The organism is Streptomyces sp. NPDC007808 (assembly GCF_042868655.1).
Classification (GTDB): Bacteria; Actinomycetota; Actinomycetes; order Streptomycetales; family Streptomycetaceae; genus Streptomyces.
This window is the reverse complement of sequence record NZ_JBIAEQ010000002.1, coordinates 89,005-203,580: the sequence shown is the minus strand read 5'-3', so window position 1 is coordinate 203,580 and position 114,576 is coordinate 89,005. Positions and strand designations below refer to the sequence as shown.

Sequence of the window (114,576 nt, the reverse complement as noted above, 5' to 3'; positions counted from 1 at the left end):
CGGTACGCCGGACGACTCCTCGGCCACGTCCTCGTCCTCGTCCTCGGACGAGCCGGAGCCCGCGTCCGTGTGACCGTCCCGTCCCAAGGAGGCCGGGTACCGAACCCCCGACGGTTCGGTACCCGGCCTCGGCCGTTTCCCCGTTACGTATCCTGAGTCCTCGAACTGTCGCACGGGGGAGGAAAGCCGGGCGTGCCGCTGCGCAAGGACGACCCCAGGTCGGTCGGCGGGTACAAGCTGCTCGACCGGCTCGGTGCCGGTGGCATGGGCGCCGTGTACCGGGGCAGATCGCGTTCCGGCCGTGAGGTCGCCGTCAAGGTGGTGCACGCCCAGTACGCCGAGGACCCGGTCTTCCGTGCCCGCTTCCGGCAGGAGATCGAGGCCGTCCGCAAGGTGAGCGCGCCTTCACCGCACCGGTGGTGGACGCCGACCCCGAGGCGGTACGGCCCTGGATGGCCACCCAGTACGTGCCCGGCCCCTCCCTCGCCCAGCGGATCCGCGACCGAGGCGCACTGCGCGAGAGCGAACTGCGGCGGCTGGCGCTGGGGTTGGTGGAGGCCCTGCGCGACATCCACCGGGCCGGCGTGGTGCACCGGGACCTCAAGCCCGCCAACGTCCTGATGGCCGACGACGGCCCCCGCGTCATCGACTTCGGCATCTCCCGGGCCGCCGAGAACCACAACACCCTGACCGAGACCGGCCAGATGATCGGCACCCCGCCCTTCATGTCCCCGGAACAGCTCACCGACGCCCGCACGGTCGGCCCCGCCTCGGACGTCTTCTCGCTCGGGGCCCTGCTGGTCTACGCCGTCACCGGGCGTGGGCCCTTCGACGCCGACAGCCCGTACCTGACCGCCTACCGGGTCGTGCACCACGAACCCGTGCTGGACGGGCTGGGCCATCCCCTGCGCGGCCTCCTGGAGCGCTGCCTGGCCAAGGACGCCGCGAGCCGGCCCGGACTGGACGAACTGGCGCGGGAGTTCGCGACCGCCCTGCCCGAGCCGACGGACGGCGATCAGGCCACCGTGACCCTGCGCATGGACGACGTCCCGACCACCGCGGGCACCCGCCCCGCGACCCTCGCCGACCCGGGGGAGACCACGCGTTCCCGCCTGCGTCGTCGTGTCCGCCCGCTGCTGGCGGCGACCGGCACGCTCGGCGCCGTCGCCCTGGGGGTGACGGCCTACCTGGCCCTGGGGGCGAAGGGGACGGAGACCGACCACGAGCCGAGCCGCCCCCCGTCGTCGGCGGCGTCCCGGTGGGCGGCGCCGCCCACCGGTTGGAAGCCGTGGCAGTCGACCCTCTTCGAGACCGCCGCGCACGGAGTGCGCAAGGCACCGCGGACGGACGGCGGCGCGATCGGCGGCGGGCCGGACTGCCGGGTGGACGAGGGCGCCGTCTACTGCGCGGGCGACGGGATCCTGCCCGTACGCCTGGACGGCCGGACGGGCGCGACCGTCTGGCGCGCCGAGCCGGTGCGGTACGGCGACGGCAAGGGCTCGTACGACTTCACGCTGCTCGGCGTCCGGGACGACGCGGTGCTGGTGCAGCAGCTCTTCCACCCCGACGGCCCCGGCGACAGCACGACCAGTGTCGTCGCCTACGACGCCGGGACCGGCAAGCGGCTCTGGCAGCGCGCGGTGAACGACGACTGGTCCGACGTGATCCTCTCGGGCGACGTCGTCGTGCTCCCGGACAGCGGCGGCAGCTCCGTGACGGCCCGCTCGCCGCGTACCGGCGCGGCGCGCTGGACGGCACAGCTGCCCCCGCAGTACTTCTGCGGCTTCACGGAGGCCGGTGAGGGCCTGTACCTGCAGTGCAGCCCGGAGGCGGAGGAGCCCGCCGACTCGCTGGTCCTGGCGGTGGACCGGGCCGACGGCTCCACTCGCCGGTTCACCGTGCCGAGCCAGTCCGGCCTCCTCGGCACCTTCGACGGCCGGCTCCTCTTCCTGGACATGACGCAGGACGAGGAGGGCAGCATGCTCCTGGGCGAGGACGCGCCGTATGCCCGGATTCGGCTCGTGGACCCGAAGACGGGTGCGAGCAGCACCACCCGGCTGGCGGAGAAGCAGGTCGGGGAAGTGGCGCTGGCGAACGGCACGCTGTGGTTCGCCACCTCCAGCGGACGGGTGACCGCCGTGTCGGCGCGTACCGGCGAGCAGCTGTGGCAGACCCCGACCAGCCTGGAGCAACCGTCCGAGGCGACCTACGACCCACGGACGAGGGCCGTGTACCTGGTCAGTGAGAGCGGCCGGGTGGGGGCTCTCGACGCGCGCAAGGGCACGCTGCTGTGGGAGACCCTGCCGCGTGCCGAACGCAACGGCTCCGGCTGGTCCGCCACCAACGTGCGGCTCCTGGAGGGCGCCCTGGTGGTGGCCACTCCCGACGGCACCGTCTTCAGCCTCGACCCCGCTCACCCCGACCGGAAACCCGTGCCGGGGTGAGCTTCAGGGGCACGGCGGGGCTTACGGCAGCGCCAGCATCCGCTCCAGCGCCAGCTTGGCGAACGCCTCGGTCTCCTTGTCGACCTCGATCCGGTTGACGAGGTTGCCCTCGGCCAGGGACTCCAGGGCCCAGACCAGGTGGGGGAGGTCGATGCGGTTCATGGTCGAGCAGAAGCAGACCGTCTTGTCGAGGAAGACGATCTCCTTGCCCTCCGGCGCGAAACGGTTCGCCAGCCGCCGCACCAGGTTCAGTTCCGTGCCGATGGCCCACTTGGAGCCGGCCGGGGCGGCCTCCAGGGCCTTGATGATGTACTCCGTCGAGCCGACGTAGTCCGCCGCCGCCACGACCTCGTGCTTGCACTCGGGGTGGACGAGGACGTTCACACCCGGGATGCGCTCGCGCACGTCGTTCACCGAGTCCAGGCTGAAGCGGCCGTGCACCGAGCAGTGGCCGCGCCACAGGATCATCTTCGCGGCGCGCAGCTCGTCGGCCGTCAGCCCGCCGTTCGGCTTGTGCGGGTTGTAGACGACGCAGTCCTCCAGGGACATGCCCATGTCCCGCACGGCGGTGTTGCGCCCGAGGTGCTGGTCGGGCAGGAACAGGACCTTCTCACCCTGCTCGAAGGCCCAGTCCAGGGCGCGCTTGGCGTTCGAGGAGGTGCAGATCGTGCCGCCGTGCTTGCCCGTGAAGGCCTTGATGTCGGCGGACGAGTTCATGTACGAGACGGGGACGACCTGCTCGGCTATCCCTGCCTCGGTGAGCACGTCCCAGCACTCGGCGACCTGCTCGGCGGTCGCCATGTCGGCCATCGAGCAGCCGGCGGCGAGGTCGGGCAGGACGACCTTCTGGTCGTCGGACGTGAGGATGTCCGCCGACTCCGCCATGAAGTGCACGCCGCAGAACACGATGTACTCGGCCTCCGGGCGCGCGGCCGCGTCCCGGGCCAGCTTGAAGGAGTCGCCGGTGACATCCGCGAACTGGATGACCTCGTCGCGCTGGTAGTGGTGGCCGAGCACGAAGACCTTGTTCCCGAGCTTCGCCTTGGCCGCGCGGGCGCGCTCGACCAGGTCCGGGTCGGACGGCGACGGCAGGTCACCGGGGCACTCGACACCGCGCTCGCTCCGCGGGTCGGCCTCGCGGCCGAGCAGCAGCAGGGCGAGGGGCGTCGGCTGTACGTCGAGCTCCTGGGTCTGGGCGGTGGTCACGACACGCACCCTTTCTGTTCTGCGGCTCGCCGGGACCGGAACGACCGGACCCGGCGGGTCATGCGGGACACCTTCATCGACTTCTCGTCGATTTGACGCTATCTATCATAACTGGTTCACGTCACTTTGACGATGGCCATCATGTCGATGTGACGTGAATCCCGGCGAAGGGTAGGCGTATTCCCCAAAGAGGCGTTTTCCGCTTCGCACGCCGTGTGCGAGCATGAAGAGAAACCGAAAGACAAGCGCCCGGCCCGGAATGAATCCGCGGCCCCGCCGGTTGCAACCGTCGGCAAGCAGTCTCCGTACAACCCGGGAGAGATGTAGATGTCCGTATCGGACGAGACCAGCACCGTCACCGACGGCATCGTCCTGACCGACGCCGCCGCGTCCAAGGTCAAGGCCCTGCTCGACCAGGAAGGCCGTGAAGACCTCGCCCTGCGTGTGGCCGTCCAGCCGGGTGGCTGCTCCGGCCTGCGCTACCAGCTCTTCTTCGACGAGCGTTCCCTCGACGGTGACGTGGAGAAGGACTTCGACGGTGTGAAGGTCGTCACCGACCGCATGAGCGCCCCGTACCTGGGCGGTGCCACCATCGACTTCGTCGACACCATCGAGAAGCAGGGCTTCACGATCGACAACCCGAACGCGACCGGCTCCTGCGCCTGCGGCGACTCCTTCAGCTGAGCCCGCCGCGCCGGATCGGCGCGCCGGGACACGGAAAAGGCGGCGACCCCCTCCGACGGGGCCGCCGCCTTTCCTTGTCCGGGCCCCTACCGGGCGGCCCCGGACGTCCGCGGCGCGTCCGGAAGCACGCTCCCCGGCTTCTCCAGCGGGAGCGCCTGGCCGTCCGTGCCCACGACCTCGCGGTCGCCGAGCGGCTCGTCCAGCCGCACGGTCCGGTGGAACACCTTCGCGACCTGGATGCAGATCGTGTCCGGCCGCGAGGTCTCGGTCACCCGGACCGTCACCCGGTCGTCGCTCTCGCTCGCGGTCACCTCGTAGTCGGCGCACACACCGCCCGTGAAGGCCACGGTCAGCTCCCGGCCGTCGGCCGTGTAACCGTCCACCGTCACGTTCCGTGTGACGGGTTCCGAGGTCGGCTCGTCCTTCGGCCCGGTCGGCCGCGGGCTCGGCTGCTCGGGCGGCGTCTGCGCGGGTGTGCTCGAAGCCAGGTACTCCGGGTCGATCGCCGGATACGTGACCGTGAAGCTGTCCCGCGCGCCCGGCGCCCGCACCTCGAACAGCCACGACGGCACCAGCGCCTGCCGGGCGTCCACATGGTGCGCGGCCAGCCCGAACACCGCCTTCTCGACCGTGAGGACGTCCTTCGCCGGCGCACCCGTCGACGCCTCGGCCCCACACGGCGCCTCCGGCCGGTCCTTCAGCGGGGCGGGACTGGCACAGCCCCCGATGCCCGCACGGCGGTCGGTCCCCGGCGCCGCGTTCATCAGCCCGAGCGTCTTCCCGGCGTCCAGCACGGGATACGTGTCCCCCTTCACCGGCGCCTTCAACTGGCCGCTCCCGCCGACCACCGAGCCGTCGGCACCCACGGTCACGCCGGTCGTCCAGCCGTAGGTGGGCAGGCCACCGACCACGGGGTTCGCGTTGACCACCCGCTGGGCGCCCATCACCTGGCTCGCGTCGCGCTTCGCGTCACCCTGACCCACGGCCGCCAGCACCGGAGCGGCCGCCCGCTTCGCGGTCTCCTCGTCGACCGGGTCGGCGTCCGCGGTGCGGAGGTCCTTGTGGCAGACGGTGGTGCTCCGGCAGTCGTCGGTCCCGGGAGAGTGCCGGTAGAACGTCCAGGTCCCCGGCGCCTGCCTGTTCACCTGCAGACTGGGCCCCGCCCCGTCCTGCGCGCCGATCCGCCAGGCATCCCCCTGCGCCACGGGCGTCCCGTCCACCCCGAGCGCCTCGGCCAGCCGCGCCACCTCGTCCTCGCCGACCTCGCCGCCGGCCCGGTACACCGGCGCCGAGCCGGGCCCGTCGGGCAGCTCGCCGGCGGCCTCGTAGGTCACGCCGTACGGGTTGGGCTCCCCAGGCGCGATGCCGCCCGTGTCGCCCTCGGTGTAGCCGTCGAGCCGGAGCGGCGGGGGAGTGTCGCCGCCGGGCGCCGAGGACGTCGTACCGCCGTCCGGCCCCCCGGACACGTTCGCGGCCAGGAACGCCCCACCACCACCGACGAGCAGGACGGCGGCGGCGACGGAGGCGATGACGGCGGGGGAGCGCCGGCGCGCCGGTCCGGCGGGCTCGCCCTCTTCCGGATCCGGAGTGGCATCCGGTGCCTCGTCGGCACCGGCCCGCTCACCGGCGTCGGCGGCAACGGCGTCGGCACCGGCCCGCTCACCGGCGTCGGCGGCAACGGCGTCGGCACCGGAGCCGACCGCCTCGCCCTCGCCCCCGGCTTTGTCGGCGTCGCGCTCGCGCTCCGCGTCCGCCCCGGCCTCGGCATCCGGCCCGCTCCCGGCCACGGCGGCACCCTCGTCCTCGGCGTCGGGAACGGGCGTGCCGCTCTCCCCGGCACCGGGAGCCTCGGTGCCGGCGGCGCCCTCCTCCTGCCGGGCGTCCTGCTCCTCGGCGGAGGCGTCGGCGCCCGTGTCGTCGTTCTCGGGTCGCTCGGTGTTCACCGCATCGCTCCTTCGGCTGCGCGCATGTCCCATGACCCTGACCAGACCCTGTCAAAAAGGTCGGTCCGCCGGGTCGTATCCCGCATCCCCTTTACGGGGGACAGCGATGGGACGCAGCGGGGGAGCGCACGGTTCCCCGAAGGGCGCCGATCGGGGAACCGGATTTCGAACGGTCCGCCGGTCAGTCGCCGTAGTCCGACATGGCGTCCAGCAGCCGCGCCGACTTCGACGGCACGGTGACCCCGTGGATGAGTGACGGGGAGACCGGACGGGAAAGGACACGGTCGGGAGCGGCCCAGTGGGGCGCCATCCGCGCGCAGTCTCCGAGCAGCGACGCGAGACCGACCTCAGGGTCGGCGGGAGCGGAAGCGGGGGCGTGGACCTCGAATTTCGTCATAGGGCACCGTAGACACGACGAAGCGTGCGAAGAAAGATCTACTATCGGGTAGTTTCGTCCGCTTCAGAGTCCCGGTCACGAACGGTAGCGTGGACTGTCAATTCCACCTCCCCGCAGGAGACTCCACGCCGTGCGCATCGCAGTCACCGGCTCCATCGCCACCGACCATCTCATGACCTTCCCCGGCCGCTTCGCCGACCAGTTCGTAGCGGACCAGTTGCACACGGTCTCGCTCTCCTTCCTGGTCGACAACCTGGACGTACGCCGGGGCGGCGTCGGCGCGAACATCGCCTTCGGCATGGGTCAGCTGGGCACGAAGCCGATCCTGGTCGGCGCCGCGGGCTCCGACTTCGACGACTACCGGTCCTGGCTGGACCGGCACGGCGTGGACACCGGCTCGGTCCGTATCTCCGAGACCCTGCACACCGCCCGCTTCGTCTGCACCACCGACGCCGACCACAACCAGATCGGCTCCTTCTACACCGGCGCGATGAGCGAGGCCCGCCTGATCGAGCTCAAGACCGTCGCGGACCGCGTGGGCGGCCTCGACCTGGTCCTCATCGGTGCCGACGACCCCGAGGCGATGCTCCGCCACACCGAGGAGTGCCGCTCCCGAGGGATTCCCTTCGCCGCGGACTTCTCCCAGCAGATCGCCCGTATGAAGGGCGAGGAGATCCGGATCCTGCTGGAGGGGGCGACGTACCTCTTCTCCAACGAGTACGAGAAGGGCCTGATCGAGTCCAAGACCGGCTGGACCGACGAGGAGATCCTGTCCAAGGTCGGCCACCGGATCACGACCCTCGGCTCGCGCGGCGTGCGCATCGAGCGGACCGGTCAGGACCCCGTCGAGGTCGGCTGCCCCGACGAGGAGAGCAAGACCGACCCCACGGGCGTCGGCGACGCCTTCCGCGCCGGGTTCCTGTCGGGGGTGGCGTGGGGTCTGTCCCTGGAGCGGGCCGCGCAGGTCGGATGCATGCTGGCGACGCTCGTCATCGAGACCGTGGGGACGCAGGAGTACCAGCTGCGGCGGGTGCACTTCATGGAGCGGCTGGCGAAGGCGTACGGGGACGCCGCCGCCGACGAGGTGCGCAAGCACCTCGACTGAGGCCGGGTGCGCCTACGCGTCCGAAGAGGCGGGCGCGTAGGCGTGTGCGGGTCCCTCGTGCCCCCTGAAGGGGACCTTCAGGCCACCCGGCGGACGACGTACGCCGTCCCCCGTTCCGCCGGTTCCTCGCCCACGTACTGCTGGCCCCGCATCTCGCACCACGCCGGGATGTCGAGACGGGCCGCCTCGTCGTCCGACAGCACACGGACCGTGCCGCCCACGGGAACGTCGCCGATGACCTTGGCGAGCTCGATGACGGGGATCGGGCACCGCTTGCCGAGCGAGTCCACGACCAGGGCGTCCTCCTCCCGTACGACCGCCCCGGCAGCCGGTGCCCCCAGCTTCTCCCGCACCCCCGCGACGGCCCCCGGCAGCACCTCCAGGAACCGCTCCACGTCCTTGGCCGCCGTCCCGAACGGCAGGGACACCCGTACGTTCCCCTCGCTCAGCACCCCCATCGCCTTCAGCACATGGCTCGGCGTCAGCGTGCTGCTCGTGCAGGACGAGCCGGACGAGACCGAGAACCCGGCCCGGTCCAGCTCGTGCAGCAGGGTCTCCCCGTCGACATAGAGGCAGGAGAAGGTGACGATCCCGGGCAGCCGCCGCTCCGGATCCCCGACGACCTCCACATCCGGCACCAGGCGCGGCACCCGTGCCCGGATCCGCTCCGTCAGCTCCCGCAGCCGTACCGCCTCTTGGGCCGCCTCCGCCCGGACCGCCCGCAGCGAGGCCGCCGCGGCGACGATCGCCGGGATGTTCTCGAACCCGGCCGCCCGCCCCGACTCCCGCTCGTCGGCGGGCCCTTGCACCGCGAACCGCGTCCCCTTGCGTACGACGAGCAGGCCGACCCCCGACGGACCACCCCACTTGTGGGCACTCCCGGTCAGCACCGACCAGTCGCCCTCGACCCGCCCCCAGGCCAGCGACTGCGCCGCGTCCACCAGCAGCGGCACCCCGGCCTCCCGGCACACCCCGGCCACCTCCGCGACCGGCTGCTCGGTCCCCACCTCGTGGTTGGCCGACTGCAGACAGACGAGCGCGGTGTCGGAGCGCAGTGCGTCCGCGTAGCCCCGCACGCTCACCGCCCCCGCCCGGTCCACCGCGACCTGGGTGACCGTCCCCCCGTCCCGCTCGTGCGCGTCAGCCGCATGGAGGACGGAGGAGTGTTCGACGGCGGACACGATCAGGTGGCGTCCGATCCGGCGCCGACCCGCCAACACCCCGGCGACACCCGAGTGGACGGCTTTCGTCCCCGATGGGGTGAACACCAACTCGTCGGCACGGCAGCCCACGGCCTCGGCGGCCGCCTCCCGGGCCGCGTCCAGCAACAACCGTGCCCGGCGCCCCTCCCGGTACAGCCGCGCGGGATCGGCCCACCCCTCGTCGAGGGAGGCCTGCAGAGCCTGCCGCGCAACGGGATGCAGAGGAGCGCTGGAAGCAGCGTCGAAGTAGCCCACACACCCACGCTAGACGCCCGTGCACCGCAACGCCGCAAAGGGGTTCGGGGCGGTCGCGGCAGCGGCTCCGCCACGGGCGTGACAAGCCCGAACGGACCCGCACCCGCCAAACCAGCGAACCACCCCACCTCATAGGGACCCCTCCCCGCGAACCCCTGGAAGGCGTCGGCTAGGGTTTGGTCCGCATAAACATCCAAACCCCTGCCCGACGCAGGGCGGCGACCGACCAGCGAGAAGGCCAGGCCGCAGCCAACACGCGCGGGCGAGACTCTCGGGAAGGCGCTACGTGAGTCCCAACGGCTCCGACCGCTCGCCGCGGCGCCCGATGCGGCGGAAGCTGCTGCAGGCAATGACTGCGGGCCTGGTCCTGGCGACAGCCACCGGTTGCTCGTACAACTGGGAAGACTTCCCCCGTCTTGGTATGCCCACCCCGACCACGGAAGAGGCTCCGCGGATCCTCTCCCTGTGGCAGGGGTCCTGGGCGGCGGCGCTCGCCGTCGGCGTGCTGGTGTGGGGCCTCATCCTGTGGAGCGCCATCTTCCACCGGCGTAGCCGCACCAAGGTCGAGGTCCCTCCGCAGACCCGGTACAACATGCCCATCGAGGCGCTGTACACCGTGGTCCCGCTGATCATCGTCTCGGTCCTGTTCTATTTCACGGCCCGCGACGAGTCGAAGCTCCTCAGCCTCAAGGACAAGCCCGACGTCACCGTCAACGTCGTCGGCTTCCAGTGGAGCTGGTGCTTCAACATGGTCGCGAACGTCGAAGGTTCCACCGGCGACGCCAAGACGGCCAAGGAACTGGACGCGATTCCGAACCGGTACAAGGAAGACTTCCCGGCCGACGCCGGCGGTGTCTACGACTGCGGCACCCCCGGTACCCGGAACCCGCAGACGGGCAACCCGGGCCCGACCCTGTGGCTGCCCAAGGGCAAGACGGTCCGCTTCGTCCTCACCTCGCGTGACGTCATCCACTCCTTCTGGGTGGTGCCGTTCCTGATGAAGCAGGACGTCATCCCGGGCCACACCAACGCCTTCGAGGTGACCCCCAACCGTGAGGGCACCTTCCTGGGCAAGTGCGCCGAGCTGTGCGGCGTCGACCACTCCCGGATGCTGTTCAACGTGAAGGTCGTCTCCCCCGAGCGGTACGAGCAGCACCTCAAGGACCTCGCCAAGAAGGGGCAGACCGGTTACGTTCCCGCCGGCATCGCGCAGACGAGCCACGAGAAGAACCGGGAGACGACAAACCTGTGAGCATCCTCAACGAACCCCAGGGTGCCGCGGCAGCTGAGGACTCGTACGAGAACGAGCTGCCGGTCCGGCGCCGGCAACCCGGCAACGTCGTGGTCAAGTGGCTCACCACCACCGACCACAAGACGATCGGAACGCTGTACCTCGTCACGTCGTTCGCGTTCTTCGTGATCGGTGGCGTGATGGCGCTGCTCATGCGCGCCGAGCTGGCCCGGCCTGGTCTGCAGATCATGTCGAACGAGCAGTTCAACCAGGCGTTCACGATGCACGGCACGATCATGCTGCTGATGTTCGCGACGCCGCTGTTCGCCGGCTTCGCGAACTGGATCATGCCGCTGCAGATCGGCGCGCCCGACGTGGCCTTCCCGCGGCTGAACATGTTCGCCTACTGGCTGTACCTGTTCGGCTCGCTCATCGCGGTCGGTGGCTTCCTCACCCCGCAGGGCGCGGCCGACTTCGGCTGGTTCGCCTACTCCCCGCTGTCGGACGCGGTCCGCAGCCCGGGCGTCGGCGCCGACATGTGGATCATGGGTCTGGCCTTCTCCGGCTTCGGCACCATCCTCGGCTCGGTCAACTTCATCACCACGATCATCTGCATGCGTGCCCCCGGCATGACGATGTTCCGCATGCCGATCTTCACCTGGAACGTGCTGCTGACCGGTGTGCTGGTCCTGCTCGCCTTCCCGGTGCTGGCCGCGGCGCTGTTCGCGCTGGAGGCGGACCGCAAGTTCGGCGCGCACATCTTCGACTCGGCCAACGGCGGAGCGCTGCTGTGGCAGCACCTCTTCTGGTTCTTCGGCCATCCGGAGGTGTACATCATCGCGCTGCCGTTCTTCGGCATCATCAGTGAGGTCATCCCGGTCTTCTCCCGCAAGCCGATGTTCGGCTACATGGGTCTGATCGCGGCGACCATCGCGATCGCGGGTCTGTCCGTGACGGTGTGGGCGCACCACATGTACGTCACCGGCGGTGTACTGCTGCCGTTCTTCGCCTTCATGACGTTCCTCATCGCCGTACCCACCGGCGTGAAGTTCTTCAACTGGATCGGCACCATGTGGAAGGGCTCCCTGTCCTTCGAGACGCCGATGCTGTGGGCGACCGGCTTCCTCATCACCTTCACCTTCGGTGGTCTGACCGGCGTCATCCTGGCGTCGCCGCCGCTGGACTTCCACATCTCCGACTCGTACTTCGTGGTGGCCCACTTCCACTACGTCGTCTTCGGAACCGTGGTGTTCGCGATGTTCGCGGGCTTCCACTTCTGGTGGCCGAAGTTCACCGGCAAGATGCTCGACGAGCGCCTCGGCAAGATCACGTTCTGGACGCTGTTCATCGGCTTCCACGGCACCTTCCTGGTCCAGCACTGGCTGGGTGCCGAGGGCATGCCGCGCCGGTACGCCGACTACCTCGCGGCAGACGGCTTCACCGCCCTGAACACCATCTCGACGATCGCCTCGTTCGTGCTCGGCGCCTCGCTGCTGCCCTTCTTCTACAACGTGTGGAAGACGGCCAAGTACGGCAAGCCGGTCGGCGTCGACGACCCGTGGGGCTACGGCCGCTCCCTGGAGTGGGCCACGTCCTGCCCGCCGCCGCGCCACAACTTCCTCACCCTGCCGCGGATCCGTTCCGAATCCCCGGCGTTCGACCTGCACCACCCTGAGATCGCCGCGCTCGACCAGCTCGAGAACGCCCCTCACGGTGAGAAGGCTCTGGCTGGCGGCAAGGAGGCCGGCAAGTGAAGACCCAAGGCACGATGTTCACCTGGCTGAGCGTCTTCGTCCTCGCCATGGCGGTCGTCTACGGCGTCTGGTCGAAGGAGCCGGCCGGTACCACGGCCCTCTTCCTGGCCTTCGGTCTGTGCATCATGATCGGCTTCTACCTCGGCTTCACGGCCAAGCGGGTCGACGTCGGTGCGCAGGACAACAAGGAAGCGGACGTCGCGGACGACGCCGGCGAGGTCGGGTTCTTCAGCCCGCACAGCTGGCAGCCGCTCTCCCTCGCGATCGGCGGTGCCCTCGCCTTCCTGGCGATCGCCGTCGGCTGGTGGCTGCTGTACTTCTCGGCGCCGCTGATCCTGGTCGGCCTGTGGGGCTGGGTGTTCGAGTACTACCGTGGTGAGAACCGCACCCAGTAGCACGAGCTGAGCTCATCGGGAGCCCGGACCCTCCGTCAGGAGCGTCCGGGCTCCTGCGTCTGCCGCAATCGGAATCACTCGTACGCATCACCCCGCGCGCCGAGCTCGACCCGGCTTCCTAGCGTGAAGCCATGAGCCACACGCCACCGCGCACGAGCACAGTCATAGGCTGCACGCTGCTGGTCATAGCCCTCGGGGTGGGCGTCACCAGCTGCGGCAGCGACGGCAACCCGCTCTCCGCCGCCCCGTACGACGCGGCGGACCAGATCGCCTTCAACGGCCCGTCGGGCGACGGCAGGAAGGCCGACCCCGACAAGCCCCTGGAAGTCACCACCGAGGACTCCGACGGCCGCATCACGGACGTCACCGCCAGGGACGCCGCAGGACGCTACGTCGCGGGCGAACTCTCCGCCGACGGCACCCGCTGGCACAGCACCTCCCCGCTCGCCGCCAACGCCCGCTACACGGTGCGCGTGAGCACCGAGGACGAGGACGGCGCCCCCGGCCGCAAGGTCCTCACCTTCGACACCAGCCGGCCGACCACGAAGAAGCTGACCGTCACGTTCGGCCCCAGGGCGGGCAAGTACGGCGTGGGCCAGCCCATCACGGCCGAGCTGAGCAGCCCCGTCAAGGACGGCAAGCAGCGGGCGATAGTCGAGAGCGCCCTCAAGGTCGACTCCATACCCGCGGTCAAGGGCGCCTGGCACTGGGTGGACGACAAGAAGCTGCACTACCGCCCGATGGAGTACTGGCCGACCCACGCCACCGTCCAGGCCCGCAGCAACCTGGAGGGCATCAAGATCAGCGACCGCCTCCGGGGCGGCGCGGCCAAGCCCCTGACCATCACCACCGGCGACCGGGTCGTCGCCGTCACGGACGCCTCGACGCACCAGATGACCGTCTACCGCAACGGCGAGGTCATCAGGCAGATCCCGGTCACCACGGGCAAGCCCGGCTACGACACCCGCAACGGCGTCAAGGTGGTCCTCGCCAAGGAAGGCACCGTTCGCATGACCAGCGCGAGCATCGGCGCCTCGGACTTCTACGACCTGACCGTCCACCACTCCGTCAGGGTCACCAACAGCGGCGAGTACGTCCACGCCGCCCCCTGGTCGACAGGCTCCCAGGGGTACGCCAACGTCAGCCACGGCTGCACGGGCATGAGCCCCGGCAACGCCGCGTGGTTCTACGACACCATCAGCGAGGGCGACATCGTCGAGGTCGTCAACTCGGGCGGCGACACCATGGCCCCCTTCGGCAACGGCTTCGGCGACTGGAACCTGCCGTGGAAGAAGTGGCGCACCGGTAGCGCCCTGGTGGGCGGCACGCCGGACGGCCCGAGCCCGGCGGAGCGCGCCAGGCTGAGGCCGCAGAACGTGTGAGCGCCCCCCCAGGGCGGCTTATCCGGCCCCTAGGCGCTCTGCAGCCTCTTCGTACGCAGCAGGGAGGCCAGCGCCCCCGCGAACTCCACCGGCTCCACAGGCAGCGTCACGGCCGCCTCGGCCCGGCTCCACGTGGCCAGCCACGCGTCCTGCGGCCGCCCGATCAGCAGCAGCACCGGCGGGGCGTTGAACACCTCGTCCTTGATCTGCCGGCAGAGTCCCATGCCCCCCATGGGCACCGCCTCGCCGTCCAGGACGCAGACGTCGATCCCGCCCTTGTCCAGCTCCTTGACGACGGCGGCCGCGGTCGCGCACTCCACGAACTCCACGACAGGGACATCCGGGGCGGGCCTGCGCCCCGTCGCCAACCTCACCTGCTCGCGGGTGTTGGAGTCGTCGCTGTAGACCAGCACCGTGGCGGTCGGCTGCATTGTTCCTCCGTGACGTCAGCGTCGTAAGGACAGGCCTGTTGCGCCGGATGCTACTCCCTTGAACACCACGTCAACACCGGTATGAACGGGGAAGACACTCCGAACGGCACCCCCCGGAGTGAGGGCGGGATAAGCGACCGACATAATGTCGGTCGTGGCGACAGCAACGACAGTAGACAAGGGTCACGCGCACCCGTCGGTCAACCGACCGAACCTCACCAGCGTCGGAACCATCATCTGGTTGAGTTCCGAGCTGATGTTCTTCGCGGCCCTCTTCGCGATGTACTTCACCCTGCGATCGGTGACCGGGCCCGACTTCTGGTCGGAGAAGGCCGACGCCCTGAACTTCCCCTTCTCGGCGGCGAACACCACGATCCTGGTGCTCTCCTCCCTCACCTGCCAGCTCGGCGTCTTCGCCGCCGAGCGCGGTGACGTGAAGAAGCTCCGGGGCTGGTTCATCGTCACCTTCGTCATGGGAGCGATCTTCATCGGCGGTCAGGTGTACGAGTACACCGAGCTGGTCAAGCACGAGGGCCTCTCGCTCTCGTCCGACCCGTACGGCTCGGTCTTCTACCTGACCACCGGCTTCCACGGCCTGCACGTGACGGGCGGCCTCATCGCCTTCCTGCTGGTCCTCGGCCGTACGTACGCGGCCCGGAGGTTCACGCACGAGCAGGCGACCGCCGCGATCGTCGTGTCCTACTACTGGCACTTCGTCGATGTCGTCTGGATCGGCCTCTTCGCCACGATCTACATGATCAAGTAGCCGGGCCCGATCCGGCGCGCGTTCCACAACGCACATACCAGAAGCATCGACGCAGAAGATCCTGACACCGGGGTAATCCGTGAAAAAGCTCTCCGCACGACGACGCCATCCGCTGGCGGCGGTCGTCGTCCTACTCCTCGCGCTGGCGTGCACGGGGGGGCTGTACGCCGTGTTCGCGCCCGCGGACAAGGCGCAGGCCGAGGAAACCGCCCAGTCCCTCACCATCGAAGAGGGCAAGAAGCTCTACGCCGTCGGCTGCGCCAGCTGCCACGGAACCGGCGGTCAGGGCACCTCCGACGGTCCGAGCCTGGTGGGCGTCGGCGCCGCGGCCGTCGACTTCCAGGTGGCGACGGGCCGTATGCCGGCCGCCACCTCCCAGGGCGCCCAGGTCCCGCGGAAGAAGAACATCTACTCGCAGGCCGAGATCGACCAGCTCGCGGCGTACATCGCCTCGCTGGGCGCCGGCCCGGCCGTCCCGACCGAGGAGCAGTACGGCCCCGAGGGAGCGGACATCGCCAAGGGCGGCGACCTCTTCCGCAACAACTGCGCCCAGTGCCACAACTTCACCGGTAAGGGCGGCGCGCTGACGCACGGCAAGTACGCGCCTTCGCTCGAGGGTGTCGACCCGAAGCACATCTACGAGGCCATGCAGACCGGCCCGCAGAACATGCCGTCGTTCCCCGACACCACGCTGTCGGAGCAGAACAAGAAGGACATCATCGCGTACCTGCACGCGGTCAACAGCGATGAGACGGAGAACCCCGGCGGCTTGGAGCTGGGCGGCCTCGGGCCGGTCAGCGAGGGTCTGTTCGGCTGGATCTTCGGCCTCGGCGGCCTGATCGCCGTCGCTGTGTGGGTCGCCGCTCGGACCGCAAAGGCCAAGAAGTCATGAGTAGCCAAGACATTCCAGAAGAGAACCTGCCGGCTGAGCAGGACGCCCACGTCGCGCTGGCGGACGAGAAGGACCCCTTCGCCGACCCTGGTCTGCCGCCGCACGAGCACCGGATCCAGGACATCGACGAGCGGGCCGCCAAGCGGTCCGAGCGTACGGTCGCCCTGCTGTTCACGCTGTCGATGCTGGCCACCGTCGGCTTCATCGCCTCGTTCGTGGCGATCCCCGTCGACAAGTCGGTCTTCATCTTCCCGCTGGGCCACATCAGCGCGCTGAACTTCGCGCTCGGTGTGACCCTCGGCCTCGCGCTGTTCTGCATCGGCGCGGGTGCGGTCCACTGGGCCCGCACCCTGATGTCCGACGTGGAGGTCGCGGACGAGCGGCACCCGATCCAGGCGTCGCCCGAGGTCAAGGCCAAGGTCATGGCCGACTTCAAGCAGGGCGCCAAGGAGTCCGCGCTGGGTCGCCGCAAGCTGATCCGCAACACCATGTTCGGTGCGCTGGCCCTGTTCCCGCTCTCCGGCGTCGTGCTGCTGCGTGACCTCGGCCCGCTGCCCGGCACCAAGCTGCGCCACACCATGTGGTCCAAGGGCAAGCTGCTCGTCAACATGAACACCAACGAGCCGCTGCGTCCCTCGGACGTCGCGGCCGGCTCCCTCACCTTCGCCAAGCCGGAGGGCCTGGAGGAGCACGACCACGGCTTCCAGAACGAGATCGCCAAGGCCGCCCTGATGATCGTCCGGCTCCAGCCCGACGACATCAAGGACAAGCGCGAGCTCGAATGGTCGCACGAGGGCATCGTCGCGTACTCGAAGATCTGCACCCACGTCGGTTGCCCGATCTCCCTGTACGAGCAGCAGACGCACCACGTGCTCTGCCCCTGCCACCAGTCCACCTTCGACCTCTCCGACGGTGCCCGAGTGATCTTCGGCCCGGCCGGTCACGCCCTGCCGCAGCTGCGCATCGGCGTGAACGACGAGGGCTACCTCGAGGCGCTCGGCGACTTCGAAGAGCCCGTCGGTCCTGCATTCTGGGAGCGCGGATGAGCACCACCGAGAAGACAGAGTCCCGCTCGCGCGGGAAGGCACCGGCCGGCGAGCGCGTCGCCGACTGGGCGGACGGCCGGCTCGGGATCTACTCCCTGGCCAAGGCCAACATGCGCAAGATCTTCCCCGACCACTGGTCGTTCATGTTGGGTGAGGTCTGCCTCTACAGCTTCATCATCATCATCCTCACGGGTGTGTACCTGACGCTGTTCTTCCACCCGTCGATGAACGAGGTGGAGTACCACGGCAGTTACGTCCCGCTCCAGGGACAGCTGATGAGTGAGGCGTTCAGCTCGACCCTGCACATCTCCTTCGACGTGCGCGGTGGTCTGCTCATCCGGCAGATCCACCACTGGGCGGCGATCATCTTCCTCGCCGGCATGTTCGTGCACATGATGCGCGTCTTCTTCACCGGCGCGTTCCGCAAGCCGCGTGAGATCAACTGGCTGTTCGGCTTCCTGCTGTTCGTCCTGGGCATGTTCACCGGTTTCACCGGTTACTCGCTCCCGGACGACCTGCTCTCCGGCACCGGTGTCCGCTTCACCCAGGGCGCCATCCTGTCCGTGCCGATCGTCGGTACGTACATCTCGATGTTCCTGTTCGGCGGCGAGTTCCCGGGCACCGACTTCGTGGCCCGCTTCTACTCGATCCACATCCTGCTGCTGCCGGGCATCATGCTCGGTCTGGTGGTCGGCCACCTGATCCTGGTCTTCTACCACAAGCACACGCAGTTCGCGGGTCCCGGCAAGAGCAACAAGAACGTCGTCGGCATGCCGCTGCTGCCGGTCTACATGGCCAAGGCCGGAGGCTTCTTCTTCCTGGTCTTCGGTGTCATCGCGCTCATCGCCGGCATCGCGTCCGTCAACCCGATCTGGGCCCTGGGCCCCTACCGGCCCGACTACGTGTCCACGGGCGCCCAGCCCGACTGGTACATGGGCTTCGCCGAGGGTCTCGTCCGCGCCATGCCGGGCTGGGAGATCAACTTCTGGGGTCACACGCTCGTCCTGGGCGTCTTCGTCCCGCTGGTGCTGTTCGGTCTCTTCCTCGCCGTGATCGCCCTCTACCCGTTCATCGAGTCCTGGGTCACCGGTGACAAGCGCGAGCACCACCTGCTCGACCGCCCGCGCAACGCCCCGACCCGTACGGCCTTCGGTGTCGCCTGGGTCACCGGGTACATGATCATGCTGATCGGTGGTGGCAACGACATCATCGCCACCCACTTCCACCTGTCGATCAACGCGGTCACCTGGTTCGTCCGCATCGGGTTCTTCGTCGGACCGGTCATCGCCTTCGTCGTCACCAAGCGGATCTGCCTCGGCCTGCAGCGCCGGGACAAGGACAAGGTGCTGCACGGTCGCGAGTCCGGCATCATCAAGCGCCTGCCGCACGGTGAGTTCATCGAGGTGCACGAGCCGCTCAGCCAGGACGCGCTGCACACCCTCACCGCGCACGAGCAGTACAAGCCGCTCGAAATCGGCCCGACGGTCGACGAGAACGGCGTCGAGCGCAAGGTGAAGGGCTCGGAGAAGCTGCGCGCCAAGCTCAGCGAGTCGTACTTCGGCGAGGACGGTCAGATTCCCAAGCCGACCGTCGAGGAGTACAAGGAGATCACGAGCGGCCACGGCCACCACTGATCGCTGCGCACGCCACGGCAGAAGGGCCCCGTCCGGTCTTCGGACGGGGCCCTTCTCCGTGTCCCGCGGCTGGATAGGGTGGACCTCGTCGAGACTCGTGTCCCGGGGGCCGGGACACCACAACTGACCCTGGAGCGGCTTATGAGCGCTGTGACCCCCGCTGGAGGCGACACCGCGGCGGGCCGTTCCTGGCCCGAGGTGCTGAGCGCGCTGCTCGGTGGACAGGACCTGAGCGCCGGCGACACGGCCTGGGCGATGGACCGCTTCATGAGCGGTGAGGCCTCGGACGCGCAGATCGCCGGATTCATGGTGGCGCTGCGGGCCAAGGGCGAGACGGTCGAGGAGGTCAACGGCCTCGTCGAGGCGATGTACGCCCACGCGCAGCCGCTGCACATCCCCGGCCCGGCCGTGGACATCGTCGGCACCGGCGGGGACCGGGCCAAGACGGTCAACATCTCGACCATGTCCGCCATCGTGATCGCGGGCGCCGGGGCGAAGGTCGTCAAGCACGGCAACCGGGCGTCGTCCTCGGCGAGCGGCTCGTCCGACGTGCTGGAGAAGCTCGGCATCAACCTGGACCTGGCGCCGGAGGGCGTGGCCAGGGTGGTGGAGGAGGCCGGGATCACCTTCTGCTTCGCGGCGAAGTTCCACCCCTCCATGCGGTTCGTCGGTGGCGTACGGCGGGACCTGGGCATCCCGACCTCGTTCAACCTGCTCGGCCCGCTGACCAACCCCGCCCGGGTCACCGCCTCCGCCGTCGGCTGCTTCGACACCCGGATGGCGGGGCTCATCGCCGGCGTTCTGGCCGAGCGCGGCTCGTCCGCGCTGGTCTTCCGCGGCGACGACGGCCTCGACGAGCTGACGACGACGGCCACGTCACGGGTGTGGGTGGTGCGCGACGGCAAGGTGACCGAGGAGGCGTTCGACCCGCGCGAGGTCGGTATCGAGCTGGTGCCCGTGGAGGCGCTGCGGGGCGCGGACGCGTCGTACAACGCGGAGGTCGCCCGCCGCCTCCTGGACGGCGAGCCCGGTCCGGTGCGGGACGCCGTCCTGCTCAACTCGGCCGCGGCGCTGGTGGCGTCGGAGCCGACGGACGCTCCGCTCGCCGAGCAGATCCGGCTCGGGATGGCGAGGGCGGCGGAGTCGATCGACTCCGGGGCGGCGAAGCGGACGCTGGAGCGCTGGGTGGCCGCCAGCAACGCGTAGCGGGGCTCGGGGGATGTCCCGCGATCCGGACACGGGTTGCGGGACATCGATCACTTCACGTACGTTCCTGTTCAGGTCATGAGTGACAGTCATGAGGCCCCGGCCGACTGTCCGGCAACCCTCCGTCCGTGGCGGGGTGCCCCGGGTGAAGACCAGGCCGCAGGCAGCGAGGTCTGCGGCAAGCGCGGACCCCTTCGATCAGCCAGGGGTCCTGGTCGTCGAGGAGCCTTCCGTGAGCAAGCGAATGCGATAGGGCCGCAGAGCCCCGCCTCCGCGTTCCTTTTTCGTTCCCTTTTCCTTCACCGCGTCGAGCCCTGCGGGTTCCGCGGCGAATCTCGTCTGCCTTCACGGGAGTTGCGCCATGTCCGTCTCCACCGTTGCCGCCGCCCAGTCCGTTTGTGCCCCGCTGCCTGTTCTCGGCAGGGATGTCACCGTCCCGCTCGTCACCGGCGGCGAGGTCACCTACGCGGCGCTCGACTACGCCGCCAGCGCGCCCGCCCTCCAGCGCGTCTGGGACGATGTCGCCGCCTACGCGCCGTACTACGGCAGCGTCCACCGGGGCGCCGGGTACCTCTCCCAGCTGTCCACCGACCTCTTCGAGAACGCCCGGCGCACGGTCGGCGAGTTCCTCGACTGCCGGGACACCGACCAGGTCGTGTTCACCCGGTCCACCACCGACTCGCTCAACCTCCTCGCCGCCGCCGTCCCCGCCGACTGCCAGGTGTTCGTCTTCGAGACCGAGCACCACGCCGCGCTGCTGCCCTGGCGCGGCGCCCTCGTCACCTACCTCGACGCGCCCCGCACTCCGCGCCAGGCCGTGGAGACCCTGGAGCGCGCCCTAGCCGACCGCGACCCGTACGGCCCGGCCCTGGTCTGCGTCACCGGCGCCTCGAACGTCACCGGTGAGCTGTGGCCGGTACGGGAGTTGGCGGCGGCGGCGCACGCGCACGGTGCCCGGATCGTGCTCGACGCCGCCCAACTCGCCCCGCACCACCCGGTGAGCGTGCGTGATCTGGACGTCGACTGGGTCGCCTTCTCCGGTCACAAGCTGTACGCGCCGTTCGGGTCCGGCGTCCTGGCCGGGCGCGCCGACTGGCTGCGCGAGGCCGAGCCGTACCTCGCGGGCGGCGGTGCCAGCCGCACGGTCACCCGGCGCGCGGACGGCGCAGTCGACGTGCAGTGGCACGACAGTGCCGCCCGGCACGAGGCCGGCTCCCCGAACGTCATCGGCGCCTACTCCATCGCCTCCGCCTGCAGGGCCCTCACCGAGGCCGGTTTCGACGAGCTGGTCGCCCGCGAGCGGTTCCTGATCGAGAAGGTCCGCGCGGGCCTCGCCGAGGTCCCGGAGGTCCGGGTCCTGTCCCTCTTCGGCGACGACGCCCCGCGCGTCGGCGTGATCTCCTTCGTGGTCGCCGGCTGGAACAGCTCGCACTTCGCCGCCGCGCTCTCCGCCGAGTACGGCATCGGGGTGCGGGACGGCCTGTTCTGCGCCCACCCTCTCGTCCGCACGCTGCTCGGCAGTGACCCGCAGACGCAGGGGGAGTGCGGCGCGCCCGAGGCGGCCCCGGGTGAGAAGTCCCTCAACGCCGTCCGCGTGAGCTTCGGCGCGGGTACGCCGGACGAGCACGTGGAGCGGTTCGTACGGGCCGTGAAGGAGCTCGTCGCGGACGGGGCGAAGTGGAACTACCGTACGGAGGACGGGCGTTGCGTGCCCGACACGTCGGCGTGAGCCTGCGGATCGGACGCCCTGGCGTGCGTGCCCGGCTCCGCGGACAGCATGCCGCGGCGGGCTCCACGCCCGGCACCTCCTGCGTGCCCTCGCCGGGCGTGCCCGCCGGGGCCGGCACCGGACGGCCGGGGAGCTCGGCACGCGGGGCCGCGCAGGTCGGCACCCTGCCGCGGGGCGTCCGGTGGGCCAGGGTGCCCTCGGCGGTGATCACCAGGCACTCTTCGGCCGGGAGTGCGGGGCCCGGGCGCCCCGGCTGCCGTCAGCTGTCCAGGCCGATGGCGAAGGCGGCCTCCAGGTCGTGCTGCGAGTAGGTGCGGAAGGCCACGTGCGTGTCCGTCCCCTCCACACCGGGGATCTTGCTGATCCGGCCGGGGATGACCTCGGCGAGGTCCTCGTGCTGCTTCACCCGCACCATGGCGATCAGGTCGTAGGTCCCGGTGACCGAGAAGACCTCGCTGACGTTCTCCAGCGCGGCGATCGACTCCGCGATCTCGGGAATCCGGTCCACGCTGGTCTTGATGAGGACGATCGCGGTGATCACGGCTGGTTCTCTCCCTCGGGGGCCGGAGCAGGGGCGGCACTCACTTTAGTCGTACGGCCGAATCGGGCCCACGCGTAACCGAACCCCACCCCGAACCCGACCAGGTGCGCCAGATACGCCACCCCGGGCCCCTGGTCCGCACGCCCCGCCGCCACCCACTGCAGGGCCGCCCAGAAGGGCAGCACGACCCACGCCGGGAAGCGCAGCGGCAGGAAGAGCAGGAAGGGCAGCAGGCTTGTGACGCGTGCCGCGGGGAAGAGGAACAGGAACGCGCCGAGGACCGCTGAGATCGCCCCGGACGCGCCGACCAGGGACTGCGTGGAGTCGTCGTTGGCGGCCGCGTAGCCCAGCAGGGCCAGGTAGCCGCAGCCGAGGTAGAAGAGCGTGAACTGGAGGCGGCCCATCCGTTCCTCCGCCATCACCCCGAAGACGTAGAGGAAGAGCATGTTGCCGAGCAGGTGCACCCAGCTTCCGTGGACGAACAGGGCCGTGGCGGGGGTGAGGGCGGCCCGGGGCGCGCCCTCGAAGAGCTCTGCGGGCACCACGCCCCAGCGGTGGAAGTAGGCCCGCTGCGCCGCGAGCAGCCCGTCGCCGACGCCGTACCCCGGATTCAGCCCCGCCGCCGGCCCGATCAGGAAGATCAGGCAGCACACGGTGATGAGCCCGTACGTCACCGGCGCCGGCGACCGCAGTACCGTTCGGCCGGCCCTGCCGAACCGAACTCCGAAACGCGCCACGCTCCAGTTGCCGATCATGAATACAGAGCATGACGTAACGGGACGCAGGCGCACAGACCGCCTCGCCGCCCGGGACGGACGGGCGGCGGGTACCCGCCAGGCCGTAGGGTTACGAGCCACACGCACCGGTGAGTCCGGGGCGTCGCGGACAATAGAAGACCTAGAAGGAAAGAGCACGCTCACGATGACGGTTCCCCTGCCGACCGCCACCACGCGGTGGCGCTGCACTCTCTGCGGCAACCTCACGCGCTTCGACGTGACGCGCTCGTCCAGGGTCGTCGAGTACGTCCACCTCGATCTGGCCGGCGAGCCCAAGGTCGAGGAGCGCGAGGTGCTCAGCGAGACGATCGAGTCGGTGCGCTGCCGCTGGTGCAACGCCGTGGACAAGGTGGAACTCGTGGACAGGCCGGGCGCCGGCTCCTGACGATGGGGGAGGGCCCGCACAGAAACTGGGGTGTGACGGATGGTGGAGACACAAGGCGGGGGGCCGGGCGACGGCGCCGCTGAGGTGCTCGACCGTCCGCTGCCCGACGGTGTACGGCGCAAGGTCGTGCAGATCGTGTCCGACGGGTTCGGCGGGCTGACCGTAGGTGAACTGCCCGCACAGCTGCGGCAGTACGCCCGGTTCGCCCCGAACCGGCGGGCCAAGTTCGCAGGCAACGCCATGGCGGCGGCGCTGGAGACCGATCCGCTGTTCCGGCAGCGCATCGGGGAGAAGTTCAGAGAGGCCCAGCCGGAGCTCTCCGGCGCCCTGGAATCCGGCTCGGCGCCTGCGGCCGCGGACCCGCTCGACGTGGCGGCCGCGGCCTATGTTCTGCGGCCCGCCGGCTGGGTCAAACTGGTCACCGCGGCCGGCGAGGAGGCCCAGCGGGCCGACGCCGAGCGCGCCGACGAGGAGAGCCGCGCCGAACTGGAGCGGCTGCGCGAGGAACTCGCCCACGCCCGCGAGCACACCCGGCACGAGACCGAGCGGCTGCGGACCGAGCTTGAGGCGGCCAGGAAAGAAGCGGAATCGCTGCACCGGAAGCTGCGCTCCGCCCTCAGCGACGTCAAGCGCGGCGAGGCCGCCCTGCGCAAGGCCCAGGGCGAGATCGAGGCGGTGCGGACCGAAGGGCATACCCAGATCTCCGCGGCCGAGAGCGAGAGCCGGCGGCTCAAGGCGCGGCTCGCGGAGGCCGAGGCCGCCCTGGAGGCCACGCGCAAAGCAGCGCGCGAGGGGCGCAGTGTCGAGGACATGCGCGTCCGGTTGCTCCTCGACACCCTTCTGGACGCCACCCAAGGGCTGCGCCGTGAACTGGCGTTGCCGCCGGTCTCCGTGCGCCCCGCCGAGACCGTGGACGCGGTCGAACCGGGACGAATGACCCCGAAGGACATCGCCGCGCGGGCGTTGTCCGAGAACGACCCCGCGATCCTCGACCAGTTGCTCGCCCTGCCGCAGGCGCATCTCGTGGTCGACGGGTACAACGTCACCAAGACCGGCTATCCCCAGATGCCCCTGGAGAAGCAGCGGTTGCGGCTGCTCGGCCAGCTCTCGCAGCTCGCCGCGCAGACCGGCGCCGAGGTGACCTGTGTCTTCGACGGTGCCGAGCTGGTCGCGCCGGTGCTCCTGGCCCCGCCGCGCGGGGTGCGGGTGCTGTTCTCCAAGCCCGGAGTGACCGCCGACGAGTTGATCCGCCAGCTGGTGCGCGCCGAGCCGCCGGGGCGTCCGGTCATCGTCGCCTCGACCGACCGCGAGGTGGCCGACGGGGTGGCCCGGGCGGGAGCGCGGCCGGTGGCTTCTGCGGTGCTTCTCAAGCGACTGTCCTGAAAGCGCCAACCTGCGTGCGCGATGCCCGAATTGAGGGGACTGTCGCGCAACGTAGGGTCAGGCGGGCCTCACTCCATGTGAGTTGTGTGTAAAGAATGCAGTGTGTGACGAGAAAAATCGTGTGAGGATTTGATCTGATCACAAGAGGGTCACTAGGGTCTGGCGTCGTACCTCCGAGCGGGTGATCACTCACAAGAAGGGTTTCACCTCCGTGGCGTCCCACCGTCGACCCAAGCAGCCGAGCCGAGCACGTGTGACTGTGCTGACCACCGCCGCCGCTGCCGCCGTGGCCATCAGTTCGCAGGCCGCCAACGCGGCCCCCAGCGAGAAGCCGAGCAAGGACGAGGTCAAGGCAAAGGTCGACAAGCTCTACGAGCAGGCCGAGCAGGCCACCGAGAAGTTCAACGGGGCCAAGGAGAAGCAGGAGAAGCTCCAGAAGGAGATCTCCACCATCCAGGACAACGTCGCCCGCGGCCAGGAGGAGCTCAACGAGCTGCGCGACGCGATGGGCCTCGCGGCCGCCGCCCAGTACCGCACGGGCAGCATCGACTCCTCCCTCCAGCTCTTCCTGTCGTCGAACCCGGACGACTACCTGGACAAGGCGTCCACCGCCGACCAGCTCAGCGCCCAGCAGGTCGACTCGCTGAAGAAGATCCAGGCGAAGCAGCGCGAACTCGCCCAGCAGCGTGCCGAGGCCGCCGACAAGCTCAAGGACCTCTCCTCCACCCGCACCGAGCTGGGCAAGAAGAAGAAGGAAGTCCAGGGCAAGCTCGCCGAGGCCCAAAGGCTCCTCAACAGCCTGACCGCCGCGGAGAAGGCCGCCCTGGCCGCCGAGGAGGAGCGCGCCAGCCGGTCCGCCGCCGACCGCGTGGACCTGGGCGACACAGGCTCCGCCTCCGGCCGGGCCATGGCCGCCTTCCAGGCCGCCCAGAGCAAGATCGGCTCGCCCTACGTCTACGGCGCCACCGGCCCGTCCTCCTTCGACTGCTCGGGCCTGACCTCCTGGGCGTTCGCCCAGGCCGGCGTCTCCATCCCGCGCACCTCGCAGGCCCAGGCCAACGCCGGGACGCGGATCTACAGCCAGTCCGAGCTCAAGGTCGGCGACCTGGTCATCTTCTACGGCGACCTGCACCACGTCGGCTTCTACGCGGGCAACGGCCAGGTGCTGCACGCTCCCCGCACCGGCACGGTCGTGCGCTACGAGTCGATCAACAACATGCCGTTCCAGTTCGGCGTCCGTATCTGACCCCCGCCGCACGGCCGCAAGATCAACTCGACGTGCCGCCCGAACGAGGGAATTACGGCACCCCCGACTGACCCCACGCCCCGCCCATGACCTGCGTCATAGGCGGGGCGTCACTGTGCGTGCCCGGCGCGGTCGTTGGTCGGTGCCACCGCACGGAGCTACTGTCTGCCGCGTTTCCCCGTCGCCGGGGAAGGTCCTTGTCGCCAGCGGAAGGAGAGCGGCTTCCCGTGGGGTCCCATCGCCGCCTTGCATCGTCCGGGTTCGACCGTGGCGCCGGTGCAGCGCTCTGTGTCATGTCAGCCGCCGCCACGGCCCTCGGGGTCGTACCGGCCACGGCCACGCCGCACGACGACACCCGCGCCAAGGTGGACCGCCTCTACGAGGAGGCGGAGAAGGCGACCGAGGCCTACAACAAGGCCGACGAGCGCGCCGACAAACTCCGCGCGGAGGTGAACGACGCCCAGGACCGGATCGCCCGGCAGCAGCAGAGCATCAACTCCAAGCGGGACGCTCTCGGTTCGCTGGCCGGCGCCCAGTACCGGTCCGGCGGCATCGACCCCTCCCTCTCCCTGCTGCTCTCCGAGGACCCGGCCGACTACCTGGACAAGGCCGCCCGGATCGCCCGGCTCAGCGCCCACCAGGCCGACGAGCTGGAAGAACTCCAGGACGCCATGCGCGTCATCGCCCAGGAGCGCGCCGAGGCGGCCAGGAAGCTCGTCGACCTGGAGAAGAGCCGCAAGGCCGTCGCCGCCCACAAGCGGACCGTCGAGCGCAAACTCGCCCAGGCCCGCAGGCTGCTGAACTCCCTGTCGGCGGCCGATCGCGCCGCCTTCGACCGCGCCTCCCGCTCCGGCCGTGCCGACCTGCCCGACCTCGGCGGAGCCGTCCCCTCCTCGGGCCGAGCCGCCGCCGCGGTCGCCGCCGCCCGGTCCGCGCTGGGCAGGCCGTACATCTGGGGCGCCAACGGCCCCTCCGGCTTCGACTGTTCGGGCCTCATCCAGTGGTCGTACGCCCAGGCCGGTGTCTCCCTGCCGCGCACCTCGCAGGGGCAGCGGTACGCCGGCCGGCAGATCCCGCTCTCCGAGGCCCAGCCGGGTGACGTGGTCACCTACCGGTCCGACGCCAGTCACGTGGGGATGTACATGGGCAACGGACAGGTGATCCACGCTCCCTACCCGGGCGCGCCCGTGCGCTACGACCCGGTGGGCATGATGCCGGGGGCGACGATCACCCGGGTGTGACCGGGGTCTGACCCTCGTGCGCTGACCGCCGTACGATCGGGAAATGGCTGGTCGAAGGCGGGTGTCGGGAACGCGAACGGTCCTCGTGCTCTGTCTGCTGCTCGTCTCGCTGGTGGGCTGCGGTGGGCGGCCCGCCGCGGACGGCGCGACGGCACAGGTGCAGCGCCTTCTCGACCGCAGGGCGGCCGCGATCCTCGACCACGACGAGGCGGCGTATCTGGGCACGGGCGCGCGGGACCGGTTCGGCAACCTGCGCGCGGTGCCCCTCGCCGAGTGGTCGTACCGCGTCACCGGGCTGCGGCGCAGCGGCGCCACCGCGACCGCCGAGGCCGAACTGCGCTATCGCGTCCGGGGCCACGATCCGGCTCCCGTCAGCGCCGGGCGCACGCTGAGCCTGAGCCTGGACCCGGAGGGCCACTGGTACGTCGAGGCGGAGCGGCCCGCGAAGGGCTCCGCCGCGCAGCTGTGGGACCAGGGCGAGGTGAGCGCCGTATCCGGTGAGCACAGCCTGGTCCTGGGAGTCGGGCAGTCGAGGAAGGCGCTGCGTGCGTACGCGGCGCTCGCGGACCGTGCGGTGCCGGCCGTGTCCCGGGCCTGGGGCGGCACATGGGCCGGGCGCGTCGTCGTCCTCGTACCCAAGTCGCTGGCCGGCATGGCGGGGCTGCTGGGCTCGCCCGCCTCCTCCTACCGCGGGATCGCCGCGGTCACCACCGGCGAGACCGGCGCCCGGACGCGGGCGCCGGCGGACCGGATCATCGTCAACCCCGAGGCGTACGGCGTCCTCGGCGCCACCGGCAAGCAGGTCGTCCTCACCCACGAGACCACCCATGTCGCCACCCGCGCCGCCACCACCGCCGCGACCCCGCTGTGGCTCTCCGAGGGCTACGCCGACTGGGTCGGCTACCTCGGCAGCGGCCGTTCCCCCTCCCAGGCGGCACCCGAGTTGTCCCGCGCGGTGTCGCAGGGGCGGCTGCCACCGGCCCTGCCGTCCGACGCGGACTTCGGATTCGGCCGCGACGCGGACGAGCTGGCGCTGGCGTACGAGGGCGGATGGCTGGCCTGCCGGATGATCGCGGAACGCTGGGGCGAGGTCCGGCTCGTCGAGTTCTACCGGGCCGTGGGCGCGCACGAGCGGCGGGCGGGGGCGGTGGAGGGGGCGCTGCAGGACGTGCTCGGGACCTCGTCGGCCCGGTTCACCCAGGACTGGCGGGAGTATCTGCGGGCTCAGCTCGGCTGATCCGGTGGGGCGGGGGCTCGGTCCGGGCGGTCCAGGATCGCGATGGCCTCCGTCAGCCACGCGCGCTCCGCCTCGCCCGTCGCCCGGGCCACCCGCAGCATGCCCTGCCGGAACAGGTCGCCGGCCTCCTCCGCCCGTACCGGCCTGCCGTCGGCGTAGAAGAAGCTCGTGGGCGCGGTGAGGAACTCCAGCCTGCGGCGCAGCACCTCGGCCTGTTCCCGGCGGTCGGGCAGATGCCGCAGGAAGGCCAGGACGGTGTGGAAGCGCACCTGGTCCGTGATCTCCACCGGCTTCGGCCGGCGCAGGCGTTCCAGGAGATCCTCGCGGCCCTCGTCGGTGAGCGAGAGGATGCGGCGCGGAGCGGCACCCGCCCCCGGCTCGGCGTGCTCGTCGAGCTTGCCGGCCTTGAGCAGACGCGCGATCGCCGGGTACAGCGCCCCGTCGCTGACAGGGCGGACATGGCCGCTCAGCGCCTTGATGCGCTCCTTCAACTCGTAACCGTGCAGGGGCGCTTCGGCCAAGAAGCCCAGGATCGACAGCTCCAGCATGGTCCTCCTTGCGGATGCGCTGCACCCATGCTACCTCTTATCGAGTTGCCTCGAAACGAGGTAGCTCGTTTCGAGGGGGATCGCGTACATGGACGCTCATCGCAGACAGCTGCTCTCGCTGGCCCACCCCGTCTACCTCTCGCTTCTCGCCTCCGTCGCCGCGGGGATCATCAACACGCTCTGGGTGTCCCGGCTCGGCGGCCCCGCGGTGGCCGCGGTGGCGGTCGCCACCAACACCGAGAACGTGCTGCTCGGCGTGGCGCTCGTCTTCGCGTCCGGTACGACGGTGCTGGTCGCCCATGCCAGGGGCGCGCGGGACCCGGGCGCGATGCGGGCGGCGGTGCGCGGGGGATGGGCGGTGTGGGCGCTGGTCACCCCGCTGGTCGTGACGGGCGGGTTCGTCCTGCGCGAGCCCTTGGCGCGGCTGGTGCTCGACGGCGGCCCGGCGCTGCCGCTCGCGGTGGGCTACTTCGCGATCTCGATGCCCGGGACGGCGGTGTTCTTCGCGCAGCAGCTGGTCGACGGCATCCTCAAGGGCGCGGGCGACACCAGGACGCCGCTGCGGCTCGCGCTCCTCGCCAACGGGCTGATCCTGGTCTGCGACCCGTTCCTCATCCACCTCTACGGCGTCCGGGGCGCCGCCGCCTCGACCGTGCTGTGCCGGACGGTGGCCCTGGGCGCGGGTCTGCTCGCCCTGCGCCGGAACCCGTCGCTGCGCACGGCGGCCGGGGCGCGCCCCGCGAGGTCGTCGGCCGGGGCGGCGCTGCGGACCCTACGGACCGGGCTGCCCATCGCGGCCGACTTCACCGTGCGGCAGACGGGCACCCTGGTCCTGGTCGCGATCGTGGCGCGGCTCGGGGTGACGGCGGTCGCCGCGTACTCGATCGCGTACAAGGCGATGTACATCGCCACCATGGCCTTCTACGCCGTCCGCCAGGCCGCTTCCCTCCACACCGCGCACCTGCTCGGCGCGGGACAGGACGCACGGCGGGCGATCGCGCGGCAGGCCGTACTCGTCTCGGGAGGCGCCGGACTGGCGGCGGCCGTGCTGCTGGCGGTCACGGCCCCCTGGGTGATGGCCGCGTTCGGCGCCGGGCCGGCCGTGGCCCACGACGGTGTGCTGTTCCTGCGCTGTGTCGGGCCGTACCTCGTCCTGATGGCCTGCTTCATCGCGCTCGGCGGCATCTTCGAGGGCAGCGGCGCGGCGCCCCGGCTGCTCCGGGTGACCGTGTTCGGCACGGCCCTCCAGCTGCCGCTCGCCCACGGGCTGTCGGGCCTCGGCCTGCCCGGGGTGTGTCTGGGGCTGGCGCTGGCGATGGCCGCGCAGTGCGCGGCGGTGCTGGTGCTGCTGCGGCGGACCCGGACTCAGGAGGGCAGTGACGTCTCCTTGGCACGGGTGGCCTGAGCCGGCACCGGCAGGGTGGCGGTCCGGGTCACCGTCTCGCGCCAGAGGGCACGGGCGGCGAGCAGCGTGGCGAGGACCAGCAGGCCGTTGCGCACGAAGAGCAGGCTCACGCCCAGCGCGTCGCCGGCGACGACGTGCGCGAACCAGAGGGGGAACTCCAGGACCGTCACGAGGGACGCGGCGAGGACCAGGCCCACGGGCAGTGTCATCCGGCTGCCCCGGAAGCACAGGCACACCGCGGCGAGACCGAGCAGCCACACCATGTACTGCGGGCTGATCACCCGGCTGGTCGTCACGAACATCAGCACCGCCACGAAGGCCGCGTCGGCGAGCGTGTGCGACAGGAACCGGCGCGCCCTCAGCCGCCACAGCAGCAGCCAGCCGAAGGCGAGCGCGCTCAGGGCGAGGGCGGCGTCGCTGACGACGTCGACGTACGGGCCGAGGAACTCCACCGAGCCGTAGTTCAGCCGCACCTCGCCGTCCCAGCCGTACTGCCGGGCCACATGGAAGACCAGCGCCCCCAGCGACTCCACCTCGGTGCCGCGGTCGCGCTGGAAGGCCAGGAAGGCGAAGGCGCCGGGCATCGCGAGGGCGAACAGCGCCGCGAGGCCGCCCGCGGTCAGCGCCGCCGAGGCCCAGGCGCCGCGCCTGCGGGCCGCGACCAGCAGCAGCACCGGCCACACCTTCAGCATCGCCCCGAAGGCCGTCAGCGCGCCCATCGCCTTCGGGTGCCGGGCCCCCGCGAGCAGCGCGGCCACGGCGACGGCGGTCACCATCACGTCGTAGCGGGCGTACACGGTCGGCCCGAGCAGCGGTACGCCCGCCACCCACACCCAGGCCCCGCGCAGGGTCCGGCCGGGGCGCAGGCCCGCGTACAGCAGGAGCAGCAGGACGGCCAGATCGGCGGAGAAGCACAGGACGAAGAAGGCCGACGGGTAGTCCAGCCAGAACACGAGCCCGGGGGAGAGGACCGGCAGCGCCGCGGCGGGCGGGTACTGCCAGGTGACGTCGTCCTGCGGGAACGTTCCGGTGCGCAGGACCTCGTACCAGCCCTGGTAGATGACCGACACGTCGCTGGTGACGTCCGGGCCGGGGAAGACGTACACCTTGAACACGAAGAGCAGCAGGGCCACCCTGGTCAGGCCCCAGATGCCCAGCATCGGCGCCAGGGACCGCCGCGTGCCCGTCTTCTCCACCGGATCCCCTGCCGTTCGATTTCCCACCAGGGGAACATGATGTCGTGTGCGGCTGCGAGCAGGCCACACACGCGGCCGAGCGCATGCGGTGAACGGCGGCTTCGATAAGGTCGGCGGCGATGCACAAGACCCTGATCGTGACCAACGACTTCCCGCCCCGTCCCGGCGGCATCCAGGCGTTCCTGCACAACATGGCGCTGCGGCTCGACCCCGAGCGGCTGGTCGTCTACGCCTCCACCTGGAAGCGCGGCCGGGAGGGCGCCGAGGCCACGGCCGCCTTCGACGCCGAGCAGCCCTTCACGGTGGTGCGGGACCGTACGACGATGCTGCTGCCGACGCCCGCGGTGACCCGGCGTGCGGTCGGCCTGCTGCGCGAGCACGGCTGCACTTCGGTGTGGTTCGGGGCGGCGGCGCCGCTCGGCCTGATGGCACCGGCGCTGCGCCGGGCGGGCGCCGAGCGCCTCGTGGCCACGACCCACGGCCACGAGGCTGGCTGGGCCCAGCTGCCCGCGGCCCGGCAGCTGCTGCGCCGGATCGGGGAGGCGACGGACACGATCACCTACCTGGGTGAGTACACGCGCGCGCGGATCGCGACCGCGCTGACCCCGCAGGCGGCCTCGCGGATGGCGCAGTTGCCGCCGGGGGTCGACGAGAAGACCTTCCACCCCGGCTCGGGCGGGGACGAGGTGCGGGCCCGGCTGGGTCTGACGGACCGGCCGGTCGTCGTCTGCGTGTCCCGGCTGGTGCGGCGCAAGGGGCAGGACACCCTGATTCGGGCCATGCCCCGGATCCTGGCGGCCGAGCCGGACGCCGTGCTGCTGATCGTCGGGGGCGGGCCGTACGAGAAGGACCTGCGGCGCATGGCCCACGAGACCGGTGTCGCCGACTCCGTCCACTTCACCGGCGCCGTTCCCTGGTCCGAACTGCCCGCCCACTACGGGGCCGGCGACGTCTTCGCGATGCCGTGCCGGACGCGCCGGGGCGGCCTGGACGTCGAGGGCCTCGGCATCGTCTACCTGGAGGCGTCGGCGACCGGACTGCCGGTGGTCGCGGGCGACTCGGGCGGGGCGCCGGACGCGGTGCTCGACGGGGAGACGGGCTGGGTGGTGCGGGGCGGCTCCCCGGACGAGGCGGCCGACCGCATCGTCGCACTGCTCGGGGACGCGGAGCTGCGTGCCCGGATGGGGGAGCGGGGCAGGGAGTGGGTCGAGGAGAAGTGGCGCTGGGACCTGCTCGCGGAGCACCTGAAGAACCTGCTGTAGTGCGGCGCTCCTGACAGGAACCAGGGCCGGCGCGACAAGCCGCGGCGCGTTGGTGGCCGCCGACGACGAATACGCGCCACCCCACTAGGCGGAACCGGAAATTCCGCCCATGCTGCGCACATGACAGTAAAACTGATGCAGCGTCAGCTGACAAGACGTCAAATCCTTGGAATGGCGGCACTGCAGAGTGCCGCCGCCCTCGGCTTCACCCGCATCGGCCTCCCCTCGGCCCACGCCGCCGAGCCCGACGCGGTCGACCACGCCCCGGCCATCGTCATCGGCTCCGGCTACGGCGGCGCGGTCGCCGCCCTCCGCCTGGGCCAGGCGGGCATCCGCACCCTCGTCATCGAGATGGGCCGTCTCTGGAACACCTCCGGCCCCGACGGCAAGGTCTTCTGCTCCACCAGCACCCCCGACCGCCGCTCCATGTGGTTCCGCACCCGCACCGAGGCCCCGCTCGCCACCTTCCTGTGGCTGGACGTCGTCAACCGGGAGATCAGCCCCTATCCGGGAGTCCTCGACCGCGTCCACTACGACCACATGTCCGTGTACGTGGGCAGGGGCGTCGGTGGCGGCTCCCTGGTCAACGGCGGCATGGCCGTCACCCCGCTCCCGTCCTACTTCGCCGAGCAGTTCCCGACCGTGGACGCCGCGGAGATGTACCGCACCTACTTCCCGCGCGCCCGCTCCATGCTGGGCGTCAACACCATCGACCCCGCGTGGTTCGAGTCCACGGAGTGGTACCGCTTCACCCGGGTCTCCCGCGCCCACGCCACCAAGGCCGGCCTGCGGACCACCTTCGTGCCCAACGTCTACGACTTCGGCCACATGCAGCGCGAGGCGGCCGGCACGGCGACGAGGTCCGCGCTGGCAGGGGAGGTCATCTACGGCAACAACCACGGCAAGCGCACCCTCGACAAGACCTACCTGGCGGCGGCCCTCGGCACCGGGAACGTCACCCTCCACACCCTGGAGAAGGTGCGGTCGATCAGCAGGGCGCCCGACGGGACCTATGTGCTGACCGCCGACCGGATCGACGACACCGGCACGGTCGTCGCGACCAAGGAGTACGGCTGCACGTACCTCTTCCTCGGCGGCGGCAGCATCGGCACCACCGAACTCCTCGTCCGCGCCCGCGAGTCGGGCTCGCTGCCCGCCCTGGACGCGAGCGTCGGCACCGGCTGGGGCCCCAACGGCAACGTGATGCTCGGCCGGGCCAACCACCTGTGGGACACGGTCGGGGCGAACCAGTCGACCATGCCGGTCATGGGCATCGACGACTGGTCCAACGCCGCCAACCCGGTCTTCGCCGAGATCGCGCCGCTGCCCACGGGACTGGAGCACTGGGTCAGCCTCTATCTGGCGATCACCAAGAACCAGGAGCGGGCGTCGTTCTCGTACGACTCGGGGAGCGGGGCCGTGCGGCTCGGCTGGAGCGCGGCGCAGAGCGCCGTGTCGACGGGCATGGCGAAGAAGCTGTTCGACCGGATCAACAGGGCGAACGCCACGATCTACCGGTACGACCTGTTCGGCTCGGGCAACCGGGTCTTCGCCGACGACTTCACGTACCACCCGCTGGGCGGCTGCGTGCTGGGGAAGGCGACCGACGACCACGGCCGGGTGAAGGGCTACCCACGGCTGTACGTCACCGACGGCTCGCTGGTGCCCGGGTCGATCGGGGTGAACCCGTTCGTGACGATCACCGCACTCGCCGAACGGACGATGGCGCGGGTCCTCGTGGAGGACACCGCGCCCTAGTCCGAGCGGTGCTTGCTACTTCTGGTAGATCGCCTCGATCTCGTCCGCGAAGTCCTTCGCCACGACGTTGCGCTTGAGCTTCAGCGACGGCGTCAGATGGCCCGAATCCTCCGTGAACTGGGAGGGCAGAATGCGGAACTTCCGCACCGATTCCGCCTTCGACACCGCGGCGTTGCCGTCGTCGATCGCGGCCTGGATCGCCGCGTTCAGGTCCGCGTCCCCGGCCAGCGACGCCGCGGTGGAGCCCGCCGGCTTGCCGTGCTCGGCGCACCAGCGGCCCAGGAACTCCTCGTCGAGGGTGACCAGCGCGCCCACGAACGGCCGCCCGTCGCCCACCACCATGCACTCCGCGACCAGCGCGTGCGCCCGGATGCGGTCCTCGATCACGGCCGGGGCGACGTTCTTGCCGCCCGCGGTGACGATGATCTCCTTCTTGCGACCGGTGATCCTGAGGTAGCCGTCCTCGTCGAGGGTGCCGATGTCACCGGTGTGGAACCAGCCGTCGGCCAACGCCTCCTCGGTCGCGCCGGGGTTGTTCCAGTACTCCTTGAACAGGTGCTCGCCGTGCAGCAGCACCTCCCCGTCGTCCGCGATCCGCACCACGGAACCCGGCAGCGGCTGGCCGACCGTGCCGATCTTCTGCCGGTCCCAGGGGTTGAAGGCGGTGGCGGCACAGGACTCGGTCAGGCCGTAGCCCTCCAGGACCGTGAAGCCGATGCCGCGGAAGAAGTGCCCGAGCCGCTCGCCGAGCGGAGCGCCGCCGGAGATGGCGTACTCACCCCGGCCGCCGAGGACCGCGCGCAGCTTGCTGTAGACGAGCTTGTCGAAGACCTTGTGCTTGATCTTCAGGCCGACGGACGGGCCCGACGGGCTGTCCAGCGCCTTGCTGTACGCGATCGCGGTGTCCGCCGCCTTGTCGAAGATCTTGCCCTTGCCGTCCGCCTGGGCCTTCGCGCGGGCGGAGTTGTAGACCTTCTCGAAGACGCGCGGGACGCCCAGGATCAGGGTCGGGCGGAAGGAGGCCAGCTCGTCGGTGAGGTTGCTGATGTCCGGAACGGTGCCCAGCTTGATCGGCGCCACCATCGGCGCGATCTGCACCATGCGGCCGAAGACGTGCGCGAGCGGCAGGAACAGCAGGACGGAGCACTCGCCGGTGCGGAACAGCGGCCGCAGGCGCTCGACGACGTTTCCGCACTCGGCGAAGAAGCTGCGGTGGGTGAGGACGCAGCCCTTGGGGCGGCCGGTGGTGCCGGAGGTGTACACGATCGTCGCCGGGTCGTCGGCCTTCGCCAGCGAGCTGCGCTCCTCGACGGTCGCGTCGCTGATGTCCTGGCCCAGCCGGCCCAGCTCCTCGACCGCGCCGGCTTCGATCTGCCAGACGTGCTTGAGGGCGGGCAGCCGCTCGCGCACCGACTCCACGGCGGCCGTGTGGTTGTCCAGCTCCGTGATCATGGCGGTCGCGCCCGAGTCACTGAGGATCCACTGGACCTGCTCCGGTGAGCTGGTCTCGTACACGGGCACGGTGACCGCGCCCGCCGACCAGATCGCGAAGTCGAGCAGGGTCCACTCGTAGCGGGTACGGGACATCAGGCCGACCCGGTCGCCCGGCTGGACCCCGGCCGCGATGAGTCCCTTCGCCGCCGCGCGCACCTCGGCCAGGAAGGCGGTGGCCGTCACGTCCTGCCATGCACCGCCGACCTTGCGGGCGATGACGGCGACGTCCGGGTGCTGCGCGGCGTTTCTGCGGACGATGTCGGTCAGATTCCCGTCCGCAGGGACCTCGTACAAAGCCGGAAGGCTGAACTCGCGCAAGACTGCTGCTCCTCATAGGGCGCCGGCGCCACGACGTTGTGCGATGCGACGGTGCGGTCCAAGGCTCGGGCAAGTGCTCAGGGATTCACATGTTGAAATCCAGAGCACGACTGGACCGACCGGACGTTACCCGCCGGTATGGCTTCTTCGACAGGGGGTCCCGGCGAGATGTTCGCTGCGTCACACGGATTGGTGTTTCTTCGCGCACAGTAGTCGAGCGGTCTGACAACTGGCCAGTAACCGTCGGTCCGGGCGCCACTGTTCACGTATGCCGCACACGCCTACCCTTGATCGTCATGGCACCCACACCGAGCGGAAACCACAGGACTCGCGTACACGTGGTCAGCGACGTGCACGGCAACGCCCGCGACCTGGCCAGGGCCGGCGAAGGCGCCGATGCCCTGATCTGCCTGGGCGACCTGGTGCTGTTCCTCGACTACGCCGACCACTCGCGCGGCATCTTCCCCGACCTGTTCGGCGTGGAGAACGCCGACCGGATCGTGGAGCTGCGCACCGCCCGGCGCTTCGAGGAGGCGCGGGAGTTCGGGGCGCGGCTGTGGGCCGGGATCGGCTCGGACCGGCGCTCGGTGATCGAGAAGGCGGTGCGCAAGCAGTACGCCGAGATGTTCGCGGCGTTCCCGACACCGACGTACGCCACCTACGGCAATGTCGACATGCCGCCCCTGTGGCCGGAGTACGCCGGTCCGGGCACGACGGTGCTGGACGGGGAACGGGTGGAGATCGGCGGCTGGACCTTCGGCTTCGTGGGCGGGGGCCTGCGGACCCCGATGCGGACCCCCTACGAGATCAGCGACGAGGAGTACGCCGCGAAGATCGAGGCCGTGGGCGAGGTGGACGTCCTGTGCACGCACATCCCGCCGGAGGTCCCGGAGCTGGTGTACGACACGGTGGCGCGGCGCTTCGAGCGCGGAAGCCGGGCGCTGCTGGAGGCGATCCGCCGTACCCGCCCCCGTTACTCCCTGTTCGGGCACGTCCATCAGCCGCTGGTGCGGCGGATGCGGATCGGGGCGACGGAGTGCGTGAACGTCGGGCACTTCGCCGGGTCCGGGAAGCCCTGGGTGCTGGAATGGTGAGTGAACCGGGCCCCGGCGGGAGCCCGATGACGGCCCCGGTGGGCGCTTTCCCGACGACGGCGCAGGTGGGGGTGGAGTCGGCCGGTCGGGCGCGCGGTAGCCTTCACGCTGCGCACGCGTGCGCACCACGACTTCTTACCGGCCCGCATCTGGAGGAGCCACGGCGATGGCGGAACACACCAGCTCGAGCATCACGATCGAGGCGGCACCGGCCGACGTCATGGGGGTGATCTCCGACTTCGCCCGCTACCCCGACTGGACCGGCGAGGTGAAGGAGGCGGAGGTCCTCAAGACCGACGCCGACGGCCGTGCCGAGCAGGTCCGTCTCGTCATGGACGCCGGCGCGATCAAGGATGACCAGGTGCTGGCGTACACCTGGGGCGGTGAGCACGAGGTGTCCTGGACCCTGGTGAAGTCCCAGATGCTGCGCTCGCTGGACGGCTCGTACATCCTCAAGCCGGCCGGGGCGGGCTCCACCGAGGTGACCTACCGGCTGACCGTGGACGTCAAGATCCCGATGCTGGGCATGATCAAGCGCAAGGCCGAGAAGGTCATCATCGACCGGGCGCTGGCGGGTCTGAAGAAGCGGGTCGAGTCGGGCAAGTAGGCGCTTCGGCCCCGGGCGGGAGGGGTACGTGGTCGGGTGTCTCCCACCCGGCCCGCACCGGGCCACCGGCAATCGGGCCTGACCTCGGCGTCCGTTACGGTTCACCCCCATGCGCACCATCCTGATCACAGGCCCGGGCGGCAGCGGCCGTACCACTGTCGCGGCCGCCACCGCGCTCGCGGCGGCGGCCAACGGCACCAGAACCCTGGTCCTCGGCGCCGACCGCACCGACACCCTTGGTGCCGCCCTCGGCGTGCCCACGGGTGTCTCCCCGACCAAGGTCGCCGCGAACCTCACCGCCTGGCGCCCCGACGCCTCCGCCGGCTTCCGCGACGACCTCGCCGCCTTCCAGGAACGCGCCACCACCGCCCTCGACCTCCTCGGTGCCTCCCGCCTCGACCCGGAGGAGGTCACCCCCCTCCCCGGAGCCGAGGAACTCGCCCTGCTGCGAGCCCTGCGGGACGCCGCCCTCGCCGAGGCCCATGACCTTCTCGTCGTCGACCTCCCGGCCACCCCGCACGCCCTCGCCCTGCTGTCGCTCCCCGAGGAACTGCGCCGCTATCTGCGTCGGCTGCTGCCCTCCGAGCGGCAGGCCGCCCGCGCCCTGCGCCCCGTCCTGGGGCGGCTGGCCGGCGTTCCGATGCCCGCGGAGTGGCTGTACGAGACCGCCGCCCGCTGGGACGTCGAACTCGCCGCCGCCGAAGCCGTCGTCGCCGACCGCGACACCGTCGTACGGCTCGTCGCCGAACCCGGACCGGGCGGTGCCGACGCCGTACGGTCCGCCACCCTCGCGCTCGCCCTGCGCGGCCTGCGCCCCGATCTGCTGATCGCCAACCGGATCCTGCCGGAGACGGAGGCGACGGCCGGCAGCTGGCTCGCCGGGCCCGTCACCCAGCAGCGCAAGATCCTGGAGGAATGGCGGGAGCACCACCACGTCCACGCCGTCGCGCACCTCGGCCGCGACCCCCGCGGCACCGACGACCTCGAAGCCCTCGCCCTGCCCGCCGTCAACGACACGTCGTCCACCGTCGAGTGGCCCGTCACCGACCGGCTCGCCGAGGACGGCGTCCTCGTCTGGCACCTCCCGCTGCCCGGCGCCGTACGCGAGGAACTCGACCTCGTCCGGCGCGGCGACGAACTCGTCGTCACCGCCGGGCAGTTCCGGCGCATCGTGCCGCTGCCGTCCGCCCTGCGCAGATGCCGTGTGGACGGGGCCGCGCTGCGGGACGCGGAGCTGCGCATCCGGTTCGCGCCGGATCCGGACCTGTGGCCGCGCAGCCGGTGAGGCAGGTACGCCCGTTCGGGTAACGTCGGAGAGACGAACCGTAGTCAGGAGTCCGTCATGAGCGAAGAGCTCCCCCCGTCCGAAGCGTGGGAGTCCCCCCGCTCGTCGAGCGAAGCCGAGAGTGGGGGAGAGCACGAGGCGATCGACGAGGTGCGGGCCGACGAGGTGCGGGCGTCCGACGCCGACGCCTGGGCGACGGCCTGTGCCGAGGACCTCGCGCAGGAGAAGGCCCGCCGCCGGGCCCAGCACGGCCCGCCTCCGGGATCGGCCGCCGAGGAACTGCGCAAGCTCGTCGACACCGTCGCGGACAAGCTGTCGAACATCCAGTCCCCGCTGCTCGGCGCGGTCGCCGGGCCCGCCGCCCAGCAGGTGGTCAAACAGGTCGTCGACCAGGCCAGGGCCGCCGTCGAGCCGGTCATCGAACGCAACCCGGACGTCTTCGACCACCTGGCCGCGGCCGGCAGCGAACTCCTCGCCGCCTACCGCTCCGCGGTCCAGGCCCAGGAACGGCGCTGGACGACCGGCGAGCGCGACGGACACGACCTCCAGGAGCGCCGGGACCGGGGCGACGAGGCCGGACCGGGCCAGCGCATCGACCTCGACTGACCCCGGCGAACCAAGGGGACCTCGGCCGGACGCCGGTGGGCCCCCGTGCCCTGTCCGCCGGGCGGACGACGGGACCCCGGGGCGGGGGCCTCGGGTACGGTTGGCCGTAGCGGGGCTCGACCGAAACTGAGGGATTCATGGGACTCACCATCGGCGTCGACATCGGCGGCACGAAGATCGCGGCCGGCGTGGTCGATGAGGAAGGCAACATCCTCTCGACCCACAAGGTGCCGACCCCGGGCACGCCCGAGGGCATCGTGGACGCCATCGCCACCGCGGTGGAGGGCGCGCACGCCGGACATGAGATCGTCGGCGTGGGTATCGGTGCGGCCGGTTACGTCAACCGCCAGCGCTCGGAGGTCTACTTCGCGCCGAACATCGACTGGCGCAACGAGCCGCTGAAGGAGAAGGTCGAGGCCCGCGTCGGCCTCCCGGTCGTCGTGGAGAACGACGCCAACGCGGCGGCCTGGGGCGAGTACAAGTTCGGCGCGGGCAAGGGCCACCGCAACGTCATCTGCATCACGCTCGGCACGGGCCTGGGCGGCGGCATCATCATCGGCAACAAGCTGCGCCGCGGTCACTACGGCGTGGCCGCCGAGTTCGGCCACATCCGCATGGTGCCGGACGGCCTGCTGTGCGGCTGCGGCAGCCAGGGCTGCTGGGAGCAGTACGCCTCCGGCCGCGCCCTGGTCCGCTACGCCAAGCAGCGCGCCAACGCCACCCCGGAGAACGCCGAGGTCCTCCTCGGCATGGGCGACGGCACCCCCGACGGCATCGAGGGCAAGCACATCTCCATGGCCGCCCGCCAGGGCGACCCGGTCGCCGTCGACTCCTACCGCGAACTCGCCCGCTGGGCCGGCGCCGGCCTCGCCGACCTGGCCTCCCTGTTCGACCCTTCCGCCTTCATCGTCGGCGGCGGCCTCTCGGACGAGGGCGAACTGGTCCTCGACCCGATCCGCAAGTCGTACAAGCGCTGGCTGGTCGGCGGCAACTGGCGCCCGGTGGCGGATGTCATCGCCGCCCAGCTCGGGAACAAGGCGGGCCTGGTGGGCGCGGCCGACCTGGCCCGCGAGCCCGACCCGATCATGTAAGGCATGTAAGGCGTAAGGCTCTTCTTCGTCCGCCGGGGACCGCCCCGGCCCAGGGGCGCGGGGACCTGCACGACAAGCCACGACGAGCCGGCTGTCGCGCAGAGCCTCGCGCCCCGCGCCATGGGGCGTAGATTGATCCACATGGAGTCGCTCCCCCATTCCCGCACGGAACTCGACGGTTCCGCGGTCGTCAGGGTCCTGAGCTACAACATCCGTTCGATGCGGGACGACATCGACGCCCTGGCCGGGGTGATCACCGCCTGCGCCCCCGACCTGGTCCTGGTCCAGGAGGCCCCGCGCTTCTTCCGCTGGCGCAAGAAGCTCGCCCACCTCGCCCACGCCTGCGACCTCGTCGTCCTCACCGGTGGTGCCACGGCCGCGGGTCCCGCGATCCTGTGCAACCTGAGGGCCACCGTGGAGCGCACCCGGGACGTGCTTCTCCCGCTCACCCCCGGGCTGCACCGGCGCGGCTTCGCCACGGCGGTGGTCCGCTTCGGCGGCGCCCGCCTCGGCGTGCTGAGCTGCCATCTCTCCTTGCAGAAGGACGAGCGCCACGACCAGGGCGGCATGCTCCTCGACCACCTGGCCGACCTGGGCGTGGAGCACGCCGTCGCCGGTGGCGACCTGAACGAGCGCCCCGGTGGCCGCACCTTCCGCCGCCTGGCCGAGGACCTCCAGGACTGCTGGGCCACCGCTCCCTGGGGCGGCGAGTACACCTCGACCCCGGCCGACCCCCGTCAGCGCATCGACGCGATCTTCGCCACGAAGGGCATCGAGGTGCTCGGCTGCGGTGTCCCCGGGCACCTCCCCGGGGTGACGGAGGCAGACCTGAGGGCGGCCACGGACCACCTTCCGGTCCTGGCCGCCCTGCGCATTCCCGCGGACGGGTAGGTCAGACGACGGCGCCCCGCCCGGGATCGTCGTCCTCTTCGTCGTCCGGCTTCATCCGCATGACCAGCGTGGCGGACCCGCCCACGAACCCGCCGATGCCCAGCGTGGTCAGCCACCAGGTCATCTCCCAGCCGAACACGACGGCCAGCACCAGCAGGATCGGACCGCCGAGCACGCCGAGCCAGGCGAACTTCGCGGTCGGGTCGGCGTCGGGCAGCGGTGGCGGCTCCGGCGGTACGAAGTGGCCCTCGTCGTCGGTGTCGAAGTCGTCCTCGGACGGCTCGGGCAGGCTGTAGTCGCGCGGGCCGACACCGGGAGCGAAGGACACGGAGCTGCCGAGCGGCTTGACCGGCCTGACCGGCTCGTCCGCCCCGGGTTCCCCGGTGTCCCCGGGTTCCCCGGATTCCCCGGATTCCCCGGAGTCTCCGAGCTTGCCGGGCTCTCCGGATCCCCCGGCCTCCCCGGACTCCCCGGCCTTGTCCGGCCCCGCGGACTTCTGCGACTTCTGGGGCTTCTCGGGCCTCTTGGGCCTCTTGGGCAGCTCGCCCCTGTCGCCCCGCTCGCCCTCGGCGCCGCCGGACTGCGCGTCCGGCCCGGCGCCCGCCTCGTCGTTCGTGTCGGCCTCCAGCAGGGCCAGGTCCTCGATCGACTTGAACGGCTTGGCACCCGGCGGGTCCGGTGGCTCCTCGCCGTATCCGGCGACGATCGCCGCCCAGGCGGCGTCCTCGTCGAACGGGACGTGCTGCTCTTCCGGCTCGCGATCGTCGCGGTCCTCGCGTCTGTCACGGTCGGAGTCGTGCTCAGCCACGTGCGTTCGTCCCTTCCTTGCCGGCGCCGGTTCTGAGCCGGTCGATGAAGCCGAGGCTCTCCTCGAAGATCCGGTTCGCGTCATGGTCCAACGTCGCCACGTGGCAGCTCTGTTCCAGCACGACCTCCGTTACGTCCGTGGACGACACCCTGCTCAGGATCCGCGCCGAGTCCGCCGCCGGCACGACGTGGTCGTGCGCGCTGCGCAGAAGCAGCAGCGGCTGGGTGACCTGCGGCAACTCGCCGTCGACCAGACGGTGGAAGTGCCGCAGGGAATGGGCCGCGTGCAGCGGCACCCGGTCGTACCCGACCTCGACGCCGCCCTTGGCGATGTCCCCGGTCACTCCCCGCGTCGTCCGGACGAGGTGGCGCAGGACCGCAAGGGCGTGCGCGGACACGCCGTGCACCTTGTTCGCCGGATTGACCACCACCACGCCGGCCACGTCCACCCCGTGCTTCGCCGCGAGGCGCAGCGCGAGCGTGCCGCCCACGCCCAGGCCGGCCACGAACACCGATGCGCAGCGGTCGTGCAGGTCACGCAGGGCGCGGTCCACCTCGGCGTACCAGTCCTGCCAGCCGGTGAGCACCATGTCCTGCCAGCGCGTGCCGTGTCCCGGCAGCAGCGGCAGCGAGACGGTGAAGTCCCGTTCGGCGAGATGCGCCGCCCAGGGACGCAGCGACTGCGGGGACCCGGTGAAGCCGTGGCAGAGGAGCACCCCGACCTCCCCGCCCTCGTGGCGGTACGGCTCGGCTCCAGGAAGGACCGGCACCTTTACGGTCTCCTGTTCGTGAGAAGGACGGCGGGAACGAGCGGAACGACATGGATCCACACGGCCGAGCCGCACATCGACACAGCCGGGTGTGCTTCACCGTACGCGACCGCACTGACACCGACCAGGGCCGTAGGACTCTTCGACAGTGCCCCGGGTTAAGGTCTGATCTACAGACACAGGAGGCACTCGGTTGTTGTACGGCGCGATGAAGGTGGCCATCGGGGGACCGCTGAAGGTCGCTTTCAGGCCCTGGGTGGAAGGGCTGGAGAACATTCCCGCCGAGGGCCCGGCGATTCTGGCGAGCAACCACCTGTCGTTCTCGGACTCGTTCTTCCTGCCCGCGGTCCTCGACCGCAAGGTCACCTTCATCGCGAAGGCCGAGTACTTCACGACCCCGGGCGTCAAGGGCCGGCTGACGGCCGCGTTCTTCAAGGGCGTCGGCCAGCTGCCCGTGGACCGCTCCGGAGCGCGTGGTGCGGGCGAGGCGGCCATCAAGAGCGGCATAGAGGTCCTCGAACGCGGTGAACTGTTCGGCATCTACCCGGAGGGCACCCGCTCGCCCGACGGCCGCCTGTACCGGGGCAAGCCGGGCGGCCTCGCGCGCGTGGCCCTCGCCACCGGTGCGCCGGTCATCCCGGTCGCCATGATCGACACGGAGAAGATCCAGCCGCCGGGCCAGGTCATGCCCAAGCTGATGCGGCCGGGCATCCGGATCGGCGAGCCCATGGACTTCAGCCGGTACCAGGGCATGGAGCACGACCGGTTCGTGCTCCGCGCGCTGACCGACGAGGTCATGTACGAGATCATGAAGCTCTCCGGCCAGGAGTACGTCGACATGTACGCGACCGCCGCCAAGCGGCAGATCGCGGAGGCGGCCAAGGCCGAGAAGGAACAGGCGCGGAAGAAGAAGGAACAGTCCGAATAGAGTCGGCCGCAGCTGAGCCGAGGGGTGGGGGCGAGTGGCCAAGCGCGAGCGGGTCATGAGGATGTCGGTCGAGCAGCCGCTGTGGCGTGCGCTCACCGGCTACCGGGTGCTGACGCTGGTGTACGCGATCGGGCTCTTCGCCAGCGCCCACGACGAGGTCGCCCGCCCGTGGGTCGCCCTCGGCTACTACGCCGTCCTCGCCGTCTGGACGCTGGCCACCCTGCCCAGGGTCGCGAACGCGGCGAGCTGCACCAAGCGGTTCCTCGCCGTCGACCTCACCATCGCCCTGACCGGCATCCTGCTGACCCGGCTCGCCGAGTCGCCCGAGCGGATCGAGGCCGGTGCCCCGACCCTGCCGTCGATATGGACCGCGGGCGCGGTGCTGGCGTTCGCCATCAAGGGCGGCTGGCGCTGGGCCGCGTTCGCCTCCACGCTGGTCGCCGCCGCCAACCTGATCGAACGCTCCGGGGTGCCCACCCGCGACACCATCCACATGGTGCTGCTCGTCTGGATCGCCTCCATCGCCATCGGCTACGTCGTCGAGGTCGCCCGCGCCTCCGAGCGCACCCTCGCCCGCGCCCTGGAGATCGAGGCCGCGACCCGGGAACGGGAGCGGCTCGCCCGGGACATCCACGACAGCGTCCTGCAGGTGCTGGCCATGGTGCAGCGTCGCGGCGCCGTCATCGGGGGTGAGGCGGCCGAGCTGGGCCGGATGGCCGGCGAGCAGGAGGTGGCGCTGCGCACCCTGGTCTCGGGCGGTCTGGTGCCCGTCTCGCGGGTCTCGGAGGACGCCGCCGAGGGGGCGCTCGTACGCGCCGTGGAGGAGTCCGACGACGCCGGGGGCCCCGTCGATCTGCGGGCGCTGCTCGCCCCCTACGCCGGGGCCAGGGTGAACCTGGCCGAGCCGGGCGCCCCCGTGCCGCTGCCCCCCGCCGCCGCGCGGGAGCTGGCCGCGGCCGTCGGCGCCGCCCTGGACAACGTCCGCAGGCACGCGGGGGAGCAGGCGCGCGCGTGGATCCTCGTCGAGGACGAGCCCGACGAGGTGATCGTCACCGTGCGGGACGACGGGCCGGGCATCCCCGAGGGCCGGCTCGCACAGGCCGAGGGCGAGGGACGGCTCGGCGTCGCCCTGTCGATCCGGGGGCGGCTGCGGGACCTCGGCGGCAGCGCCGAGCTGATCTCGGTGCCGGGGCAGGGCACCGAAGTGGAACTGAAAGTACCGAAGGACAGCAGCGCTTCACGGGGGAAGGCGGAGCAGCGATGACGGACACCACGAGCGGACAGCAGAGCCCGGTCAGGGTCATGGTGGTCGACGACCACCCCATGTGGCGCGACGCGGTCGCCCGCGACCTCGCCCAGTCCGGCTTCGACGTCGTGGCCACCGCGGGCGACGGCGACCAGGCCGTACGCCGCGCCAAGGCCGCCACCCCCGATGTCCTCGTGCTCGACCTCAACCTGCCCGCCAAGCCCGGCGTCCAGGTCTGCAAGGAACTCGTCGCCCACAACCCGGCCCTGCGCGTCCTCGTCCTGTCCGCGAGCGGCGAGCACGCCGACGTCCTGGAGGCCGTGAAGTCCGGGGCGACCGGTTACCTGCTGAAGTCGGCCTCGACCGAGGAACTCCTCGACGCGGTGCGTCGTACCGCCGTCGGCGACCCGGTGTTCACGCCGGGCCTGGCCGGACTGGTCCTCGGCGAGTACCGCCGTCTCGCCTCCGAGCCCGCGCCGGCCGCCCCCGACACCGACCAGCCGAAGGCCCCGCAGCTCACCGAGCGCGAGACCGAGGTGCTGCGCCTCGTCGCCAAGGGCCTGAGCTACAAGCAGATCGCCGAACGCCTGGTCATCTCCCACCGCACGGTCCAGAACCACGTCCAGAACACCCTCGGCAAGCTCCAGTTGCACAACCGGGTGGAGCTGGTGCGGTACGCGATAGAGCGCGGCCTCGACGACGAGTGATCCATCGGCCGTCCGCTTGACGGCACGTAAACCAAATACCCGGCGATTCACCGGAATTGCCGTCCCGACCCATCGCTGTGTGACCTGGCTCACCATTAGCGTGGCCTCACCAGGCAACCGCGGCGAAGGGATATTTCCATGCGGGTCGGAGTACTGACCGGAGGCGGCGACTGCCCCGGTCTCAACGCCGTCATCCGAGCCGTCGTCCGCAAGGGCGTACAGGAGTACGGCTACGACTTCGTGGGCTTCCGGGACGGCTGGCGAGGCCCCCTGGAGAACGACACCGTCCGCCTCGACATCCCCGCCGTGCGCGGCATCCTGCCCCGCGGCGGCACCATCCTCGGCTCCTCGCGCACCAACCCCCTCAAGCAGGAGGACGGCATCCGCCGTATCAAGGAGAACCTCGCCAAGCAGGAGGTCGAGGCGCTCATCTCGATCGGCGGCGAGGACACCCTCGGCGTGGCCGCCCGCCTGTCCGACGACTACGGCGTGCCCTGCGTCGGCGTGCCCAAGACCATCGACAACGACCTGTCCGCCACCGACTACACCTTCGGTTTCGACACCGCCGTCGGTATCGCGACCGAGGCCATCGACCGGCTGCACACCACCGCCGAGTCCCATATGCGGGTGCTGGTCGTCGAGGTGATGGGCCGTCACGCGGGCTGGATCGCCATCCACTCCGGTCTCGCCGGCGGCGCCAACGTCATCCTCATCCCCGAGCAGCGCTTCGACGTCGACAAGGTGTGCGCCTGGGTGACCTCGCGCTTCAAGGCGTCGTACGCCCCGATCGTGGTCGTCGCCGAGGGCGCCATGCCCAAGGACGGCGACATGGTCCTCAAGGACGAGTCGCTGGACTCCTTCGGGCATGTGCGGTTGTCCGGCGTCGGCGAGTGGCTGGCCAAGGAGATCGAGAAGCGGACGGGGAAGGAGGCCCGTACGACGGTCCTCGGCCACGTCCAGCGGGGCGGCACCCCCAGCGCGTTCGACCGCTGGCTCGCCACCCGCTTCGGACTGCACGCCATCGAGGCCGTCCACGACGGCGACTTCGGCAAGATGGTCGCCCTGCGCGGCACGGACATCGTCCGGGTCCCGATCGCGGACGCCACGGCCAAGCTGAAGACGGTGGACCCGAAGCTGTACGAAGAGGTCGAGGTCTTCTTCGGCTGACGACCGGCCGGTTCCCCTCGGCTGCTTCCCGCCCGGCGACACGGGAGGGTGGGCCGTACACGCGGCCCGTCGCCCAACGGACGGGGAGCGGCCTCGGGCACGTCCCCGAGGAACAGCTCCCCGCCGAGTCCGGCCTGATCAGCCTGCCCGTGCCCCTGCTGCCGGGAGACCCGGCAGCTCATCGAGACCACGGTGAACGACGTCCTCGACTACAGGGCCGGCCGCCGCTCGCGGAAGGTGCTCGTGCCGCGCAGCTGAGCAACCAGCTCCCGTACGACGGTGGCGCCGTTCAGCGTCAGGACCGACTCCGGGTGGAACTGGACCCCGGCGAAGCCCGGCCCGCGCACGGCATGGACCTCGTGCGACGCACTCCGGCTCACCTCCACGCCGTGCGCGGCCAGCTCGGCGGCGGCCTCGTCGTCGCAGCGCGCCACGAAACTGTTGTAGAAACCGACCGTCTCCGGCCGCCCGAACAGGTCGATCGTCGTCTGCGCCCCCTGGTACGGCACCTCCTTCCGTACGATCTCCAGCCCCAGCTCGGCCGCGATCAGCTCGTGCCCGAGGCAGACGCCGAGGACGCCGTGCCGGTGGCCGCCGACGACCTCGGCGGTGAGGTCACGCAGGAAGCGCATCTTGGGGTCGGTGAGGTCGGACGGGTCACCCGGGCCGGGGCCGAGCACGAGCGGACCTCCGTGCGCGAGCACCGCATCCCGCAGCCCTTCCTCGTCGTAGCGTCGGACGGTGACCTCCAGGCCGCTCGACCGCAGCACGTGCGCGAGCATCGCCGTGAAGGTGTCCTCGGCGTCGACGACCAGGGCGTGGCCACCCAGCTCCTGCGACCGCTCCTGCATCCGCAGCCAGAACGGCGCCAGCGACGCCCGGCGCCCGTCGAGCGCGGCACGCACGCGCGGATCGTCGGCGAGACGCACGCGCGTGTGCTCGGCACGCGGCCGGGACGGACGTACCCCCAGGGCCGCCAGCACACCCGCCGCCTTCGCATGGGTCTCGGCGACCTCGCTCGCCGGGTCCGAGCCGCGCACGAGGGTCGCGCCGACCGGAACCCGCAGGTGCCCGTCCCCGGAGATGTCGGCGGTGCGGATCAGGATGGGGGAGTCGAGGGTCTGGGCGCCGCCCGGGTCGCGGCCGAGGAACGCCAGCGCACCCGCGTAGTACCCGCGCCCCCCGACCTCGTGCCGTTCGATCACCCGGCACGCGTTCTGCACGGGGGAGCCGGTGACGGTGGCCGCGAACATGGTCTCGCGCAGCACGTCCCGTACGTCCAGCGAGGACTTCCCGCGCAGCTCGTACTCGGTGTGCGCGAGATGCGCCATCTCCTTCAGCCGCGGTCCGACGACCGCTCCGCCCATGTCGCCGACGGTGCACATCATCTTGAGCTCCTCGTCGACGACCATCGACAGCTCCTCGATCTCCTTGCCGTCGGCGAGGAAGCCGAGCAGATGCTCGGGCGTCGGCCCCTCGGCGGGATAGCGGTACGTCCCGCTGATCGGGTTCATGACGACGGTCCCGCCGGACATCCGCACATGGACCTCGGGACTCGCCCCGACCAGCGTCCGGTCCCCGGTGTGCACGACGAACGTCCAGTACGCGCCCCGCTCACCCTCCAGCAGCCGCCGGAACAGGGCCAGCGCGTCGGCCCGCCCGAACCCCGGGATCTCCCCCTCGTACGTCCGCCGGATCACGAAGTTCGCGCCCTCGCCGCGCCCGATCTCCTCCCGCAGCACCCGCCCGACGATCTCCGCGTACTCCTCGTCGGCCACGTCGAAGCCGCCGCCCTCGACCCGCACCTCGTGGGACGGAAGCTGCGCCAGGGCGTCGGCGAGCGGGACGCGGTACGACTCCTCGGGCGCGAGCACGAGCAGGGGCGTGCCGTCGTCGCGGACGTCGAAGCCGCGCTCGCGGATCTGGCGGAAGGGGACGAGCGCCAGGCCCTCGTCGGGGAGGTCGGCCAGACGGTCGTGCGCGGCGACCGGGCCGACGAGGACCTCGACCGTCTCGTGGTCCTGGCCAGGGGCGCGTCTGCGCAGCAGGGCGAACGGGCGGGGGTCGTCCAGCAAGCCGAGCAGGTTCATGGGTCCGTGCTCCTTCTCAGTGAGACTCGGTGGTACTCAGTGGGAGAGGAACGGACCCGGGAAACACCGAAGGCCGCCCCTCGGGCGGCCTTCGCGAAGTCTTGCGTACGCGCAGTCAGTGGGCCGCCGGATGAGCGGTCCACCACCAGTTCTGGATCGAGTGCGCGAACATGCCAGGGACCCTACCGCATGTCCGGGTCGTGTACCCCGTGTCTCAATTGTTGGGCATGGGGCGGGAGGCCCTACACGACCCCGTAATGTTGAGTGCGTGACCGTGAACGCTAAGACCAGCGCGAGCGCTGGCAACACCTGGCGAGACCTGCCCGCGGCGCAGCAGCCCGAGTACCCCGACCTTGAGGCTCTGCGCGCAGTCGTTGCGGACCTCGAGTCGTATCCGCCGCTCGTCTTCGCGGGCGAGTGCGATCAGCTGCGCGCCCGGATGGCGGCCGTCGCCAAGGGAGAGGCGTTCCTCCTCCAGGGCGGCGACTGCGCCGAGGCCTTCGACGCGGTGTCGGCCGACCACATCCGCAACAAGCTCAAGACCCTGCTCCAGATGGGCGCCGTGCTGACGTACGCCGCCTCGGTGCCGGTCGTGAAGGTCGGCCGTATCGCCGGCCAGTACTCCAAGCCGCGCTCCAAGCCGACCGAGACCCGCGACGGCGTCACGCTGCCGACCTACCGCGGCGACTCCGTCAACGGCTTCGACTTCACCGAAGAGGCCCGGATCCCGGACCCCGAGCGGCTGAAGCGGATGTACAACGCGTCCGCCTCCACGCTCAACCTGGTGCGCGCCTTCACCACCGGCGGCTACGCCGACCTGCGTCAGGTGCACGCCTGGAACCAGGACTTCGTGAAGTCGTCCCCGTCCGGCCAGCGCTACGAGCAGCTGGCCCGCGAGATCGACAACGCGCTGAACTTCATGCACGCCTGCGGGGCCGACCCGGAGGAGTTCAAGACGGTCGAGTTCTACGCCTCGCACGAGGCGCTTCTGCTCGACTACGAGTCCGCCCTGACCAGGGTCGACTCCCGCACCGGCCACCTGTACGACGTCTCTGGGCACATGGTGTGGATCGGTGAGCGCACCCGGCAGCTGGACGGCGCGCACATCGAGTTCGCGTCGAAGATCCGCAACCCGATCGGTATCAAGCTCGGCCCGACCACGACGGCCGAGGAGGCGCTGCAGTACATCGACCGCCTCGACCCGGAGCGCGAGCCGGGCCGGCTGACCTTCATCGTCCGCATGGGCGCCGACAAGATCCGTGACCGGCTTCCCGAGCTGGTCGAGAAGGTCACCGCCTCCGGTGCCGTGGTGGCCTGGGTGACCGACCCGATGCACGGCAACACCTTCGAAGCGGCCTCCGGTCACAAGACCCGCCGCTTCGACGACGTGCTCGACGAGGTGAAGGGCTTCTTCGAGGTCCACAAGGAGCTCGGCACCCACCCGGGCGGCATCCACGTGGAGCTCACCGGTGACGACGTCACCGAGTGCGTGGGCGGCGGCGACGAGATCTTCGTCGACGACCTGCACCAGCGCTACGAGACCGCCTGCGACCCCCGCCTGAACCGGAGCCAGTCGCTCGACCTGGCGTTCCTCGTGGCGGAGATGTACCGGGACCAGTAACCGGTCGGTTGCCACCTCGGCCGGAATTGGGGCGCGGATCACATGCGATCCGCGCCCCCTCCCACTTTTGCGGCTCCTGTGCGGCGGGTAAGGTTAGGTTAGCCTCACCGATCAAGAGGGCCCCTCGGTAAATCGGTACGGCACGACTTATCGAACCCCGGCGGGAGGTGAACCGCGTGTACGTCTGCAGTTGCTTCGGTGTCACCGAGCAGCAGGTGAAGCAGCACGCGGAGCGCGGCGCCTGCACCCCCCGCCAGATCGCCTCCGCCTGCAAGGCGGGTACCGACTGCGGGTCGTGCGTGCGCCGTATCCAGGCGATTCTGGGCAGGGGATCGTGCCCGCGCCGGGATCTGGCCGACCAGGGCCGGCCGGTGCTCTCCGAGCTGGAGGACGCGGCCTAGGGTCCGTCGTTCGGATCAGCTCGGCTGCTCGATCTGCTGCGCGAGGTACAGCGCCTCACCCAGCTTGTCGATGAGTTCCAGCTGCGTGTCCAGGTAGTCGATGTGGTGCTCCTCGTCCTCCAGGATCGCCTCGAAGAGGTTCGCCGAGGTGATGTCGCCCTTGGTGCGCATCACCTCGATGCCCCGCTTGAGCCGGTCGATGGCCTCGACCTCGACCTGTCGGTCGGCCTGGAACATCTCGGTGACGGTCTGGCCGACCCGGACGTGGAAGAGCCGCTGGTAGTTCGGCAGGCCGTCCAGCATCAGAATGCGTTCGGTGATCTTGTCCGCGTGCTTCATCTCGTCGATGGACTCTTCACGCGTGTACTTGGCGAGCTTGGTCCAGCCTTTGTTGTCCTGGATCCGGTAGTGCAGCCAGTACTGGTTGATCGCCGTCAGCTCGCCGGTCAGCTGCTCGTTCAGGAATTCGAGGACCTCGGGGTCGCCCTGCATCGCAGAGGCTCCTTCCAAGCGGGGGAACTGGCAGGTTGCGCCGCATGATTGCACCGGCAGCGAAGATCGTCCAGTAAGTCTTCACTTAGTAAGTAAGGGCATGCTTAGTCCATTTTGGGCTGAATTGGGGGGAGGGTGGTCCGGTGCACCGCCCCGGGTCTGTCAGGATGGAGTCATGGGTCAGCCGGTGGAGCGCGAAAGTGGAGCAGGGGCACACTCCGAACTTCCGCCGGGGCAGCGAGTGCAGCGTGGCTGGCCGGTCACGCACTACGGGCCGGTTCCCAAGTTTCGTCCCGAGCGCTGGGAGTTCCGGGTGTTCGGGGCCACCGCCGACGGCGAGAAGCACTGCTGGACCCATGAGGAGTTCACGGCACTGCCGTACACCACCGTCGTGGCCGATCTGCACTGTGTCACGAAGTTCAGCATGCTCGGCGCGGAGTGGGGCGGCATTCCCGCCCGTACGATCCTGGAGATCGCCCCGCCCGCCCCGGCCGTCACCCATGTGATGGTGTGGGCGGAGTACGGGTTCAGCTCCAACCTGCGCCTGGCCGACTTCGCCTCCGAGGGTGCCATCTTCGCCACCCACAAGGACGGTGAACTGCTCACGGCGGAGCACGGCTTCCCCCTTCGCCTGGTCGTCCCTCATCTGTACGCCTGGAAGGGGCCCAAGTGGGTCCGCGGCGTGGAGTACATGACCGCCGACCGCCGTGGCTTCTGGGAGGAGCGCGGCTACCACAACATCGGCGATCCGTGGAAAGAGCAGCGCTACTCGTACCAGGAGGAACCCGGGGACGGCCCCGAGCTCTGACCCCGGCCTTCCCGGTGGCCGTCAGTGGTGGTACCGGTGCACCACCGCGTGTCCCTTGGCGCGGCCGATCATGGCGTATCCCTTCAAGGGCTATGCGTCCCGAAGTTTCTTCAGTCGCTCCACGTCCGCCGCGTGCCCTTCCTTGCCGCCTGGAGTCTCGATGATCAGCGGTACGCCCTCGGTGGCCGGGTGGGTCATCAGCGCGCGGAACGGGTCCTCACCGATGTGACCTGCGCCGATGTTCTCGTGGCGGTCCTTGTGGGCGCCCACGACGTCCTTGGAGTCGTTGGCGTGGATCAGCTTCAGCCGGCCCTCGCCGACGGTGTCCACCAGCAGGTCGAGCGTCTGGTGCATACCGGACGGGCCGGTCAGATCGTGGCCGGCGGCGAAGATGTGGCAGGTGTCCAGGCACACCCCCAGCTTGGGATGGGCGTCCAGTGCCTCGAAGTACGGTCCGAAGTCCCAGGTCCGCGAGCAGAGCGAGGAGCCCTGGCCCGCGGTGGACTCCAGCAACAGGTACGGGTCGTCGTCATGGGTCAGCTCGTCGAGCAGCGGGAGCAGGGACTCCCGGACCTGCTTCAGGGCCACCGACCGCTCCCGGCCGCCGGTCGCGCTGCCCGTGTGCACGACCACGCCCAGCGCGCCGATCTGCCGGCCGCGGTGCAGCGAATGCCGCAACGACTCCACCGACTTCTCGACGGTGGCCTCGGTGTGCGAGCCGAAGTTGATCAGGTAGGGCGCATGCACGTACGCCGGGATGGACTCGGCCTCGCACACCGCGCGGAACTCCTCGTCCTGCCGTGGATTCCCGGCGGGCGTCGCCCAGCCCCGCGGGTTGGCGACGAAGACCTGGACCGCCTCGGCCTTGAGGTCGTGGGCGTAGCCGAGCCCGACGGAGCTGAGGCCGCCGGCCACGGGGACATGGCCTCCGACGGGGTTGCGGGAGGGGCCCGCGAGGGTGGGGCCGGACTGCTGACTTCTCACCCGTTCAGGGTGTCACGAGGTCAGAGCCGCCCCGTCACCGGTGGCCGTGACGGCCCTGCTCAGCGGATGGTGATCGTGATGGTCGAGCCCTTGGGGGCCCTCTGGCCGCCCTCCACGGACTGCCGCTTGACGGTGTCCCCGAACAACCCCAGCAGACCGCGGTCCTCGTCGACCGCGAAACCGGCGGCCTCCAGCTCGGCCTTGGCGTCGTCGACGCTGTCGCCGACCACGTCCGGCACCTCGATCATCTCCGGGCCCTTGGACAGCGTCAGCGTCACCGTGTCGCCCTCGGCGACCTGCCTGCCCTCCGGCGGCGACTGGCGGGCGACCTGGCCGGCGTCGAACTCGGAGTTGACCCGCGCGGAGGCCACCTTCACCTTCAGGCCGGCCCCCGCCAGGTCGGCCTTGGCGTCGGCCAGGCTCTCGCCGGTGACGTCCGGGACGTCCACGGGGCTGCCCTTGCTGACGCTCAGCGCGACCGCGGAGCCGGAGCGGACCTTGGCGCCGTCACCCGGATCGGAGGAGATCACGAAGCCCCTGGGGACGTCCTCGTCGAACGTCTCGGTCTTCATGCCCGGTTCGAGACCGCTGTCCTTCAGCACCGCGCGCGCCTTGTCCAGCTTGTAACCCTGGAGGTCCGGCACCTTCACGGTCTCCGGGCCCAGCGAGACGATCAGCTTCACGGCGTCGTTGTGCCGGATGCGGGCGCCCGACTTCGGTTCCGTGGTGATGACGGTGCCGCGCCGGAAGGTGTTGCTGTGGGCGCGCTCCACCTTGCCCACGTCGAGCCCGGCCTCCTGCAGCCTCTCCCGCGCCTGCGCCTCGGTCTTGGACAGCAGCGGCGGCACCTCGGTGAACTGCCCGGAGTTGATGTACCAGATGCCGATGCCGAGGCCGAGTGCCAGCAGGACGGCGGCCACGACGACCAGCGGGCCGCGCGGCCGGCGCGAGGTCCGCGAGCGGTGGGGTACCGGCGGCGGGGGCGTCTCCAGTCGACTGGTCCTGTTGAAGACGGCCCGGGGGTCCGGCTCGTCCTCGTTCACGGGCAGCGGCCGCTGGATCGACAGTGCGCGCGGGATCACGCTCGTGCGGTCGTCGGCGTTGCTGCGCTCGGCCGTGAGCGCCTGCGGGGGTACGGCGTCCAGCTGCTCCGCGGTCAGCGCGGCGCGTGCCTCCCGGGCCTGTGCGAGCAGTGCCACGGCGTCGTACGGGCGGATGTCCAGGTTGCGCGCGGTGGCCGAGGCGACCAGCTCGTCGAGCTCGTACGCCAGCCCCGGCACCACGGCCGAGGGCGGCGGGACGTCCTCGTGGAGGTGCTTGTAGAGCACCACGGCGGGGGAGTCCCCGTCGTGCGGCTTGTCGCCGGTGAGCATCTCGTACAGGACGACACCGCACGCGTACACGTCGACCCGGGCGTCGGCCGCTCCGGGCTGCTCGATCTGCTCGGGCGCGAGATAGGAGACGGTGCCGAGCACGGCACCGGTGGTGCTGGTGACCGTGTCCACGGACCGTACGAGTCCGAAGTCGGCGACCTTGACCCGGCCGTCATCCCCTATCAGGACGTTCTCCGGCTTCATGTCCCGGTGCACGAACCCGGCGCGGTGCGCGGCGCCGAGCGCGGCCAGCACCGGCTCCAGGATGTCGAGGGCCGCCCGGGGCTGGAGCGCCCCGCGCTCGCGCAGCACGTCGCGCAGGGTGCAGCCCGCGACGTACTCCATGGCGAGATAGACGTAGGACCCGTCGGTGCCCTGGTCGAAGACCTGGACGACGTTGGGGTGCGCGAGCCGGGCGACGGACTTCGCCTCGCGGATGAACCGGTCGACGAACACCCCGTCGACGGCCAGCGCGGGATGCATCACCTTGAGCGCGAGCACGCGGTCCAGGCGGGTGTCCACGGCCCGGTAGACCGTGGCCATCCCGCCGACCGCGATCCGCGCGTCCACGCGATACCGGCCGTCGAGCACCTGCCCGACCAGAGGGTCCTGAAGGGTCGTATCCACGCGGGTGAGTCTACGAGCCGACACCGACACACCTCCCGCCCCGACCGTGATCGGGGCGGGACTGCAGCCGACCTGTGACGCACACCTCACGAGTGAAAGGCTTACGTCGAACGTGCGTTCAGAACGCGGGTCGCTCCGGGTCCAGCCGTGCCATGCCCTCCACCGGCGACGACGCCTCCGCGAAGTGGCGGCGCGGAATTCGCCCGGCCCGGCGGGCCAGACGCCCCGCCTCCACCGCATGCCTCATCGCGTCGGCCATCAGCACCGGCTCCTGGGCCCGTGTCACCGCCGAGGCGAGCATCACGCCCGCGCAACCCAGTTCCATCGCGAGCGCCGCGTCCGACGCCGTACCGGCGCCCGCGTCCAGAATCACGGGCACGCGCGCGTGCTCCACGATCAGCTGGAAGTTGTGCGGATTGCGGATGCCGAGTCCGGAGCCGATCGGCGACCCCAGCGGCATGATCGCCGCACAGCCGACGTCCTCCAGCTTCCGGGCCAGCACGGGGTCGTCATTGGTGTACGGCAGCACGGTGAACCCGTCGTCCACCAGCGTCTCCGCCGCGTCCAGCAGCTCGATCGGATCCGGCAGCAGGGTCCGCTCGTCGGCGATGACCTCCAGCTTGACCAGATCCGTACCGAGCGCCTCGCGCGCGAGGCGGGCCGTCAGCACGGCCTCACCCGCCGTGAAGCACCCCGCCGTGTTCGGCAGCACCCGGATGCCGAGCCTGTCCAGGACGGACAGAACGGAGCCGTGCACCGACGGGTCCACCCGCCGCATCGCGACCGTGGTCAGCTCCGTCCCGGACGCCACCAGCGCCCGCTCCAGCACCTCCAGGCTGGGCGCCCCTCCCGTGCCCATGATCAGGCGGGAGGTGAAGGACGAGTCGCCGATGACAAAGGGATCGTCGGCCATGGTCAGCCTCCTTGGACGGCGGTGAGGACCTCGACACGGTCCCCGTCGGCGAGGGGGGTCGACGGCCACTGGGCGCGCGGGACGACGGTTTCGTTGAGGGCGGCGGCCACCCCGGAGGGCGCCGCGGTGAGGGACTTCACGAGCGTGTCGAGAGCCGTGCCCGACTCGATCTGACGACGCTCGCCGTTGACCGAGATGGTGACCGGCCTGACCGGGGTGTTCATGCGGGCTGCTCCGTGAGTGCGGCGGGACTGAAGCGCCTGGGCGTGAACGCCCTGGCCTCCTCGGGGAGTTCACCGGTGGCCAGGACGTGCGCCATGGCGTCGCCGGTGACCGGTGTGAGCAGCACGCCGTTGCGGTAGTGGCCGGTGGCCAGCAGCAGCCCCGTCAGCTCGGTCGGGCCGAGCAGCGGCGCGTTGTCGGGGGAGCCGGGGCGCAGACCGGCCCGTGTCTCGGTGAGCGGCAGCTCCGTGATGCCCGGCACCAACTCGTGGGCGTCGCGCAGCAACTCGTACACCCCGCCCGCGGTCACCGTCGTGTCCCAGCCCAGTTCCTCGCTCGTCGCCCCGACGACCAGCTCCCCGCTCTCGCGCGGCACGAGGTACACCTGGCTGCCGCGTACCACGGCCCGAACGGTCCGGCTCAGGAACGGCGCGTACCGCTTCGGCACGGTCAGCCGCAGCACCTGGCCCTTCACGGGGCGCACCGGCGGCAGCACGTCGTCCGGGACCCCGGGCAGCAGCCCGCTGCGACTGCCGGCGGCGAGGACCACCTGGCCGGCGCGCAGCTGGGTGCCGTCCGCCGTGGTCACGCCGGCGGCCCGGTCCCGTACGACGTCGAAGCGCTCGGCCCAGGCCCGGTGGAAGACCACACCGGCCCGCTCGCACGCGGCCACCAGCGCCCCGGCCAGCCGCCGCGGATCGATCTGGTGGTCGCCGTCCACCCGCAGCCCGCCGCGCACCCCCGGCGCGAGCATCGGCTCAAGGCGCCGGCACTCACGCCCCGACAACCACTCGGATTCCAGCCCCGAGCGGCGCTGCAGGGCGTGCAGTTCCCGCAGGTGGGCCCGGTCGTCGGAGTCCAGCGCGACGGCGAGCGTGCCGCAGCGCCGGTAGCCGAGGTCATGGCCGGTGAGCTCGGTGAGCTCGGCGGCGAAGTCCGGGTACCGGCGGGCCGAGGCCAGGTTCAGACCCAGCAGCGTCTGCTCGCCGTAGTGCAGTTCCGTGACGGCGGCCAGCATCCCGGCCGCCACCTGGGCGGCGCCGCCGCCCGGCTCGGGATCCACGACGGCCGTCGTGAACCCGCGTCCCGCGGCCCGCCACGCCGTGACGAGCCCGATGATTCCGCCCCCGATGACAAGGACGTCTGACGTTCGCGTACGCGACATGGGCGTCCAGCCCCTCCCTTCGCCGGCATGACCCGGATCAGGTTCGTACGGTCGGAGGCCGCCAGCCTCCCTCTCAGCCCGGTGCGTCCGGGCTCCCGCGAGTGCTCTACGTTGGCCACCCTAGCCCGACGCCGCAGACCTCAGTAAGGGAGCCCGTGCCCGTGGCCCGCTCGCTCGACGGACTCGTCCTCGCCCCCGTGGCCGACCAAGCCCCAGGTCAGGTGGGTACCCGCACCCGGTTCACCTACCACGAGAAGGACGGTGAGATCTGGGCGGAGTACGCGGGCGGCGACGTCGTGCGCGGGTATCTGGTCGGCACCAGGGCAGGTGACCGGCTGGACTTCCGGTACGTGCAGCTCAAGCGCGACGGGACGACGTCGTCGGGCCACTGTGTGTCGACGGTGACCGACCTGCCCGACGGGCGGGTGCGCCTGGCGGAGAGCTGGGAGTGGGAGTCGCAGGCGGGTCGGGGCACGAGTGTTGTGGAGCAGGTCACTGAGCACGCCCCCTGACTGACGAATTGTCAGTTGTCTATGGTGATCAGGTGAGCGAGCAGACGCAGCAACAGGGCACGTCACAGGCGCGACGCGTGGTCGTCGCGGGCGCGGGCATGGCCGGGGTGCAGACCGCGGTCGCCCTGCGCGAACAGGGCTTCACCGGCACGGTCACGCTGATCGGCGCCGAACCCCACCAGCCGTACGACCGGCCTCCGCTGTCCAAGGCCGTCCTGCTCGGCAACGCCGAAGGCTCCGCCTTCGACGTCGACTTCGACGCCCTCGACATCGAACTGCGGCTGGGGCGCGAGGTGCTGGGCGTGCGCTCCGCCGACCACGAGCTGGACACCGAGGCCGGGGCCGTCCCGTACGACGTCCTCGTGCTCGCCACCGGCGCCGAACCCATCCGGCTGCCGGGTGCGGAAGGCGTTCCGGGGGTGCATCTGCTGCGCACCCTGGACGACGCCGAGCGGCTGCGGCCGGTGCTCGCACGGCAGCACGACATCGTCGTCGTCGGGGCGGGCTGGATCGGTGCGGAGTTCGCCACGGCCGCGCGCGAGGCGGGCTGCGCGGTGACCGTCGTGGAGGCCGCCGACCGACCGCTCGCGGGTGCGCTGCCCGCGGCGGTGGCGGCGCCGATGACCTCCTGGTACGCGGACAGCGGGGCCGTACTGCGGACGCACGCGCGTGTGGAGCGCGTCGAGCCCGGCGCGGTCGTCCTCGACGACGGCTCGCGGATCCCGGCTGGCGCCGTGGTGGTCGGCATCGGGGCGCGGCCCGCCACCGCATGGCTGGCCGGTTCGGGCATCGAGCTCGGCGCGCACGACGAGGTCGTCGCCGACTCCCACCTGCGCACCTCGGTGCCGGACGTGTACGCCGTCGGTGACTGCGCCTCGTTCCCTTCGGGCAGGTACGGCGAGCGCCTCCTGGTCCACCACTGGGACAACGCCCTGCAGGGCCCGCGCACGGTCGCCGCCAACATCCTCGGCGAGGCCACGGGTGAGCCGCCCGCCGTCTACGACCCCGTGCCGTACTTCTGGTCCGAGCAGTTCGGCCGCTTCGTCCAGTACGCCGGCCACCACCCCGCCGCCGACACGACGCTGTGGCGCGGCGAACCGTCGGGCCCGGCCTGGTCGGTCTGCTGGCTGCGGGACGACCGCCTGGTCGCCCTGCTGGCCGTGGGCCGACCGAGGGATCTCGCCCAGGGCCGGCGGCTGATCGAGGCGGGCACCCGGATGAACCCGCAGCTGCTGGTGGACGCGACACGGCCGATGAAGGCGGCGGTGGCATAGCGCGTCGGGGCCGACGGCTCCGCCCAGGTGGACCGGCCTGGCTTCCGACTGTCAGTGGCAGATGGCAGGCTTGTTCCCGTGACCGAGATTGACGCAAAGATCGATGCTCTCGTGCCCGCCTGGCTCACCCTCCCCGACATCGCCGAACAACTCGGCGTCGAGGTGACACGCGTCCGGCAGCTGGTCAAGGAGGGCCAGCTCATCGCCGTACGCCGTGGCGAGAACCGCGCGCTGCACGTCCCCGCCGCCTTCATCGACGGGGACAAGGTCGTCAAGGGCCTGTCCGGGACCCTGACCCTCCTGCGGGACGACGGCTTCACGGACGAAGAGATGCTGGAGTGGCTCTTCACTCCCGACCCGAGCCTGCCCGGCACGCCCGCGCAGGCACTGAGCGAGAACCGCGGCACCGAGGTGAAGCGCCGCGCCCAGGCGCTCGCCGTCTGAACCGAACACCGTCCGCAGTGCGGCCGGGCCCTGCGGTGCGCGACGCCGTCGCCGCCGCAGCGCCCGGCTGACGACCCAGGCCGTTGCGGCCCGCGTGAGACTTTGCGGCCGCGCGAGCCTCTGCCGCGCCGTCGAGCGGGCGGCGCCGTCGTCCCAGCGGCGGCCCGGGCGGCCGCACGGCGCCGCGGCCCGGCACGCTCAGCCGGGAGCCGGGAGCCGGGAGCCGGGAGCCGGGAGCCGGGAGCCGGGAGCCGGGAGCCGGGAGCCGGGAGCCGGGGCCGGGAGCCCGGAGCCGGGGCCGGGAGCCCGGAGCCGGGACCCCTGTGGCGCTCCTTCACCGCGCTGCGCCACCATCCAGTGCCGGCCCACGGCCTCACGGCCTCACGGCCCCGCGGCCGGCGCGCTCCGGTAGCCGGGAGCCGCCCGACCACCACCCGGCACGGCCCGCCGCCCCGCGCTCCCGCCACCGGCCCAAAGACGTCCCGCCCCGCTCCGGCTACCGTGCCACCGTCCGGCAGCAGCCCGACGCCACCCGCCCGGCCACCCGATCACAGGGGGAACCGCATGTCCGACACCGTCACCGGAGCCACCGCCCGGACCCAGCTCGCCGACGCCCGGCTCTATCTGTGCACCGATGCCCGCAGGCGCCAGGGCGACCTCGCCGAGTTCCTGGACGCCGTGCTGGCCTCCGGGGTGGACATCGTCCAGTTGCGCGACAAGGGCATGGAGGCGGTCGAGGAACTCGACCACCTGCGGGTCTTCGCCGAGGCGTGTGCCCGGCACGGCAAGCTCCTCGCGGTCAACGACCGTGCCGACGTCGCCCACGCCGCCGGCGCCGACGTCCTGCACCTGGGCCAGGGCGACCTTCCGGTGCCCGCCGCCCGCGCGATCCTCGGCGACGACGTCCTCGTCGGCCGCTCCACGCACTCCGAGTCCGAGGCGACCGCGGCCGCCGCTCAGGAGGGCGTGGACTACTTCTGCACCGGCCCCTGCTGGCCCACTCCCACCAAGCCCGGCCGCCACGCCCCCGGCCTCGACCTCGTCCGCCACACCGCCGCCCTCGGCACCGACCGCCCCTGGTTCGCCATCGGCGGCATCGACCTCGGCAATCTCGACGAGGTGCTGGAGGCGGGAGCCGGCCGCGTCGTCGTCGTGCGGGCGATCACGGAGGCCGACGACCCGGCCGCCGCGTCGGCGGAGTTCGCGAAGCGGCTGCGCCAGCCGTAGGGCGCCCCGCCGTCCTACGCGGCCCGGTGTCTTCCGGTGTCTTACGGGCGGCTCGATCGCGTCTCACATGCCGCCCGGTCGCGTCTCAGTCCGTGGTCAAGGAGGCTGCGGAGCCGGTCGCGGGGCCCGGTCCGGCCCTTCGGGTGGGCTGTTTTCGGCCACCAACTGTCCAAGGTATGGACAACAACCCGACAAATCGGGCAATTGTCCGGCGTCCTGTTGGGAGACCGGGGGCCCCTGGTTAACCTGCGAGTATGGCCCTCGGCACCGCATCCATCAGGTCGGACCACGCTCGCACCGTGCGCGACATGCTCGCGACCGGCAAGACGACGTACTCGTTCGAGTTCTACGCCCCCAAGACCCCGAAGGGCGAGCGGAACCTGTGGAACGCGCTGCGCCGGGTCGAGGCCGTCGGGCCGGACTTCGTCTCCGTGACCTACGGCGCGGGCGGTTCCACCCGCGCGGGCACGGTCAAGGCGACCGAGGCGATCGCCTCCGACACCACCCTCACGCCGATCGCGCACCTCACCGCGGTGGACCACTCGGTGGCGGACCTGCGCAACATCATCGGCCAGTACGCCGACGCCGGCATCCGCAACATGCTCGCCCTGCGCGGTGACCCGCCGGGCGACCCGCTGGGTGAGTGGGTGCCGCACCCGCAGGGCCTCACCTACGCCGCCGAGCTGGTCGAACTGATCAAGGCCTCCGGTGATTTCTGCGTGGGTGTCGCGGCCTTCCCCGCGATGCACCCGCGCTCCTGCGACTGGGAGGCCGACGTACGGCACTTCGTCGACAAGTGCCGGGCCGGTGCCGACTACGCGATCACGCAGATGTTCTTCGAACCGGAGGACTATCTGCGGCTGCGCGACCGTGTCTCGGCCGCCGGCTGCGCCACCCCGATCATCCCGGAGATCATGCCGATCGCCAGCGTGCGGACGCTGGAGCGGATCCCGTCCCTCACCAACGCCTCGTGCCCGAACGCCCTGAAAGAGCGGATCCTCACAGCAAAGGACGATCCGGCGGCTGTACGCTCGATCGGGATCGAGTTCGCCACCGAGTTCTGTGCGCGGCTACTGGCCGAGGGAGTGCCAGGGCTGCACTTCATCACGCTCAACAACTCCACGGCGACTCTGGAAATCTACGAGAACCTGGGCCTGCACCACCCACCGCAGGCCTAGACCGGCCGTCCTGATATACGTCACACTGGCGGCCACTGGGAGAGGGGCGTACATGGGCTGGACGGTCCTCTACATCGCGTTCGGCGTCGTCGCGCTGTGGCTGCTGGGCGAAGTGCTGCTGCAGTACAAGGCGCGGCTGCGCTGGCGGCTGCTCGCCTTCGCAGGCTTCCTCGGCGTCGTGGTGGGCGTGCTCATCCCCTCGGTGATCGTCATCGGTCTGGGCGCGGCCGCCTTCGCGGTCGGCCAGACCTACGTCACGCTCTCCTTCCGCCGCGGCTTCTCCGCCGGCTGGGCGGTCTCCGCACCCGCTCTGGGCCCGCTGGGCGGCGCCAAGCGCCGCGGCGGCGGGTCCGGCCGCCAGGAGCCGACCCTGGAGGTCTCGGACCTCCAGGCGGGCGAGGGGGGCTTCGGCGAAGACGACGGCAGGTACGCCGACGACGAGTACGGCCAGGACGGCCTCGGTTACGGCCACGACGACTACGACCGCGACGACGTCTTCACGCCCGCCCGCCCGGGCCGGACGCCGGCCGCGGAGACGACCGCCGTCTACGAGCCGCAGCCCCTGCCGGAGGACACCGGCTCCTACGGCATATACGGCGACCCCGCCTACGCCTCCGCCGACCAGAACCACGCGACCGCCGACCGGCCCCACGACCAGTACGCGACGGCCGACCAGAGCTACGCGTACGACGGCTACTCGGGCTACGACCAGCAGCAGTACGGCTACGACACGGGGGGCCAGCAGCAGTACGCCGCCTACTCCGACCCGTACATCGGCAGCCAGACCTACGGCGGCACCTCGTACGACGCCTACGGTCAGCAGCAGTACGGCCAGCAGGGCTACGGCCAGGACCAGTACGCCACCGGTTCCTACGGGGAGACGGGCGGCGTCTGGGTCCCGCAGCAGCGCACCGACGAGACCTACGGCGGCGAACTGCCGCCCGAGCAGCAGCAGTACCCGTACCAGAGCAACGGGCAGCAGCAGGGCTCGGGGAACGGCTACGACGAGCAGTACCGTTTCTGACGCCGGCCCGCGGTCACACTGAGGCGGGCGTCACTGCGAGCCCCGGAACTCCGGCCCCTCCACGATCAGCCCGGCCACCAGCGCTCCCGACATACCGGCGTGCGGAAGACCGCCGCCCGGGTGGGACCAGCCTCCGACGGTGAACAGACCTGACACCGCCGTGCTGTTCGACGGATGCAGCAGACGCCCGTCGGCCGCGGCCAGCGCCGGCGCCGGAACCGCACCCCCGTCCACGCCGGTCGCCTCCGCGAAGTCGGCCGGGGTGCGCACCTCGTGCCAGAGGAGCCGGTCGCGCAGATCCGGCACGGCACGCTCGGCGGCCGTGATCAGGTGCTCGGCGTGGCGCTCGAAGACCTCCGACTCCGCCCGGCCCCGGTCGGGCTGTGCCGGCACCGTCGCGGTGAGGGTGACCGTCTCATGACCGGCGTCCGGAACCAGTGCCGGGTCGCCGGGCCGCACCACCGTCACCGTGGGAGGCGCGGCCATACGGGGAGCGGTGCCGAACAGGGCGTCCAGTTCGGCGTCGCGGTCCGCCGCGTGCACCACCGTGCGATGCGCCGCCCCCTCCGGTCGGCCGCCCCGCAGCGCCAGCAGCACCGTCAGACGGCTCGCCGCGCCGCTCTGGGGCGCGACCTCGTCCGCGCCGTGCAGCGCCGTGCCCCGGGCGAGGCGGTCGAGCACCCCGGGGGCGACCCCGGCGACCACGAACTCGGCCTCCGCCACCGTCCCGTCGGCCAGTTCCAGCCCCACGACCCGGCCGTCCTTCTCCAGGATCCCGGTGACCTCGGCGCCGAAGTGGAACTCGACCCTCCTGGCGACACACCGCTCGTGCACCGCCCGCGCCAACTCCCGTATGCCACCTCGCACATACCAGGTTCCGAAGGCGTGCTCCAGGTACGGCAGCACGGCCGCGCTCGCCGGTGTGGTCCGCGGATCCAGGCCGTACGCGAGCGCGTGACTCTCCAGGAGGGCGACGAGCCTGGGGTCGCGCAGCTCCCAGGCGCCGACCTCGGCGAGGGTGGCGGCCCGGCGGGTACGCAGAAGCCGCTTGTGGGGGACCGACGGGTAGGGCTCGCGGTCGGCCAGCACCCGCCAGTTCGGCCACAGGGGTTCCTCCAGGAGCGGCCTGCGCGTGCGGTCCCAGGCCTCGCGGGCGCGGACCAGGAAGTCGCCCCAGCGGTCGCCGGTCCCGGCGCCCAGCGTCTCCTCCAGGGCGGCCACCACACCCGCACGTGAGGCGTTCGGCAGGGACACCTCGGTGCCGTCCGCGAAGACATGGCGCGCGGACGGGTCGACCTGGGTCAGCTCGACGCACGCCTCCAGCGGCTCCTTGCCGGTCTTGACGAACAGGTCGCGGTAGACGGCCGGGAGGGGGAGCAGCGCCGGGCCGGTGTCGAAGGCGAAGCCGTCGCGCTCGAAGCGGCGCACCGCTCCGCCGTACGTCTCCGTACGCTCGTACACCGCCACTCGGTGGCCCGCGACGGCCAGCCGGGCAGCGGCCGCCATCGCGCCCATCCCGGCGCCGATCACCGCAATCCGTGCCATGCGTGGGACTTTATCGGCCCCCACTGACAACCGGCTCGCTGACCTCGGGCGAAGCTCAGCCGGACCGCTGCCCCACCGGCTGCCCGAGCCGCTTCGCCTCCCGGCGCTCGGCCCTGCGGCGCAGGAAGCGGCGGATGCGCGAGACCAGGAAGACGAGGAGCAGGATTCCGGCGAGCAGGAGGACGGCCACGACGACCGCCGCGGCGACGGGGTGGAAGATCGCGAGGGTGATCAGGGCGGCGACCCCGAGATCCTCGGCGATGCTCACCACGATGTTGCTGAACGGCTCCGGCGAGGTGTTGACCGCCATCCGCGTCCCCGCCTTGATCAGATGGCTCACCAGGGCCGTCGAACCGCCCACCACACCCGCGGTCAGCTCGGGCAGCGACCCGCTCTGCCCGGCGAGCAGGGCCGCGACCACCCCGCCGGTCACCGGCCTGATCACGGTGTGCACCGCGTCCCACGTGGAGTCCACGTAGGGGATCTTGTCGGCGACGGCTTCACAGAGGAACAGCACACCGGCCGCGATCAGTACGTCGGGCCGCTGCAGCGCCTCGGGCACCTCGTCGCTCAGGCCCGTCGCGCCGAACACGCCGAGGAGCAGGACCACGGCGTAGGCGTTGACTCCGCTGGCCCAGCCGCTGGTGAAGATCAAGGGAAGTATGGACACGGACGTGATCGTAACCAGTCGGCGACGCAGGGTCCTGGGGCCGAGTGCGCAGTGCTGAGTACGCGTACCTAGTCACCGAGATGAGTACGCGCGCGGATGGGGCCCGACCTGCTCGAACGAGAGAGTGGAGGCAACGGAGAAGGGGATCGGCTCCGGCACCGGCGACACGGGGCGCCGGAACGGAGCGGCCCCGGATCCGCTCCTTCCGCCGGCCCGGCGCCGGCGGGAGCGAGACGGGGGACCCGGGGGAACGACCGAACGGGGGCCCGGCGGGGGAGCACGGGGGAGCGGGAGAACGGGGGAACGGGGGAACGGGGGAGCACGGGAAGGCGCCGGTTCGGTGGTGGCCCGCGGGGGACGCGGCCAGTTCGAACCGGCGCTCTTCCATGTCCGTCGGCCGCTTCAGCGGCGGCCGCTCACCCGTCCCTGCAACAGCCGGGACAGCGCCGCGTGCACATCGTCCAGGGACCGCTCCGGCTGGAAGGACTTCCAGTCCAGCGCGGCCACCAGGACCATGCCGACCAGTGCGGAGGCGCTCAGGGTGACGTCGATCTCCTCACTGAACTCGCCGTTCTGGACGCCCTCGCGCAGCACGCCCTCGACGACCGCGACGGCCTGCTGCCGGACCACCATCAGCGTGGACTGCCAGGCCCGGTTGGTGCGCCACAGCTCGGCGACGTACAGCTGGGTGAAGGACGGGTAGCGGTCGATGAAGACCAGCCCCGCGCGGATCATCGCGTCGAGGGCGTCCACCTTGCTGCCGCCGTCCCGCGCGGTCTGCTCGGCCGCTTCCCGCAGGGAGGCGGTGAGCAGTCCGACTCCGTGCCGCAGCAGTTCCTCGAAGAGGACCGACTTGCTCGCGAAGTTGTAGTAGACCGTGCCCTTCGCCACCCCCGCCCGCTCGGCGATCTCGTCCACCGTGGTGGCGGAGAAGCCCTGTTCCGCGATGAGGGTGACGGCCGCCTCGTAGAGCTTCTGCCGGGTGGCCTCACGGCGCGTGCTGCCGCCCGACGCGGCGTTGCTGCTTTCCATGGCCCTGATTGTCCCGCGCGCGCTCACAGGCTCAGCTCCGGGTGGAGCCGGTCGAGCGTCCACACCTGACGGCGGCGGGCCGACAGCGCGGTCAGTGCCACGGCGCCCGCGGTGAAGGCGGCGAGCACCACGCACGCGTGCCACACCGGTCCCAGACCGCCCCCCGTGATGAGCCGCCTGAGCGCCTCGACGACGTAGCTCATCGGCAGGAAGGGGTGCAGCGCGTTGAAGAAGCCCGGGCTGGTCTGCACGGGATACGTGCCGCCCGCGGACGTCAGCTGCAGCATCAGCAGGGCCAGGACGAGGATTCTGCCCGCTGCCCCGAAGCGCGCGTTCAGCCACTGCACGATCGCCGAGAAGCACGCCGTCACCAGGAACAGGAAGCCCACCGTTCCGGCCGCCCGAGCCATCTGCAGCCCGACCGCCCAGTGCAGCACCGACATCAGGGCCACCGTCTGGAGCACCCCGATCGCCACCACGGGCAGCCAGCCGGCCATCGCGATCCGCCACGCCGAGGCCCCCGCGGCCAGTGCCCGCCGGTTCATGGGCGGGATCAGCATGTACGCCACCATCGCGCCGACCCACAGGGACAGCGGGATGAAGTACGGGGCGAAACCGGTGCCGTAGTTGGGAGCCTTGTGCATGTCCCGGGAGACGAGCTGGACCGGGTCGGCCATGACCTCGGTGCGCTGGTCGCGGGCCTTCTTGTCGTAGTCCGGGATCTGCTCCGCGCCGTCGTGCAGCCCGTCCGAGAGCTTCCCGGAGCCGTCGACGAGCTTGTAGATGCCGCCGTTCAGATCGTGCGCACCGGTCTTCAGCTCACCCACGCCGCTGTCCAGGTCGGCCGCGCCGGTCCTGGCCGAGCCGATCCCCGCGTGCAGCTTCTTCGCGCCCGCGGCGACCTTCGCGGCCCCCTGGTTCAGCTTGTTGATCCTGGCGACGGCGTCGTCGAGGTCCTCGGAGAGGCGGGGAGCGCGCTCGGCGAGCTCCCGGGCCTGCTTCTGGAGGGTGGCGAGGTTCTTGTCGAGCTTCTTCAGGTCGCCGTCGTGGTCGGTGATCAGCGTGTTCAGGTCGTCGGCGATCGTCGCCACGTCCGCGGCCGACTGCTTCGCCTTCTTCAGATCGGAGCAGGCCGGGTCGTCCAGCACGGCGTCCTCGCAGCGTGCCCGGTAGACGGAGTCCAGCGCGTCGGAGGCCGTGCGGGCGCCCTTGGCGGCGCCGGGGGCGCGCTCCACGAGGTCGTCGAGGTTGTTGCGGACCGCTGTGGAGGTGTCGGCGACCAGCCGGGCGGTGTCCCCGATGGTCCGCTCGTTGTCCGCGAGGAACGGTCCGATCCTCCTGTCGACGCCGTTGACCCGGTCGGCCAGCGTCCGGGTGCCCTCGGCGACGCGGCGGGAGCCGTCCTCCAGGTCGGCCGCGCCCTTGTCGAGCTTCTTCAGACCGGTCGACAGCTTGCCGCTGCCCTCCTTGGCGTCCGTCAGCCCGTCCGCGAGGTCCTTGGAGCCCTTCTCCGCCTTTCCGATGCCGCCCTCCAGCTTGTCGGCGCCGTTCGCGGCCTTCACCGTCGCGCCGTGGATGTCGGAGAACGAGACGAAGATCCGGTCCAGGAACGAGCGTGACGCCTTCGTGGACGCGGCCTCGCGGACCTCGCTGAAGACCGTGCGCGAGATCTGCCCGACGATGTAGTTGTTCGCGTCGTTCGTACGGACCTGCAGGGCGCCCGTCTCCGGAGACTCGCCCGCGCTGGAGGCGATCCGCTTGCTGAAGTCGCCCGGCATGGTCAGCGACAGGTAGTAGGTGCCGTCCTCGACGCCCCTGCGGGCCTCGGCGGCGCTCACCTCACGCCAGTCGAAGACGTCGCTCTCGTGCAACCCCTCGGTGATGTCGTCGCCGGCCGTGAGCTTCTTCCCCCCGACCGTCGCGCCCTTGTCGTCGTTGACGAGCGCGACCGGGATGCGGTCGAGACGGCCGTACGGGTCCCAGAACGACCACAGGTACAGGGCGCCGTACAGCAGGGGCAGCACCAGCAGCGCGACGAGGGCGGCACGCGGCAGCTTTCCCCTGCCGAAGCGCCTGAGCTCAAGCGCGGCGAGCCTCGGCGATCGCATCGGAGGCCTCCTTTCCGTCGGTTTCCTGGGACTTCGGGGCCTCGGCGGTGGCGGAGGCCTGATCGGTCCGCTCCTCGGAGGCCTGGTCGGTCCGCTCCTCGGAGGACTGCCTTCCGGTCGCCCGTGTCGAGACCTCGACCGTGCCGTCGGGGGCCTCGCTGCACACGGCCACGACCGTGGTCCCGGCCTCGGTGAGCGACTTCAGCAGCGCCCACACCTCGGCCCGGTCGGCGTCCGAGAGCTTGAGGTCGGTGTCGTCGACACCGAGCAGACGGGGACGCCCGATCAGGGCGAGCGCGACGGACAGCCGCAGCGCCTCCAGCCGCTCCAGATCCCGTACGGCCGTACGGGAACCCTTGGGCAACGATTCCAGGTCCAGCCCGGCGGACCTCAGCGCGGCGTCGACGCGCAGCTTCTCCTCGGCCCGCCACTCGGTGCGCGGACGCAGCAGCCCGCGTACCGAGTCGCCGAAGCGCCGCTGCAGCAGCGCGCGTTCGTGCAGGTGCTCGGCGACGGTCAGGGCCGGTTCCAGATCGGTCACACCGGGTACGTGGGCCAGGGCGCTGACGCGCCGCGCCGCGGCCATGCGCTTGGGCACCACGGCCTCGCCCACGGTGGCGGTGCCCTCGGTGGGCTTCATCCGCCCGGTCAGCGCGAGCAACAGGCTCGTGCGGCCGGTGCCGGACGGTCCCTCGACGGTGATCAGCGAGCCCGGCTCCGCCTCGAAGGAGACCCCGCGGAACGCCCATCCGCGGGGTCCTTCCAGACCGAGGCCGCGGGCCGTGACGCCGACTGCGGTCACGGTTCCCCCCATCCCTGCCTCCTTTTGAACTGACTGGTCAGTGCAAAAACTAGCCCGAACTCGCGAGCGATGCAAAAGCGCAGGTCGGAACGGATTGTCAGTGCCATACCTCACGATGGGCGCATACGGCACCTCGTATCGGGCGTGCCGTCACCAAGACGACAGGAGGTTCGTCATGGCCAACTCCCACGCAGCAGCCGCCCGTCGGCGCCGCGCCACCGGCCCTGCCCCCTCACTGACCGGCCCGGCGAGCGACGTGCACCCCGTGCTCCGCCGGGCCACGGCCCCGCCCGCCGCCCTCGACCTGCTCGCCCAGGCTCGCGCCGGACTGGACGAGGCCACCGCCCTGGAGACCTCGAACGAGCGCTACGCGACGGCCCACCTCGCCGCCCTGCGCACTGCCGCCGCCGTACTCGCCGCCCGGGGGCGTCCCGAGCCCACCCCCAAGCGCCGGGCCCGTATCCGGAGCGCCTGGGAAGTGCTCCCCGAGATCGCGCCCGAACTCACCGAATGGAGCGCCCTGTTCGCCTCGGGCGCCCGGCGCCGCGCCCGCGCGGAGGCCGGCATCCAGGGCGCGGCCACCCGTCGGGACGCCGACGACCTCATACGCGACGTGGCGATGTTCCTGCGTCTCGTCGAACGGATGCTGGTGCTCCAGCCGGTCCTGCCCCAGCCGCGACCGGACACGGATGCGAAGGAGGCCGACGGTCCGCGCTCCCCGCGCGCGAAGATGCCGTACGCCGGGTGACGGGTGGCGTCGGCGGCCCCGTCGCCGCAGGGGCGGGCGGCGCTCGCGCGCGCTCGTCGCCGGCGGGACGGGAGCGACGCCGTCGCGCGGCACCGGGAGGGCCGGGCGGACCGCCGTAGGCAATAGGGTGGAGGGCGCCTGAAGCCTTCCCGTCCCGTGACCCGGGCCGGGCAGGCAGCCCGTTCGCTCCGCCGCGCTCGCGGCGGTGCCGTGCCGAGGAGTCATCTGCCGTGTCGGACCCGATGCGACCCCGCGCCTCTCTCCGTACCGCCGTGGTCTGGGAGGTCCTCCAGGACGCCCTGGACCGCCGGGTCAAAGCCACGGGCCGTCAGGCGCTGGACGTCCTCGACACCGGTGGCGGCAGCGGCAACTTCGCGGTGCCCGCCGCCCGGCTCGGCCACCGCGTCACGGTCGTCGACCCCAGCCCGAACGCGCTCTTCGCGCTGGAGCGGCGCGCCGCCGAAGCCGGTGTCGCCGACCGGGTCCGGGGCGTCCAGGGCGATGCCCACGGTCTCTTCGACGTGGTCGAGCGCGCCGGGTACGACGTCGTGCTGTGCCACGGCGTGCTGGAGTACGTCGACGACCCCGCCGAAGGCGTCCGCAACGCGGTGGCCGCCCTGCGCACGGAGGGCGTCCTCAGCCTGCTCGCTGCCGGACTGGGCGGTGCCGTGCTGGCCCGCGCCCTCGCCGGTCACTTCAAGGAGGCCAAGCAGGCCCTGGAGGACCCGGACGGCCGCTGGGGCCAGGGTGACCCGGTGCCCCGGCGTTTCACCGCCGAGCAGCTCACCGGGCTGGTGGAGGGTGCCGGACTGCGCGTCGGTGCCGTGCACGGGGTGCGGGTCTTCGCCGACCTGGTCCCCGGCGTACTGGTGGACACCGAGCCCGGCGCCCTGGAGGCGCTGCTGAAGCTGGAGGAGGCGGCGGCCGAGCTGCCGGCCTTCCACTCCGTGGCCACCCAGCTCCACGTGCTCGGTGAGACACCGGAGACCAGCGAGGCCTGAGCACCCTGCTGTGAACGGTCCACGGGCCGCCCCGTTGATCAGGGACTTGGCTGCACATGGAGTACGCCACAGGCCCCCCGATCGGACGCTCAGCGCCGTATGATCGAGGGAGACCGTTCCGGCATGACGGGTCGGCCGCTGGGGAATGCAGATCTCAGCGAGCCGGGGCGTCCATGCCGGAGCCCGGTTGGCCAATTGGCGTAGAGGGGCGGGTTTCACGGGGGCGATTCCCTGCCTATCCTGAAGGGACCCCCCGGGTCGCCCCGGCGACTGCACGATGAGGAGGACTCCGTGCCGCTCTCGGAGCACGAGCAGCGCATGCTCGAGCAGATGGAGCGAGCGCTGTACGCCGAAGATCCCAAGTTCGCGTCGGCGCTTGAGGGAAGCGGGCTGCGTACGTACACCCGGCGGCGGGTCTACCAGGCGGTCGCCGGCTTCCTCGTGGGTATCGCGCTCCTCATGGCTGGAATGGTCGCCAAGCAGGTCTGGCTCAGCGTGGTGGGCTTCCTTGTGATGCTGGGCTGTGCGGTACTCGCCGTGACCGGCTGGCGCAAGGCCCCCAAGCCGGGTGAGCAGCCCAGCGATGGTGGCCCGCATGCCCGCCGTCAGCCACGACAGAAGCGCTCGATGATGAACCGCATCGAAGAGCGCTGGCAGCGCCGCCGCGACGAACAGGGCGGCCATTAGCTCGACGAGAAGCTCCTAGCTGAACGCAGGGGGTGCCCACCGGATGGTGGGCACCCCCTGACGTATGCCCGGAACCCGCCAGGTGGGCGGCAGCGGACGTGGCCCGGGAGCGAGTGGGGGCGCGGGGTGCGCCCCGCTGCTCGACACCCGAGGTCACCCTGCCGGCTTCGCGCCCGAGGCAATTCCTCCGGCACGCGCCCGCTTCCCCGGCGCCCGGTGCCGGCGCCGGGGGAGTCCCCGCCCGACGGGGCTAGCTCCGCTGACCTGACGTGGACGGCCTGCGCCACGTCGGCCTGGCGGCAGCGGCACGGCGCTTGACCGTGGTCCACCAGTCCGACAGCGCCCAGGCCACCCGCACGGTGGACCTGGGGGCCAGCAGAGCACGCGTCCTCGTCGCCCAGCCGACCTTGGAGCGAAGGTCGGACAGGACACCGCGGACATCGTCTGCCAGGCCGGCCGTGGGGCGGGGGCTCGGGGCGTAGAGAACCTGTTCCACGGCGTCGGCGACCCGGTGGACGCAGGCCGCGGCGGGTGCGTCGAGGTGGCCGAGACGGACGATGCGCGCCGCGGTCTTGCGCGGGGTCTGGGAGTCGTCCGGTCGTATCCCGAAGTCCCAGGCGATGTCGGTCAGTTCCTGCCAGACCGCCAGAGTGTGCACCGGCACGTCCGCTTCCGTACGGCCGTGCGCCCCCAGCCGTACCGCTCTCGTCCGCAGCCGCCACAGCATCGGTGCCAGCGGAACCAGCAACGCGGCCAGGCCGCCCAGCGCCCAGGCCAGGGCGACGTACCACTTCGGACCGTCCCCACCCGTGGGCAGCGCGGCCTGCGGGGACTCGCTCGCGCACAGCTCCGGCTTGCCCGCCGCGCAGCTCTCGCTCGCCGACACCGACGCGGAGGGCCCCGTGCTGGCGGACTGCGTCGGACGGGCCACGTCCGGCAGCGTGGAACCGGTCGAGTCCGACTGCGTGTACGACGGAACCGAGCCACGGGTCGGCGTCGGCTCGAAGCGGGTCCAGCCCACGCCCTCGAAGTACAGCTCGGGCCAGGCGTGCGCGTCCTTCAGCCCCACCGAGACGGACTCGTCGCCCTGAGGGGTCCCCGGCGCGAAGCCCACCGCGACCCGAGCCGGTATGTCCAGCGTGCGGGCCATCGCCGCCATCGCGAAGGAGAAGTGGACACAGAAGCCCTGCTTGTCCTTGAGGAAGCGGGCGATCGCCTGCCGGCCACTGCCGACCTTGACATTGGTGTCGTACTGGAAGCCGCCTGTGACGGCGAAGTAGTCCTGGAGCTCGACCGCCTGCTCGTAGTGGCTGGCCGCCCCCTTGGTGACCTCGCGCGCGGTCCGGGCGACCACGGCGGGCAACGAGTCGGGCAGCTCGGTGAACTCACGCTTCAGGGCGGCGGGCGGCGCCGGCGCGTCCGCCAGCTGCTTCGCCGTCGGCTGCACATCGAGGCTGCGCACCGTGTACGTCACCCCGCGTGTGGTCTGACGGCGGTCGCCGACCACCGTCATGCCCAGCGGTTCGTACCGCCAGTTGCCGCCGATGTCCACACCGCTCGGCGGGTACGGCATCGGCAGCCAGTTCTGGCCGTACCAGTCCGCGGCGGAGATGGTCGTCTCGACCTCCGCGCGCCGCACCTTGGGGCCGAGGCCGATGGGCGTGGGGAACTCGTTCGGCACGGCCTGGATGCTGCGCTTGGAGGGCTGCCAGGTGGTGCCGTCGAAGTCGTCCAGGGACACGATCCGCAGATACAGGTCCGAGATGTCGTCGGTGCTGGTCTTCAGGGACAGGACCTGCCGGTCCTCGTCCACGTTCAGACTGTCGCGCAGGGACACCAGCGGGTTCACCGCGGAGATCGTGCCCCCGCGTCCGCTTCCCGGACCCACGCCGGTGCCCGCGGCGTCCAGCAGGCCGCCGTTGATCGCGGGCAGGGCGAGTGGCACCACGAGGGCTATGCCCAGCGCGACCATGCCGATGCGCCGCCCGGTGCGGACCGGTGCCACCGCGCCGGTCGGCTCCCCGCCCGGCGTTCTCGGCGCACCGCCGAAGACCCGGCCCCACTGCGAGAGCCGGTCGCGGCCCTCGGCCAGGAGCATCATCAGATATCCCGCGGCGGCGATGAGGAACCACAGCCAGTCCGCGCCCCCGTCGGAGAGCCCGGCCGCCACGGAGTACAGGGCCAGCAGCGGCAGCCCGGCCGGGGCGGCGCTGCGGTAGGTCACCGCGAGCGTGTCCACCGCCAGGCCGATGACCAGGACGCCGCCGATGAGCATCAGCCGGATGCCGTCCGACAGCGGCGCCGGGATCGAGTACCGGCTGACGTCGTCCGCGCCGGCCTGCAGCAGGTCGGCGAAGTGCCGGAACGCCTCCGGGCCGGGGACCACCCCGATGATCGCCTGCTTGCCGGCGAAGGTCAGCGTCAGCAGCATCAGCGCGACCAGGGCCTGCGCCGCCACGGTCAGCGGCCGGGCCAGCGGAACCCGCCGGGCCGCCATGCCCACGGCCGTCTGGATCGACAGCAGGAAGACGGCCTGGAAGAGCCAGGTGACCGGGGAGACCAGCGGCAGCAGGGCGCAGGACGCCATCAGGGTGGCCGCCGCGGCGCACAGCGCCATCCGTGTCCGCCCGCTCATGCCGGTCCCCCCTCGCCCCGGGCGCCACTGATCGCGGCGGCGTCGTTGCGCGCCCGGTCAGCCTGGCGCCACAGCTCGTTCACGGAAGCGCCCCGCGGCACGCTCAGCGCCGTCCAGCCCGCCTCCCGGAGCAGCCGCAGCCGCTCCTCGGCCCTGTCCGGGGCGTCGGGATCGCTCGGTTCCCCTGCCCAGGCCCCGCTGTCCAGTACGAAGGCCACCGCGCCCCCGCTGCGCTGGCGCATCTTGGCGGCCACCGAAGCCTGCTCCTCGTCGAGGTCGCCGAAGAAGGCGACCAGAAGTCCCTCGTTGCCGCCGCGCAGCACGTCGTAGGCCCGCGACAGACCGGTGCCGTCGGAGTGGTCGATCACCGCGAGGGTGTCCATCATCAGCCCGGCCGCATCGGCCGACTCCTGGCTGGTTCCCGCGAACCCGTCGGCGCCCTCACCGGGCACCGAACTGCCGGTGTCGGTCAGCAGCCGCACCGAGAAGCCCCGCTCCAGCATGTGGACCAGCGCGGACGCCGCGCCCGACACGGCCCACTCGAAGGCCGAGTCGGGGCCGGCGCCCCGGAAGGCCGCGCCACGGGTGTCCAGCAGCACCGTGCAGCGGGAGCGCTGCGGCTGCTCCTCGCGGCGCACCATCAGCTCGCCGTAGCGCGCGGTGGAGCGCCAGTGCACGCGGCGCAGGTCGTCGCCGTAGCGGTAGCCGCGCGGGATCACGTCGTCCTCGCCGGCCAGCGCGAGCGAGCGCTGCCGCCCGTCGCCGTACCCCTTCGCCTCCCCGCTGAAGCGGACCGGCGGCAGCGGCTCCACGCGCGGGATGACCGTCAGCGTGTCGGACGTCGAGAAGGACCGGGTCAGCTCGCACAGGCCGAACGGGTCGCTCAGGCGAAGCTGCAACGGGCCCAGCGGATAGCGGCCGCGCAGATCGGAGCGGACCCGGTAGGACACCTCCCGTCGGCCGCCCGCCTCCACCCGGTCCAGCACGAAGCGCGGGCGCGGACCGAGGACGTACGGCACCCGGTCCTGGAGCATCAGCAGACCGGTGGGCAACCGGGAGACGTTGTCGATCCGCAGGTGGACACGGGCCTCGCTGCCCGCGGGCACGCGCCCGGGGGAGAGCCGGCGGCTGCCCGCGACCCGGTAGCGGGTGCGGTACAGCACGGTCGCGCACACCAGCGGCAGCACGGCCAGCAGCAGGCCGACGCGCAGCAGGTCGCTCTGGCCGAGGACGTAGGAGCAGATCGCGGCCGCGATACCGGCGGCCAGGAACGAGCGGCCGCGCGTGGTCAGACCGGCCAGTGCCGTGCGCAGCCCGCTCTGCTCACCCCGGTCCGCCTCGGCCTGGCCCGCCGCGCCGAAGGACATCACAGCCTCCGCGGTGGCTGCTGGCCGTACGCCGGAGTGCCACGGCCGAGGCCGCCGAAGCCGCTCTGCTGCTGGGGCGCGGCGGGCACCGGGGTGCGCTGGAGGATCTCCTGGACGACCTGCTCGGACGTACGGCGGTTCAGCTGGGCCTGCGCGGTGGGCAGCAGTCGGTGGGCCAGGACGGCCACGGCGAGGGCCTGCACGTCGTCGGGCAGCGCGTACTCCCGGCCGCTCAGGGCCGCCGACGCCTTCGCCGCGCGCAGCAGGTGCAGCGTCGCGCGCGGGGAGGCGCCGAGTCTGAGGTCGGGGTGGGTGCGCGTGGCCGCGACCAGATCGACCACGTACCGGCGGACCGGCTCGGCGACGTGGACCCCGCGGACGGCGTCGATCAGCTTCACGATCTCGTGCGCGTGCGCCACCGGCTGGAGGTCCTCCAGCGGCGAGACGCCGCCGTGCACGTCCAGCATCTGCAGCTCGGCCTCCACGCTGGGGTAGCCGACGGAGACACGGGCCATGAAGCGGTCGCGCTGCGCCTCGGGCAGCGGGTAGGTGCCCTCCATCTCGACCGGGTTCTGCGTGGCCACCACCATGAACGGGCTCGGCAGCTCGTAGGTCTGGCCGTCGATCGTGACCTGGCGCTCCTCCATGGACTCCAGCAGCGCGGACTGGGTCTTCGGCGAGGCGCGGTTGATCTCGTCGCCGATCACGATCTGGGCGAAGATCGCGCCGGGCTTGAACTCGAAGTCCTTGCGCTGCTGGTCCCAGATGGACACACCGGTGATGTCGGACGGCAGCAGGTCCGGCGTGAACTGGATACGCCGCACCGAGCAGTCGATGGACCGCGCCAGCGCCTTGGCGAGCATCGTCTTGCCCACGCCGGGGACATCCTCGATCAGCAGATGTCCCTCGGCGAGCAGTACGGTCAGCGAAAGCCGTACGACCTCCGGCTTGCCCTCGATCACACCCTCCACCGAACTGCGGACACGCTCCACAGTGGCGGTCAGATCAGTGAGGCTCGCTCGATCGTCATAGGTCGTCACCCGGCCCTCCTCGGCCCGTTCTTTCCGGGCCGACGCTCTACGACGCGGACCGGCCCTCCCCTTGAACACGGACACCACGCGTGAAACGTTCCGCGTGTTGCCACACACGCATTCTTGCTGCCGTTACCGATTCGTGTCACTCGCCTGTGGACAACTGCTAGCGATATGTCGGGTCTTACGGACTTTTGGGCACGCCAGAACCCGAATTGACAGCGAAACGACAGGTGCGGCGGGTGGTCGCGTGGGCCCGCGCGTCTTCGTGGAGGGCGGGACCGCGGCCGGTCAGGCCGGGTCGACCTCGCGCAGCAGACCCGTCTTCACGTCGAAGACAAAGCCCCGCACGTCGTCCGTGTGCAGCAGGAACGGCGAGGTGCGCACCCGCTGCATCGACTGGCGTACGTCCTGGTCGACGTCCCGGAAGGACTCCACCGCCCACGAGGGCCGCTGTCCGACCTCCAGCTCCAGCTCGGTGCGGAAGTCCTCGGTGAGGGCCTCCAGACCGCAGCCCGTGTGGTGGATCAGCACGATGCTGCGGGTGCCGAGCTTGCGCTGGCTGATGGTGAGCGAGCGGATCACGTCGTCGGTCACGACGCCACCGGCGTTGCGGATGGTGTGGCAGTCGCCGAGTTCCAGACCGAGCGCGGCGTGCAGGTCGAGACGGGCGTCCATGCAGGCGACCACGGCGACGTGCAGGACGGGGCGGGCGTCCATGCCGGGATCGGTGAAAGCGGCGGCGTATCGCTCGTTCGCCTCGACGAGACGGTCGGTGACCGTGCCGCGGTCGGCTATCGCACCCTGGGGACCGGCGGGAACCGATGCAGATGTCGTCATACCCATGACGTTACTGGTCACCTCCCGGACGGTCGCGCGGTGAGGCGGGACAAAGAAGGCCATTGGGCCTGGTTGTGAGCTAACCCACAGGGGTGGCGTGAGTGCGCCCATACGAGCGATTTCACCCGCTGCGCGGCTTCGTCCGAACCCGAATCGGCGACGCGCAGGCCGGTTGATTGACCGCGAGACACGGTGGACTAAAGTGACGCGAAGCGGGAGGCGACTCTCCCTGCTGGACTGTTTTCCCCCGGAGACCCCGGTGATTTTCCGGAGGTCTCCCCGCGTGCGCGGCGCGTACGTACGGCTCGGCCTCCTCCCGCTCCCGGTCGGCTGACGCTTCCGGCGCCGGCAGGCCTCCCCTTCACGAGCGGGCGGGGACCCGGCGGTGCGTGCGGCGCCCGCCGGATCTGAGAGGGCCCCTTGAGCCAGAGTCGACATGTCCCGGTGATGCTCCAGCGGTGCCTGGACCTGTTGGCCCCCGCGCTGCAGCGGCCGGGAGCGGTGGTCGTCGACTGCACACTCGGCCTCGGCGGCCACAGCGAGGCTCTCCTCCAGCAGTTCCCCGAGGCCCGCCTGGTCGCCCTCGACCGCGACAAGGAGGCCCTGCGCCTGTCAGGCGAGCGGCTCGCGCCGTACGGCGAGCGCGCCACGCTCGTGCACGCCGTCTACGACGAGCTCCCGGACGTCCTGGACAGGCTCGGCATCGCCCGCGTGCAGGGCGTCCTGTTCGACCTCGGCGTCTCCTCCATGCAGCTGGACGAGGCCGACCGCGGCTTCGCCTACGCCCAGGACGCCCCCCTCGACATGCGTATGGACCAGACCACCGGCGTCAGCGCCGCCGAGGTCCTCAACACCTATCCGGCCGGCGAACTCGTCAGGATCCTGCGCGCGTACGGCGAGGAGAAGCAGGCCAAGCGGATCGTGTCCGCGATCGTGCGGGAGCGGGAGAAGGAGCCGTTCAGCAACAGCGCGCGGCTCGTGGAGCTGATCCGCGACGCCCTGCCCCAGGCCGCCAAGCGCACGGGCGGCAACCCGGCCAAGCGCACCTTCCAGGCGCTGCGCATCGAGGTCAACGGCGAGCTCTCCGTCCTGGAGCGGGCGATCCCGGCCGCCGTGGAGGCGCTCGACGTCGGCGGGCGGATCGCCGTCCTGTCGTACCACTCGCTGGAGGACCGGCTGGTCAAGCAGGTGTTCGCGGCCGGCGCCACCTCCACCGCCCCGCCCGGACTGCCCGTCGTCCCCGAGCGCTACCAGCCGCGGCTCAAGCTGCTGACGCGCGGTGCCGAACTTCCCACCGAGGAAGAGGTCGCAGAGAACCGGCGCGCGGCACCGGCGCGTCTGCGCGGGGCCGAGCGCATCAGGGAGTCCATCGAATGAGGGGCACGAGGCAGGGGCGGGCGCCCGGGTCCGGCATGCACACCGACGAGCGGGAGAACCGGACGCGGGAGGGCGAGTGAGCAGGAAACCCGAACTGAGGGGGCGGGCCGCCCGGCTCGCGCGGCTCATCCCCGCGGGGCGCGCCAGGGCAGCCCGTACCCCGTTCGTCCTCCTCGTGGTGCTCCTGCTCGGCGGCGGCCTCATCGGGCTCCTCGTGCTGAACTCCGCACTCAGCGAGGGCGCGTTCCGACTGGAGGACCTGCGGCGGGACACCAAGGCCCTCACCGACGAGGAGCAGTCCCTGCAACGGGACATCGACGCCTACTCCGCCCCGGACGCCCTCCAGCGCCGCGCCCGCGAACTCGGCATGGTCCCCGGCGGCGACCCCGCCTTCCTCGGCCCCGACGGCAAGGTCAAGGGCGTCCCCAGTCCCGCCCCCGCCGACGAGGACTCCGCGTACAGCCCGGTCCTGGCCCCCGAGGCCCTCGTCAGCGAGCCCACGGCACCGCCGGCCACCGGGCCCGTGCCCACCCCGCAGCTCTCCGGCGCGTCCGCGTACCCGTCGCCGGAGACCACCGCCGACCCCGGCTACGCGCCGTCCGCCCAGCAGCCGACCCCGCTCGCCCAGTCCTCCCCGTACCCGACGCCCGGCAGGTGACGGAAGTGGTCGATAACTCAGCAAGGCAACCGCCCGGCCGCCGCGTACCCGGTCCCGCGAGGCCCGCCCGCTCCGGCGGTGCCCAGCGGCGTCCGGGGCCCGGTGCCCGCCCGGCCCGCCGCCCGGCACGGCCCCGCCCCGGCGCCTCCGGCGTCATCCGGCTCGGCAGCCCCCGCCCCCGGCTGCGCATGATCGGCCTGGCCCTGACCCTCGTCCTGCTCGCCTTCGTCGTCCGGCTGCTCCAGGTGCAGGGAGTCGACGCCGCCACCTATGCCGCCAAGGCCGAGAAGAACCGGTACGTCGGCTACACCCTGGCCGCCGAACGCGGCGGGATCACCGACCGCAACGGCGTGGCACTGGCGACCAGCGTGGACGCGTACGACATCACGGCCGACCCGACGCTGTTCAGCCGCGAACAGCTGAAGATCGACGACGGCCCCGAACAGGCCGCCGCCCTCCTCGCGCCCATCCTCGGCCAGGAGCAGGACGCCATCGTCAGGAAGCTGCGGCCCGAGAACAAGAACCTGCGCTACACCCTGCTGGCGAGCCGCCAGACCCCGCAGGTCTGGAAGCAGATCAAGGATCTGAAGACCGCGCTGGCCACCAAGGCGGAGAAGGACAAGGGCACGGTCAACGTGCTCGCGGGTGTCCTGTCGGTCGCCAGCAGCAAGCGCGTGTACCCGAACGGCGACCTCGCCGCCGGGATACTGGGCTGGGTCAACGCCGACGGCAAGGGCGGCGGCGGTATCGAGCAGCAGCTGAACAACCGGCTGTCCGGCAAGGACGGCGAGATCCGCTACGCCCAGTCCGGCGGCCGCCAGGTGCCCACGGTCAACTCCACCGAGACGCCGGCCGTGCCCGGCAGCGACGTCGAGCTCACCATCGACCGCGACATCCAGTGGGCCGCGCAGAACGCGATCAGCGAGCAGGTGAGGAAGTCCAAGGCGGACCGCGGCTATGTGATCGTCCAGGACACCCGCACCGGCCAGATCCTCGCGATGGCCAACTCGCCCGGCTTCGACCCGAACGACCTCTCCGAGGCCAGCAGCGCGAACATGGGCAACGCCGCCGTCCAGGACGCCTACGAGCCCGGCTCCACCGCGAAGGTCATCTCGATGGCCGCCGTACTGGAGGAGGGCGTCGCCACGCCCGGCACCCATGTCGTCGTGCCCAACCGGCTGCACCGCGGCGACCGGGCCTTCAAGGACGACATCGACCACGAGACCTGGTACCTCACGCTCAACGGCGTGCTCGCCAAGTCCAGCAACATCGGCACCATCCTGGCCACCGGCCAGCTGGGCAAGACCCAGCGGCAGGCCAACCGGGTCCTGTACGGCTACCTGCGCAAGTTCGGGTTCGGCAGCCCCACCGGGCTCCGCTTCCCCGGAGAGACCGCGGGCATCCTCGCCGCCCCGGACACCTGGTCGACCTCGCAGCAGTACACGATTCCTTTCGGCCAGGGCGTGTCCATCAACGCGATGCAGGCGGCCTCCGTCTACTCCACGGTCGCCAACGGCGGCGTACGCATCGAGCCGACGCTCGTACGCGGCACCAAGGGACCCGACGGGCAGTTCACTCCCGCGCCGGAGCCCAGGAAGACCCGGGTCGTCAGCGCCAAGACGGCGAAGACCCTCGCCCAGATGCTGGAGTCGGTGGTGGACGACCGGGAGGGCACCGGCACCAAGGCGCGCATCCCGGGCTACCGGGTCGCGGGCAAGACGGGTACGGCGAACCGCGTGGATCCGGCCACCGGCAGGTACCGCGGCTACACCTCGTCGTTCGCCGGATTCGCGCCCGCGGACAAGCCCCGGGTCACGGTCTACTGCGCGATCCAGAACGCCACCGCGGGCAACTACTTCGGCGGCCAGATCTGCGGGCCCATCTACAAGAAGGTCATGGAGTTCGCCCTGAAGACCCTCCAGGTCCCGCCGACCGGGGCCAAGCCCGCGAAGCTCCCGGTCGGCTACAAGCCCTGACCGTCCGACCACTCTGATCAGCACCGAGCAGCCAGGAACCACCTCGTGACAACGATCACCCCCGAGCCCGGGAACCAGGGCACCGCCCGCACCTCACTTCGCTCACAGGCGGGTGCGCCCGGTACGCTCACCGCCGTGCCACACGCTGATCAGTCCCAAACCACCCAGAAGGGGCATCCCGTGACGTATCCCGGGCCGCCCAGGCCGGCGCAGGTCTCCGCCACACCCCTCGCGGAACTCGCCGACCAGGTGGGTGCCACCACGCCGGACGGCGCCGGCAAGGCCGTCGAGGTCACGGGCATCACCCATGACTCACGTGCCGTCCGCCCCGGTGACCTGTACGCCGCCCTCCCGGGTGCCCGCCTGCACGGCGCCGACTTCGTCACGCAGGCCGCCGGCCTCGGCGCGGTCGCCGTGCTGACCGACCCGACCGGCGCCGAGCGGGCCGCCGCGACCGGACTGCCGGTCCTGGTCGTCGAGGACCCGCGGGGCCGGATGGGAGAACTGGCGACCACGATCTACGGCCACCCCGGCCGCGACCTGCTCCAGATCGGCATCACCGGCACCTCCGGCAAGACCACCACCGCCTACCTCGTCGAGGGCGGTCTGAGGACGGCCCGCTCCACCGGGCTCATCGGCACGGTCGAGATGCGCATCGGTGACGAGCGCATCAAGTCCGAGCGCACCACCCCCGAAGCCACCGACCTGCAGGCCCTGTTCGCCGTCATGCGCGAGCGCGGTGTCGAGGCGGTCGCCATGGAGGTCTCCAGTCACGCGCTGGTCCTCGGCCGGGTCGACGGCTGCGTCTTCGACATCGGGGTGTTCACCAACCTCAGCCCGGAGCACATGGAGTTCCACTCCGACATGGAGGACTACTTCCGGGCCAAGGCACAGCTGTTCACGCCGGAACGCAGCAGGCTCGGCGTCGTCAACGTCGACGACGAGTACGGCCGCAGGCTCGCCAAGGAGGCCGGCGTCCCGGTCGTCACCTTCTCGGCCGAGGGTCACCCGGACGCCGACTGGCGTGCCGAGGACGTGGAGATCGGCCCCATGGACTCGACGTTCACCGTGATCGGGCCCGAGGGCGAGCGGATCGCCGCCAGGTCGCCGATCGCGGGCCCCTTCAACGTGGCGAACACCCTCGCCGCCATCGTCGCCCTCGCCGCTGCCGGTCTCGACCCGCAGACCGCCGCCGACGGCATCGCGGCCGTCCCCGGAGTCCCCGGACGCCTGGAGCGCGTGGACGCCGGCCAGCCCTACCTGGCGGTCGTCGACTACGCCCACAAGACCGACGCCGTCGAGTCGGTGCTCAAGGCCCTGCGCAAGGTCACCGAGGGCAGGCTGCACATCGTGCTCGGCTGCGGCGGGGACCGCGACGCGACCAAGCGCGCCCCGATGGGCGCCGCCGCGGCCCGGCTCGCCGACACCGCCGTACTGACCTCCGACAACCCCCGCTCCGAGGACCCCCTCGCGATCCTCGCGACCATGCTCCAGGGCGCGGCCTCCGTGCCCTCGCACGAGCGCGGCGAGGTGCAGGTCTTCGAGGACCGGGCCGCCGCCATCGCCGCGGCCGTCGCCCGTGCCGAGCCCGGTGACACCGTGCTGGTCGCGGGCAAGGGCCATGAGCAGGGCCAGGACATCGCCGGAGTGGTCCGTCCCTTCGACGACCGCCAGGTGCTCCGCGAAGCTATCCAGAAGACCCAGGGATGAACTTGTGATCGCCCTCTCTCTCGCCGAGATCGCAGAAGTCGTCGGCGGGCAGACGTACGACATACCGGATCCGGCCGTCCAGGTCACCGGCTCCGTCGTCCGGGACTCCCGCGAAGTGGAGCCCGGCAGCCTCTTCGTCGCCTTCGTCGGCGAGCGGGTGGACGGCCACGACTACGCGTCGGCGGTCGTGGCGGCCGGGGCGGTGGCCGTCCTCGGTTCCCGCCCCGTGGGCGTGCCCGCGATCGTCGTCGCGGACGTCCAGAAGGCCCTCGGCGCCCTCGCCCGCCATGTCGTACGCCGGCTCGGCGCGACCCTCGTGGCCCTGACCGGCTCGGCGGGCAAGACCAGCACCAAGGACCTGATCGCCCAGGTCCTCCAGCGCAAGGCCCCCACCGTGTGGACGCCGGGCTCGCTCAACAACGAGATCGGGCTGCCGCTCACCGCCCTCAGCGCCACCGACGAGACCAGGTTCCTCGTCCTGGAGATGGGCGCCCGGGGCATCGGCCACATCCGCTACCTCGCCGATCTGACGCCCCCGAAGGTCGGCCTCGTCCTCAACGTCGGCACCGCCCACATCGGCGAGTTCGGCGGCCGCGAGCAGATCGCGCAGGCCAAGGGCGAACTCGTCGAGAGCCTGCCGGAGGACGGTACGGCGATCCTCAACGCCGACGATCCCCTCGTACGGGCCATGGCGTCCCGTACGAAGGCGAAGGTGATCCTTTTCGGAGAGTCCGGCGAAGCGGACGTACGCGCCGAGAACGTCAGACTCACGGACAGCGGACAGCCTGCTTTCCTCCTTCGCACACCCTCCGGTGCAAGCGATGTGACGATGCGCCTGTACGGTGAGCACCACGTGTCGAACGCGCTCGCCGCGGCCGCCGTCGCCCATGAGCTGGGCATGTCCGCGGAAGAGATCGCCACCGCGCTCTCCGAGGCGGGCTCCCTCTCCCGCTGGCGGATGGAGGTCACCGAGCGCCCGGACGGCGTGACGGTCGTCAACGACGCCTACAACGCGAACCCCGAGTCCATGAAGGCCGCCCTGCGCGCGCTGGCGGCCATGGGCAAGGGACGCCGTACGTGGGCGGTGCTCGGCAAGATGGCCGAGCTCGGGGACGAGGCGCTCGCCGAGCACGACGCGGTCGGACGGCTCGCCGTCCGGCTCAACGTCAGCAAGCTCGTCGCGGTCGGGGGCAGGGAAGCGTCCTGGCTGCAACTGGGCGCATATAACGAGGGTTCGTGGGGTGAGGAGTCGGTGCACGTGTCCGACGCACAGGCGGCGGTCGACCTGTTGCGCAGCGAGTTGCGCCCGGGGGACGTCGTACTCGTGAAGGCGTCCCGTTCGGTCGGTCTGGAGCGCGTCGCCGAGGCGCTGCTCGCGGGCGGTACCGAGGGTGAGGTTGCCGCCCGATGATGAATCAGATCCTGTTCTCCGGGGTCATCGGTCTGTTCCTGACCCTGGTCGGCACCCCGCTGCTCATCAAACTGCTGGCCCGCAAGGGCTACGGCCAGTACATCCGTGACGACGGCCCGCGCGAGCACCACAGCAAGCGCGGTACGCCGACCATGGGTGGTATCGCCTTCATCCTGGCGACGATCGCCGCGTACTTCCTGTCCAAGCTGATCACGGGCAAGCCGCCGACGTTCTCCGGCATCCTGGTGATCGGTCTGATGGCCGGCATGGGTCTGGTCGGCTTCCTGGACGACTACATCAAGATCGTCAAGCGTCGTTCGCTGGGTCTGCGGGCCAAGGCCAAGATGGCCGGCCAGCTGCTCGGCGGTATCGCCTTCGCGGTGCTCTCCCTGCAGTTCGCGGACAACCGGGGCAACACCCCGGCCTCCACCAAGCTCTCCTTCGTGCAGGACTTCGGCTGGTCCATCGGCCCGGTGCTGTTCGTCGTCTGGGCGCTGTTCATGATCCTCGCCATGTCGAACGGCGTGAACCTGACGGACGGCCTGGACGGCCTCGCCACCGGTGCCTCCGTGCTGGTCTTCGGCGCCTACACCTTCATCGGCGTCTGGCAGTTCCAGGAGTCCTGCGCCAACGCGCAGATCCTGCCCAACCCCAACGCCTGCTACGAGGTCCGCGATCCACTCGACCTCGCCGTCGTCTCCTCCGCGCTGATGGGCGCCTGCCTCGGCTTCCTGTGGTGGAACACCTCGCCCGCCAAGATCTTCATGGGCGACACCGGTTCGCTGGCCCTCGGCGGCGCGCTCGCCGGTCTCGCGATCTGCTCGCGCACCGAGCTGCTGCTCGCCATCCTCGGCGGCCTGTTCGTGCTCATCACCATGTCGGTGGTCATCCAGGTCGGCTCCTTCCGCCTCACCGGCAAGCGCGTCTTCCGCATGGCGCCACTCCAGCACCACTTCGAACTCAAGGGCTGGTCCGAAGTACTCGTCGTGGTCCGCTTCTGGATCATTCAGGGCATCTGTGTGATTGTCGGACTGGGCCTCTTCTACGCGGGATGGGCAGCGGACAAGTGACCGACTGGCAGGGAAAGAACGTCACCGTCGCCGGACTCGGCGTCTCCGGGATCCCGGCGGCCAAGGTGCTGCACGGCCTCGGCGCCGAGGTCACCGTCGTCAACGACGGCGACGACGCACGCGCGCGTGCCCAGGCGGCCGAACTGGAGGCGCTCGGCATCACCGTCCGCCTCGGCGACGGGGCGACCCTGCCCGACGGCACCGAGCTGATCGTCACCGCGCCCGGCTGGAAGCCGGACAAGCCGCTGTTCGCCGCCGCCGAGCAGGCCGGCGTCCCCGTCTGGGGCGACGTCGAACTGGCGTGGCGGCTGCGCGGCCCCGACGCCGCGCCCTGGCTGGCCGTCACCGGCACCAACGGCAAGACCACGACCGTCCAGATGCTGGCCTCGATCCTCAAGGCGGCGGGCCTGCGCACGGCGGCCGTCGGCAACATCGGCGTCTCGCTCCTGGACGCGGTGCTCGGCGACGAGCAGTACGACGTCCTGGCCGTGGAGCTGTCCAGCTACCAGCTGCACTGGGCACCGTCCCTGCGCGCCCACTCCGCCGCCGTCCTCAACCTCGCCCCGGACCACCTCGACTGGCACGGCTCCATGGAGGCGTACGCCCGCGACAAGGGCCGTGTCTACGAGGGCAACCGCGTCGCCTGCGTCTACAACGTCGCCGACAAGGCCACCGAGGACCTGGTCCGCGAGGCCGACGTCGAGGAGGGCTGCCGGGCCATCGGCTTCACCCTCGGCACCCCCGGCCCGTCCCAACTCGGCGTCGTCGAGGGCATCCTGGTCGACCGCGCCTTCGTCGAGAACCGGCACAAGAACGCCCAGGAGCTCGCCGAGGTCGCCGACGTCGACCCGCCGGCCCCGCACAACATCGCCAATGCCCTCGCTGCGGCGGCCCTCGCCCGGGCCTACGGGGTGCCCGCCAAGGCCGTACGGGACGGCCTGCGGGCCTTCACCCCGGACGCCCACCGCATCGCGCACGTGGCGGACGTGGACGGTGTGGCGTACATCGACGACTCCAAGGCCACCAACACCCACGCGGCAGAAGCCTCGTTGGCGGCGTACGACTCCATCGTCTGGATTGCCGGCGGCCTCGCCAAGGGCGCCGTCTTCGAGGAACTGGTCTCCAAGGCGGCGAAGCGGCTGCGCGGAGCCGTGCTCATGGGCGCGGATCGCGCCCTCATCCGTGAAGCCCTCGCGCGACACGCGCCGGAAGTACCCGTCGTCGACCTCGACCGGACCGACACTGGGGCGATGCTCGCGGCAGTCCAGGAGGCGAAGCGGCTGGCCCGGCCCGGTGACACGGTGCTCCTCGCCCCCGCCTGTGCCTCGATGGACATGTTCGCCAACTACAACCAGCGCGGTGACGCGTTCGCGGAGGCGGTTCGCGAACTCGGCGCGGGCGCCTGACGCCGGGTCTCGGCCACTGCGGGTGCTACGGGACCCCGCCGTGATGTGGAGGGACGCGTGACTCGGAAGTGGCTGGACGGTACGTACTCCCACGGTGAGGCGGTGAGCGCGGATGCCCGGTAGCCGTACGGGAGGCCCTCCCGCACAGCGGGCCGTCCGGCGTCCGGTGGCTGCCGGGCCACCGGGGGACAACGCCGTACGACGGTTCTACACACGTGCGAACCGGGCCTGGGACCGGCCGCTGACCGCGTACTACCTGATCCTCGGCGGCAGCCTGCTGATCACGGTGCTGGGCCTGGTGATGGTCTACTCGGCCTCCCAGATCACCGCGTTGCAGATGTCGCTCGGCGGGTCGTACTTCTTCCGCAAGCAGCTCCTGGCCGCGGTGATCGGCGCCGGTCTGCTGTTCGCCGCCTCCCGGATGCCGGTGAAGCTGCACCGTGCACTCGCCTACCCGATCCTCGCCGGTGCCGTCTTCCTGATGGCACTGGTGCAGGTGCCCGGGATAGGAGTCGCGGTCAACGGCAACCAGAACTGGATCGCCCTCGGCGGCTCCTTCCAGATCCAGCCGAGCGAGTTCGGCAAGCTCGCGCTCGTGCTGTGGGGCGCCGACCTGATCGCCCGCAAGCAGGACAAGAGGCTGCTGTCGCAGTGGAAGCACATGCTGGTGCCGCTCGTGCCGGTCGCGTTCATGCTGCTCGGGCTGATCATGCTCGGCGGCGACATGGGCACCGCGATCATCCTGTCGGCGATCCTGTTCGGCCTGCTGTGGCTGGCCGGGGCCCCGACCCGGCTGTTCGTCGGGGTGCTGTCGGTCGCCGGCGCGATCGGCGTGCTCCTCATCCAGAGCAGCGAGAACCGCATGGCCCGCCTGCAGTGCCTCGGCGCCACCGACCCCGGCCCGGGTGACTCCTGCTGGCAGGCCGTGCACGGCATCTACGCGCTCGCCTCGGGCGGGATCTTCGGTTCCGGACTGGGTGCGAGTGTGGAGAAATGGGGCCAACTCCCCGAAGCCCACACCGACTTCATCTTCGCCGTCACCGGTGAGGAACTGGGCCTGGCGGGGACGCTGTCGGTGCTCGCCCTGTTCGCGGCTCTAGGCTATGCGGGTATCCGCGTGGCCGGACGCACGGAGGACCCCTTCGTGAGGTACGCCGCGGGAGGCGTGACCACCTGGATCACCGCGCAAGCGGTGGTCAACATCGGTGCGGTGCTCGGTCTGCTGCCGATCGCCGGCGTCCCCCTCCCGCTGTTCTCCTACGGTGGTTCCGCCCTGTTGCCGACCATGTTCGCCATCGGGCTGCTGATCGCCTTCGCGCGTGACGAGCCCGCTGCGCGGGCGGCGCTTTCTATGCGGCAACCCCGCTTTGGTAGAAAGCGTGCGGGAGGCTCCGGCTCCGGCCGGGAGCCTCGGAGATGGAACACGATGCGACGGCGTGCCTCGGCGGCGCGTTCGTCCGGAGAGCGGTGAATTTCGGTGCATGTCGTACTCGCCGGTGGGGGGACCGCCGGCCACATCGAGCCCGCGCTCGCCCTCGCGGACGCCCTGCGCAGGCAGGACCCGACCGTGGGGATCACGGCCCTGGGCACGGAGCGCGGCCTGGAGACCCGGCTCGTACCCGAGCGGGGCTACGAGCTCGCGCTGATCCCCGCGGTGCCCCTGCCCCGCAAGCCGACGCCCGAGCTGATCACCGTCCCGGGCCGGCTGCGCGGCACGATCAAGGCGACCGAGCAGATCCTGGAGCGCACCAAGGCGGACTGCGTGGTCGGCTTCGGCGGTTACGTGGCCCTGCCCGGCTACCTCGCCGCCAAGCGCCTCGGTGTGCCGATCGTCATCCACGAGGCCAACGCCCGCCCCGGCCTGGCCAACAAGATCGGTTCGCGCTACGCCGCCCAGGTCGCCGTCTCCACCCCGGACAGCAAGCTCCGCAACTCCCGCTACATCGGCATCCCGCTGCGCCGGACCATCGCCACCCTCGACCGGGCCGCCGTGCGCCCCGAGGCCCGTGCGATGTTCGGGCTCGACCCGAACCTGCCGACACTGCTGGTCTCCGGCGGCTCCCAGGGCGCCCGCCGCCTCAACGAGGTCGTCCAGCAGGTCGCGCCGTGGCTCCAGCAGGCAGGCATCCAGATCCTGCACGCGGTCGGCCCGAAGAACGAACTGCCGCATGTGCAGCAGATGCCGGGAATGCCCCCCTACATCCCGGTAAGTTACCTGGACCGGATGGACCTCGCGTACGCCGCGGCCGACATGATGCTCTGCCGTGCGGGCGCGATGACCGTCGCCGAACTCTCCGCCGTCGGACTCCCGGCCGCCTACGTCCCGCTGCCCATCGGCAACGGCGAACAGCGGCTGAACGCCCAGCCGGTGGTCAAGGCCGGCGGCGGGCTGCTGGTCGACGACGCGGAACTCACCCCCGAGTGGGTGCAGCAGAACGTCCTGCCCGTGCTCGCCGACCCGCACCGGCTGTACGAGATGTCCCGCGCGGCAAGCGAGTTCGGCCGCCGGGACGCCGACGACCTGCTCGTCGGCATGGTGTACGAGGCGATCGCCTCGCACCGCCGCCAGTAACCGTATGACGGAGGGCAGGGAGCGTGGCCGGACCGACGACCGCCGAGCGCGGTGAACGCCAGCAGGAGTCGTCCGACCCGCCCCTTCCCCGGCGGAGGTTGAGGCTGCCGCGCCTTCGTACGATGATCATTTTTGCGGTGGTGCTCGCACTCCTCGGCGTGGGCTCCGTCTGGCTGCTGTACGGCTCCCAGTGGCTGCGCGTCGAGCGCGTGACCGTGTCCGGCACCCGCGTGCTGACCTCCGCTCAGGTCCGGCAGGCGGCCGACGTCCCGGTCGGGGCGCCGCTGGTTTCCGTCGACACCGATGCGATCGAGGCGCGATTGCGCCGGAAATTGCCCCGAATTGACGCGGTTGATGTGGTCCGTTCCTGGCCGCATGGAATCGGCCTGAAAGTGGTGGAGCGTACTCCGGTTCTGATTGTCCAAAGCGGCGGAAAGTTCGTCGAAGTGGACGATGAAGGTGTCCGATTCGCCACGGTTCCTGAGCCTCCGAAAGGTGTTCCCGCACTGGAATTGACGCCGGCTCGGTCCAGCTCCGCGGCCGCGAGCCTGCGCCGGTTCGGCGAGCGGCGTCTGGTGCGTGAGGCGGTGCGGGTCGCCGGCGCCGTTCCGGCGGTCGTCGCACGTCACACCCTGGTCGTCAAGGTCCGTTCCTACGACGACATCTCGCTGGAGTTGAGCGACGGTCGAACCGTGGCCTGGGGGAGTGGCGAGAAGGGTGCCGCGAAGGCTCGCACGCTCACCGCTCTCATGAAAGCCTCGCCGGATGCGCGGTACTTCGACGTCAGCGTTCCCACCGCCCCCGCGTCAGCGGGAAGTTGACGCACATTCGAGCAGGCCAGCACCCTGGTTGGGCAGCGACACGGCTGATCACATAGGGTGAAAAGAAAAACGGGAGGTTCGGCGTGTTCGTTGAACGTGCGCCACTTGTCGACTTAGTGTCCTGTTCAGAAGACTTCAAGGAACAGACACACTGGTAACCCTAAACTTCAGGGTTAGGGTTCGGGTCGGCGCTACGGACCGTCCCATTCGGCATCAGTCGCCGGTTCGCGAAGGCAGAGCGCTTCCCGTGAACCGACGACCCGTAACTCGAGGCGAGAGGCCTTCGACGTGGCAGCACCGCAGAACTACCTCGCAGTCATCAAAGTCATCGGTGTCGGCGGCGGTGGTGTCAATGCCATCAACCGGATGATCGAGGTCGGTCTCAAGGGCGTCGAGTTCATCGCCATCAACACCGACGCGCAAGCTCTGTTGATGAGCGACGCCGACGTCAAGCTGGACGTCGGCCGTGAACTCACCCGCGGACTCGGCGCCGGAGCCAACCCGGCCGTGGGCCGCAAGGCCGCCGAGGACCACCGCGAGGAGATCGAGGAGGTCCTCAAGGGGGCCGACATGGTCTTCGTGACAGCCGGTGAAGGCGGCGGCACCGGCACCGGCGGGGCGCCCGTCGTGGCCAACATCGCGCGCTCCCTGGGCGCCCTCACCATCGGCGTGGTCACGCGTCCGTTCACCTTCGAGGGACGGCGCCGCGCCAACCAGGCCGAGGACGGCATCGCCGAGCTCCGCGAAGAGGTCGACACCCTCATCGTCATCCCGAACGACCGGCTGCTGTCCATCTCGGACCGCCAGGTCTCGGTGCTGGACGCGTTCAAGTCGGCCGACCAGGTCCTGCTCTCCGGTGTCCAGGGCATCACCGACCTCATCACCACCCCGGGCCTGATCAACCTCGACTTCGCGGACGTGAAGTCCGTCATGTCCGAGGCCGGTTCGGCCCTGATGGGCATCGGCTCGGCCCGCGGCGACGACCGCGCCGTGGCCGCCGCCGAGATGGCGATCTCCTCGCCGCTGCTGGAGGCGTCCATCGACGGCGCCCGGGGTGTCCTGCTCTCCATCTCCGGCGGCTCCGACCTCGGCCTGTTCGAGATCAACGAGGCGGCCCAGCTGGTCAGCGAGGCCGCCCACCCCGAGGCCAACATCATCTTCGGCGCGGTGATCGACGACGCCCTCGGCGACGAGGTCCGGGTCACCGTGATCGCGGCCGGCTTCGACGGCGGCCAGCCGCCGGCCCGCCGGGACAACGTCCTCGGCTCGACCTCGTCCTCCGGTTCCTCCTCCGCGCCCCGCCGCGAGGAGCCGACTCCGGTCCGGCAGCCGGAGAGCCGTCCGACCTTCGGCTCGCTCGGCAGCGTCACGCCGAAGGAGGACCCCGAGCCGACGCCGCCGGCCGACCCGGTTGCCGACATCCCGGTCGCCCCGCCGGTCCCGCCGTCCCGGACCTACGCCGACAGCGCGGCCGAGGAACTGGACGTCCCGGACTTCCTTAAGTGATCCTTCTGACGTGATAGGACAGCGCGACACCGTGAGCGGCGCGCACTTCGCCTTCACCGACCGGTGGGGCGGGGTGAGCGCCGCTCCGTATGAGGAGCTCAACCTCGGTGGGGCGGTCGGTGACGACACCGACGCCGTGATCACCAACCGCGAGCTCGCCGCCAAGTCGCTCGGGCTCGATCCGGCCCGGGTGGTCTGGATGAACCAGGTGCACGGGACGGACGTCGCCGTGGTCGACGGGCCATGGGGTGATCGTCCGGTGCCCGAGGTCGACACGGTGGTCACGGCACAACGGGGATTGGCCCTGGCCGTCCTCACCGCCGACTGTGTGCCGGTCCTGCTGGCCGACCCGGTCGCCGGGATCATCGCCGCGGCCCACGCCGGCCGGCCCGGCATGCTCGCCGGGGTCGTACCGGCCACGCTACGCGCGATGACGGAACGGGGCGCCGACCCCGCCAGGATCGTCGCCCGCACCGGACCCGCCGTGTGCGGCCGTTGCTACGAGGTGCCGGAGCCGATGCGCGCCGAAGTGGCCGCCGTCGAGCCGGCGGCGTACGCCGAGACGAGTTGGGGTACGCCGGCGGTGGATGTGACCGCCGGAGTGCACGCCCAGCTCGCGAGGCTCGGGGTGGGCGACCGGGAGCAGTCACCGGTGTGCACGCGGGAGTCGAGCGACCACTTCTCGTACCGCCGCGACCGCACCACCGGTCGACTCGCGGGCTACGTCTGGCTGGACTGAATGGACATGAACGACCGTAAGGGCGAACTCGCCTCGAACTTGGCGAAAGTGGAGCACCGCATCGCCGCCGCCTGTGATGCGGCCGGACGTGACCGTGCCGAGGTCACGCTGATCGTGGTCACCAAGACCTACCCCGCGAGCGATGTACGGATGTTGTCGGAGCTCGGGGTGCGGCACGTCGCCGAGAACCGCGACCAGGACGCGGCGCCGAAAGCCGCTGCTTGTTCGGATCTGCCCCTTGCGTGGCATTTCGTCGGTCAGCTGCAGACCAACAAGGTGCGCTCCGTGGTCGGTTACGCGGATCTCGTGCAGTCCGTCGACCGTTCCAAGCTCGTGACGGCCCTGTCGAAGGAGGCCGTCCGCCAGGAGCGCGAGGTGGGCTGCCTGATCCAGGTGGCCCTGGACGCGGGAGAGAGCGCGCGGGGTGAGAGGGGTGGTGTGGCGCCGGGCGGGATCGGGGAGTTGGCCGATCTCGTGGCCCGGTCGCCGGGACTCAGGCTCGACGGGCTGATGACCGTCGCGCCGCTCACCGGGGAGTATGCGGGGCGCCAACAGGCGGCGTTCGAGCGGTTGGTGGATTTGTCGACCGACCTGCGCCGAATCCATCCGGCTGCGAACATGGTGTCGGCAGGGATGAGTGCGGATCTCGAAGAGGCCGTGGCGGCCGGTGCGACACATGTGCGCGTCGGCACTGCGGTACTCGGAGTCCGCCCCAGGCTCGGGTAACGTCGCCAAGAAGTCGGACCACAGCAGAAAATATGGTCAATGTCGCCGAAAGGCGGGCTAACGACCGCGTGGATCGCGGGCACTTGGCAGTCGATCCACCACAGAGCGGAGGACTCAGAGAATGGCCGGCGCGATGCGCAAGATGGCGGTCTACCTCGGCCTCGTGGAGGACGATGGGTACGACGGCCGGGGGTTCGACCCCGATGACGACTTCGAGCCCGAGCTGGACCCGGAGCCGGAGCGGGAGCACCGACGGCACGAGCCGTCGCACCAGTCGCACAGTGCACATCAGTCCCAAAGGGACGAAGAGGTGCGAATCGTACAGCCGCCCGCGCCGCGCGAGCCGGTCGCTCGATCGACTTCGCTAGCCGCGGAATCCAGCCGCCCCGCGCGCATCGCGCCCGTGGCATCCATCACACAAGAACGCGCAAGTCTGGAGAAGAACGCACCGGTGATCATGCCCAAGGTCGTGTCGGAACGAGAGCCTTACCGGATCACCACGCTTCACCCGCGGACCTACAACGAGGCCCGTACCATCGGGGAACACTTCCGTGAGGGCACCCCGGTGATCATGAATCTGACTGAGATGGACGACACAGACGCGAAGCGACTTGTCGACTTTGCGGCCGGTTTGGTGTTTGGTCTTCACGGGAGCATCGAGCGGGTGACCCAGAAGGTGTTCCTGTTGTCTCCTGCTAACGTCGATGTCACGGCGGAGGACAAGGCCCGCATCGCAGAGGGCGGGTTCTTCAACCAGAGCTGAGACGCACCACCGGTAAGAACCGCACGAACAGGGGAGAGGGAAGCACCAGTCATGAGCGTGGTCCTGCAGGTTCTCTACATCGCGCTGATGGTCTTCCTCATCGTGCTCATCTTCCGGTTGGTCATGGACTACGTCTTCCAGTTCGCCCGCTCATGGCAACCCGGCAAGGCGATGGTGGTCGTTCTGGAGGCCACCTACACTGTCACTGATCCACCGTTGAAGCTTCTGCGGCGGGTTATCCCGCCGCTGCGTCTCGGGGGCGTGGCGCTCGACCTGTCCTTCTTCGTACTGATGATCATCGTCTACATCCTGATCACGCTCGTACGGAGCGCGATGTGAGCGGTGTGACAGATACGGTCTTGCCGACTGCCGACGACTACGTTGAGGTGAAGAGATGCCGTTGACCCCCGAGGACGTGCGGAACAAGCAGTTCACGACCGTCCGCCTCCGAGAAGGCTATGACGAGGACGAGGTCGATGCCTTCCTCGACGAGGTCGAAGCCGAACTGACCCGCCTGCTCCGCGAGAACGAGGACCTGCGCGCCAAACTGGCCGCGGCCACGCGTGCTGCTGCCCAGAACCAGCAGAACATGCGCAAGCCGCCGGAGGGTCCCGGCGGACCGCAGGACCAGCAGCAGGGCGGCATGCCTCAGCAGGGCATGCGCGGTCCCGGGGCTCCCGTTCCCGCCGGGATATCGGGCCCGCCGCAGCAGCAGATGGGTGGCCCCATGGGTGGTCCGCCCCAGCTGCCGAGCGGTGCCCCGCAGCTGCCCGCCGGCCCCGGCGGTCAGGGTGGCCCTCAGGGTCCCGGTCCGATGGGCCAGGGTCCGGGGCCGATGGGCCAGCCCCCCATGCAGCAGATGGGCGGCCCCATGGGCGGTCCGATGGGTGGCCCGATGGGCGGTCCCGGTCAGGGCGGCCCCGGCGGCGACAGCGCCGCGCGCGTTCTGTCGCTGGCGCAGCAGACCGCCGACCAGGCGATCGCCGAGGCCCGTTCCGAGGCCAACAAGATCGTCGGCGAGGCGCGTTCGCGTGCCGAGGGTCTTGAGCGTGACGCCCGTGCCAAGGCGGACGCCCTGGAGCGGGACGCGCAGGAGAAGCACCGCGTCGCGATGGGCTCCCTGGAGTCCGCCCGCGCCACGCTGGAGCGCAAGGTCGAGGACCTGCGCGGCTTCGAGCGCGAGTACCGCACGCGCCTGAAGTCCTACCTGGAGTCCCAGCTGCGTCAGCTGGAGACCCAGGCGGACGACTCGCTCGCCCCGCCGCGCACCCCGGCCACGGCGTCCCTCCCGCCGTCCCCGGCGCCTTCCATGGCTCCGGCCGGTGCGAGTGCCCCGTCGTACGGCGGCAACCAGACGATGGGCGGTGCCCCGTCTCCGGCTGGTCCCTCCTACGGCGGTCAGCAGCAGATGTCGCCGGCGATGACCCAGCCGATGGCGCCTGTGCGTCCGCAGGGTCCGTCGCCGATGGGTCAGGCTCCCTCGCCGATGCGTGGGTTCCTCATCGACGAGGACGACAACTGACGGTTGGTAGTACGCCGTAGGCGTCGGCAGCGTTCAGGGCGGGGCCCCGGATTATGATCCGGGGCCCCGCCCTTGTGCTACGTGTGCTCACGGGATTTGCGGTGTTTGTTCGGCCATGGGCGCCGTGTCCGACGTACGCAACGCCGAAGGCCCGGGAGCACCAAGATTCTTCGGTGCTCCCGGGCCTTCGGTTGTCCGTCCGAGCCTCGCTACGCCTTGCGGAGGCGGAACGTCAGGGTCAGGCCCTCGTCCTCGAACGGGGAGCCATAGCTGTCGTCCGCCTCACCCTGGGCGAAGTCCGTTGCCAGGACCTCCTCGGCGATGAGCCCGGAGTGCTCGCTCAGCGCCGCGATCGTCGCCTCGTCCGTCGCCGTCCAGCGCAGGGCGATCCGGTCGGCCACGTCGAGGCCGCTGTTCTTGCGGGCCTCCTGGATCAGGCGGATCGCGTCACGGGCCAGGCCCGCCCGGCGCAACTCCTCCGTGATCTCCAGGTCCAGGGCGACCGTGGCGCCGGAGTCGGACGCCACCGACCACCCTTCGCGCGGGGTCTCGGTGATGATCACCTCGTCGGGAGCGAGTGCGACCGTCTCGCCGTCGACCTCCACCGACGCAGTGCCCTCGCGCAGGGCAAGGGACAGCGCCGCGGCGTCCGCGTTCGCGATGGCCTTGGCCACGTCCTGGACGCGCTTGCCGAACCGCTTGCCGAGCGCGCGGAAGTTCGCCTTGGCCGTGGTGTCGACGAGGCTGCCGCCGACCTCGGAGAGGGACGCCAGCGACGAGACGTTCAGCTCCTCGGTGATCTGCGTGTGCAGTTCGGGGTCGAGGGCCGGGAAGCCGGCGGCCGCCACCAGGGCACGGGACAGCGGCTGGCGGGTCTTGACGCCCGACTCCGCGCGCGTGGCACGGCCCAGCTCGACCAGACGGCGGACCAGGACCATCTGCTGGGACAGCTCGGGGTCGATCGCCGACAGGTCGGCCTGCGGCCAGGAGGAGAGGTGGACCGACTCGGGGGCGCCGGGGGTCACCGGCACGACGAGGTCCTGCCAGACCCGCTCGGTGATGAACGGGGTCAGCGGGGCCATCAGCTTGGTGACCGTCTCGACGACCTCGTGGAGGGTGCGCAGCGCCGCCTTGTCGCCCTGCCAGAAGCGGCGGCGCGAGCGGCGGACGTACCAGTTCGAGAGGTCGTCGACGAACGCCGAGAGCAGCTTGCCGGCGCGCTGGGTGTCGTAGGCCTCCAGGGACTGGGTGACCTGGTCGACCAGCGCGTGCAGCTCGGACAGCAGCCAGCGGTCCAGGACCGGGCGGTCGGCGGGGGCCGGGTCGGCCTCGGACGGCGCCCAGTTCGACGTACGGGCGTACAGGGCCTGGAAGGCGACGGTGTTCCAGTACGTCAGGAGCGTCTTGCGGACGACCTCCTGGATCGTGCCGTGGCCCACGCGGCGGGCCGCCCAGGGGGAGCCGCCGGCCGCCATGAACCAGCGGACCGCGTCCGCGCCGTGCTGATCCATCAGCGGGATCGGCTGCAGGATGTTGCCCAGGTGCTTGGACATCTTGCGGCCGTCCTCGGCGAGGATGTGGCCGAGGCAGACGACGTTCTCGTACGACGACTTGTCGAAGACCAGCGTGCCGACCGCCATCAGCGTGTAGAACCAGCCGCGGGTCTGGTCGATCGCCTCGCTGATGAACTGCGCCGGGTAGCGGCTCTCGAAGAGCTCCTTGTTCTTGTACGGGTAGCCCCACTGCGCGAACGGCATCGAACCCGAGTCGTACCAGGCGTCGATGACCTCCGGCACGCGCGTGGCCGTCTTGCCGCAGCCGTCCTTCGGGCAGGCGAAGGTGACGTCGTCGATGTACGGGCGGTGCGGGTCCAGGCCGGACTGGTCGGCGCCGGTCAGCTCGGTGAGTTCCGCGCGGGAGCCGACGCAGGTGAGGTGGTCGTCCTCGCAGCGCCAGATCGGCAGCGGGGTGCCCCAGTAGCGGTTGCGGGACAGTGCCCAGTCGATGTTGTTGTTCAGCCAGTCGCCGAAGCGGCCGTGCTTGACCGTGTCCGGGAACCAGTTGGTCTTCTCGTTCTCTTCGAGCAGACGGTCCTTGACGGCGGTCGTACGGATGTACCAGGACGGCTGCGCGTAGTAGAGGAGCGCGGTGTGGCAGCGCCAGCAGTGCGGGTAGCTGTGCTCGTACGGGATGTGCTTGAAGAGCAGATCGCGCTGCTGGAGGTCCTCGGTGAGCTTTTCGTCGGCCTTCTTGAAGAAGACGCCGCCGACCAGCGGGACGTCCTCCTCGAAGGTGCCGTCCGGGCGGACCGGGTTCACCACCGGCAGGCCGTAGGAGCGGCAGACCTTGAGGTCGTCCTCACCGAAGGCGGGGGACTGGTGGACCAGGCCCGTACCGTCCTCGGTCGTGACGTACTCGGCGTTGACGACGAAGTGCGCCTGCTCCGGGAACTCGACCAGCTCGAACGGGCGCTGGTAGGTCCAGCGCTCCATCTCGGCGCCGGTGAAGGACTGCCCGGTGGTCTCCCAGCCCTCGCCGAGGGCCTTGGCGAGAAGCGGCTCGGCGACGACGAGCTTCTCCTCGCCGTTCGTCGCGACGACGTAATCGACCTCGGGGTGGGCGGCCACGGCCGTGTTGGAGACCAGGGTCCAGGGCGTCGTCGTCCACACCAGGAGCGCGGCCTCGCCGGCGAGCGGGCCGGAGGTGAGCGGGAAGCGGACGTACACGGACGGGTCGACGACCGTCTCGTAGCCCTGCGCCAGCTCGTGGTCGGACAGGCCGGTGCCGCAGCGGGGGCACCAGGGGGCGACGCGGTGGTCCTGGACCAGCAGGCCCTTGTTGAAGATCTCCTTGAGCGACCACCAGACGGACTCGATGTACTCGGGTTCCATCGTGACGTAGGCGTCGTCCAGGTCGACCCAGTAGCCCATGCGGGTCGTCAGGTCGGAGAAGGCGTCGGTGTGGCGGAGCACGGACTCACGGCACTTGGCGTTGAACGCGGCGATGCCGTAGTCCTCGATGTCCTTCTTGCCGCTGAAGCCGAGCTCCTTCTCGACCGCCAGCTCGACCGGGAGGCCGTGGCAGTCCCAGCCGGCCTTGCGGGCCACGTGGTAGCCGCGCATGGTGCGGAAGCGGGGGAAGACGTCCTTGAAGACGCGGGCCTCGATGTGGTGGGCGCCGGGCATGCCGTTGGCGGTGGGCGGGCCCTCGTAGAAGACCCACTCGGGGCGGCCCTGGGACTGCTCCAGGCTCTTGGCGAAGATCTTCTGCTCGCGCCAGAAGTCGAGCACGGCGTGCTCCAGTGCGGGCAGGTCGACCTGGGCGGGCACCTGGCGGTACGTCGGCGATGTCATCAGCGGGCTTCCTCCGGCGGACTTGCTGCCTTCCGTCCGGAGGGACGAGAGCCGTGTCTTTCCGTACGCCGGTTTCGGCGCGCTCCCGCGGTACCACCCTCCTTGGCCCGCCGACGGTGTGCGTCGGTGAGCCCCCTCATTGGGGTCGCGATGCCGGTTCTACTCGCCTCGCTGGGCTTTCTTCCGGCGGCTCCGGGGTGATCTTCACGTCGCGCTCGCCCCCGGGCTTCCACCGTCCCCGGGTCGCTCTGGGCTGCGTACGCCGCTACTCGTCCCCATCCACGCTTTTCGCTCCGCCCAGTGTACGGCGCCGGGGCGACAGCGGCCGACCGGATTTCCGGCAGGTGGGGGACGGTGCCACGTTCATACCGAGATGACCCGAATGGTGCGGTACGTGTGTTCGGATTCTGGGACGTCCGACTCGGTTGCATACCCGGCGGGGAGCTGGGCACAACGCATGCAGGTCCCCCGCGCGACATGCGCGAGGCGGGCGAATCGGGCGGTGTGCCCCGTTGCCGCGGGACTCAAGTCGATTTATCGTCCCAGCACGATTCGCGAGCAAGATCACAATATGTGAAGGGGCCGCGGCATGGTGGCGAAGAAGACCGCCGTACAGCAGTCGGCGTCGGGCCGGTCCACACATGCGGACGCCTCCGGCGGTGCGGCCAAGGATGCGGTGGGGAAGAAGCGCGCGCGGTCCGGTTCCGCACAAGCGCGGGGCGGAAAGCCGGTGAAGACGGTTCGGGGAGCCGTCGGGGGTGGGGCGGGGGAGTCGGCCGCGGCTGCGGAGGGTAAGGAAGCTGGATCGCGGGGAACGGGCGCGAAGGAGGCCGCGGCGAAGGGGAAGCCGGAGCGGAAGAAGGCCGCGGCCGCCAGGAAGGCGGCCTCCGAGGCGGCCGTGCAGAGGGGTGGAGCCACGAGGACCGCGGCGGTGAAGGCCGCTGCGCTCAAGCGTGGCAGGGGGAAGGCGGGCCTGTCCGGGACCGCTGCCGAGGTGGGTGCGGTCGAGGTGGGTGCGGCAGAGGCGGGGAGGGGGCAGAAGGGCACGGCTGAGAAGGCCGTGTCGAGCGGGGTGGCCGCCGCCGAGGGCGCGCCTACGAAGCGGGCGGCCGGGGGGCGGTCGGCCGGGGTGGCCGCCCGGGGCAGGAAGGCCGCGAGGAAGGGGACGGCTGCCAGGGCGACGGCAGGCAAGGGGGTGGCGGCGATCAAAGGACCCGCGGCTCAGGAGGTGCAGGCCGAGGGGGGCGGGGAGCAGGGGACGGCGGCTCAGGGGGCTGCGGCCAGGAGGGCTGCGGGGGAGCAGCCCGCGGGAAGGAAGGGCACGGCGAGGGCGAGCGCGGCCGGGACGAGCGGCACAGGGGTGGGCGTGGGCAAGAACAGCGTGGCCGAGGCGGGTGTGGGCAAGAAGAGCGTGGCCGGGGCCGGCGTGGGCAAGAAGAGCGTGGCTGCGAAGGCTGTGGCCGAGGAAGGTGCGGTGAGGAAGGCGGCGATGGTCGCCGTCGAGGACGGTGCAGCCGGGCAGGAAGCCGCCGCAGAGGCTGCGGTCGGCGCGAAGGCTGCCGGGGCGAGGAAGGACGCCTCCGCGAAGGGGGCCTCCAAGGGTCGCGCGGGCAGGAAGAGCGCGGCCGAGAAGCGTGTGGGTGTGGAGCGGACGGCCCGGGAGCGGGCCGTCGAGAGCAGGGCCAAGAAAGCGGGCGCGGCGCAGGCCGCGGAGCAGACGGGAGCCACGACGGTGGTTGCGAAGAAGACTCCTGGCACGGCCACGGCGGCGAAGACCGCTGTTCCCAAGGCACGCCTCGCCGCGGCGGAGCCCGGCGACCTCGCGGTGCGCCCCGGTGAGGACCCCTGGACCCCCGAGGAGGTCGAGGAGGCGCGGGCCGAGCTGCAGGCGGAGGAGACCCGGCTGCGCGACGAGATCACCGCGTCCGAGCAGTCGCTCGCCGGTCTGATGAGGGACTCCGGGGACGGCGCCGGCGACGACCAGGCGGACACCGGCGCCAAGAACATCACGCGCGAGCACGAGCTGGCGCTCGCCGCCAACGCGCGCGAGATGCTCATCCAGACCGAGCGGGCCCTGGAGCGGCTGGACGCCGGCACGTACGGCCTGTGCGAGAACTGCGGCAACCCGATCGGCAAGGCGCGTATGCAGGCCTTCCCGCGCGCGACCCTGTGCGTCGAGTGCAAACAGAAGCAGGAACGACGGTACTGACCGGTACGCGGGCGCCCTGGGACGTGCCGTACTCTCGTCCTCAGTCAGGTACCTAGGTTGAGGGACTCACGTGGCAGAGGCGGAGCGCATCATCGGTACTCCGGACACCCCAGGGGCGGCGGGAGCCGGATCGGAGCGGTCCGACGAGCACGCGAAGGACGCCGACGGCGTCGTGAGCGCGGCGTCGGGCGAGTCGTCCGGCGCGGACGAGTCGGCTGCCGCCGCCGAGCGGCCCCGCGGCAGGCGTCGCGTCGCCGTGCTGTTCGGGGTCGCGGCGTTCGCGTACCTCCTCGACCTGGTCAGCAAGATCATCGTGGTCGAGAAGCTGGAGCACCAGCCGCCGATCGAGATCATCGGGGACTGGCTGAAGTTCGAGGCGATCCGCAACGCGGGCGCGGCCTTCGGCTTCGGTGAGGCCTTCACCGTGATCTTCACCGTGATCGCCGCCGCCGTGATCGTGGTGATCGCCCGGCTCGCCCGCAAGCTGTACAGCCTGCCCTGGGCGATCGCGCTCGGCCTGCTGCTCGGCGGTGCGCTCGGCAACCTCACCGACCGGATCTTCCGCTCGCCGGGCGTCTTCGAAGGCGCGGTCGTGGACTTCATCGCGCCCAAGCACTTCGCGGTGTTCAACCTCGCCGACTCGGCCATCGTGTGCGGCGGCATCCTGATCGTGCTGCTGTCGTTCAAGGGTCTGGACCCCGACGGGACCGTCCACAAGGACTGAGGCCCGCGCGGTACCCGCGAGGCGCCTGTCAGGGGTTTTCCACAGGCTCCGTACGGGACTGTCTCACCCGTCCGGCATACTCGACGGGTGAGCACGCTTCCCGAGATCCGTACCCTGCCCGTGCCCGACGGCCTGGAGGGCGAGCGCGTCGACGCCGCCATCTCCCGCATGTTCGGCTTCTCCCGTACCAAGGCCGCCGAACTCGCCGCGGCGGGGAAGGTCACGGTCGACGGCTCGGTGGTCGGGAAGTCCGAGCGGGTGCACGGCGGCGCCTGGCTGGAGGTGGAGATGCCGCAGGCGCCCGCGCCCGTGCAGGTCGTCGCCGAGCCGGTCGAGGGCATGGAGATCGTGCACGACGACGATGACGTGGTCGTGATCGTCAAGCCGGTCGGGGTCGCCGCCCATCCGTCGCCGGGCTGGACCGGGCCCACGGTCATCGGCGGTCTCGCCGCGGCCGGGTACCGGATCTCGACGTCCGGCGCGGCCGAACGCCAGGGCATCGTGCACCGGCTCGACGTGGGCACCTCGGGGCTGATGGTCGTGGCCAAGTCCGAGTACGCGTACACCTCGCTCAAGCGCCAGTTCAAGGAGCGCACGGTCGACAAGCGGTACCACACGCTCGTCCAGGGCCACCCCGACCCGACCAGCGGCACCATCGACGCGCCCATCGGCCGCCACCCCAACCACGACTACAAGTGGGCCGTCACCGCCGACGGCAAGCCGTCGATCACGCACTACGACCTGATCGAGGCGTTCCGCGCGGCCTCCCTGCTCGACGTGAAGCTGGAGACGGGCCGCACCCACCAGATCCGTGTCCACATGGCCGCCCACCGGCACCCCTGCGTCGGCGACCTGACCTACGGGGCCGACCCGACCCTCGCCAAGCGGCTGCGGCTGACCCGCCAGTGGCTGCACGCGGTGCGGCTCGGCTTCGAGCACCCCGGGGACGGCCAGTGGGTGGAGTTCGCGAGCGACTACCCGGCCGACCTGCAGAAGGCCCTGGACCAGGTCCGCGAGGAGACCTGGGCATGAGCCTGGCGCCCGGCCCCTCGTACGCCGTGCGGGTCGCCGACGACCCCGCCGATCGCGAGGCGTGCTTCGCGGTGCGCAAGGAGGTCTTCGTCGTCGAACAGGGCGTCCCGCAGGAGATCGAGTACGACGCCCATGACGCCGACGCCGTGCATGTCCTGGCGATCCGTGAGGACGGCGTACCGCTCGGGACCGGACGGCTGCTGTACGGGGAGGCGGCCGCGGCGAAGGTGGACGGCGATCCGGCGGTGGGCTCGCTCGGGCGGCTGGCCGTGATGCGGGCGGCCCGCGGGCTCGGCGTGGGGGCGGCCCTGGTGCGGGCCATCGAGGAGGCGGCACGCGCGCGTGGGCTCGCGGCCGTGGATCTGCACGCGCAGACGCATGCGCTGGGGTTCTACGAGCGGCTGGGGTACGTGGCGTACGGGCCGGAGTTCCCGGACGCCGGCATGCCGCACCGGGCGATGCGGCGCACTCTGTAACCGGACTCATAAGCGCTGGTGAGGATTGCGGCGTGGCAGGCTGGGGACCTGTCGTGTGAATGTCGACCTTCCCGGAGCGGTGACCGTGGATCAGTTGGCCCTGTTGTTCGTGCTGTTGCTCGGGGCCCTGGTGAGTGTCCCGGTGGGGGACCGCTTCGGGTTGCCGGCGCCGGTGCTGATGACGCTGCTCGGGATCGTCCTCGCGTTGCTGGAGTTCGTGCCGAACGTCGAGGTCCCACCCGATCTGATCCTTCCGCTGCTGTTGCCTCCGCTGTTGTACGCCGCCGTCCGTCGAACCTCCTGGCGGCAGTTCACGGCCAACGTGCGGCCCATCCTCCTGCTGGCCGTGGCGCTGGTCTTCGTCACGATGATGTGCGTGGCCGCCGTGGCCCACGCGATCGTGCCCGGGCTGCCGCTGGCCGCCGCGTTCGCCCTGGGCGCGCTCGTCGCGCCGCCCGACCCGGTCGCGGCGACCGCCGTCGCCGGGCAACTCGGGCTGCCGCGGCGCATGGTGTCCATCCTGGAGGGCGAGGGCCTCTTCAACGACGTGACGGCCATCGTGCTGTACCACGTGGCGATCGCCGCCGCCGTGAGCGGCACCTTCTCCCCGTGGCAGGCCGGACTCGACCTGGTGCTGTCCGCCGTGGTGGCGCTGGCCGTCGGGCTGGCTCTGGGATGGGGCGCCAACAAACTGATGGACCTGCTGGGGGACGCCACGCTCCAGATCGGGCTCACACTGCTGGTGCCGTACGCCTCCTACGTGACGGCCGAGGAACTGCACGGCTCCGGTGTCCTCGCCGTGCTGGTCACGGCCCTGTTCCTCGCCGAGTACGCCACCGATCCCGACGACGTGATGACCCGGCTCGCCGGGCACACCTTCTGGGACATCGTCGACACGCTCGTCACCGGCGTCGCGTTCGGCCTGATCGGGCTCGAACTGCACAACGCGGTACGGACGGCGTCCGGGCGGTGGGGCGAGATGCTCACCTGGGCGGCCGCGGTGGTCGTGGTCGTCGTCCTGGTCAGGCTGCTGTGGCTGCTGCCGGCCACCTGGCTCGCCAAACGGATGCACGCCAAGCGGGACTACGAGGAGATCCCGATGAGCTGGCGCGAGACGGTCGTGATGTGGTGGGCGGGGATGCGCGGTGTCGCCTCGGTGGCCCTGGCACTGGCCATTCCGCTGAAGACGGACTCGGGGGCCCCCTTCCCCGACCGGGACGAGATCGTGTTCATCGCGTTCGGGGTGATCATGGCGACGCTGGTGGCGCAGGGGCTGACCCTGCCGTGGCTGGTGAAACGGCTCGGGGTGCGCGCCGACAGCGAGCGGGAGAAGGAGTTCGAGAAGCAGCTGGCGGTGCGCGCGGCCACGGCGGCGAAGCGCAGGCTGCGGGAGATCGAGTCCGTCGAGGAGCTGCCCGAGGAGCTGTCCGAGCAGATGTTGCGACGGGCGTTCGAGATCGGGATGCGGATCAGCCCGGAGCTGGGCGAGGAGGAGCGCAAGGAGGCGCATCAGGACCGTACGCGCCGGCTGAAGCGGGTACGGCGGATCCAGGGCGAGATGCTCAGCGCGGCGCGGCACGAGATCGTGGCGGCACGCAGTGAGCCGGGGGCCGACCCGGAGGTGGTGGACCGGGTGCTGCGGCATTTGGACGTGCGCAGTCTGCGGTGAGTTGGCTTTCGCGGACGGTCCCTTCGTAGGCTCTGATCATGGCTCGCAATGTGGTGATCAGTGGTGGGGGTACGGGAATCGGGCTCGCGGCGGCACAGCTGTTCGCGGCGGACGGGGATCAGGTGCTGCTGCTGGGGCGGCGCCCCGAGGTGCTGGAGCAGGCAGGTGTGCCGGGCGCGCTCACCTACGCGGCGGACCTGAGCAAGCCCCGCGGTGTGCGGGGTGTGGAGCGGTTCGTGGCGTCGGAGTTCGGCACCGTGGACGTGCTGATCCACAGCGCGGGCGGCTCCGGATACCTGGAGCCCAAGGTGGACAGCGACGAGCCCCTCGACGTCGTCCTGCACAACTGGACCCTGAACTTCGGCCTCAACACCCTGACGGCGGCCCTGCTCACCGAGGCGCTCAAGGACCGGCTCGCCGACCCCGGAGGGCGGGTGCTGTTCCTCAGCTCCATCGCCGCGTTCCGGGGCTCCGGCAGCGGGGCGTACGCGGCGTCCAAGGCGGCGCTGCATCCGTACGCCCACGATCTGGCCCGGCAGTTGGGGCCGCGCGGCATCACCGTGAACGTGGTCGCGCCCGGCTTCGTCGAGGACACCGAGTTCTTCGGCGACGGCATGGACGACGAGCGGCGCGCCCGGCTCGTCGCGGAGACCTCGACCGGGCGGGCCGGTACGCCGGGTGACGTGGCCGCGACCCTGCACTGGCTGGCGTCCCACGCCGCCGGGCACATCACCTCGCAGGTCATCCAGGTCAACGGGGGTGCCGAGCGCGGCCACTGAGGAGCAGCCGCGCCGAAGGTCAGGGTCGCTCCGGACGCGCCGCCGGCTGGTGGTCGTGCTGGAAGGCGCGGCGTGCCGGTATCCGAGCGGGGGCGGGGAAGCCGGGCGGCAGGGCCGCGTCCGCCGCGTTGACGCGCGGGAGCGCGTACGGGTGCTCGTCGGCCAGCCAGCGGATCAGTTCCTCGCGCACCGTGACCCGGACCGTCCACAGGTCGTCCGCGTCCTTCGCCGTCACCAGGGCCCGCACCTCCATGGTGCTCGGGGTCGAGTCGGTGACGACCAGGCCGTAGTCCCGGCCGTCCCAGGCCGGGCACGCGCGCAGGACGTCGCGGAGCTTGTCGCGCATCTTCTGCATCGGTGCCGAGTGGTCCACGTGGAGGAAGACGGTGCCGGTCATCTGGGGGCCGCCGCGGGACCAGTTCTCGAACGCCTTCGCGGTGAAGTACGACACCGGCATGGTGATCCGGCGCTCGTCCCACGTCCGCACCGTCAGGAACGTCAGGGTGATCTCCTCGACCGTGCCCCACTCGCCGTCCACCACGACCGTGTCCCCCAGGCGCACCATGTCACCGAAGGCGATCTGGAACCCGGCGAACATGTTGCTCAAGGTGGACTGGGCCGCGACACCGGCGACGATGCCGAGGATGCCGGCCGAGGCCAGCAGCGAGGCGCCGGCCGCGCGGAAGGCCGGGAACGTCAGCAGCATCGCCGCCACCGCCACCACGCCGACGACCGCCGACACCACTCGCATGATCAGGGTCACCTGGGTGCGCACCCGCCGGACCCGGGCCGCGTCGCGGTGGACGCGGGCGTAGCGGCTGTACGAGGTCTCCACGATGGCCGCCGCTATCCGGATCGCCAGCCAGGCCGCCGCCCCGATCAGTACCAGGGTCAGCACCCGGCCGACGGCGACCCGGTGCTGGGGGAGCAGGTCGGCCTCGTGGTACGACCCTCTGAGCAGGGCCGTGCACAGAACGACCTGGTAGGGGATGCGGGCACGGCGCAGCAGACCCCACAGCGGGGTCTCACTGTGCCGGTCGTCGGCCTTGCGCAACAGGCGGTCGGTGGCCCACCCGATGATCAGGGTGAGCAGGACCGAGCCGCCGATCACGATCAGCGGGCGGAGTATGTTCTCCATGCCAACGAACGTAACCAGCCAAGGGGGGTCATGAACATGTGAGTGGGTGAGGCGGTGGTCACGGCGCTGTCGTACCCGGCTGGCACCATGGCTTCATGAACATCATGCTCTTTCACTCGACCCATGGCCTCAGGCCCGCGGTGCGCCAGGCCGCGGACCGGCTGCGCGGCGCCGGACACGAGGTGTGGACGCCGGACCTCTTCGAGGGGCACACGTTCGAGACGGTCGAGGACGGCATGGAGTTCAGCGAGGGGATCGGCAAGGACGAGCTGCTGAAGCGGGCCGTGCTCGCCGCCGCGCCCTACTCCGAGCGAGGACTGGTGTACGCCGGGTTCTCGCTCGGTGCCTCCATCGCCCAGACCCTCGCACTCGGCGACGAGAAGGCGCGCGGCCTGCTGCTCCTGCACGGCACGTCGGACATCGCGCCGAACGCCTCGGTGGACGATCTGCCGGTGCAACTGCACGTCGCCGAGCCCGACCCGTTCGAGACGGACGACTGGCTCAGCGCCTGGTACCTCCAGCTGGGCAGAGCGGGCGCCGACGTGGAGGTGTACCGGTACGCCGGGGCCGGTCACCTCTACACCGACCCCGACCTGCCCGACTACGACGAGGAGGCAGCCGAGGCCACCTGGCGGGTGGCGCTCGGCTTCCTGGAGACCCTCTAGCCTCAGCCCGCGGCCCGGTACGCGGCCCAGTTCTGCTGCATGCGCGTCACCTGGCCCGCGCTGAACTGGTACATGCAGGAGTCGTAGGTGTAGTCCATGAAGTTGTGGATCGGGTCCACGCCCGCCTTGCGGGTGCAGGTGTCCCGTCCCTCGGGGCACTGGTAGGCGGCACTCTTCTCGGCCGGGGTGTCGTCGACGTAGTCGCCGTTGCCGTTACAGCCGCCCTGGAAGGTGTGGTACAGGCCCATCCAGTGGCCGACCTCGTGGGTGGCCGTGTCGCCCTCGTTGTAGTGGGCGGCCGAGCCGCCCGGCAGCGAGGCGTCGAGGAGCATCACGCCGTCCATGGACGGGCTGGACTTGTACGAGCTGGGGAAGGTGGCCCAGCCGAGGAGGTCGTCGCCGAGGTTGGCGGTGTAGATGTTGAGCGCGCTCGCGCCGCCCTCGCGCAGGGCGGACTTCATCGCCTTCTCCTCCGGTGAGCCGTAACCGACGTTGTACCAGGCCGCGTTGTCGGTGTAGTCGGTGCCGGCCAGGGTGAACTGGTAGCCGGAGTCGGTGTTGCCGGTGCCCTGACCGCCGAAGGCGGAGTTCAGGACGCTCATCTGGGCGTTGATGTCGGTGGCGCTGAGCCGGCCGGTGTCGCCGTCGTGGATGACGTGGAAGTAGACCGGGATGGTGGTCGAGGCGGCCGCGGCGAGGCTGCGGCTGCCGGTGGCGGGGAGCTTGTCGAGCTTCTTGCGCAGATCGGCGTCCATCGCCTGGGCCTTGGCGGCGCTGATCTCGTTGGGTTCGGCGACGGACTCGCCGCCGTGTCCGGGGTGGGCCTCGCGGGCCGCGGAGTTGCCGGCCTCCTCGACGCAGTCGGCGGCCGGAGCCTTGGCCGCCGCGACTGTGGTGGGCGCCGAGAGAGGAGTGAGCACAAGGGTTCCGGCCATCGCTGCCGTGGCGAGAACACGTCTGCGTGTGCGGGGTGATATCCGGGCAAGTGCACGCATGCTGACTCCTGGCTGATGCGTTGGGGAGAGAGGACAGGGGTCTTCCTGGCCGCCGCCCGGACATTACGTGGACATGCCCATGTCCGAAGAGAATCGATCAAGCCCAATCAATTACCCGGCAAACAGGGGTAATTGGGGTAAGTGAATGATCAACCGTTTGGAGTGCGAGATCTCGGCGTAACAGGTTCCGCCGTCCGGGCGGGTGGTGTGTCCGTATTCGGACGTCGCTCACACCACCCGCCGTAGCGATGTGATCTCCGGTTCACGGTTGGCGATCGGGCCAGCTTTGGCCGAAAATCGACGCCGGGGCGCAGCTCTTACACGGGGTCGTAGGTCCGCTCGACCTTCTGCGTGCCACTGCGGGTGCGGTACGAACGGACCCACTTCGAGGTCGCGTCCGCCTTCGTACGGTCGGAGAGCACGTAGTAGTCCATCTGGGCGCGCTCGGCCGTGATGTCCAGGACGCCGTAGCCGTGGCGGTCGGTGTCGACCCAGTGGACGTGCCGGTTGGCCGCCCTGATGACCGGCGCTGCCACCGCGGAGACCGTGCCCTCGGGGACCTTCACGATGTCGTCGAGGTTGTCGGAGGTGACCGACGTGACGACGAACTCCGTGGCGGCGGAGGCCGACAGCGGGTACGTACCGGCGTCCACCGGCACGTCGTTGGCCCACGCCATGTGGATGTCGCCGGTCAGGAACACGGTGTTGCGGATCGCGTTCGAGCGCAGGTGGGCCAGCAGCTCGCGGCGGTCGTCCGTGTAGCCGTCCCACTGGTCGGTGTTGAGGGCGAGGCCCTCCTGCGGCAGGCCCAGCAGCTTGGCGAGCGGCTTGAGCAGGTCAGCGGAGAGCGACCCGATGGCGAACGGCGAGATCATCACGGAGTTGCCGACCAGCCGCCAGGTGGTGTCGGACGACTTCAACCCCGCCTTCAGCCAGTCCAGTTGGGCCCGGCCGGTGAGCGTGCGCTCGGGGTCGTCGACCTCCCCGTCGCCCACCTTGACCTGCTGCGTGCGGAAGGACCGCAGATCCAGCAGCGAGAGGTCGGCGAGCTTGCCGAAGCGCAGCCGGCGGTAGGTGGTGCCGGCGATCGCCGGGCGCACCGGCATCCACTCGAAGTAGGCCTGCTTGGCGGCGGCCCGGCGCGCGGCCCAGGCGCCCTCGGCGCCCTCGGTGTGGTTCTCGGCGCCCCCCGACCAGGCGTCGTTGGCTATCTCGTGGTCGTCCCAGATCGCGATGACGGGGGCCGTCGTGTGCAGGGCCTGCAGGTCCGGGTCCGTCTTGTACGTGCCGTGCCGGGCGCGGTAGTCGGCGAGGGTGAGGATCTCGTGGGTGGGCGTGTGCTGCCGTACGACCTTGCCGCGTGTGCCGTACTCGCCGGTGCCGTACTCGTAGATGTAGTCGCCCAGATGCAGCCAGGCGTCGAGGTCGCCGCGGGCGGCGAGATGGCGGTACGCGGAGAAGTAGCCGCCCTCCCAGTTGGCGCACGAGACCACGCCGAAGCGGAGGCCCGCGAGGGAGGCGCTCGCCGCCGGCGCGGTGCGGGTGCGCGCCACCGGGGAGTCGATGCCGCCGGCCGAGAAGCGGAACCAGTAGTCGGTGGCCGGCTCCAGGCCGCGTATGTCGGCCTTGACGGTGTGGTCGGAGGTGGCGGTCGCGGTGGTCGAGCCCTTGGCGACGATGTTCGTCAACGCCTTGTCGCGGGCGACGATCCAGCTGACCTCGGTGTCCGGGCCGAGCCCGGAGCCGGGGGTCGCCTCGGGCGCCGGCGTCACCCGGGTCCACAGCAGGATGCCGTCGGGCAGCGGATCGCCGGAGGCGACGCCGTGCAGGAAGGCCGGTGCCGCGTCGGCGGCACGGGCGGGCAGCGCGGCCGCGAGCGGGCCGGCCAGGACAGCCGTCGCCGCCGCGGCCTTGACGACCGTACGGCGGCGAGGGGCAAGGGAGTCGAGCTGCTCAGGTGATCTGTATCGACTGGTCACAGCCGATCAGGTTACTGAGCGGTATGAACAAGAGCGGGCGAACCGGCGAAAGTTCGCCCGCTCTTTTGCCGAAGGACGGCACAGCTTTCGGCCGGAGGGCGGCTCAGCCCTTGAGAGCCGCGTCCACCGCCTTGGTGAACTCAGCGGCCGTCCACGGCTGGTTGGGGTTGGACGTCTTCAGCAACTTGCCGTCCATGACGAGGCTCGGGGTGCCCTTCACACCGTCCTTGTTGGTGTCGAAGGCCTTCGACATCTGCAGCGCCCAGGCGTCGTACGTGCCCTTCTTCACCGCGTTCTCGAACTTGGCGTTGTTCTTCAGCGCGGGGACGCTGTTCGCGATCTCGATCAGGTAGTCGTCGTCCTTGAACTTGTCGTCCGACTCCACCGGGTGGTACTTCGCCGAGTACAGCGCCGTCTTGTAGTCGAGGAACGCCTCCGGGCTCACGTTCAGCGCGGCGCCCAGGGCACTCATCGCGTTCTTGGAGCCCTCGCCGTTGGCGCCGACCTCGCCGTCCTTCATCTCGTCGCCGTCGAGGAACGTACCGCCGACGAACTGGAGCTTGTACTTGCCCTCCTCGACGTCCTTGTCGACCGTGGCGCCGGCAGCCTGCTCGAAGGAGGCGCAGACCGGGCAGCGCGGGTCCTCGTAGAGCTTGAGGGTCTTCTTGGCGCTGTCCTTGCCGATGACGACGGTCGTGCCGTTCGTGCCCGAGGTGTTGGCCGGCGCGACGACCTTGGCGTCCGTCAGCGCCTCCCAGTGGCTGGGCTTGTTGGCCTGGACGATGGCGTAGCCGACGCCGCCCGCAGCCGCCAGCACGCCGACGACCGACAGGGCGACGATGACCTGCCGCCTGACCTTCGCGCGCTTCGCCTCGCGCTCGCGCTCGGCGCGCAGCCGCTCCCGGGCCGCCGTCTTCGCCGCCTGGCTGTTCCGCTTGCTCATGTTGGTGATCTCCATGGGGACGCGCACACCTGTGTGTGCGGAGTACGTAAGGGGTGGTCTGAGTGCTCGATCGCCGGTCACACGAAGGTGACGGCGGGCGAGCACGGCGGTCCACGCCGGCCCAGGGAGTGCGCGAGGAGAAGGCTGCGGGCGATGGTCGTACGGCGGGCGGGGCGCGGCAGGGGACGCGCCGGCCGGACCAGCCGTACGGTGACGGCCGCGACCGCCAGCAGCAGCGGGCGGAACGTCGTCGCGGTCACGGCCCGCAGCAGCTGGGCCAGCGCACGCTCGCCGCGTCGCAGCCACGCGGCGGCGACGAGGCCGACGCCGACGTGGGCGCCGAGCAGGAACCAGGCGGTCGCCGGGTCGGCGTGGGCGAGGAGACCGCCGAGCTTGTCGGGGTCGGTGCCGGTGACCTGGGCCAGCGGGGTGCCGACCCGGGTGCCGTCGCCGCACAGCACGTCCCAGCCGACCGAGGCCAGCGGCCCGGCGACCGGCCCGCCCGCCTTGCCGTAGCAGACGTGCTGCCCGGTGGTGAGGATCGTGTCGGCGGCCAGCTCCAGCGGGATCAGCAGGGCGGCGATCCGCCCGAAACCGCGCTCACGGCCTGCCAGCGCGTAGGCCAGGACGAACACGGCGGCCGCGAGGAGGGCCACCGTGTTCAACGGCAGGGGCGCCCGCGAGAGCAGCACGTGCGACGCGGTGCTGAGCGTCACGACGAGTGACGTGAACAGCGCCGCGCGTACGGCTCGAAGCGGAGTCCCGGATATGTCCATGGTGTGCAGAGTCTGTCACGTGGGCCTGTAAGAGACCCCTAAAGGGTGCCTGTGAGCGGCCGGATGCCGACGGGACGCGGCCTTTCCGTCACAGACCCGGAATCCGGCCGTTGCGGAACAGGTCCACGAAGATCTGGTGATCGGCACGCGCGCGTGCGCCGTAGCCGTGCGCGAAGTCGACCAGGAGCTCCGCGAACCCCTCCTCGTCACCCGCGATCGCCGCGTCGATGGCCCGCTCGGTGGAGAACGGCACCAGCGACTCGCCCGAGGTGTCGTCCGCCGCCGCGTGCATCGTGGCCGTCGCCCGGCCGAGGTCGGCGACGACCGCCGCGATCTCCTCCGGGTCGTCGATGTCACCCCAGTCCAGGTCCACGGCGTACGGCGAGACCTCGGCGACCAGCTGCCCCGCGCCGTCCAGCTCGGTCCACCCCAGCCACGGGTCGGCGTGCGCCTGGAGGGCGCGCTGGGAGATCACCGTGCGGTGGCCCTCGTGCTGGAAGTAGTCGCGCAGCGCCTGGTCCGTGATGTGCCGCGAGACGGCCGGGGTCTGGGCCTGCTTGATGTAGATCACGACGTCGTTCTCCAGGGCGTCGGTGTGGCCCTCCAGAAGGATGTTGTACGACGGCAGCCCGGCCGACCCGATGCCGATCCCGCGGCGCCCGACCACGTCCTTCACCCGGTAGGAGTCCGGGCGGGCCAGCGAGGCGTCCGGCAGCGTCTCCAGGTAGCCGTCGAAGGCCGCGAGCACCTTGTAGCGGGTCGCCGCGTCCAGCTCGATGGAGCCGCCGCCGGGAGCGAAGCGGCGCTCGAAGTCGCGGATCTCGGTCATGGAGTCGAGCAGCCCGAAGCGGGTCAGCGCGCGGGCGTCGCGCAGCGCGTCCAGGAGCGGGCCCTGGGCGGTGTCCAGCGTGAAGGGCGGAACCTCGTCGCTCTTGGCGCCGGTCGCCAGGGCGTGCACCCGCTCGCGGTAGGCGGCGGCGTAGATCCGCACCAGCTCGCTGATCTGCTCGTCACCGAGCGCCTTGGCGTACCCGATGAGGGCGATCGAGGCGGCGAAGCGCTTGAGGTC

Annotated in this window: 103 protein-coding genes and 2 riboswitches (2 of these 105 cut by a window edge); of the genes, 67 read left to right on the top strand and 36 right to left on the bottom strand. The window is 71.0% G+C overall.

Annotation, left to right across the window (positions count from 1 at the left end; genetic code table 11):
• Both ACFYNL_RS07145 and ACFYNL_RS07140 read left to right on the top strand, forming a co-directional pair.
• Positions 1-73, top strand: partial view of an efflux RND transporter permease subunit gene (locus ACFYNL_RS07145; protein ID WP_388797973.1) — the end only. It extends 3,071 nt beyond the left edge of the window; 73 of the gene's 3,144 nt are visible here — the last part of the coding sequence; its start codon lies off the left edge, out of view; the stop codon is at positions 71-73.
• 346 nt (positions 74-419) lie between these two features.
• Positions 420-2,444: a PQQ-binding-like beta-propeller repeat protein gene (locus ACFYNL_RS07140; protein ID WP_388797970.1), complete on the top strand. Its 2,025-nt coding sequence runs from the start codon at positions 420-422 to the stop codon at positions 2,442-2,444.
• 21 nt (positions 2,445-2,465) lie between these two features.
• Here the strand turns inward: ACFYNL_RS07140 and nadA are convergent, their stop codons facing one another.
• Complete coding sequence (gene nadA / locus ACFYNL_RS07135; protein ID WP_048585181.1) at positions 2,466-3,650, bottom strand: quinolinate synthase NadA; 1,185 nt, start codon at positions 3,648-3,650, stop codon at positions 2,466-2,468.
• Positions 3,651-3,977: 327 nt separating this feature from the next.
• Here nadA and erpA point away from each other — a divergent pair, with 327 nt between their 5' ends.
• Complete coding sequence (erpA, locus tag ACFYNL_RS07130; RefSeq protein ID WP_328870798.1) at positions 3,978-4,334, top strand: iron-sulfur cluster insertion protein ErpA; 357 nt, start codon at positions 3,978-3,980, stop codon at positions 4,332-4,334.
• An 86-nt stretch (positions 4,335-4,420) separates the two neighbouring features.
• On the opposite strand, the gene ACFYNL_RS07125 is transcribed toward erpA, so the two are convergent.
• Both ACFYNL_RS07125 and ACFYNL_RS07120 read right to left on the bottom strand, forming a co-directional pair.
• A complete protein-coding gene (locus ACFYNL_RS07125) occupies positions 4,421-6,277 on the bottom strand; it encodes a hypothetical protein (RefSeq protein WP_388797966.1) in 1,857 nt (618 codons plus the stop codon).
• Positions 6,278-6,458: 181 nt separating this feature from the next.
• Positions 6,459-6,674 (bottom strand): hypothetical protein, encoded by a 216-nt coding sequence (locus tag ACFYNL_RS07120; RefSeq protein ID WP_388797964.1) that lies wholly within the window; start codon positions 6,672-6,674, stop codon positions 6,459-6,461.
• Between the two features lie 130 nt (positions 6,675-6,804).
• Between ACFYNL_RS07120 and ACFYNL_RS07115 the strand changes: the two genes are divergently transcribed.
• Entirely contained in the window at positions 6,805-7,779 is a 975-nt protein-coding gene (locus tag ACFYNL_RS07115) for a carbohydrate kinase family protein (RefSeq protein WP_388797961.1), read from the top strand.
• A 77-nt stretch (positions 7,780-7,856) separates the two neighbouring features.
• Here the strand turns inward: ACFYNL_RS07115 and ACFYNL_RS07110 are convergent, their stop codons facing one another.
• Positions 7,857-9,236 carry a cysteine desulfurase/sulfurtransferase TusA family protein gene (locus ACFYNL_RS07110; RefSeq protein WP_388797958.1) on the bottom strand — a complete coding sequence of 460 codons (1,380 nt, stop codon included), beginning with the start codon at positions 9,234-9,236 and terminating at the stop codon, positions 7,857-7,859.
• Positions 9,237-9,522: 286 nt separating this feature from the next.
• Here ACFYNL_RS07110 and coxB point away from each other — a divergent pair, with 286 nt between their 5' ends.
• The 4 genes from coxB to ACFYNL_RS07090 all read left to right on the top strand — a co-directional run bounded on the left by coxB (position 9,523) and on the right by ACFYNL_RS07090 (position 13,998).
• Positions 9,523-10,488 carry a cytochrome c oxidase subunit II gene (gene coxB, locus ACFYNL_RS07105; RefSeq protein ID WP_388797955.1) on the top strand — a complete coding sequence of 322 codons (966 nt, stop codon included), beginning with the start codon at positions 9,523-9,525 and terminating at the stop codon, positions 10,486-10,488.
• Entirely contained in the window at positions 10,485-12,221 is a 1,737-nt protein-coding gene (gene ctaD, locus ACFYNL_RS07100; protein ID WP_388797952.1) for a cytochrome c oxidase subunit I, read from the top strand. The genes coxB and ctaD overlap by 4 nt, the downstream gene beginning before the upstream one ends.
• Entirely contained in the window at positions 12,218-12,616 is a 399-nt protein-coding gene (locus ACFYNL_RS07095) for a cytochrome c oxidase subunit 4 (RefSeq protein ID WP_388797949.1), read from the top strand. The genes ctaD and ACFYNL_RS07095 overlap by 4 nt, the downstream gene beginning before the upstream one ends.
• A gap of 131 nt (positions 12,617-12,747) precedes the next feature.
• Entirely contained in the window at positions 12,748-13,998 is a 1,251-nt protein-coding gene (locus ACFYNL_RS07090; protein ID WP_388797946.1) for an Ig-like domain-containing protein, read from the top strand.
• Positions 13,999-14,027: 29 nt separating this feature from the next.
• Here the strand turns inward: ACFYNL_RS07090 and ACFYNL_RS07085 are convergent, their stop codons facing one another.
• Positions 14,028-14,429: a hypothetical protein gene (locus ACFYNL_RS07085; protein WP_388797943.1), complete on the bottom strand. Its 402-nt coding sequence runs from the start codon at positions 14,427-14,429 to the stop codon at positions 14,028-14,030.
• 145 nt (positions 14,430-14,574) lie between these two features.
• On the opposite strand from ACFYNL_RS07085, the gene ACFYNL_RS07080 reads away from it, so the two are divergent.
• From ACFYNL_RS07080 to ACFYNL_RS07055, 6 genes are all read left to right on the top strand, one after another.
• Complete coding sequence (locus ACFYNL_RS07080; RefSeq protein ID WP_388797940.1) at positions 14,575-15,195, top strand: heme-copper oxidase subunit III; 621 nt, start codon at positions 14,575-14,577, stop codon at positions 15,193-15,195.
• A 79-nt stretch (positions 15,196-15,274) separates the two neighbouring features.
• On the top strand, positions 15,275-16,087 hold the full coding sequence (locus ACFYNL_RS07075; protein ID WP_388797936.1) for a c-type cytochrome: 813 nt from the start codon (positions 15,275-15,277) through the stop codon (positions 16,085-16,087).
• Positions 16,084-17,133, top strand: a complete 1,050-nt coding sequence (locus ACFYNL_RS07070; protein ID WP_388797933.1) for a Rieske 2Fe-2S domain-containing protein — start codon at positions 16,084-16,086, stop codon at positions 17,131-17,133. The genes ACFYNL_RS07075 and ACFYNL_RS07070 overlap by 4 nt, the downstream gene beginning before the upstream one ends.
• A complete protein-coding gene (locus tag ACFYNL_RS07065) occupies positions 17,130-18,767 on the top strand; it encodes a cytochrome bc complex cytochrome b subunit (protein WP_388797930.1) in 1,638 nt (545 codons plus the stop codon). Before ACFYNL_RS07070 ends, ACFYNL_RS07065 begins: the two co-directional genes overlap by 4 nt.
• Positions 18,768-18,908: 141 nt before the next feature.
• Positions 18,909-19,973 (top strand): anthranilate phosphoribosyltransferase, encoded by a 1,065-nt coding sequence (trpD, locus tag ACFYNL_RS07060; RefSeq protein WP_388797927.1) that lies wholly within the window; start codon positions 18,909-18,911, stop codon positions 19,971-19,973.
• Positions 19,974-20,047: 74 nt separating this feature from the next.
• Positions 20,048-20,164: riboswitch (SAM riboswitch) on the top strand.
• A gap of 170 nt (positions 20,165-20,334) precedes the next feature.
• The gene (locus tag ACFYNL_RS07055) at positions 20,335-21,702 is read left to right on the top strand and encodes an aminotransferase class V-fold PLP-dependent enzyme (protein ID WP_388797924.1); all 1,368 of its coding nucleotides are present in this window, start codon (positions 20,335-20,337) and stop codon (positions 21,700-21,702) included.
• Between the two features lie 259 nt (positions 21,703-21,961).
• On the opposite strand, the gene ACFYNL_RS07050 is transcribed toward ACFYNL_RS07055, so the two are convergent.
• Together ACFYNL_RS07050 and ACFYNL_RS07045 are read right to left on the bottom strand one after the other, a co-directional pair.
• Positions 21,962-22,243: an Lrp/AsnC family transcriptional regulator gene (locus ACFYNL_RS07050; RefSeq protein WP_019758354.1), complete on the bottom strand. Its 282-nt coding sequence runs from the start codon at positions 22,241-22,243 to the stop codon at positions 21,962-21,964.
• Complete coding sequence (locus tag ACFYNL_RS07045) at positions 22,240-22,998, bottom strand: rhomboid family intramembrane serine protease (RefSeq protein ID WP_388797921.1); 759 nt, start codon at positions 22,996-22,998, stop codon at positions 22,240-22,242. The genes ACFYNL_RS07050 and ACFYNL_RS07045 overlap by 4 nt, the downstream gene beginning before the upstream one ends.
• Before the next feature lie 166 nt (positions 22,999-23,164).
• Here ACFYNL_RS07045 and ACFYNL_RS07040 point away from each other — a divergent pair, with 166 nt between their 5' ends.
• The 5 genes from ACFYNL_RS07040 (at position 23,165) to ACFYNL_RS07020 (ending at position 28,511) form a co-directional block, all read left to right on the top strand.
• Positions 23,165-23,404 carry a hypothetical protein gene (locus ACFYNL_RS07040; RefSeq protein WP_031483293.1) on the top strand — a complete coding sequence of 80 codons (240 nt, stop codon included), beginning with the start codon at positions 23,165-23,167 and terminating at the stop codon, positions 23,402-23,404.
• 39 nt (positions 23,405-23,443) lie between these two features.
• On the top strand, positions 23,444-24,787 hold the full coding sequence (locus tag ACFYNL_RS07035) for an NYN domain-containing protein (RefSeq protein ID WP_388797917.1): 1,344 nt from the start codon (positions 23,444-23,446) through the stop codon (positions 24,785-24,787).
• A 211-nt stretch (positions 24,788-24,998) separates the two neighbouring features.
• The gene (locus tag ACFYNL_RS07030) at positions 24,999-26,033 is read left to right on the top strand and encodes an NlpC/P60 family protein (protein ID WP_388800482.1); all 1,035 of its coding nucleotides are present in this window, start codon (positions 24,999-25,001) and stop codon (positions 26,031-26,033) included.
• Positions 26,034-26,260: 227 nt separating this feature from the next.
• Positions 26,261-27,274: an NlpC/P60 family protein gene (locus ACFYNL_RS07025; RefSeq protein ID WP_388797915.1), complete on the top strand. Its 1,014-nt coding sequence runs from the start codon at positions 26,261-26,263 to the stop codon at positions 27,272-27,274.
• Positions 27,275-27,317: 43 nt separating this feature from the next.
• Positions 27,318-28,511, top strand: a complete 1,194-nt coding sequence (locus ACFYNL_RS07020) for a hypothetical protein (RefSeq protein WP_388797912.1) — start codon at positions 27,318-27,320, stop codon at positions 28,509-28,511.
• On the opposite strand, the gene ACFYNL_RS07015 is transcribed toward ACFYNL_RS07020, so the two are convergent.
• Positions 28,499-29,059, bottom strand: a complete 561-nt coding sequence (locus ACFYNL_RS07015; RefSeq protein ID WP_388797909.1) for a PadR family transcriptional regulator — start codon at positions 29,057-29,059, stop codon at positions 28,499-28,501. The two genes, ACFYNL_RS07020 and ACFYNL_RS07015, sit on opposite strands and share 13 nt — an antisense overlap.
• A gap of 88 nt (positions 29,060-29,147) precedes the next feature.
• Between ACFYNL_RS07015 and ACFYNL_RS07010 the strand changes: the two genes are divergently transcribed.
• Positions 29,148-30,464 (top strand): MATE family efflux transporter, encoded by a 1,317-nt coding sequence (locus tag ACFYNL_RS07010; protein ID WP_388797906.1) that lies wholly within the window; start codon positions 29,148-29,150, stop codon positions 30,462-30,464.
• On the opposite strand, the gene ACFYNL_RS07005 is transcribed toward ACFYNL_RS07010, so the two are convergent.
• A complete protein-coding gene (locus tag ACFYNL_RS07005; RefSeq protein ID WP_388797903.1) occupies positions 30,425-31,660 on the bottom strand; it encodes a glycosyltransferase 87 family protein in 1,236 nt (411 codons plus the stop codon). The two genes, ACFYNL_RS07010 and ACFYNL_RS07005, sit on opposite strands and share 40 nt — an antisense overlap.
• A 119-nt stretch (positions 31,661-31,779) precedes the next feature.
• On the opposite strand from ACFYNL_RS07005, the gene ACFYNL_RS07000 reads away from it, so the two are divergent.
• Positions 31,780-32,922, top strand: a complete 1,143-nt coding sequence (locus tag ACFYNL_RS07000; RefSeq protein WP_388797900.1) for a glycosyltransferase family 4 protein — start codon at positions 31,780-31,782, stop codon at positions 32,920-32,922.
• Positions 32,923-33,093: 171 nt separating this feature from the next.
• Entirely contained in the window at positions 33,094-34,680 is a 1,587-nt protein-coding gene (locus tag ACFYNL_RS06995) for a GMC oxidoreductase (RefSeq protein WP_388797897.1), read from the top strand.
• Positions 34,681-34,695: 15 nt separating this feature from the next.
• On the opposite strand, the gene ACFYNL_RS06990 is transcribed toward ACFYNL_RS06995, so the two are convergent.
• The gene (locus tag ACFYNL_RS06990) at positions 34,696-36,492 is read right to left on the bottom strand and encodes an AMP-dependent synthetase/ligase (RefSeq protein WP_388797894.1); all 1,797 of its coding nucleotides are present in this window, start codon (positions 36,490-36,492) and stop codon (positions 34,696-34,698) included.
• 296 nt (positions 36,493-36,788) lie between these two features.
• On the opposite strand from ACFYNL_RS06990, the gene ACFYNL_RS06985 reads away from it, so the two are divergent.
• From ACFYNL_RS06985 to ACFYNL_RS06960, 6 genes are all read left to right on the top strand, one after another.
• Positions 36,789-37,586, top strand: a complete 798-nt coding sequence (locus ACFYNL_RS06985) for a metallophosphoesterase (protein ID WP_388797891.1) — start codon at positions 36,789-36,791, stop codon at positions 37,584-37,586.
• A gap of 166 nt (positions 37,587-37,752) precedes the next feature.
• A complete protein-coding gene (locus ACFYNL_RS06980) occupies positions 37,753-38,193 on the top strand; it encodes an SRPBCC family protein (RefSeq protein ID WP_019755767.1) in 441 nt (146 codons plus the stop codon).
• Positions 38,194-38,302: 109 nt separating this feature from the next.
• Positions 38,303-39,478 (top strand): ArsA family ATPase, encoded by a 1,176-nt coding sequence (locus ACFYNL_RS06975; RefSeq protein WP_388797888.1) that lies wholly within the window; start codon positions 38,303-38,305, stop codon positions 39,476-39,478.
• Positions 39,479-39,535: 57 nt separating this feature from the next.
• On the top strand, positions 39,536-40,084 hold the full coding sequence (locus tag ACFYNL_RS06970; RefSeq protein WP_388797885.1) for a DUF5304 domain-containing protein: 549 nt from the start codon (positions 39,536-39,538) through the stop codon (positions 40,082-40,084).
• A gap of 137 nt (positions 40,085-40,221) precedes the next feature.
• Complete coding sequence (locus ACFYNL_RS06965) at positions 40,222-41,175, top strand: ROK family glucokinase (protein ID WP_388797882.1); 954 nt, start codon at positions 40,222-40,224, stop codon at positions 41,173-41,175.
• A 141-nt stretch (positions 41,176-41,316) separates the two neighbouring features.
• Entirely contained in the window at positions 41,317-42,066 is a 750-nt protein-coding gene (locus tag ACFYNL_RS06960) for an endonuclease/exonuclease/phosphatase family protein (RefSeq protein WP_388797879.1), read from the top strand.
• Position 42,067: 1 nt separating this feature from the next.
• Here ACFYNL_RS06960 and ACFYNL_RS06955 read toward each other — a convergent pair whose 3' ends face one another.
• A complete protein-coding gene (locus tag ACFYNL_RS06955; protein ID WP_388797876.1) occupies positions 42,068-42,874 on the bottom strand; it encodes a hypothetical protein in 807 nt (268 codons plus the stop codon).
• Positions 42,867-43,643 carry an alpha/beta hydrolase gene (locus ACFYNL_RS06950; protein ID WP_388797873.1) on the bottom strand — a complete coding sequence of 259 codons (777 nt, stop codon included), beginning with the start codon at positions 43,641-43,643 and terminating at the stop codon, positions 42,867-42,869. Before ACFYNL_RS06950 ends, ACFYNL_RS06955 begins: the two co-directional genes overlap by 8 nt.
• 196 nt (positions 43,644-43,839) lie before the next feature.
• On the opposite strand from ACFYNL_RS06950, the gene ACFYNL_RS06945 reads away from it, so the two are divergent.
• From ACFYNL_RS06945 to ACFYNL_RS06930, 4 genes are all read left to right on the top strand, one after another.
• Positions 43,840-44,571, top strand: coding sequence for a lysophospholipid acyltransferase family protein (locus ACFYNL_RS06945; protein ID WP_388797870.1), 732 nt, complete (start codon positions 43,840-43,842; stop codon positions 44,569-44,571).
• A gap of 34 nt (positions 44,572-44,605) precedes the next feature.
• Positions 44,606-45,835, top strand: coding sequence for a MacS family sensor histidine kinase (macS, locus tag ACFYNL_RS06940; protein ID WP_388797867.1), 1,230 nt, complete (start codon positions 44,606-44,608; stop codon positions 45,833-45,835).
• On the top strand, positions 45,832-46,524 hold the full coding sequence (locus tag ACFYNL_RS06935) for a response regulator (RefSeq protein WP_388797863.1): 693 nt from the start codon (positions 45,832-45,834) through the stop codon (positions 46,522-46,524). The genes macS and ACFYNL_RS06935 overlap by 4 nt, the downstream gene beginning before the upstream one ends.
• A 138-nt stretch (positions 46,525-46,662) precedes the next feature.
• A complete protein-coding gene (locus ACFYNL_RS06930; RefSeq protein WP_388797860.1) occupies positions 46,663-47,691 on the top strand; it encodes a 6-phosphofructokinase in 1,029 nt (342 codons plus the stop codon).
• A gap of 209 nt (positions 47,692-47,900) precedes the next feature.
• Here the strand turns inward: ACFYNL_RS06930 and ACFYNL_RS06925 are convergent, their stop codons facing one another.
• Positions 47,901-49,781 carry an anthranilate synthase family protein gene (locus ACFYNL_RS06925; RefSeq protein WP_388797857.1) on the bottom strand — a complete coding sequence of 627 codons (1,881 nt, stop codon included), beginning with the start codon at positions 49,779-49,781 and terminating at the stop codon, positions 47,901-47,903.
• Between the two features lie 115 nt (positions 49,782-49,896).
• Entirely contained in the window at positions 49,897-49,953 is a 57-nt protein-coding gene (locus ACFYNL_RS06920; RefSeq protein WP_076973970.1) for a trp operon leader peptide, read from the bottom strand.
• A 96-nt stretch (positions 49,954-50,049) separates the two neighbouring features.
• On the opposite strand from ACFYNL_RS06920, the gene ACFYNL_RS06915 reads away from it, so the two are divergent.
• Both ACFYNL_RS06915 and ACFYNL_RS06910 read left to right on the top strand, forming a co-directional pair.
• A complete protein-coding gene (locus ACFYNL_RS06915) occupies positions 50,050-51,402 on the top strand; it encodes a class II 3-deoxy-7-phosphoheptulonate synthase (RefSeq protein ID WP_388797854.1) in 1,353 nt (450 codons plus the stop codon).
• Between the two features lie 167 nt (positions 51,403-51,569).
• Positions 51,570-51,803, top strand: a complete 234-nt coding sequence (locus ACFYNL_RS06910; RefSeq protein ID WP_388797851.1) for a bacterioferritin-associated ferredoxin — start codon at positions 51,570-51,572, stop codon at positions 51,801-51,803.
• 15 nt (positions 51,804-51,818) lie between these two features.
• On the opposite strand, the gene bfr is transcribed toward ACFYNL_RS06910, so the two are convergent.
• A complete protein-coding gene (gene bfr / locus ACFYNL_RS06905; RefSeq protein ID WP_388797848.1) occupies positions 51,819-52,295 on the bottom strand; it encodes a bacterioferritin in 477 nt (158 codons plus the stop codon).
• Between the two features lie 175 nt (positions 52,296-52,470).
• Between bfr and ACFYNL_RS06900 the strand changes: the two genes are divergently transcribed.
• Positions 52,471-53,103 (top strand): sulfite oxidase-like oxidoreductase, encoded by a 633-nt coding sequence (locus ACFYNL_RS06900; RefSeq protein WP_388797845.1) that lies wholly within the window; start codon positions 52,471-52,473, stop codon positions 53,101-53,103.
• 90 nt (positions 53,104-53,193) lie between these two features.
• On the opposite strand, the gene ACFYNL_RS06895 is transcribed toward ACFYNL_RS06900, so the two are convergent.
• The 5 genes from ACFYNL_RS06895 to thiO form a co-directional block, all read right to left on the bottom strand.
• On the bottom strand, positions 53,194-54,087 hold the full coding sequence (locus tag ACFYNL_RS06895) for a deoxyribonuclease IV (RefSeq protein ID WP_388797842.1): 894 nt from the start codon (positions 54,085-54,087) through the stop codon (positions 53,194-53,196).
• 59 nt (positions 54,088-54,146) lie between these two features.
• A complete protein-coding gene (pknB, locus tag ACFYNL_RS06890; protein WP_388797838.1) occupies positions 54,147-56,087 on the bottom strand; it encodes a Stk1 family PASTA domain-containing Ser/Thr kinase in 1,941 nt (646 codons plus the stop codon).
• Positions 56,088-56,205: 118 nt separating this feature from the next.
• Complete coding sequence (locus tag ACFYNL_RS06885; RefSeq protein WP_388797835.1) at positions 56,206-57,000, bottom strand: thiazole synthase; 795 nt, start codon at positions 56,998-57,000, stop codon at positions 56,206-56,208.
• A gap of 2 nt (positions 57,001-57,002) precedes the next feature.
• Positions 57,003-57,224: a sulfur carrier protein ThiS gene (gene thiS / locus ACFYNL_RS06880; protein ID WP_388797832.1), complete on the bottom strand. Its 222-nt coding sequence runs from the start codon at positions 57,222-57,224 to the stop codon at positions 57,003-57,005.
• Complete coding sequence (gene thiO / locus ACFYNL_RS06875) at positions 57,221-58,387, bottom strand: glycine oxidase ThiO (protein ID WP_388797829.1); 1,167 nt, start codon at positions 58,385-58,387, stop codon at positions 57,221-57,223. The genes thiS and thiO overlap by 4 nt, the downstream gene beginning before the upstream one ends.
• A riboswitch (TPP riboswitch) is annotated at positions 58,385-58,496 on the bottom strand. Its footprint overlaps the gene before it by 3 nt.
• 52 nt (positions 58,497-58,548) lie before the next feature.
• On the opposite strand from thiO, the gene ACFYNL_RS06870 reads away from it, so the two are divergent.
• The 6 genes from ACFYNL_RS06870 (at position 58,549) to ACFYNL_RS06845 (ending at position 64,046) form a co-directional block, all read left to right on the top strand.
• Positions 58,549-58,899 carry a hypothetical protein gene (locus tag ACFYNL_RS06870; protein ID WP_388797826.1) on the top strand — a complete coding sequence of 117 codons (351 nt, stop codon included), beginning with the start codon at positions 58,549-58,551 and terminating at the stop codon, positions 58,897-58,899.
• A gap of 32 nt (positions 58,900-58,931) precedes the next feature.
• Positions 58,932-60,173 carry an NAD(P)/FAD-dependent oxidoreductase gene (locus ACFYNL_RS06865; RefSeq protein ID WP_388797823.1) on the top strand — a complete coding sequence of 414 codons (1,242 nt, stop codon included), beginning with the start codon at positions 58,932-58,934 and terminating at the stop codon, positions 60,171-60,173.
• A 78-nt stretch (positions 60,174-60,251) separates the two neighbouring features.
• Complete coding sequence (locus ACFYNL_RS06860) at positions 60,252-60,617, top strand: Rv2175c family DNA-binding protein (protein WP_053671919.1); 366 nt, start codon at positions 60,252-60,254, stop codon at positions 60,615-60,617.
• 564 nt (positions 60,618-61,181) lie between these two features.
• On the top strand, positions 61,182-61,844 hold the full coding sequence (thiE, locus tag ACFYNL_RS06855) for a thiamine phosphate synthase (RefSeq protein ID WP_388797820.1): 663 nt from the start codon (positions 61,182-61,184) through the stop codon (positions 61,842-61,844).
• A 254-nt stretch (positions 61,845-62,098) separates the two neighbouring features.
• The gene (gene metF / locus ACFYNL_RS06850; protein WP_388797817.1) at positions 62,099-63,022 is read left to right on the top strand and encodes a methylenetetrahydrofolate reductase [NAD(P)H]; all 924 of its coding nucleotides are present in this window, start codon (positions 62,099-62,101) and stop codon (positions 63,020-63,022) included.
• Positions 63,023-63,074: 52 nt separating this feature from the next.
• Positions 63,075-64,046 carry a hypothetical protein gene (locus ACFYNL_RS06845; RefSeq protein ID WP_388797814.1) on the top strand — a complete coding sequence of 324 codons (972 nt, stop codon included), beginning with the start codon at positions 63,075-63,077 and terminating at the stop codon, positions 64,044-64,046.
• A gap of 30 nt (positions 64,047-64,076) precedes the next feature.
• On the opposite strand, the gene ACFYNL_RS06840 is transcribed toward ACFYNL_RS06845, so the two are convergent.
• From ACFYNL_RS06840 to ACFYNL_RS06820, 5 genes are all read right to left on the bottom strand, one after another.
• The gene (locus ACFYNL_RS06840) at positions 64,077-65,591 is read right to left on the bottom strand and encodes a phytoene desaturase family protein (RefSeq protein ID WP_388797811.1); all 1,515 of its coding nucleotides are present in this window, start codon (positions 65,589-65,591) and stop codon (positions 64,077-64,079) included.
• A gap of 55 nt (positions 65,592-65,646) precedes the next feature.
• Complete coding sequence (locus ACFYNL_RS06835) at positions 65,647-66,261, bottom strand: DUF4126 domain-containing protein (RefSeq protein WP_388797808.1); 615 nt, start codon at positions 66,259-66,261, stop codon at positions 65,647-65,649.
• A gap of 402 nt (positions 66,262-66,663) precedes the next feature.
• Positions 66,664-67,293 carry a TetR/AcrR family transcriptional regulator gene (locus ACFYNL_RS06830; RefSeq protein ID WP_388797805.1) on the bottom strand — a complete coding sequence of 210 codons (630 nt, stop codon included), beginning with the start codon at positions 67,291-67,293 and terminating at the stop codon, positions 66,664-66,666.
• A 23-nt stretch (positions 67,294-67,316) separates the two neighbouring features.
• On the bottom strand, positions 67,317-69,401 hold the full coding sequence (locus ACFYNL_RS06825; protein ID WP_388797802.1) for a YhgE/Pip family protein: 2,085 nt from the start codon (positions 69,399-69,401) through the stop codon (positions 67,317-67,319).
• The gene (locus ACFYNL_RS06820; protein ID WP_388797799.1) at positions 69,373-70,215 is read right to left on the bottom strand and encodes an ATP-binding cassette domain-containing protein; all 843 of its coding nucleotides are present in this window, start codon (positions 70,213-70,215) and stop codon (positions 69,373-69,375) included. The genes ACFYNL_RS06825 and ACFYNL_RS06820 overlap by 29 nt, the downstream gene beginning before the upstream one ends.
• A gap of 163 nt (positions 70,216-70,378) precedes the next feature.
• Here ACFYNL_RS06820 and ACFYNL_RS06815 point away from each other — a divergent pair, with 163 nt between their 5' ends.
• From ACFYNL_RS06815 to ACFYNL_RS06805, 3 genes are all read left to right on the top strand, one after another.
• Positions 70,379-70,951 carry an SAV_6107 family HEPN domain-containing protein gene (locus tag ACFYNL_RS06815; RefSeq protein WP_388797796.1) on the top strand — a complete coding sequence of 191 codons (573 nt, stop codon included), beginning with the start codon at positions 70,379-70,381 and terminating at the stop codon, positions 70,949-70,951.
• Positions 70,952-71,181: 230 nt separating this feature from the next.
• Complete coding sequence (locus ACFYNL_RS06810; protein WP_388797793.1) at positions 71,182-71,952, top strand: methyltransferase; 771 nt, start codon at positions 71,182-71,184, stop codon at positions 71,950-71,952.
• 291 nt (positions 71,953-72,243) lie between these two features.
• Positions 72,244-72,639, top strand: a complete 396-nt coding sequence (locus ACFYNL_RS06805) for a DUF3040 domain-containing protein (protein ID WP_388797790.1) — start codon at positions 72,244-72,246, stop codon at positions 72,637-72,639.
• 250 nt (positions 72,640-72,889) lie between these two features.
• Here ACFYNL_RS06805 and ACFYNL_RS06800 read toward each other — a convergent pair whose 3' ends face one another.
• From ACFYNL_RS06800 to ACFYNL_RS06785, 4 genes are all read right to left on the bottom strand, one after another.
• Complete coding sequence (locus ACFYNL_RS06800; RefSeq protein ID WP_388797787.1) at positions 72,890-75,274, bottom strand: DUF3488 and DUF4129 domain-containing transglutaminase family protein; 2,385 nt, start codon at positions 75,272-75,274, stop codon at positions 72,890-72,892.
• Complete coding sequence (locus tag ACFYNL_RS06795; protein ID WP_388797784.1) at positions 75,271-76,641, bottom strand: DUF58 domain-containing protein; 1,371 nt, start codon at positions 76,639-76,641, stop codon at positions 75,271-75,273. Before ACFYNL_RS06795 ends, ACFYNL_RS06800 begins: the two co-directional genes overlap by 4 nt.
• Positions 76,641-77,681, bottom strand: a complete 1,041-nt coding sequence (locus ACFYNL_RS06790; RefSeq protein ID WP_388797781.1) for an AAA family ATPase — start codon at positions 77,679-77,681, stop codon at positions 76,641-76,643. Before ACFYNL_RS06790 ends, ACFYNL_RS06795 begins: the two co-directional genes overlap by 1 nt.
• A gap of 282 nt (positions 77,682-77,963) precedes the next feature.
• Positions 77,964-78,512, bottom strand: a complete 549-nt coding sequence (locus ACFYNL_RS06785) for a beta-class carbonic anhydrase (RefSeq protein WP_388797778.1) — start codon at positions 78,510-78,512, stop codon at positions 77,964-77,966.
• Between the two features lie 420 nt (positions 78,513-78,932).
• Between ACFYNL_RS06785 and rsmH the strand changes: the two genes are divergently transcribed.
• From rsmH to ACFYNL_RS06705, 16 genes are all read left to right on the top strand, one after another.
• Entirely contained in the window at positions 78,933-79,889 is a 957-nt protein-coding gene (gene rsmH / locus ACFYNL_RS06780) for a 16S rRNA (cytosine(1402)-N(4))-methyltransferase RsmH (RefSeq protein WP_388797775.1), read from the top strand.
• Between the two features lie 76 nt (positions 79,890-79,965).
• Positions 79,966-80,547 carry a hypothetical protein gene (locus tag ACFYNL_RS06775; RefSeq protein ID WP_388797772.1) on the top strand — a complete coding sequence of 194 codons (582 nt, stop codon included), beginning with the start codon at positions 79,966-79,968 and terminating at the stop codon, positions 80,545-80,547.
• Positions 80,544-82,523 carry a peptidoglycan D,D-transpeptidase FtsI family protein gene (locus tag ACFYNL_RS06770; protein WP_388797769.1) on the top strand — a complete coding sequence of 660 codons (1,980 nt, stop codon included), beginning with the start codon at positions 80,544-80,546 and terminating at the stop codon, positions 82,521-82,523. The genes ACFYNL_RS06775 and ACFYNL_RS06770 overlap by 4 nt, the downstream gene beginning before the upstream one ends.
• A 180-nt stretch (positions 82,524-82,703) precedes the next feature.
• The gene (locus ACFYNL_RS06765; RefSeq protein WP_388797767.1) at positions 82,704-84,233 is read left to right on the top strand and encodes a UDP-N-acetylmuramoyl-L-alanyl-D-glutamate--2,6-diaminopimelate ligase; all 1,530 of its coding nucleotides are present in this window, start codon (positions 82,704-82,706) and stop codon (positions 84,231-84,233) included.
• Between the two features lie 4 nt (positions 84,234-84,237).
• Positions 84,238-85,644: a UDP-N-acetylmuramoyl-tripeptide--D-alanyl-D-alanine ligase gene (gene murF / locus ACFYNL_RS06760; RefSeq protein WP_388797764.1), complete on the top strand. Its 1,407-nt coding sequence runs from the start codon at positions 84,238-84,240 to the stop codon at positions 85,642-85,644.
• Complete coding sequence (mraY, locus tag ACFYNL_RS06755; protein ID WP_019755615.1) at positions 85,641-86,714, top strand: phospho-N-acetylmuramoyl-pentapeptide-transferase; 1,074 nt, start codon at positions 85,641-85,643, stop codon at positions 86,712-86,714. The genes murF and mraY overlap by 4 nt, the downstream gene beginning before the upstream one ends.
• A complete protein-coding gene (gene murD, locus ACFYNL_RS06750; protein WP_388797761.1) occupies positions 86,696-88,120 on the top strand; it encodes a UDP-N-acetylmuramoyl-L-alanine--D-glutamate ligase in 1,425 nt (474 codons plus the stop codon). Before mraY ends, murD begins: the two co-directional genes overlap by 19 nt.
• A 112-nt stretch (positions 88,121-88,232) precedes the next feature.
• The gene (gene ftsW, locus ACFYNL_RS06745; RefSeq protein WP_388797758.1) at positions 88,233-89,591 is read left to right on the top strand and encodes a putative lipid II flippase FtsW; all 1,359 of its coding nucleotides are present in this window, start codon (positions 88,233-88,235) and stop codon (positions 89,589-89,591) included.
• A gap of 6 nt (positions 89,592-89,597) precedes the next feature.
• Complete coding sequence (gene murG, locus ACFYNL_RS06740) at positions 89,598-90,692, top strand: undecaprenyldiphospho-muramoylpentapeptide beta-N-acetylglucosaminyltransferase (protein ID WP_388797755.1); 1,095 nt, start codon at positions 89,598-89,600, stop codon at positions 90,690-90,692.
• A 23-nt stretch (positions 90,693-90,715) separates the two neighbouring features.
• Entirely contained in the window at positions 90,716-91,513 is a 798-nt protein-coding gene (locus ACFYNL_RS06735) for a cell division protein FtsQ/DivIB (RefSeq protein WP_388797752.1), read from the top strand.
• 288 nt (positions 91,514-91,801) lie between these two features.
• Positions 91,802-93,019 carry a cell division protein FtsZ gene (ftsZ, locus tag ACFYNL_RS06730; RefSeq protein WP_388797749.1) on the top strand — a complete coding sequence of 406 codons (1,218 nt, stop codon included), beginning with the start codon at positions 91,802-91,804 and terminating at the stop codon, positions 93,017-93,019.
• A 10-nt stretch (positions 93,020-93,029) separates the two neighbouring features.
• Positions 93,030-93,758, top strand: coding sequence for a peptidoglycan editing factor PgeF (pgeF, locus tag ACFYNL_RS06725; RefSeq protein WP_388797746.1), 729 nt, complete (start codon positions 93,030-93,032; stop codon positions 93,756-93,758).
• A gap of 6 nt (positions 93,759-93,764) precedes the next feature.
• Positions 93,765-94,484 carry a YggS family pyridoxal phosphate-dependent enzyme gene (locus tag ACFYNL_RS06720; RefSeq protein ID WP_388800478.1) on the top strand — a complete coding sequence of 240 codons (720 nt, stop codon included), beginning with the start codon at positions 93,765-93,767 and terminating at the stop codon, positions 94,482-94,484.
• Positions 94,485-94,605: 121 nt separating this feature from the next.
• The gene (locus ACFYNL_RS06715; protein ID WP_388797742.1) at positions 94,606-95,247 is read left to right on the top strand and encodes a cell division protein SepF; all 642 of its coding nucleotides are present in this window, start codon (positions 94,606-94,608) and stop codon (positions 95,245-95,247) included.
• 51 nt (positions 95,248-95,298) lie between these two features.
• On the top strand, positions 95,299-95,586 hold the full coding sequence (locus tag ACFYNL_RS06710) for a YggT family protein (RefSeq protein ID WP_004001943.1): 288 nt from the start codon (positions 95,299-95,301) through the stop codon (positions 95,584-95,586).
• A 55-nt stretch (positions 95,587-95,641) separates the two neighbouring features.
• The gene (locus ACFYNL_RS06705) at positions 95,642-96,769 is read left to right on the top strand and encodes a DivIVA domain-containing protein (protein WP_356576979.1); all 1,128 of its coding nucleotides are present in this window, start codon (positions 95,642-95,644) and stop codon (positions 96,767-96,769) included.
• A gap of 209 nt (positions 96,770-96,978) precedes the next feature.
• On the opposite strand, the gene ileS is transcribed toward ACFYNL_RS06705, so the two are convergent.
• Positions 96,979-100,122 carry an isoleucine--tRNA ligase gene (ileS, locus tag ACFYNL_RS06700; protein WP_388797737.1) on the bottom strand — a complete coding sequence of 1,048 codons (3,144 nt, stop codon included), beginning with the start codon at positions 100,120-100,122 and terminating at the stop codon, positions 96,979-96,981.
• A gap of 1,072 nt (positions 100,123-101,194) precedes the next feature.
• Between ileS and ACFYNL_RS06695 the strand changes: the two genes are divergently transcribed.
• The 6 genes from ACFYNL_RS06695 (at position 101,195) to ACFYNL_RS06670 (ending at position 107,011) form a co-directional block, all read left to right on the top strand.
• A complete protein-coding gene (locus tag ACFYNL_RS06695) occupies positions 101,195-102,331 on the top strand; it encodes a TraR/DksA family transcriptional regulator (protein WP_388800475.1) in 1,137 nt (378 codons plus the stop codon).
• A 70-nt stretch (positions 102,332-102,401) separates the two neighbouring features.
• Positions 102,402-103,055, top strand: a complete 654-nt coding sequence (lspA, locus tag ACFYNL_RS06690) for a signal peptidase II (RefSeq protein ID WP_388797734.1) — start codon at positions 102,402-102,404, stop codon at positions 103,053-103,055.
• A gap of 87 nt (positions 103,056-103,142) precedes the next feature.
• Positions 103,143-104,087: an RluA family pseudouridine synthase gene (locus ACFYNL_RS06685; RefSeq protein WP_388797731.1), complete on the top strand. Its 945-nt coding sequence runs from the start codon at positions 103,143-103,145 to the stop codon at positions 104,085-104,087.
• Positions 104,084-104,563, top strand: coding sequence for a GNAT family N-acetyltransferase (locus ACFYNL_RS06680; RefSeq protein ID WP_388797728.1), 480 nt, complete (start codon positions 104,084-104,086; stop codon positions 104,561-104,563). The genes ACFYNL_RS06685 and ACFYNL_RS06680 overlap by 4 nt, the downstream gene beginning before the upstream one ends.
• 85 nt (positions 104,564-104,648) lie before the next feature.
• Positions 104,649-106,232 (top strand): Na+/H+ antiporter, encoded by a 1,584-nt coding sequence (locus ACFYNL_RS06675; RefSeq protein WP_388797725.1) that lies wholly within the window; start codon positions 104,649-104,651, stop codon positions 106,230-106,232.
• 38 nt (positions 106,233-106,270) lie between these two features.
• Positions 106,271-107,011, top strand: a complete 741-nt coding sequence (locus ACFYNL_RS06670; RefSeq protein WP_388797721.1) for an SDR family NAD(P)-dependent oxidoreductase — start codon at positions 106,271-106,273, stop codon at positions 107,009-107,011.
• 19 nt (positions 107,012-107,030) lie between these two features.
• On the opposite strand, the gene ACFYNL_RS06665 is transcribed toward ACFYNL_RS06670, so the two are convergent.
• Entirely contained in the window at positions 107,031-108,149 is a 1,119-nt protein-coding gene (locus tag ACFYNL_RS06665) for a mechanosensitive ion channel family protein (protein ID WP_388797718.1), read from the bottom strand.
• A 95-nt stretch (positions 108,150-108,244) separates the two neighbouring features.
• Between ACFYNL_RS06665 and ACFYNL_RS06660 the strand changes: the two genes are divergently transcribed.
• Positions 108,245-108,814, top strand: a complete 570-nt coding sequence (locus tag ACFYNL_RS06660; RefSeq protein ID WP_388797715.1) for a dienelactone hydrolase family protein — start codon at positions 108,245-108,247, stop codon at positions 108,812-108,814.
• A gap of 2 nt (positions 108,815-108,816) precedes the next feature.
• Here ACFYNL_RS06660 and ACFYNL_RS06655 read toward each other — a convergent pair whose 3' ends face one another.
• The 5 genes from ACFYNL_RS06655 to ACFYNL_RS06635 form a co-directional block, all read right to left on the bottom strand.
• On the bottom strand, positions 108,817-109,809 hold the full coding sequence (locus tag ACFYNL_RS06655) for a zinc metalloprotease (RefSeq protein ID WP_388797712.1): 993 nt from the start codon (positions 109,807-109,809) through the stop codon (positions 108,817-108,819).
• A gap of 317 nt (positions 109,810-110,126) precedes the next feature.
• Entirely contained in the window at positions 110,127-111,788 is a 1,662-nt protein-coding gene (locus ACFYNL_RS06650; protein WP_388797709.1) for an alkaline phosphatase D family protein, read from the bottom strand.
• 103 nt (positions 111,789-111,891) lie between these two features.
• On the bottom strand, positions 111,892-112,731 hold the full coding sequence (locus tag ACFYNL_RS06645) for a thioredoxin domain-containing protein (protein WP_388800472.1): 840 nt from the start codon (positions 112,729-112,731) through the stop codon (positions 111,892-111,894).
• 77 nt (positions 112,732-112,808) lie between these two features.
• Positions 112,809-113,507, bottom strand: coding sequence for a hypothetical protein (locus tag ACFYNL_RS06640; RefSeq protein WP_388797706.1), 699 nt, complete (start codon positions 113,505-113,507; stop codon positions 112,809-112,811).
• A gap of 88 nt (positions 113,508-113,595) precedes the next feature.
• Positions 113,596-114,576, bottom strand: partial view of a DUF2252 domain-containing protein gene (locus ACFYNL_RS06635; protein WP_388797703.1) — the 3' portion only. Its footprint extends 345 nt past the window's final position; only the last 981 of its 1,326 coding nucleotides appear in the window; its start codon lies off the right edge, out of view — the gene reads right to left on this strand; it ends in the stop codon at positions 113,596-113,598.

Excerpts from the sequence above, each read along its gene's own strand:
- ACFYNL_RS06930 (WP_388797860.1), top strand. The coding sequence starts at position 46,663 with ATGCGGGTCGGAGTACTGACCGGAGGCGGCGACTGCCCCGGTCTCAAC.
- ACFYNL_RS06980 (WP_019755767.1), top strand. The coding sequence starts at position 37,753 with ATGGCGGAACACACCAGCTCGAGCATCACGATCGAGGCGGCACCGGCC.
- murD (WP_388797761.1), top strand. The coding sequence starts at position 86,696 with ATGGGCAGCGGACAAGTGACCGACTGGCAGGGAAAGAACGTCACCGTC.
- ftsW (WP_388797758.1), top strand. The coding sequence starts at position 88,233 with ATGCCCGGTAGCCGTACGGGAGGCCCTCCCGCACAGCGGGCCGTCCGG.
- ACFYNL_RS06965 (WP_388797882.1), top strand. The coding sequence starts at position 40,222 with ATGGGACTCACCATCGGCGTCGACATCGGCGGCACGAAGATCGCGGCC.
- ACFYNL_RS06840 (WP_388797811.1), bottom strand. The coding sequence starts at position 65,591 with ATGGCACGGATTGCGGTGATCGGCGCCGGGATGGGCGCGATGGCGGCC.
- thiS (WP_388797832.1), bottom strand. The coding sequence starts at position 57,224 with ATGAACACCCCGGTCAGGCCGGTCACCATCTCGGTCAACGGCGAGCGT.
- ACFYNL_RS07065 (WP_388797930.1), top strand. The coding sequence starts at position 17,130 with ATGAGCACCACCGAGAAGACAGAGTCCCGCTCGCGCGGGAAGGCACCG.
- ACFYNL_RS07090 (WP_388797946.1), top strand. The coding sequence starts at position 12,748 with ATGAGCCACACGCCACCGCGCACGAGCACAGTCATAGGCTGCACGCTG.
- trpD (WP_388797927.1), top strand. The coding sequence starts at position 18,909 with ATGAGCGCTGTGACCCCCGCTGGAGGCGACACCGCGGCGGGCCGTTCC.
- erpA (WP_328870798.1), top strand. The coding sequence starts at position 3,978 with ATGTCCGTATCGGACGAGACCAGCACCGTCACCGACGGCATCGTCCTG.
- ACFYNL_RS06715 (WP_388797742.1), top strand. The coding sequence starts at position 94,606 with ATGGCCGGCGCGATGCGCAAGATGGCGGTCTACCTCGGCCTCGTGGAG.
- ACFYNL_RS06800 (WP_388797787.1), bottom strand. The coding sequence starts at position 75,274 with ATGAGCGGGCGGACACGGATGGCGCTGTGCGCCGCGGCGGCCACCCTG.
- ACFYNL_RS06660 (WP_388797715.1), top strand. The coding sequence starts at position 108,245 with ATGAACATCATGCTCTTTCACTCGACCCATGGCCTCAGGCCCGCGGTG.
- ACFYNL_RS06680 (WP_388797728.1), top strand. The coding sequence starts at position 104,084 with ATGAGCCTGGCGCCCGGCCCCTCGTACGCCGTGCGGGTCGCCGACGAC.
- thiO (WP_388797829.1), bottom strand. The coding sequence starts at position 58,387 with ATGTCGCGTACGCGAACGTCAGACGTCCTTGTCATCGGGGGCGGAATC.
- metF (WP_388797817.1), top strand. The coding sequence starts at position 62,099 with ATGGCCCTCGGCACCGCATCCATCAGGTCGGACCACGCTCGCACCGTG.
- ACFYNL_RS06795 (WP_388797784.1), bottom strand. The coding sequence starts at position 76,641 with ATGTCCTTCGGCGCGGCGGGCCAGGCCGAGGCGGACCGGGGTGAGCAG.
- ACFYNL_RS06665 (WP_388797718.1), bottom strand. The coding sequence starts at position 108,149 with ATGGAGAACATACTCCGCCCGCTGATCGTGATCGGCGGCTCGGTCCTG.
- ACFYNL_RS06655 (WP_388797712.1), bottom strand. The coding sequence starts at position 109,809 with ATGCGTGCACTTGCCCGGATATCACCCCGCACACGCAGACGTGTTCTC.
- ACFYNL_RS06885 (WP_388797835.1), bottom strand. The coding sequence starts at position 57,000 with ATGGCCGACGATCCCTTTGTCATCGGCGACTCGTCCTTCACCTCCCGC.
- ACFYNL_RS06820 (WP_388797799.1), bottom strand. The coding sequence starts at position 70,215 with ATGGGGGGAACCGTGACCGCAGTCGGCGTCACGGCCCGCGGCCTCGGT.
- ACFYNL_RS06815 (WP_388797796.1), top strand. The coding sequence starts at position 70,379 with ATGGCCAACTCCCACGCAGCAGCCGCCCGTCGGCGCCGCGCCACCGGC.
- ACFYNL_RS07055 (WP_388797924.1), top strand. The coding sequence starts at position 20,335 with ATGTCCGTCTCCACCGTTGCCGCCGCCCAGTCCGTTTGTGCCCCGCTG.
- ACFYNL_RS06645 (WP_388800472.1), bottom strand. The coding sequence starts at position 112,731 with ATGAGCAAGCGGAACAGCCAGGCGGCGAAGACGGCGGCCCGGGAGCGG.
- ACFYNL_RS06825 (WP_388797802.1), bottom strand. The coding sequence starts at position 69,401 with ATGCGATCGCCGAGGCTCGCCGCGCTTGAGCTCAGGCGCTTCGGCAGG.
- bfr (WP_388797848.1), bottom strand. The coding sequence starts at position 52,295 with ATGCAGGGCGACCCCGAGGTCCTCGAATTCCTGAACGAGCAGCTGACC.
- ACFYNL_RS07040 (WP_031483293.1), top strand. The coding sequence starts at position 23,165 with ATGACGGTTCCCCTGCCGACCGCCACCACGCGGTGGCGCTGCACTCTC.
- ACFYNL_RS07045 (WP_388797921.1), bottom strand. The coding sequence starts at position 22,998 with ATGATCGGCAACTGGAGCGTGGCGCGTTTCGGAGTTCGGTTCGGCAGG.
- ACFYNL_RS06710 (WP_004001943.1), top strand. The coding sequence starts at position 95,299 with ATGAGCGTGGTCCTGCAGGTTCTCTACATCGCGCTGATGGTCTTCCTC.
- ACFYNL_RS06975 (WP_388797888.1), top strand. The coding sequence starts at position 38,303 with ATGCGCACCATCCTGATCACAGGCCCGGGCGGCAGCGGCCGTACCACT.
- ACFYNL_RS06960 (WP_388797879.1), top strand. The coding sequence starts at position 41,317 with ATGGAGTCGCTCCCCCATTCCCGCACGGAACTCGACGGTTCCGCGGTC.
- ACFYNL_RS07080 (WP_388797940.1), top strand. The coding sequence starts at position 14,575 with ATGTCGGTCGTGGCGACAGCAACGACAGTAGACAAGGGTCACGCGCAC.
- ACFYNL_RS06705 (WP_356576979.1), top strand. The coding sequence starts at position 95,642 with ATGCCGTTGACCCCCGAGGACGTGCGGAACAAGCAGTTCACGACCGTC.
- ACFYNL_RS06640 (WP_388797706.1), bottom strand. The coding sequence starts at position 113,507 with ATGGACATATCCGGGACTCCGCTTCGAGCCGTACGCGCGGCGCTGTTC.
- thiE (WP_388797820.1), top strand. The coding sequence starts at position 61,182 with ATGTCCGACACCGTCACCGGAGCCACCGCCCGGACCCAGCTCGCCGAC.
- ACFYNL_RS06935 (WP_388797863.1), top strand. The coding sequence starts at position 45,832 with ATGACGGACACCACGAGCGGACAGCAGAGCCCGGTCAGGGTCATGGTG.
- ACFYNL_RS06995 (WP_388797897.1), top strand. The coding sequence starts at position 33,094 with ATGGCGGCACTGCAGAGTGCCGCCGCCCTCGGCTTCACCCGCATCGGC.
- ACFYNL_RS06670 (WP_388797721.1), top strand. The coding sequence starts at position 106,271 with ATGGCTCGCAATGTGGTGATCAGTGGTGGGGGTACGGGAATCGGGCTC.
- ACFYNL_RS07010 (WP_388797906.1), top strand. The coding sequence starts at position 29,148 with ATGGACGCTCATCGCAGACAGCTGCTCTCGCTGGCCCACCCCGTCTAC.
- ACFYNL_RS07120 (WP_388797964.1), bottom strand. The coding sequence starts at position 6,674 with ATGACGAAATTCGAGGTCCACGCCCCCGCTTCCGCTCCCGCCGACCCT.
- ACFYNL_RS07000 (WP_388797900.1), top strand. The coding sequence starts at position 31,780 with ATGCACAAGACCCTGATCGTGACCAACGACTTCCCGCCCCGTCCCGGC.
- ACFYNL_RS06925 (WP_388797857.1), bottom strand. The coding sequence starts at position 49,781 with ATGAACCTGCTCGGCTTGCTGGACGACCCCCGCCCGTTCGCCCTGCTG.
- ACFYNL_RS07015 (WP_388797909.1), bottom strand. The coding sequence starts at position 29,059 with ATGCTGGAGCTGTCGATCCTGGGCTTCTTGGCCGAAGCGCCCCTGCAC.
- ACFYNL_RS06720 (WP_388800478.1), top strand. The coding sequence starts at position 93,765 with ATGAACGACCGTAAGGGCGAACTCGCCTCGAACTTGGCGAAAGTGGAG.
- ACFYNL_RS07085 (WP_388797943.1), bottom strand. The coding sequence starts at position 14,429 with ATGCAGCCGACCGCCACGGTGCTGGTCTACAGCGACGACTCCAACACC.
- ACFYNL_RS06830 (WP_388797805.1), bottom strand. The coding sequence starts at position 67,293 with ATGGAAAGCAGCAACGCCGCGTCGGGCGGCAGCACGCGCCGTGAGGCC.
- ACFYNL_RS06785 (WP_388797778.1), bottom strand. The coding sequence starts at position 78,512 with ATGACGACATCTGCATCGGTTCCCGCCGGTCCCCAGGGTGCGATAGCC.
- ACFYNL_RS07035 (WP_388797917.1), top strand. The coding sequence starts at position 23,444 with ATGGTGGAGACACAAGGCGGGGGGCCGGGCGACGGCGCCGCTGAGGTG.
- ACFYNL_RS06845 (WP_388797814.1), top strand. The coding sequence starts at position 63,075 with ATGGGCTGGACGGTCCTCTACATCGCGTTCGGCGTCGTCGCGCTGTGG.
- ACFYNL_RS07020 (WP_388797912.1), top strand. The coding sequence starts at position 27,318 with ATGGCTGGTCGAAGGCGGGTGTCGGGAACGCGAACGGTCCTCGTGCTC.
- ileS (WP_388797737.1), bottom strand. The coding sequence starts at position 100,122 with ATGACATCGCCGACGTACCGCCAGGTGCCCGCCCAGGTCGACCTGCCC.
- ACFYNL_RS06970 (WP_388797885.1), top strand. The coding sequence starts at position 39,536 with ATGAGCGAAGAGCTCCCCCCGTCCGAAGCGTGGGAGTCCCCCCGCTCG.
- ACFYNL_RS06985 (WP_388797891.1), top strand. The coding sequence starts at position 36,789 with ATGGCACCCACACCGAGCGGAAACCACAGGACTCGCGTACACGTGGTC.
- ACFYNL_RS06900 (WP_388797845.1), top strand. The coding sequence starts at position 52,471 with ATGGGTCAGCCGGTGGAGCGCGAAAGTGGAGCAGGGGCACACTCCGAA.
- mraY (WP_019755615.1), top strand. The coding sequence starts at position 85,641 with ATGATGAATCAGATCCTGTTCTCCGGGGTCATCGGTCTGTTCCTGACC.
- ACFYNL_RS07070 (WP_388797933.1), top strand. The coding sequence starts at position 16,084 with ATGAGTAGCCAAGACATTCCAGAAGAGAACCTGCCGGCTGAGCAGGAC.